Here is a 112,304-nt window from a genome sequence, read left to right as displayed (position 1 = left end):
ACGGTGATGCCGACGTCGTGCAGCCGGTCCTCGGCGTCCCGGCCGGTCAGCTCGGAGTCGACCAGGTCGACCAGGACCAGGTGGACGTCCGTGCCGCCGGTCAGCACCTTCACGCCGGCCTTCGCCGCGTCCTCGGCGAGCAGGCGCTCGGCCAGGATGCGTGCCCCTTCCAGCGTACGCCGCTGGCGGCCCGCGAACTCCTCCGAGGCCGCGACCTTGAGCGCGACCGCCTTGGCGGCGATCACGTGCTCCAGCGGACCGCCCTGCATGCCGGGGAAGACGGCAGAGTTGATCTTCTTGCCGAACTCCTCCCTCGCCATGATCAGGCCGCCGCGCGGACCGCCGAGGGTCTTGTGCGTGGTCGTCGTGACGATGTCGGCGAACGGGACGGGCGACGGGTGCAGCCCGGCGGCGACCAGGCCCGCGAAGTGGGCCATGTCGACCATGAGCAGCGCGTCGACGGAGTCGGCGATCTCGCGGAACCGGGCGAAGTCCAGTTGACGCGGGTACGCCGACCAGCCGGCCACGATCATCTTCGGCCGGTGCTCCTCGGCGAGGCGCGCGACCTCGTCCATGTCCACCCGGCCGTCGTCCTCGCGGACGTGGTAGGGCACCACGTTGAGGACCTTGCCCGAGTAGTTGAGCCGCATGCCGTGGGTCAGGTGGCCGCCGTGCGCCAGGTCCAGGCCCAGGATGGTGTCGCCGTGGTTCAGCAGCGCGAAGTAGACGGCCGTGTTGGCCTGCGCGCCCGAGTGCGGCTGGACGTTGGCGAACTCGGCCCCGAACAGGGCCTTGGCCCGGTCGATGGCCAGCTGCTCGGTGACGTCCACGTACTCGCAGCCGCCGTAGTAGCGGCGGCCCGGGTAGCCCTCGGCGTACTTGTTGGTGAGGACCGTCCCCTGGGCCTCCAGCACCGCGACCGGCGTGAAGTTCTCCGAGGCGATCATCTCGAGGGTCGACTGCTGGCGGTGCAGCTCGTCGGCGACCGCGGCGGCGACCTCCGGGTCCACCTCCGCCAGCGGGGCGTCGTGCGAGGAGGGGGCCGTCATGCTCAGGACTCCTCGGTCAGCTTGGCGTAGGCGGCGGCGTCCAGCAGGTCGCCCGGCTCCTCGGTGATCTTGACCTTGAAGATCCAGCCCTCGCCGTACGGGTCGTCGTTGATCACCTTCGGCTCCTCGATCACGGCCGCGTTGATCGCGGTGACCTCGCCGTTGACCGGGGAGACCAGGTCGCTGACCGACTTGGTGGACTCCACCTCGCCGCAGGGCTCGCCGGCCTCGACGCTCTCGCCCTCCTTCGGCTGGAGCTCGAGGAAGACGATCTCGCCGAGCGCGTCGGCGGCATGCTGGGTGATGCCGATGGTGACGATGCCGTCCTCGTTGTCGAGACCGGCGACCCACTCGTGGTCTTCGCTGTAGCGGAGCTGCTCCGGAACGCTCACGGTTGTTCTCTCTCCAGGATTCAGGAACGCTTGTAGAAAGGCAGGGCGACGACGTCGACCGGCTCGTGCCGGCCGCGGACGTCCACGACCAGTCCGGTGGTGTCCTCGGGGACCGAGGAGTCCAGGTAGGCCATGGCGATCGGCTTGCCCAGTGTGGGCGACGGAGCGCCGCTGGTCACCACGCCGCACGGCGTGCCGTCCGGGCCGACGACCGCGTACCCCTTGCGGGGCGCCCGGCGCCCGCGGGCCACCAGTCCCACGAGCCTACGGCCTGCGGCGGCCTCCGCACGCGCGGCCAGCGCGGGCCGTCCGACGAAGTCCCCGTTCTTCTCGAACTTGACCACCCGGCCGAGCCCCGCCTCGAACGGGGTCGTCTCGGCGGTCAGCTCGTTGCCGTAGAGCGGCATCCCGGCCTCCAGGCGCAGGGTGTCGCGCGCCGACAGCCCGGACGGCATGACCCCCTCGACCCCGGCCAGGACGTTCCACAGCTTCACCGCGTCGGCCGCGGCGACGAAGAGCTCGAAGCCGTCCTCGCCGGTGTAGCCGGTGCGCGCGATCAGCGCGTCCACCCCGGCCACGGTCCCGGGCAGGATCGCGTAGTACTTCAGCTCGGGCAGCGGGGCGTCGGTGAAGCGGAGCAGGATGTCCTGCGCGTCCGGGCCCTGGAGCGCGATCAGCGCGTAGGCGTCGGACCGGTCGTCCACCTCGGTGTCGAAGTCCTTGGCGCGCTCGACCAGGGCCTCCCGGACGACCGCGACGTTGGAGGCGTTCGCGACGACCAGGTAGGTCTCGGCGGCCAGGCGGTAGACGATCAGGTCGTCCAGGACGCCGCCGTCCTCCGCGCAGATCATGGTGTAGCGGGCCTTGCCCACGGCCATCGGCGAGATGTTGCCGACCAGCGCGAAGTCCAGTGCGGCGGCGGCCTGCGGGCCGGTCAGGAAGATCTCGCCCATGTGGGAGAGGTCGAACAGGCCGGCGCCGTCGCGGACGGCCTTGTGCTCGGCCGTCTCGCTGGCGTACCGGAGCGGCATGAGGTAGCCCGCGAAGTCCACGAGGTTGGCGCCCAGAGCGGCATGGACGTCGTACAGCGGCGTCTTCTTGGGAGTCGGATCGGCGGACATGGGTCTGGCTCCTTGGTCGCGGATGGCGCGCGTGGACGTCCCGTCAATGGTCCCATCGCGCCCCGGGCGGCTCGGTGCCTCCCCCTCTGTCATCGGCGCCTGAGAGTTTCACCCCCGCGACGAAAGGGGGGCTTTCACCTTCGGCGGAGGGCGCGGGACGCCCTCGCTTTCCAGAGGTCGCCTGGTCCGCGCGGTCCGTGGGGCCTGAGAGGTTCCGGGGAGGAGTTGCTCCTTCGGCGGCCCCCGCTGGCGGCGGGAGCACTCTCCCGCGCGGGTTCAACGGCTGCCCGCAATGTACCAGCGCGCTCGACCCCGCTACCAGCCGACTTGTCGCCCTTTGCGGCGTATTTCGCCGTTCTGATTGACGGCGCCCGATCGCGACGGTTGCATGATCCGACGTTCAGGGACTTTTCAGCCGACGAAAGGATCTCATGATGGCGTTCACCCGGAGCCGCGTGTGGCTCGCGTCCGGCGCGGGGGCCGCGGTGGTCGCCGCGTCCGTGGCGGCGGTCGCCTGGGACGGCGCGTCCGGCGGGCACGAGGCGGGGGCGGTCGCCGCGACGTCGGCAGCCGGGTTCAAGCACCCGGGCGTGCTGGTCGGCAAGCAGCAGCTCGACACGATGCGCACCCGTGTGAAGGCGGGCAAGCAGCCGTGGAAGACGGCTTACGACGCGATGCTCGCGAGCAAGTACGCCGACCTCAAGCGGACGCCGAAGCCCCGCGCGAACGTCGAGTGCGGCCCGTCGTCCAACCCGAACCACGGCTGCTCGGACGAGCGCGACGACGCGATGGCCGCCTACACCGACGCCCTCGCCTACACGGTCAACCATGATCAGAAGTACGCGGCCAAGGCCGTCCAGCTGATGGACGCGTGGGCGAAGGTCCTCAAGCAGCACACCAACTCCAACGCGCCGCTCCAGGCGGCCTGGGCCGCCAACGACTGGGCCCGCGCCGCCGAGATCATCAAGTACTCCCCGTACGGCGCCAAGTGGACGGGCAGGAAGAAGTTCGCGTCCTTCCTGCGGACCGTCTACCTGCCCATGGTCAACAAGGACCGGCCGACCACGAACGGCAACTGGGAACTGATCATGACGGACGCGACGCTCTCCATCGCCGTCCACACCGACGACCGGGCCACCTTCAACACGGCCGTGGCGCGCTGGCGCAAGCGCCTGCCCGAGTACGTCTACCTGAAGAAGGACGGCGCGCTCCCGAAGACCCCGGCCGGGATCAGCGGCAAGGCCGCGACGATCAAGTACTGGCAGGGCCAGGGCACCTTCGTGGACGGCCTCGCCCAGGAGACCTGCCGGGACTTCGGCCACACCGGCTGGGGCCTGGACGCCGCGATCCACGTCGCCGAGACCGCCCGCCTCCAAGGGCTGGACCTCTACAAGGAGGCCCAGCCCCGCCTGACCAAGGCCATGGAGTTCCACGCCCAGTACGACCTGGGGACGAAGGCTCCGTCCTGGCTCTGCAAGGGCGCCCCCAAGACCGGCCTCGGCCCGGTCCTGGAGGTCGGGTACAACGCCTACCACCACCGCCTGGGCGTCTCACTGCCCAAGACAGGCGCCCTGGTCACGGCCAAGCGCCCGGCCGGGCCGTCCCACTTCCTCGGCTGGGAGACCCTGACCCACGCCGACGCTCCCTAGAGCGGGGTGACGTAGGCGCCCGAGATGCCGCCGTCCACGAGGAACTCGGACGCGGTGATGAAGGACGCGTCGTCCGAGCCCAGGAACGCGACGGCCGCCGCGATCTCCTCGGGCTCGGCGAAGCGCCCGGTCGGAATGTGGACGAGCCTCCGGGCCGCCTTCTCCGGGTCCTTGGCGAACAGTTCCTGGAGGAGCGGCGTCGAGACCGGCCCCGGGCAGAGGGCGTTGACGCGGATGCCCTCGCGGGCGAACTGGACGCCCAGCTCCCGCGACATCGCCAGGACCCCGCCCTTGGACGCCGTGTAGGAGATCTGCGAGGTAGCCGCGCCCATCACCGCCACGAACGACGCGGTGTTGATGATCGAGCCCTTCCCCTGCGCCTGCATGTACGGGATCACGTACTTGCAGCACAGGTAGACGCTGGTCAGGTTGACGTCCTGGACGCGTTTCCAAGCGTCGAGCCCTGTCTCCAGGATCGAGTCGTCGTCGGGCGGCGAGATGCCCGCGTTGTTGAACGCGACGTCGATCCGTCCGTAGGCGTCGTGGGCGGCCCGGAACAGGGCCTTCACGTCGTCCTCGGACGTGACATCGGTGCGGACGAACAGGCCGCCGACCTCGTCGGCCGCCTTCCGGCCGCCCGACTCGTCCAGGTCGGCGATGACGACCTTCGCGCCCTCGGCGGCGAGGCGGCGGGACGTCGCCAGGCCGATCCCGCTGGCTCCGCCGGTGACGACGGCGACGCGGTCCTCGAATCGCTGCACGCTATTCCTCCGTCGAGATGAAGACGTTCTTGGTGTCGGTGAAGGCGGCGAGGGCGTCCGGGCCGAGTTCGCGGCCGAGGCCGGACTGCTTGAAGCCGCCGAACGGGGTCCAGTAGCGGACGGACGAGTGGGAGTTGACCGACAGGTTCCCGGCCTCGACCGCCCGCGACATGCGGAAGGCGCGGCCGACGTCGCGCGTCCAGATCGAGCCGGACAGGCCGTACGGGGTGTCGTTGGCGATCCGGACGGCGTCCGCCTCGTCCTCGAAGGGGACGACGATCGCGACCGGCCCGAAGACCTCCTCGCGCCACGCGGGCAGGTCGGTCACGCCGTCCCCGGCGAGGACGGTCGGGGCGAACCAGAACCCCTTCCCGGACGGAGCCGAACCCCGGACGGCAACGGGGGCGCCGCCGGTGACGTAGGAGGCGACGCGCGCCCGGTGCGCGCCGCTGATCAGTGGCCCGACCTGCGTCTTCTCGTCCCGCGGATCACCGACCACCACGGCTTGGACGGCAGGTTCCAGCAGTTCCATGAACCGGTCGTAGACCGTCCGCTGGACGAGGATGCGGGACCGGGCGCAGCAGTCCTGCCCGGCGTTGTCGAAGACCGCGCCGGGGGCCGTGGCGGCGGCCTTCTCCAGGTCGGCGTCCGCGAAGACGATGTTCGCGGACTTGCCGCCGAGTTCGAGCGTGAGGCGCTTGACGCTCGCCGCGCAGGCGGCCATCAGCTCCTGCCCGACCCGCGTCGAGCCCGTGAAGGCGATCTTCGCGACGTCCGGGTGGTCGGCGAGCCGCCGTCCCGCGACCGGGCCCTCGCCGGGCAGGACGGTCACCACGTCCTCCGGCAGCCCGGCCTCCAGCGCCAGCTCCCCGACGCGCAGCGCCGTCAGGGGCGTCGTCTCGGCAGGCTTGACGATCACCGTGTTACCGGCCGCGAGCGCCGGGGCGAGGCCCCAGCCGAGGATCGGCATCGGGAAGTTCCACGGGACGATCAGCCCGACCACACCGAGCGGCTCGTGGAAGGTGACGTCCAGCCCGCCCGGCACCGGGATCTGCTGCCCGGTCAGCCGTTCGGGCGCGGCCGAGTAGTAAAGCAGCACGTCACGGAGGTTCCCGGCCTCCCAGCGGGCCTGCGCGATCGGGTGCCCGGCCTCGTCCACCTCCAGCTCGGCGAGCTCGTCGACGTGCTCGTCCACCACTTCGGCGAAGCGCCGCAGCAGCCGCGCGCGGTCGCCGGGGGAGACCGCCCGCCAGTGGACGTAAGCGCGGCGAGCCCGCTCGACGGCCCGATCGGTGTCGGAGACCGAGGCCATCGCCACGGACGTGACGACCTCCTCGGTCGCGGGGTTGATCAGCTCCAACGAAGCACCCTTCTCACAGTCGCTCGAAGCCGCGGAACAGCTCCCAGTCGGTGACGGCCCGGTCGTAGGCGTCCAGTTCCACCTGGGCGTTGTTGGCGTAGTGCTCGACGACCTCCTTGCCGAACGCCTCGGCGGCCAGGTCGGACGCCGTCCAGTCGGCGGCGGCGTCGCGCAGCGAGCGGGCGACCGTGGACGCGTCGGACGCGTACGCGTTGCCCCGGTACGGCTCCTCGAGCGGCAGGTCGTTGTCGATGCCGTGCAGCCCGGCCGCGATCATCCCGGCGACGGCCAGGTACGGGTTCACGTCGCCGCCGGGCGTCCGGTTCTCGATCCGCAGGGACGGCCCGTGCCCGACGAGCCGCAGCGCGCACGTCCGGTTGTCCAGGCCCCACTTGATCGCGGTCGGCGCGAACGAGCCGGGCTGGTACCGCTTGTACGAGTTGATCGTCGGCGCGTAGAGCAGCGTGAAGTCGCGCATGAGCGCCTGCTGGCCGGCGATGAACGCCCGTCCGACATCCGACAGGCCGTGCGCACCCTCGGATGAGGCGAGCACCGGCCGTCCGTCGGCGTCCCGTAGCGACAGGTGGATGTGGCAGGAGTTTCCTTCGCGTTCGTTGGGCTTGGCCATGAACGTGATGGCCATGCCTTCCTGCGCGGCTATCTCCTTTGCCCCCGTCTTGTACAACGAGTGGTTGTCACACGTTGACAAGGCGTCGTTGTACCGGAACGCGATCTCGTGCTGTCCGAGGTTGCACTCGCCCTTGGCGGACTCGACGTACATGCCCGCGCCCTCCATGCCGAGCCGGATCCGCCGCAGCAGCGGCTCGACCCGGGCCCCGCCGAGCAGCGAGTAGTCCACGTTGTACTGGTTGGCCGGGGTGAGGTCGCGGTAGGCGCGGTTCCAGGCGTCCTCGTAGGTGTCGGCGTAGACGATGAACTCCAGCTCGGTGCCCGCGAAGGCCGTCCAGCCGCGTTCGGCGAGCCGGTCGGTCTGGCGGCGCAGGATCTGCCGGGGGGACGCCGCGACGTCCGAGCCGTCCTCCCAGCCGAGGTCGGCGTGGACGAGCGCCGCGCCCTCCTGCCAGGGGATCCGCCGCAGCGTCGCGAGGTCGGGCCGCATCACGAAGTCCCCGTACCCGCGTTCCCAGGACGACATGGCATAGCCGTCCACGGTGTTCATGTCGACGTCCACGGCCAGCAGGTAGTTGCAGCCCTCCGAGCCGTGCCCGGCGACCTCCTCCAGGAAGAACCGCGCCGACAGCCGCTTGCCCTGCAACCGTCCCTGCATGTCCGCGATCGCGATGATCACGGTGTCGATCCGTCCGGCCGCGACCTCGTCGCGTAGTTCGTCGAGGTTCACGCGACCCCCTTCAGGTCGTCCTCGATGGCGGCCAGTTCCTCGGCGGTGCCCTGCACCTTCGGGCCCTTGAACCAGCGGCGGGCGGACAGCACCCACCACAGCGCGGCGCCGCCGAGGACGACGGCGAGGGCGATCGGCGCGTAGTTGAAGCTGTCGGTGGTGATCGGGTTGCTGGGCGGCAGCATGAACAGGACAGAGATGATCAGGACCCAGACCACCGCGACCGTCCCGATCGGACGGCTCCAGCGGCCGAGGTGCCAGGGCCCGCGCTCGAACGCGTCGCCCTGCCGCAGCCGCAGGAACGTCGGGATCACGTAGGCGATGTAGAGGCCGATCACCGCGACGGACGTGACGGCGAGGTAGGCGGTGTAGTTCCACAGCGCGGGCAGGGCCAGCACGAACGCGCAGGTCGCCGCGAGCCAGATCGCGTTGGTGGGCGTCCGGGTGCGCGCGTTGATGTGGTGCCAGACGCGGGAGAGGGGGAGCGCGCCGTCCCGGGAGAACGCGTAGATCATCCGGGAGTTCGCGGTGACCGAGGCCGTCCCGCAGAAGAACTGCGCGCCGAACGAGATGAGGATGAGCACGTCGCCGAGGGACCGTCCGGTCGCGGACGTGAAGATCTGCGCGGGCCCGTCGGCGGCGGCCTTGTCGTAGTCGCCGATCGCGAAGGTCATGCCGAGCAGCAGCAGCCAGCCCGCGACGATCGAGATCAGCACCGAGTTCACGATGCCGCGCGGGCCGGACCGGGCCGCGTCGTGCGTCTCCTCGGTCATGTGCGCGGACGCGTCGTACCCCGTGAGCGTGTACTGCGACAGCAGCAGGCCGATCAGCGCCGCGTAGACGCCGTAGTGCCAGCCGGTCTGGTTGACGAACTTGGTGAACACGAACGTGGCGCTCTGGTGGTGGGACGGCTTGATCGCCAGCACGCCGAGGACGACCGCGACGCCGAGGACGTGCCACCACACGCTCACGCCGTTCAGCAGCGCCACCAGCCGGACGCCGAACTGGTTCAGCAGCGCGTGGATCACCAGCAGGACCGCGAACAGCAGGAAGGTGTGGCCGGGCGAGACCGTGTACCCGAACCGGTCGTCCAGCAGGGGGTTGAGGAAGGCGGCCGAGCCGTAGACGATCCCGGCGGTGACCGCGACCTGGCCGGTGAAGTTGAACCAGCCGGTGAACCAGGACCAGGCCGGGCCGTTGCGCGGGGCGAGCTTGGCGGCCCAGTAGTAGAGGCCGCCGGCGGTCGGGTAGCTGGAGCAGACCTCGGCCATCGCGAGCGCGACCAGCAGGGTCATCGCGCCGACGCCGAGCCAGCCCCAGGTGATCACGGCGGGGCCGCCGCCCTTGAGGCCGATCGTGTAGGACGTGAGGCAGCCGGTGAGCACCGAGATGATCGTGAACGAGACCGCGAAGTTGGCGAAGCCGGACATGGACCGCCGCAGTTCCTGGGCGTAGCCCAGCTCGTGCAGGCGTCGTTCGTCGTCGGAACGGGTGGGGGCGTGTTCGTCGAGGCTCACGGCGCCTCCTCGCAGGGGGTTTGAAGCCCGTTAAACGGGCTAACGTCAGACCATTAAGGTTTCTGGGAGGCGTCCCGTCAAGAGGTCCGGGGACGGAAAACCCACCTGTAACGTTGGGCCCTGTGGAGGAGATCGTGGCGGAGCGCAGCCCGCTCAGCGAGGCGGTGTTCCGGCCCGTCCGGGCGGGCAACGCGTTCGAGGAGACCGTCGAGCGGCTGCTCCAGGCGATCAAGCTGGGCGTGGTCGACCGCGGCGACCGGCTGCCGCCCGAGCGCGAGCTGGCCCCGCTCCTCGGCGTCAGCCGGGTGACGCTGCGCGAGGCCATCCGCGTCCTCGCCCAGGAGGGGTACGTCGAGTCGCGGCGCGGACGGTCCGGCGGCACGTTCGTCACCTACCGGCGGCCCCGTCCGAAGAGCGCCGACCTGCGCCGGGCGCTGATCGCGATGGGCGACGACCTGCACGACACACTGACCTTCCGGCTGGCCGTGGAGACGGGCGCGGCGCAGCTGGCGGCGTCCATGGAGCTGACCGGCGAGCAGCGCGACCTGCTCCGCCTCCGGCTCGCCGCCCTCAACTCCGCCGTGCCGGACGACTACCGCCGCCTCGACACGATCTTCCACCTGACCATCGCCGAGCTGACCGGCTCGCCGACCCTCGTCGCCGCCTGCGCCGACGCCCGGATGCGGGTCACCGACCTGCTGAACGCGATCCCCGTCCTCGCCGCCAACATCGATCACGCCGCGTTCCAGCACGACGCGATCGCCGAGGCCGTCCTGTCCGGCGATCCGGACGCCGCACGTCAGGCCGTCGCCGAGCACCTGGACGGCACCGCCGCCCTCCTCCGCGGCTTCCTCACCTGAGCCGCGCCCGCGACCCGAGCCCGGGACGTGAACCCGTGAAGCGGCGCGACCGCCCTCGCGGGTCGGGGATGTCCCTACCCGGCGGGGTATGGCGTTGTACGCGGTCCGCCACGGTCTTCTGACGTACCCTGGGTGGGTTGCTGGAGATCACCGGGAGGACGGGGAAGCGTGTTCTGGTTGGCGGGGGTGCTGATCCTCTTCTTCGGCCTGCTGGCGTCGATCGCCCTGCACGAGCTCGGCCACATGAGCTTCGCCAAGCTGTTCGGCGTGCGCGTGCCGCAGTTCATGGTGGGGTTCGGCCCGACGATGTGGTCGTTCAAACGCGGTGAGACCGAGTACGGCGTCAAATGGATCCCGCTCGGCGGGTACATCCGCATGATCGGGATGCTGCCGCCGCGCAAGGGCGACGCGCCCGGCCAGGTGCGGCAGGTGTCCACCGGGCCGTGGCAGGGACTGATCGAGAACGCCCGCGGCGCGGCGCTGGAGGAGATCCAGCCCGGCGACGACGACCGGGTGTTCTACTCCAAGAAATGGTGGCAGAAGCTGCTGATCATGTTCGGCGGCCCGGCCATGAACCTGGTCCTGGCGGTGCTGTTCTTCTCGATCCTGCTGATGGGGATCGGGCGGCAGACCCCGCAGCCAGTGATCGAGTCGGTGTCCAAGTGCGTGGTCAGCGCGGGGCAGACCGTCACCGAGTGCCCGGCGAACGCGCCGCTGACCCCGGCCGCGCAGGCCGGGCTCAAGGCCGGTGACCGGATCACCTCGTTCGACGGCCACAAGATCACCTCGTACACGCAGCTCCAGGGGCTGATCCGCGACTCGGCGGGCAAGACCGTCGCCATCGACATCCGCCGCGACGGCAAGGACATCACGACCAACACGCCGATCGTCCGCAACAAGATGGTCGACCTGAAGGACATCGACAAGACCGTCGAGGTCGGCTTCCTGGGGATCACGCCCACCGAGCCGTTCGTCCGGACGGGCCCGGGCGCGGTCGCGAGCACCATGGGCGACATGACCGGGCGCACCGCCGAGGCCCTGGTGAACATGCCGCAGAAGATGGTCGGCATCTGGAAGGCCGCGTTCAGCGACCAGAAGCGCGACCCGAACGGCCCGGTCGGCGTCGTCGGCGTGAGCCGGATGGGCGGCGAGGTCGCCGCGTCCAAGAACCTGACCACGATCCAGAAGGTCAGCGTGTTCGTCGGGCTGCTCGGCTCGCTGAACCTCGCGGTCGGCCTGTTCAACCTGATCCCGCTGCTGCCGCTGGACGGCGGCCACATGGCGGGCGCGCTGCTGGAGGCCCTGAAGAAGGGCTTCGCGCGGCTGACCCGCCGTCCCGACCCCGGCTACGTGGACGTCGCGAAGGCGCTGCCCGTGACCTACGTGATGGCGGCCGTCCTGGTCGTCATGGGCGGCCTGCTGATCTACGCCGACCTGGTCAACCCGATCAAGCTCAACGGCTGACCCGGCCTGACCTGGCCTGATGCCGAAGAACGGCCGCGCACCCTCCAGAGGGTGCGCGGCCGTTCTCGTTGGACGGGTCAGACCTCGGTCGGCATCTCGCCGGTCTTCGGGAAGCTCCGCAGCGCCGCGAGATAGGGGTCGATCTCCCAGCCCTGCGCGGCCAGCCACTCGTCCGAGCAGTAGGTGTGCCGGTAGCGCTCGGCGCCGTCGCAGATCAGCGTGACGACGCTGCCGCGCTGCCCGGTGCGGAGCATCTCGGCGACCAGCTCGCACACGCCCCACATGTTGGTGCCGGTGGAGCCGCCGGTGTTCCGGCCGGTCACCTCGTTCGTCCAGCGCATCGCCGCGACCGACGCCGGGTCCGGCACCTGGATCATCCGGTCGATCACCGTCGGCAGGAAGGACGGCTCGACGCGCGGACGGCCGATGCCCTCGATCCGCGAGCCGGCCGCGGTGCGGGTCATGTCGCCGTCCTTGAACGCGCCGTAGAACGCCGAGCCCTCCGGGTCCACGACCGCGACGCGCGTCTGCAACCGGCGGTACCGGACGTACCGCCCGATCGTCGCGGACGTCCCGCCCGTTCCGGCGCCGACCACGATCCACGCGGGCTCGGGGAACCGCTCCAGCTCGAGCTGCTCGAAGATCGACGCGGCGATGTTGTTGTTGGCCCGCCAGTCGGTGGCCCGCTCGGCGTAGGTGAACTGGTCCATGAAGTGGCCGCCGCACTCGTCGGCCAGCCGCCGCGACTCGGAGTAGATCGTGGTCGGGTCGTCCACCAGGTGCGGGCGTCCGCCGTAGAACTCGATCAGCTCGATCTTCTCCGGGCTGGTGGACGCGGGCATCACCGCGACGAACGGCAGCCCCAGCAGCCGGGCGAAGTACGCCTCCGACACCGCGGTCGAGCCGGACGACGCCTCGATGATCGTCGTCCCCTCGCTGATCCAGCCGTTGGCCAGCCCGTACAGGAACAGCGACCGGGCGAGCCGGTGCTTCAGCGACCCGGTCGGGTGGACGGACTCGTCCTTCAGGTAGAGGTCGATGCCCCACTCGGGCGGAAGCGGGAACACGTGCAGGTGCGTGTCCGCGCTGCGGTTGGCGTCGGCCTCGACCTTCCGGATCGCCTCGGCGATCCAGACCCGGCAGGCCGGGTCGGCGTGGTCCACATTGCGGCTCACAGAGCGGGTCACGGTGCTCCCTCGGGTGTGATCTTCACTGATCATCCTGGACCTTCACGATATCGCCGCAGATCACGGGGCATGATGGTGGATACGGGGGGTGCATGGCCGAGTTCTTCACACGGCGGATCGTCGAGACCGGGCGGCTGCCGTTGTTCTGCTTCTTCGTGGCCTTCATCGTCACGTTCGTGTTCACCCGGGTGAACGTGCGGCTGATCCGCGCGAACGTGCGCTGGTGGTTCCGGAACGTCAAGGCCGGCGACGTCCACATCCACCACGTCGTGTTCGGCGTGGTGCTGATGCTGCTGGGCGGCGTCGCGGGGATCGCTGTCCCGGAGGCGCGGACCTGGCCGAACGCCGCCGCCGCGGGCGTTTTCGGCATGGGCGCGGCGCTCGTGCTGGACGAGTTCGCCCTGATCCTGCACCTGCAGGACGTCTACTGGACGGAACGGGGCCGCGCGTCGGTGGACGCGGTGTTCGTCGCGATCGCGGTCACCGGGCTGCTGCTGCTCGGCGTCCATCCGCTCGGGCTGACCGGGATCCAGCAGCCCGAGCCGGGTGAGGAGATCGCCCAGCCGGTACTGCTGGTCGTGTACGTGGCGTCGGTGACGGCGAACCTGGGGCTCGCGGTGGTCGCGCTGCTCAAGGGCAAGATCTGGACGGGCCTGATCGGGCTGTTCGTGCCCGCGGTGCTGATCTTCGGGTCGATCCGGGTGGCCCGGCCGGGGTCGCCGTGGTCGCGCTGGCTGTACGCGCCGGGCTCGCGGAAGTACCGGCGGGCCGTCCGCCGCGAGGAGCGGTACCGGCGGCCGATGATCCGCGCCAAGATCTGGATCCAGGAGTTCATCGCCGGACGGCACGACCTGATCCCGCCCGAGGCGCGGCGCCGCCTGACCGGCCCGAACCGGACGGTCGACCCGAACCGCACCGGCGAGCCCGGCGGCAAGGGGAAGCGCGGCAAACCGGGGAAGCCCAGAAAGACGGGGAAGCACGGCCGGAAGGGACGCCGCTCCCGCGCCGACTAGTCGATCACCGGGGCCAGGGCGCGGACGGTGTCGATGGTGTCGGCGTCCTCGGCCTTCTTGTCGGGCCGGTAGCGCAGGACGCGGGCGAACCGCAGCGCCAGCCCGCCCGGGTAGCGCGGGCTCGTCTGGAGGCCGTCGAAGGCGATCTCGACGACGAGCTCGGGCCGGACGCGGACGGTGTACGCGTCCTCCTCGACGGCGAGCGCGCGGAGCTTCTCGGTCTGCCAGGCGAGCAGCTCGTCCGTGAGGCCCTTGAAGGTCTTGCCGAGCATCACGAACCCGCCGGTCTCCGGATCGCGCGCGCCGAGGTGCAGGTTGGACAGCAGCCCCCGGCGGCGGCCGTGCCCCCACTCGACGGCCAGGACGACCAGGTCGAGCGTGTGCCGGGGCTTGACCTTGATCCAGCCCGCGCCGCGCCGCCCGGCCGCGTACGGCGTGGCGGGTGACTTCACCACGACGCCCTCGTGCCCGCGCGCGACCGCGTCCGCGAAGACCGCCTCGGCCTCGGTCACGTCGGCCGTGACCGTGCGCGGCATGAGCAGCTCCGCCGGGACGGCCCCCGCGAGCGCCGCATGCCTTTCCCCATCAGGTTGATCAAGCAGATCGACGCCGTCGAGCCGCAGGACGTCGAACAGGAACAGCGACAGCGGGACCTGCGGGCCGTCCTTGCGGGTGCGGGTGGCCGTGCGCGCGGCGGTGACCTGGAACGGGTGCGGACGGCCGTCCTCGCGCAGCGCGATCAGCTCGCCGTCGAACACCGCGTCCCGGAGGGACAGCGCCCCCAGCGGGCCGGTGACCTCCGGCAGCCGGTCGGTGATCTCGTCGAGGGTGCGGGTGAACACCCGGACCTCGCCGCCCCGGACGTGGATCTGGGCGCGGACGCCGTCGAGCTTCCACTCCACCGCCGCGGGCCCGTCGATCTTGCCGAGCGCCTCGGCGACCGACGGCGCGGACACGGCGAGCATCGGCCGCACCGGACGCCCGACCTCCAGCGTGAAGCCGCGCAGCGCGGGAACCCCGCCGCCGTCGGCCTCGTCCGCGAGCGCGGCGGTCGCGACCGGCCCGAGGGCCCCGCGCAGCATGACGGCCCGCCGGACCTCGGCGAGCGGCACCCCGGCGGCGGTGGCGACGGCGTCGGTCATCACCCCGTCCAGCGCGCCCTGCCGCAGCTCCCCGGACAGCAGCCGGACCAGGAACTCCTGCTCGGCGAGCGTGGCGCGGGCGAACACGGCGTGTACCAGCTCGCGCCGCCGGGCCACGGACCCGGCCCCGGAGACCGCGCCGATCTCACCGAACGCCGCGTGCACCTCGGCCACGGTCAGGGACGGCTCGCCCGCCGCGGCCGGAAGATCGCGCAGGGACGCGTACCCGACGCCGATCTGCCGCTGGGGCAGCTCGCCCGACAGGTAGGCGACCACGACGGCCGCGTCCCGCGGCCCGGCGGCGCGCAGCACGCCCGCCAGGGCGTTGACCTTGGCCTTGCGGCCCGGTTCGGCGGCGACCTCGGCCGACGCCCGGGCGATCTCCGACAGCAGCACCGTCTCATTGTGGCCAAGGGGTCGGACAGTCCGGCGGCGTGGCCCTGGCGTGGCCGTGCCCGGCCCGTCTACCGTCGTGGGGACCGGCGGTAATCGGGGGAGTGAGGAGCCGCAGCGTGGGCCGTCCGACGCAGCCCGGCGGGGCCGGCTCGGGGCGTCCCCCGAGCACGTCCGACAGCTGGCCACCCCCCGAAGAGGAACCCTGGCCTCCCGAGCAGCAGGAGGGCCGCTTCCCCGAGGGGCGGACCTGGCCTGCCGAGGAGGGCCCCTGGCCACCTGAGCGCCAGGAGGGCCACTTTCCCGAGGAACAGCCCCAGCGCTCCGAGGAGCAGGGCCAGCCGCCTGAGGAGGGCCCTTGGCCACCTGAGCGCCAGGAGGGCCACTTTCCGGAGGAGCAGCCCCAGCGCTCTGAGGAGCAGGGTTGGCTGCCTGAGGAGGGCCCTTGGCCGCCCGAGGTCCAGGAGGGCCACTCTCTGGAGGAGCAGCCTTGGCGCTCTGAGGAGCAGGGCTGGCCTCCCGGGGAGGGGCCTTGGCCCCCCGAGCGCCAGGGCCACTTTCCGGAGGAGCAGAGCTGGCGCTCCGAGGAGCAGGGGTGGCCGCCTGAGGAGCAGAGTTGGCCTCGGGAGGAGTTCGATCATGGGGGCGGGTCTTCCGGGCTCTCGGACGTGCCTCCGGGCCATGAGGATGTTCCTCCGGGCCATGGGGGAGGTGGCGGGCTCACGCGTGGGGGAGAGCAGTTTCAGCGCGTCTACGCGGGGCCCGAGTCGCCGAAGGCGGAGCGCCGGCCGCGGCTGCTGATGGTGCTGGTGGCGGTCGTGTCGTTCTCGGTGGCCGCCGCGGCCGTGTTCCTGCTCGTGCCGTTCGGAGGCTCCGGGTCCGGCTCCGGCGGCACGTCCAAAGGCGGACCGACCGAAACGGGGGCGCAGGCCCCGGCCGGAACCGGTCAGCAGCCCTCCTCGGCTCCTCCGAAGACGTCCGCGCCGCCGAAAACCCCGTCCAAGACGGCTCAGCCGACCGCCAAGGCGTTCACCGCGCTGGCCCTTCCGGACGCCTGCGGAACGGTGTCCGGGGCCGTCCTGAACCGGGCCGTGCCCGGCGCGAGCAAGCAGCCGAACTCCAACAACACCCTGGCGACCTGCACCTTCACCTCCCAGGCGCCGTTCCGCTGGCTGCTGGTCGAGATGTACCTCTATCCGACCGCAAACCTCCCGGACGCCGTCGGCGACGCCCAGCGGAACTACGAGGCCCGCTGGACGCAGGCCCACAGCACCCCGCTGTCGCGCACGTTCGCCCTTGATCGCCTGCCCGGCCTGGGGGATGAGGCGTTCCGGAGTTTCAAGGAGGACAAGGGCCAGCCGCTCGTTGTGGGAGAAGTCACCGCACGCCATGGCAACGTGGTGATCAGGGTTGGTTACAGTCGGCAGCTTCCATCCGGGACCAAGCCGGAGTCAGAGCAGCAAAGCGCCCTGACCAATGCGACCGACGCCGCGCGGGAAGTGCTGGATGCACTGCGCTAAACCATTTCTGGCCTGAATCGGCCGGATCATGTCGTGCTCTCAGTCAGAGACTTCTAGGGTGGGGCGGTAAAGGGGAGGGTCACGTCGGCAGGGAGTGCAGTCCGGCGTGGTAGAGCCTGGGGAGGAGGAGGTTGAAGCCCGTGGCCGTGAAGCCGCAAGGCGTGTCCTGGGTGTAGGCCCGGACACAGAACGTCAAGACTCCGCGAGGGGCCGTGGAACGGAACGTCGTTCCACGGCCCGCTTCCGTATTCGCGGTGAATTGGGCGGACGGTCCACAATGACCCGACAGGTGAACCCTGTTCGGTCTGTTCGGTCTGTTGCCTTCATCGGCTAATGTCGCCTGAGGAAGTGTGAGTGACCGAGCAGCAGCGAATGGAGGTGTCGGTGGACCCGGTGACCGTCTGGTGGGCTGAGCGCACCGCCTCGACCCTTGCCCTGACCGCCGTCCTCGACCCGACCGAGCGGGCCCGCCGCGAGCGCTACCTGCGCGCCGCCGACGCCGAGCGCTTCACCCTCGGCGTGGCCCTCACCCGCTTCGCCCTGGGTGATCTTCTGGGCGTGGCTCCCGAGCGGGTGGAGATCGACCGCTCCTGCTCCGACTGCGACAAGCCGCACGGACGCCCGCGCGTGGCGGGCCGTCCGGACGCGCCGCAGGTGTCGGTGTCCCACTCGGGTGACCGCATCGGCGTCGCCGTGTCGTCCCACGGGCCCCTCGGCCTGGACGTCGAGGAGTCCCGGAAGGTCAGCGACGACATCGCCCGGCACGTCCTCGCGACCGGTGAGACGGCGGCGACGACGGCCGAGCTGCTCGTCTACTGGACGCGCAAGGAGGCCCTCCTCAAGGCCACCGGAGAGGGCCTGCGCGTCCCGATGCCGCACCTGCGGACCTCGCACGCGCACGAGGAGCCCCGCCTGCTCGCCTGGAACGGACGGGACGACCACCCCGGCCGCTTCGTCCTCCACGAACTGGCCCCGGGCCCGGGCTACTCGGCCCACCTGGCGCTCCTGGACCACCCCGGCGGCGTCCCGGTCCAGCAGCGCCCGTCCACCGAACTCCTGCCGTAGGCCTCAACCGTGCGGCCTGCCGTAGGCCCCAACCGTGCGGCCTGCCGTAGGGCCTAGCCGAGTGGGGCAGGGATGCGGGCGATGGCCCGCATCGCGCCCGGCGCGATCCGCGACAGGGCGTGCAGCACGTGCGCCTCGGCGTTCACCGGCACGACGGCCTTGTTCTTGGCGATCGCGTGGACGATCCGCTCGGCGACCTTCTCCGGCGGGTAGTTCCGCATCCGCAGCAGCTTGTCGGCGCGGGCGCGCATCCGCTCCTGGTCCGCCGCGCCCACTCCGACGATCGTGCCGTTGCGCATGATGCCGGTCTTGCTGAACCCCGGGCAGACGGCGGTGACGCCGATGCGGTGCCCGGCGAGCTCGGCGCGCAGGCACTCGCTCAGCATCAGCACGGCCGCCTTCGTCGTGCAGTAGGCGGGCAGGGCGCGGGACGGCGCGAACGCGGCGGCGGACGCGATGTTGACGATGTGCCCGCCGAAGTTGGGCTTGTCCGGCTTGTTGGGGAGCGCCTGGCCGCGCTCGACCATCTGCTTGGCGAACAGCCGGGAGCCGTGGATGACGCCCCACAGGTTGACGCCGAGGATGCGTTCCCAGTCGTCCACGCCGGTGTCGAGGAGCGGGCCGGAGACGGCGATGCCGGCGTTGTTGACCACGATGTCGGGGACGCGGTGGTCGGACCGGACGGCGGCGGCGAACTCCTCCATGGCGGCGCCGTCCGACACGTCCACCTGGTAGGCCGCGCCGACCGCGCCGAGGGCCTTGGTGAGGACGACGGTCCGTTCGGCCGCCGCCGCGTCGATGTCGGCGGCGATCACGGTCGCGCCGCGCTCGGCGAGCGCGAGCGCGGTGGCCCGGCCGAAGCCGCCGCCTGCTCCCGTGACGACGGCGAGGGCTCCGTCGAAGAGCGCGAGGGACATTGCTGACCTCCGTGGGTGGGGTGCGCCCAAACCTACTCAGGTCGCCGCCGCGGCGCGATCATCTCGCCGCGGGGCATCCCACCCTGAAACCTACCCAGCCGCTCAGCGGGCCGACTCGGCTTCGATGACCGCGTCCACTTCGGCCTTGCGGTCGGCCTCCTCGGCGGCGAACCGCTCCGCGTCGAGCCTGTCGGCCGCCTCCTCGTCGCTGCGCATGAGGGCGTCCAGGTCGGAGCGGGACGCGTCGAGCACGCCCATCTCCTCGAACGTCTGCTGGATGCGCGGGCTCCACAACCCGATGTCCTTCACGCACGGGACGATCCGGCTGAACAGCAGCGCCTGGAACATCCGCGTGTAGGGGGACTGGTCGAGCATCTCGTCGACCTCGGCGACCGGGACGCCGAAGTTCGTCCAGATCTCCCGGCCGCGGATGCGGTCGCGCATGAGGTGGCAGCCCTCGATGACGAACTCCTCGCGCTCCTTCAGCTCGGGCGCGGACAGCTGCTTGTAGTGGTCGCGGAGTGCGAGCCGTCCGAACGCCACGTGCCGCGCCTCGTCCTGCATGACGTAGGTGAGGACCTGCTTGGGCAGCGGCTGGGTGGTCACGTCGCGCATGACGCCGAACGCGGCGAGCGCGAGACCCTCGATGAGGACCTGCATGCCGAGGTAGGGCATGTCCCAGCGGCTGTCGCCGAGCGTCTCGGTCAGCAGGTCCTGGAGCTTGGTGTTGATGGGGTAGACCAGGCCGATCTTCTCCTGGAGGAACCGGGAGAAGATCTCGACGTGCCGGGCCTCGTCCATGGTCTGGGTGGCCGAGTAGAACTTCGAGTCCAGGTCGGGGACGGTCTCGACGATCCGCGCGGCGGTGAGCATCGCGCCCTGCTCGCCGTGCATGAACTGGGAGAACTGCCAGGACGACGCGTGCCGCCGCAGCTCACCGCGTTCGTCGTCGTCCATCCGGTCCCAGTGGCGCGTGCCGTAGATCGCGAGGGACTGGTCGGGGACGCCGAGGACGTTGTGCGGGTCGACCTCGAGGTCCCAGTCGATGCGGGTGGTGGAGTCCCACTGGCGGTCCTTGCCCTTCTGGTACAGGGCGAGCAGCTTGTCCCGGCCGTCGTCGTACTCCCAGGTGAACCTGGTGTCGCCGGTCAACGGCACTTTCGCGATGGACGGCTCGACGGGCGTGGTGTACAGGTCGTGGGTCGACATACCGGACCTCCCGACACGGGGGCGGGCCGAGACGTACGTACGTTGTACGTCCGGCGTACGTTGTACGTACCGTGTCATGGTTCACTTACCTGAGTCAATGCCCACGAAAGCGGACCCCGATGAACGATGCGACGCCCCCCGCCGCGACCTCGACCGCCCCGGTGGCTTCGGAGGATCCGCCCGCCCGTCCGGCGCTGACGCGGGACCGGATCGTCCGGGCCGCGATCGCGCTGATCGAGGCGGACGGCCCGGACGCGCTGTCCATGCGCCGCGTCGCGACCGCGCTGGACGTCGCGGTGATGTCGCTCTACAACCACGTCCCGAACAAGAAGGCGCTGCTGGAGGGCATCGCCGAGCACGTCGCGAACCGGATCGACCTCGCCGACGACCCGTCCGCGCCGTGGCCGGACCGGGCCCGTGCGCTCGTCCGCGCGCACCGCAAGATGGCGCACGACTTCCCGCGCAGCCTCACCGTCGTCCTCACGCACAAGGTGGACACTCCGGTCGGGCTGCGTCCCGCCGAACGGGCGCTCGCGGTCGCGGCGGCGGCCGGGTTCGACGGTCCGACGTCGGTCCGCGCGATGCGGGCGCTGCTCGCCTACGCGGTCGGCACGCAGGTGCGCGAGGTGCGCATCGCCGAGACGTTCGCGCACCTCGGCGCGGCGCCCGGCGAGTCCTTCGCCAAGCTCGACCCGGACGAGTTCCCGCACGTCATCGCGCTGGCGCCGGAGATGGGCGAGAACGACCCCGAGGCCGATTTCGAGTTCGGCCTCGACCTCCTCATCACCGCCCTCGAACTACGCGCGACGAGCACATAGGCTCGCGCTTAAGGCTCGCGCGACGAGCGCATGAAGCTCAGCCCGCCATGAAGGGGGCGAGGCCCTGGCGGCAGAAGTCGGTCATGTGGCGGGCGGCGTCCCGCGCGGTGACCTCAGGGTGCTGGGTGCGCCAGAGCGCGAGCCGCTCGCAGCCGCCGATGATGATCTCGGTGTAGGCGAGGACGGTCGCCTCGGGCGCCCCCGGCGCGAAGAGGCGGATGCCGCCCGCGATGAGCTCGCTCTGCTGGCGGCGGGTGTCCTCGACGGCCTCGACGGCGGCGGGTGGGGTGTCGACGGGCTGGCGCATCAGAAGCGCGAACGTGGGCGCGTGCGCGTCGATGAACTCGAAGTAGGCGACCATGCCGCGCAGCAGGACGTCCTCGGCGCTCGTGCCGTCCGCCATGGCCCGCTGGGTGACCGCGTACAGCTCGGCCTTGCTGCGCGCCATGCACGCCTGGAGCAGGCCGTCCTTGGAGCCGAAGTACTCGTAGAGCATCGGCTTGGAGACGCCGCAGCGCTCGGCGATCTCGTCCATGGCCGCGGCGCGGAAGCCGCGCTCGGCGAAGACCTCCTCGGCCATGTCGAGCATCTGCCGCTCCCGCTCGGGGCGGGACATGCGGCGACGCGGCCGCGCTGTGGCACCAGTCACAGGAAAAGCCCCCTATTGGATCTACCGTCAGTAACCTACCGGCGGTAACTTACTCATAGTAGGTCTCCGTTCGATGGGATGGTCTGAATGAGCGAGCGCACCTCCCCGGCGATCGTGGTCATCGGCTCCGGCTTCGCCGGGATGGGCATGGCGATCCGGCTCAGGCAGCAGGGCTTCCACGACTTCGTCGTGCTCGAGAAGAGCGAGGCCCTCGGCGGGACCTGGCACGACAACACCTACCCGGGCTGCGCGTGCGACGTGCCGTCCCACATGTACTCCTACTCGTTCGAGCTGAACCCGGGCTGGTCGCGGATGTTCGCGCCGCAGCCGGAGATCCGCGCGTACATGGAGCGGACGGCCGACAAGTACCGGGTGCGCGACCACATCCGGTTCGGCGCGAACGTCGACTCGATGGAGTGGGACGACGCCGCCGGGCACTGGAACGTCACGCTCGCGGACGGCGAGGTGCTGCGTCCCAAGGCGATCGTGACCGGCGTCGGCGCGCTGCACATCCCGTCCTTCCCGGACCTGCCCGGCATGGAACGCTTCAAGGGGGCGGCCTTCCACTCCGCCGAGTGGGACCACGACGTCGACCTCACCGGCAAGCGCGTCGCCGTCATCGGGACGGGCGCGTCCGCGATCCAGTTCGTCCCGCAGGTGGCGAAGAAGGCGTCCAAGCTGGTGCTGTTCCAGCGGACGCCGCCGTGGATCCAGCCGAAGCCCGACCGTGCGATCCCCGCGCCCGTCCGGACGCTGTTCGACAAGGTGCCGGGCGCGGCCCGCGCGTTCCGCGCCGGGATCTACTGGGCGCTCGAGGCGCGCGCCGTGAGCTTCGCGGTGAGCCCGAACCTGGCCGGGCCGATGAAGAAGCTCGCGATGAGCCACCTCAACAAGCAGGTCGCCGACCCCGAACTGCGCGCGAAGCTCACGCCGGACTACACGATCGGCTGCAAGCGCGTCCTGCTGTCCAACGACTACTACCCGGCGCTGACCCGCGACAACGTCGAGCTCGAGACGTCGGGCGTGGCCGAGGTGCGCGAGCACTCGATCGTCACCGAGGACGGCGTGGAGCACGAGGTCGACGTCATCGTCTTCGGCACCGGCTTCAAGGTGACCGACGCGCTCTCGGAGATGCGCGTGACCGGACGCGACGGCGTGAAGATCCAGGAGGTCTGGGCCGAGGGCATCGAGGCGCACCACGGCACGACGGTCGAGCGGATGCCGAACTTCTTCATGCTGCTCGGCCCGAACACCGGCCTCGGCCACAACTCGGTCGTGTTCATGATCGAGGTGCAGATCGCGCACGTGCTGAGCTGCCTGCGCCTGCTCCAGGACCGCGGCATGAGCACCATCGAGCCGCGTCCCGGGGCCGTCCGCACGTCCAACGACCGCATGCACCGCAGGCTGCGCCGCGCCGTGTGGAACGAGGGCGGCTGCCAGTCCTGGTACCTGGACGAGCACGGCGTGAACCGGACGCTGTACCCCGGGTTCACCTTCGAGTTCTGGGCGTCGTCCAGGAAGGCCAAGGAGGACGAGTACCTCCTTGGCCGCTGACCTGGAACGACGCTAGGACCTAGTTGCTGAAGCGGGGGCGCGGGAGCAGCCGCCGCCGCGCCGGAGCCGGCTGCGGCGGCAGCGCCCGCATCCGCGCGACCGTGAGGCGCTTCTCGGCGAGGTTCAGCCGGACGAGCCCCTTGGTGGTGAGGTCGCGCGCGGTGATGCCCTTGCCGAGCAGGATCCAGTTGGTGCGCTCGTCGCGGGCGAGGGTGCGGCGGCGGCGCGTCCAGTAGCGCGGGGTCAGCAGCATCCCGGACGCCACGACCACCGCGGCCCCGGCCCACGCGACCGCGCCGGGCTCCGTGCCGCTGAACAGCGGCTCGTGCGCGGCCTGGAGGCTGGTGACGGGGGAGAGCGGCAGTGCGACGCCCGCGACCTGCGGTCCGGCGACCGGCGGCAGCGCGACGGCCGGCGCCTGGAACGTGTTGCGGTCGCCGAGCGGGTCGAGTCCGGGCGGCGGGGCGTTCACGCCGGGCGGCAGGGTGCCGTACGGTCCGGGCGGGCCGCCGTTGCCGCTCCCGGGGAGCTTCACGGACGCGGCGACGACGCTGAGCGTCGTCCGGACGCTGTGCGCGCCCGCGTTGCTGGACGTGACGGTCGCCGTGACGGTGATCGTGCCCGGCTTCGCCCCGGACGGGACGGTCACCGCCCCGATCACCGACGTCGCGCCGGACACGCTCCCGACGTAGGAGCTGGACGGCGACGCGGACGCGCCGCCGCTCGCGCGGAACCCCACGGACACGCCCGTCGCCGTCCCCGACACCGAGACGGACACCGACACGGTGTCCCCGGCGTGGACGGCCGACGTCGCCAGCGCGATCCCGAGGCCGAGCCCCGGCTTGCCGTCGCCGGGTCCGGGCGTGCCCGGCCCGCCGGGCAGGTTCCCGCCGGGCGATCCTCCGCTCGGCGTGCCACCTCCGGGCGTCCCGCCGCCGCCACCAGGCGTCCCACCCCCACCGCCGGGCGTACCTCCGCCTCCGGGCGGGTCGGTCGGCGTCGTCGGTGGGTCGGTCGGGGTGGTCGGCGGGTCCGTGGGCGTGGTCGGCGGATCCGTCGGCGTGGACTCCGAGGGAGTCGGCGTCGGGGTGTCCGTGGTGCTGTCCGTGGGTCCGGGCGTGTCGGACGCTCCGGACGAGGGTGTGGAGTCGCTGGCGAACGCCGCGGGCGCGGCCAGGCCACCGAAGGCCAGGACCGCGGCGGCGCCGAGACCCGCGAACAAGGGAAGACCGACCGGTCGGGTACGCACCCCGCGCTCACCTCCGCCATTAGGCGTCATGGGTAATCAATTCTTGTAGAGAGTAATGTGACCATGCCGGGGGAATGGCGACAACCCTTCCGGGAAGAGTTGTCGCCGACGACGAAAAAAGCGTCCGCCGAGCCCTCGGAATTATCATCAGGTGAGTGGTGCGGACGCGCCCGGCGTGCTGTCTCCGCGTTCTCGCGCACTGTCTCCGCGCTCTCGCGCGGTGTCGACGCGGTCTCCGGGCGGCGTTCGCTCCACCTCCTTGAGTAATCTCGTCGCGCGGAGTACGACCTCCATCGCGAAGCGTGAGTCGGCGTCGCCGAGTTTGTCACCGAGTGCTTCTTCCAGCCGCCGCATCCGGTACCGGACCGTCTGCGGGTGGATGTTGAGCCGTTCGGCCAGGTCGGCGGCCGTGCCGCGGGTGGTGAGCCAGGCGTAGAGGGTCTCCAGGTACCGCTCGGGCTGGCCGCCGCCGAGTTCGGTGACCCCGGCCAGGAGCCGCCGGGTGAGGTGGTCGACGACCGTCTCGTCCGACAGCAGCCACAGGGTGACCAGGTGCTCGCCGCTGTCGATGACGTGGCCGGGGTCGCCGAGGGCGCCGGTGCGGGCGGCGGTGAGCGCCCGGCGGGCCCAGCGCAGCGACTCGGCGGCCCTCACGGTCGGGACGGTCAGCCCGACAGCGAACCTGCGGCCGGGCCAGCCGGAGGTGAGCATCCGGAGCCGTCCGGCGTCGACCTCGCCGGGCACCAGCAGGTGCGGCGCGTCCCCGGACAGGTCGACCAGCAGGTCGCGGTGCAGGGTGTGCGGGGACGGCTGCGGCCCGGTCGGCAGCGCGACGAGCGTGACCTCGTCGGGGACGCTCCAGCCGGCGAGCCGGGCGAGGTTCCCGACGGTCTGCGTGCTGGGCGGCGGCTCGCGCAGCAGGCTGTGCAGGAGCCGCCGCCGGTGGTCCTGCTGCTCCTCGTCCGGGCGGGCGTTGACGTAGCCCTCCAGCGACAGGGACGCCAGCTCGTTGATGTAGGAGAACAGCTCGTCGGCCATGCGCCCCATGACGGGCGCGGGCAGGTTCCGCTCGGCCGCGACCTTCATGATCCGCCGCCAGGCGACCTGCGCGCCGATCCGGTAGGCGGTCTGGAGGCTGGACAGGGTGCGTCCCTCCATCGCCTCGAACCGGCCGAGCCTGCGGTAGGTCTCGTCGTGCCGGTCGCGCGGCGTGGACGGGTCGGCGAGCGAGTCCACGAAGTGCGCCAGGGCCCGCTCGACGCCGATCCGGAGGGCCTGCACGTAGGGGCCGTCGGTGGCGCGCCCGTACTCGGGGACGGCCCGCTTGATCTCGGTGATGATCTCCGCGGCGAGGGTGGGCAGCTCGGGACGGACGAGCGCGACCAGCCACCGGGGGGCGGGGCCCGTCCCGGGGTCGCCGTGCGTCTGCGCCATCGCGCTCCTCCGCTGGGCGCGCGCCGGCGGCGACGTGGCCGGGGGGTTCTCCGGCTCGGCGGCCGCCGTGGCGTGCCCGGCGGTGGTGTCAGGCCCCGGACCGGCCCCGCGGGCGGGCGTGGGCGGTCCGGGGTCCGGGGTGGGACCGCTCCAGTCACGCCGAGCGGGGGGTCCCCGCGTGACGGAGCGGCTCGTAGAGGGTGGAGCACCCTGACGGTAGATCAGCGCTCTCCTGTGACGCGGGCCACTTCATGTAACGAGAGCGTAAAATCACTTTCCGCTCCTTTTGCGTGACTCCGAGTCCCGGCCGGAGCGCGCCGCGGGCGCGTCGTCCTCGCGCATGAGGGACGCGGCGCGCAGCGTGACGTCCAGGGCGAAACGGATCTTGGGATCTCCCAGGCTGTCGCCCAGGTAATGATCGAGTTGTCGCAGCCGGTAGCGGACGGTCTGCGGGTGGACGCGCAGGCTCTCGGCGATGTCCACGGCCGTCCCCCGCGTGGTGACCCATTCGGTGAGCGTCGCGGTCAGTTTCCGCCGGTGCCCGGCAGTCAAGTCCGCCAGTGGAGCCAGGTGCCTCCGCGCCATCTCGTCGGCCAGGACGGTGTCGGAGAGTAGCCAGAGCGTCGTGAGGTGCTCCTCGCAGGGGATGAGCGACCCGCGCGGGATCACTCCCTCCCGCGTGAGCTCCAGCAGGCGGACGGCCCAGCGCAGCCCGTGCGCGACGCGTCCCAGCGGGAGCGTCAGGCCGAGGACGCTGTCGGCCTCCTCCAGTGCGGCGCCGAGCATCACGGCGCGGGCCGGGGTGAACGGCCCGGGGATGAGGAGCCGCGGCTCGGTGTCGTCCAGATCGATGAGGACGTCACCGTCCAGCGCCGACCGGGTACAGGGTGCGCCGGGCGCGACCGCGACGGCCGTGGCGACCTCCGGCAGTGGCCACCAGGCGGCGTTCCGGGCCAGTTCCTCGATGGCCTCGGCGGACGCCGGCGGCTGCCGCAGCAGGGTGCGCAGCAGCTCCTGGCGCACCTCGCGGTGGTGCAGGTCGGCGTGCTTGAGCGCCTGCCGGTGCCCGATGCGGGCGGCGGCGACGGCCTCGTCCACGTAGACGATCATGGCTTCGACCAGGCCGGAGAGCTGCCCGCTGTGCAGGCCCTCGCGTTCGGCGATGGCGACGGTGCGCCGGTAGCAGACGTGGAAGGCCGTCCGGTAGGCGGCCTGGAGCAGGTCCAGGCTGCGCCCCTCGATGGCCTCGAAGTGGCCGAGCGCGCGGCACGTCTCGTCGCGTTCGGCCAGCGCGGGGCCGTCGCCCGCGACCTGGGTGACGAACGCGGTGAGCATCTGCTCCACGCCGACCCGGAGGATCCGGCCGTACGCGGAGTCGGCCGGCCGGTCGTACTCCGGGACGGTCCGCCGGATCTCCGCGTCCACCTCGTCGATCGCGGCGGGCAGGTCGTCCCGCATCAGCCGGGCCAGGTTCCGGGGCACTCGGATGCCGAGCGGCCCGGAAAGGTGATCCAGCGTGTCGGTCAAGACCTCACCGCCTCGAAACAGTGATCGGAGCACGCGTGTGATCCAGGGCACGCGGAGCTTAGGCATGGGTTCGGTGGGGGACAAGGGCCTGCCGTCAAGATGTCCGGTCAGTACTAACCAGATGACAAGTCTGTGGGAGGGCGTTGCTCGCGTTCTGACAAACACGGCTGTGCGGGTGAAGATCAACAACTGGTTACCCGTCGGTACTAACTTCGGGGGAATCCGCCGGGCAGAAAAACTCACTCGGTGACAACCGACCCGTAACGAAGCCGATTCGTTGCTTTTCACTATTGAGTTCTCGTGACTTTCCGCCGTACGGTCACCGCCACGGCAACAACATTCGACTCCGGTTCGCTGGCGGTGGTTCGTGGGAATTGAGGTCGCCGTCGAGGGACTGACGAAATCCTTCGGCACGCAGACGATCTGGCGGGACGTCAACCTGACGCTTCCCGCCGGAGAGGTGACCGTGCTGCTCGGCCCTTCGGGCACGGGCAAGACCGTCTTCCTGAAGTCGCTCATCGGACTCATCAAGCCCGAGGAGGGCACCGTCCGCGTCGATGGCGTGGACATGGTGAACGACCCGGACCGCCGGGTCTTCCGCGAGCGCAAACGCTTCGGCCTGATGTTCCAGGACGGAGCGATGTTCGGCTCCCTGAACCTGTACGACAACATCGCGTTCCCGCTGCGCGAGCACACCCGCAAGACCGAGGCCGAGATCCGGCGCATCGTGCTGGAGAAGATGGACACCGTCGGTCTGCTCGGGGAGGAGAAGAAGGTCCCCGGACAGATCTCCGGCGGCATGCGCAAGCGCGCCGGCCTGGCCCGCGCGCTGGTCATGGACCCCGAGGTCATCCTGTGCGACGAGCCGGACTCGGGCCTGGACCCCGTCCGCACCGCGCATCTGTCCCAGCTGCTCATCGACGTCAACGCGCGCATCGACGCGACGATGCTGATCGTCACGCACAACATCGAGATCGCCGCCACCGTCCCCGACAACATCGGCATGCTCTACCGGCGCGACCTGGTCGCGTTCGGCCCCCGCGAGACCGTGATCGCCTCCGAGGACCCGGTGATCGCGCAGTTCCTGCGGGGCAGCCCCGAGGGGCCGATCGGGATGAGCGAGGAGAAGGACGCCGCGCTCCTCGCCGAGGAGGCCGAACGGGCCGCGAACCGGCCCCGGCCCATCGCCCGTCCCATCGAGATCCCCGCCCAGCTGCGGCCCAGTCCGGGCGAGCCTGAGCGGGCCGGGGAGATCCGGCACGCCGCGCGCGTGGACGCGCTGCTGCCGTCCCTTCCGCCCGCCGCCGCGGCGGCCATCCGGCGCGGCCGCACCGCGACCGCGGAGGCCGCAGCGGCCGCCGCGGCGGCGCAGTCGGCCCGCCACTTCCCCCAACAGACCGCTCCGGCACCGCCGCCGCTGCCGCCCGAGTTCAAGCCACCCGGGGAGACCCCGTGACAACACCCCAGATGTCCGTCCCGGGCGCGGCGGCGCTGCGCCAGACGGGACGGCTCTTCGCCTTGGCGGGCACCGTGCTCGCCATGACGTTCCGAAGGCCCTTCCAGCTCCGGGAGCTGATCCAGCAGTTCTGGTTCATCGCCTCGGTCGCGATCCTCCCGACCATGCTCGTCTCCATCCCGTTCGGCGCGGTCATCTCGCTCCAGGTCGGGTCCCTCGCCAAGCAGCTCGGCGCGCAGTCGCTCACCGGCGGCGCGTCGGTGCTGGCGGTCGTCCAGCAGGCCAGCCCGCTGATCGTGGCGCTGCTGATCTCCGGCGCGGCCGGCTCGGCGATCTGCGCCGACCTCGGCTCCCGGACGATCCGCGAGGAGATGGACGCCATGGAGGTCATGGGCGTCTCACCGATCCAGCGCCTCGTCGTCCCCCGTGTCCTCGCCTGCACCGCCGTCGCCGTCCTGCTGAACGGCCTGGTCTCGGTCGTCGGCGTCGCGGGCGGCTACTTCTTCAACGTCGAGCTCCAGGACGGCACCCCCGGCGCCTACCTGGCGAGCTTCTCCGCCCTGGCGCAGCTGCCCGACCTGTACGTGAGCGAGCTGAAGGCGCTGATCTTCGGGTTCATCGCCGGGGTCGTCGCGTCCTACCGGGGCCTGAACCCGCGGCCCGGCCCGAAGGGCGTGGGCGACGCGGTGAACCAGTCCGTGGTCGTCACGTTCCTGCTGCTGTTCTTCGTGAACCTCGTGATGACGGCCCTCTACCTCGAGATCGTCCCGCCGAAGGGGGCCTGATGGCGAGCGTCAGAACCATCCGGCCGCACACCTGGCTGGACCAGCCGGGCGACCAGCTCGGCTTCTACATCCGCGCGCTGCTGTGGTCGCCGCGCGCGCTGCGCCGCTACCCGAAGGAGATCGTCCGCCTGCTCGGCGAGGTCGCCTTCGGCTCCGGCGCGCTCGCCGTCATCGGCGGCACGGTCGGCGTCATGCTCGGCATGACGGTCTTCACCGGCGTCGTCGTCGGCCTGGAGGGCTACGCGGCCCTCGACCAGATCGGATCGGCCGCGTTCACCGGCTTCATCTCCGCGTACTTCAACACCCGCGAGATCGCGCCACTCGTCTCGGGCCTAGCCCTGTCGGCGACGGTGGGAGCGGGCTTCACGGCCCAGCTCGGCGCGATGCGCATCAACGAGGAGATCGACGCCCTGGAGGGCATGGGCATCGTCAGCCTCCCGTACCTGGTGACGTCCCGGATCATCGCCGGGACGGTCGCGATCATCCCGCTCTACGGCATCGGGCTCCTCAGCTCGTTCCTGGCGTCCCGCGAGGTGACCGTCCTGGTCAACGGGCAGTCGACGGGCACCTACGACCACTACTTCAACCTGTTCCTGTCGCCCGAGGACGTGCTGCTGTCGTTCGCCAAGGTGCTGATCTTCAGCGTCATGGTGATCCTCGCGCACTGCTACTACGGCTACCGCGCGGTCGGCGGTCCCGCCGGGGTGGGCGTCGCGGTCGGACGCGCCGTCCGGACGGCGATCGTGCTGATCAGCGTGACCGACTTCTTCGTCAGCCTCGCCATCTGGGGCGCGACGACGACCGTGAAGGTGACGGGGTAGCGATGGCGCGTTCGACGACCCTTCAGACAGTGGAGAAGCGCGGCCTCGGCGTGGCGTTCCTGCTGGTGCCCGCCCTGCTCATCTGGCTGTCCATCGCGATCTACGACAAGAAGTTCACCAAGGTCACGATGGTCACCCTGCACACCTCGACCGCCGGGCACGAGATGCACGAGAACGCGGACGTGAAGGTCCGCGGCGTCGTGGTCGGCGAGGTCCGGACGATCTCGTCCGAGGGCAACGGCGCCATCCTGAAACTGGCGCTGCAGCCGGACAAGGCGAAGTTCGTCCCGAGCGACGTGCAGGCGCAGCTGCTCCCGACGACGGTGTTCGGCGCGCGGTTCGTGTCGCTCGTCCCGCCGACCGGGTCCACGGCCTCGCCCGTCCACAACGGCAGCCAGATCAACGAGGACCACAGCCAGAACGCGGTGGAGCTGTCGCAGGTCCTCAACAACACGATGGCGCTGCTCAACACGCTCCAGCCCGCGAAGCTGTCGGCCACGCTGAACGCGATGGCCACGGCCCTCGAAGGGCGCGGTGACCAGCTCGGCCAGAACTTCGTCCAGCTGGACAAGTACCTGCGCAAGCTGAACCCGGACGTCCCCGCGCTCAGCGAGAACTTCCGGCAGCTCGCCACGTTCTCCCAGAACTGGGCGGACGCGTCGCCCGACCTGCTCGACGCGCTCACCGACTTCACCACCACCAGCCGGACGCTCGTCGAGCAGCGGCAGAACCTGTCGGACCTGTTCGACACCACCGGCCAGCTGGCCGACGACCTGTCGGACTTCCTGCGGCGCAACGGCGGCAACATCATCGAGCTGTCGGGCGCGAGCCGCGGCACGCTCGACCTGATGCGCCGCTACGCGCCGGCCGCGCCCTGCACCTTCCGCGCGCTCGCCGACTTCGTCCCGCAGATGGACCGGGCGCTCGGCAAGGGCACCAGCAAGCACGGCGTCCACGCGACGGTCGTGTCGGTGCAGCAGAAGGGCCGGTACGTCCCGGGCAAGGACGACGTCCACTACGGACCCGGCGGCGGCCCGCGCTGCTACAGCGCCCCCTACTACCCGGGCGGCGGCAAGTCCCCGAAGGCCGTGCGGGTGGGCGCGCCCACCGCGGGCGCGGTCCCCGGCTCCGGACTCGGCCCCGCCAACTCGGCCTCGGAGAACGACCTGGTGAACGAGTTCGTCGCGCCGTCCATGGACGAGGTGCCCGACCGGCTTCCCGACTGGTCGTCCGTCCTGGTCGGCCCCATCTACCGCGGGACGGAGGTGACGGTGAAGTGAGACTCACCGGCCAGGGGCTCAAGGGCCTCGGCGTCCCCCTGATCAGCTCGATCGTCTTCATCGTGGTCACGGTCGCCTCGACCGCGCTGCTCGCGGCCAGCATCACCGACACCACGTCCGGCGACCGGGTGTCCTACTACGCCAAGTTCAACGACGTCGCGGGCCTGCACACCGGGCACGGCGTGCGGATCGCGGGCGTCCGGGTCGGCCAGGTCGACAAGATCAGCGTCACCGATCACCGGCTCGCGCTCGTGAAGTTCTCGGTCGACCGCAACCGGCGGCTGCCCGCCGGGGTCACCGCGTCGGTGAAGTACCTGAACCTGGTCGGCGGACGGTACGTCGAGCTCGACCAAGGCGCGGGAACGCCCGGCGAGTACCTGCCGCGCGGCGGGACGATCCCGGCCGACCACACCACCGGCCCGCTGAACCTCACGCAGCTGTTCCAGGGTTTCCAGCCGCTCATGCAGGCGCTGTCGCCCGGTGACGTGAACAAGCTGTCGGAGTCGATCGTCCAGGTCTTCCAGGGCGAGGGCGGGACGATGACGAGCCTGCTGAAGACGGTCGGCCAGCTGACCAACACGCTCGCCAACCGCGACCAGCTGATCGGCGACGTCATCCACAACCTCACCACGGTCGTGGACACGGTGAACAACCGCGACAAGGAACTGGTCACGCTGGTCAGGACGCTGCGCGAGTTCACCTCGGGCCTGGCCGCCGACCGCAAGGCGATCGGCGACTCGTTCGAGGGGATCTCCGAACTCGCTGAGACGACCTCCGGGTTCTTGAACGACAGCCGCGAGCCGCTGCACGACAGCATCGTCCAGCTGGACCGGCTCTCGACCAACCTGAACCGCGACCAGCCGCTCGTGGAGAGCTTCCTGCGGCGGTTCCCGGAGAAGGCCGACACCATCGGGCGGCTCGGCTCCTACGGCTCGTGGATGAACTTCTACCAGTGCGAGGTCCAGTTGATCGGCGTCCACTATGCCGGTTCCGACATCGACCACCGCCCGCCGCCCACCGGTGTCCCGCTGAAGGACGCGAGGTGCCGCGGATGAGCCCACGGATCCTGCCCCGCGTCAAGCCGCTCCGCGACCGCAACCCGATCCCGATCGCCGTCATCGGCCTCGTGCTGATCCTGGTCGCCGGGTTCCTGGCCTACCGGGTGGACGACCTGCCGGTCGTCGGCGGCGGCACGACCTACACCGCGTACTTCACCGAGGCCGCCGGCCTCAAGGACGGCCAGGAGGTCCGCGTCGCGGGCGTCAAGGTCGGCAAGGTCACCGGGGTGTCCCTGGCCGGGAACAAGGTGAAGGTCCGCTTCCGGGTCAAGCACACCTGGGTCGGCGACGCCAGCACCGCCACCATCATGATCAAGACGCTGCTGGGGTCGAAGTACCTCGCGCTGGACCCGCTCGGCGGCAACACCCAGAACCCCCGCGACCCGATCCCGCTGAGCCGGACGGTCGCCCCCTACGACGTGACCGCCGCGTTCGAGGACCTGGGCCGGACGTTCCAGCAGGTGAACTCGACCAAGCTCGCCGAGTCCCTCACGACGATCTCGCAGACGTTCGAGAACACCCCGCCCGAGGTGCGGTCGGCCCTCACCGGCCTGTCCGCGCTGTCCAAGACGATCGCCAGCCGGGACGGCGACCTGGCCCGGCTGCTCGCCGGGACCAAGCAGCTGTCCGGCACCCTCGCCGCGCAGAACGACCAGTTCGAGGCGCTGTTCAAGGACGGCAACCTGCTGCTCGCCGAGCTGCGGAACCGGCGCGAGGCCATCCACCGGCTCCTGGTCGGTACCGCGGCCCTCGGTGACGCGCTGGTGAAGCTGGTGGAGCGGCTGCGGAACCCGATCCGTCCGATGCTGGATCACCTGAACCAGGTCACCGACATGCTCGAACGCAACCAGTCCAACCTCGACCGGGCCATCCGCGTCGCGGCCCCGTACACCCGCGTGGTCGTCAACGCCACCGGCAACGGCCGCTGGATCGACGGGTACCTGTGCGGGACCGTCCCCAAGGAGTACCTGGTCAACGGCCGCTGGCAGCCCCCGGCCGTCGGCTGCGAGCCTCCGCACCTGACCGGAGGCCGCTGATGGGAGCGATCAGGGACAACCGGGTCCGCGTCATGGAGATCGTCGGCGTGGTGTTCGTGCTGATCATCGCGCTCGCGTTCTACGCGGTGCTCGGCGGCGGGAAGACCCGCGTGATCCGCGCGAACTTCGCGACCGCGATCGGCGTGTACCCCGGCTCGGACGTCCGCGTACTCGGGGTGAAGGTCGGCAGCATCCAGTCGATCAAGCCGCACGGCACGCAGGTGTCGGTCGTGATGAAGGTCGACGACAACGTCCCCGTCCCGGTGGACGCCCGCGCGATCGTCATCGCCCCGAACCTGGTGTCCGACCGCTACGTCCAGCTGGCCCCCGCGTACGGCGGCGGGGCGAAGCTGTCGGCCGGCAGCACCATCGACGTCACCCGCACGGCGACGCCGCTCGAGCTGGACGCCCTGTACGACAGCATCCGCAAGTTCAGCAGCGACCTCGGCCCGAACGGCGTGAACGCCCGCGGCGCCCTGTCGTCGGTGATCCACACGGGCGCGGCGAACCTCGGCGGCAACGGCCGGATGTTCAACACCACGATCGACAACCTCGGGCAGCTGTCGCAGACGCTGAACCACTCGTCCGGCGACCTGTACGCGACGATCAGCAACCTCAACCGCTTCACGAAGATGCTGCGCGGCAACGACTCGCAGATCCGGCTCGCCGAGCAGCAGCTCGCCGACGTCAGCGGCTTCCTCGCCGACGACCGCCAGGACCTCGCGGACTCCCTGCACAACCTGGCGATCGCGTTGTCCGAGGTCAAGGGGTTCATCACCGACAACCGCGAGGCCCTGAAGAAGAACGTGGACAAGCTCGCCGACATCACCCAGGTGCTCGTCGACCAGCGCGCCTCGCTCGCCGAGGTCTTCGACAACGCGCCGGTGCTGACGCAGAACGCCCTGAACGCCTACGACCCCGACACCCGGACGCTGATGTCCCGCGGCAACCTGCTGGAGATCACCAAGGCGTTCGGCAACCTCAACCAGAAGGGCCTGGACGGAACCGGCGCCGACACCCGCCCGGTGTGCGCCGCCGCGTCCGCCCAGACGCCCGCGCTGAAGCTCCAGTGCAGCCGCCTGCAGACCAACGGCCTCACCGCGGTCGCCCCGTCCACGTCCGGCACCGTCCCGGCGCTGCCGTTGCCGCCCGCCGGTCAGGTCTACGCAGGGGGAGGTCGGTGATGCGACGTTTCCATCGCGGTTTCCGCGTCGCCGGGGCCGCGACGGCCATGTCGGCCGTCGTGCTCGCGGCGGGCTGCTCACAGGTTTCGGTCGAGCAGCTCCCGCTGCCGGGCGGTGCCTCGCTGGGCTCGCACCCGTACACGGTGCACGTCCAGTTGCAGAACGCCCTGAACCTCGTCCCGCAGGCCGCCGTTCGTGTGAACGACGTGCCCGTGGGCCGGGTCAAGAAGATCACGCTGCCGAACAACGCCTGGTACGCGGACGCGACCGTCCTCATCAACGGGGACGTGAAGCTGCCCGCCAACGCCACGGCGAACCTGGAGCAGTCCAGCCTCCTCGGCGAGAAGTACATCAAGATCGCCGCCCCGTCGGCCGACGCGTCCCCCCAGCCGCTCGCCAACGGCGCGACGATCCCCCTCACCCGGACGACCCGGAACGCCGACACCGAAGAAGTGTTCGGCGCGCTGTCGATGCTGCTGTCCGGGGGAGGGCTGCCGCAGATCCGCACGATCACGCGGGAGCTGAACAAGACGTTCAACGGACGCGAGCCCCAGGTGCGCGACTCGCTCGAGCAGCTGAGCAAGCTGACCGGCACGCTGAACGCCAACCGCCAGGCCATCGTGGACGCCCTGGACGGCCTCAACCGCCTGTCCTCGACCGTTGCGTCACGTCGCGGCCAGGTCGACACGGTCCTGACCGATCTGTCGCCGGGGTTGCAGGTGCTGACCGACCAGCGCGGACAGCTCGTCCAGATGCTCCAGAAGCTGGACGACCTCTCGAAGATCGCGGACCACGTGGTGAAGCAGAGCCGCGACAACACGGTCGCCGACCTGAACTCGCTGTCGGTGATCCTGCGGAAGCTGTCCGACTCGGGCCGCGACCTGCCGAAGTCGCTCCAGATCCTGTTCACGTACCCCTTTACGGACGAGGCCATGAAGGCCGTGAAGGGTGACTACCTGAACGGCTACCTGACCGTTATCGCCGCCCCCGGCAACGACTGCGTCATTCCGCCGGTGAAGGAGACGGTCGAGAAGAAGAAGGCGCCGCAGCTCCGCGCGCTCGCGCAGACCCCGCCCGCCGGCCCGCTGCCGACGCCCTGCCCGGCGAACAAGACGACCTCGTCCTCGCCGCAGACGCCTCCATCGCCCACCAACACTCCACAGCAGGTGACCCCGACCACCCCCGCGGGCGGTGGGACCGGAAACGGAAGCGGCGGGACGGACCCCAGCCAGCCTGCGCTGCCCCTGCCGACCCTGGGAGGCAACTGACATGCTGACCGTCGGCGCTCGCCTGAAGGCCATCATCTTCACCCTGCTGGCCATCTTCGTGATCTCCTACATCGCGATCACGTACGCGGACCTGGGGAAGTACGTCGGGCTGCGCGGCTACTACGTCGTCAAGCTCGAACTGCCCACCACCGGCGGCCTGTTCAAGGGCTCCGCCGTCTCCTACCGAGGGATCTCGGTCGGGAAGGTCGGCGACCTCAAGCTCACCTCGGACGGCGTGCTCGCCGAACTGCACATCTCCGACAGCGCACCGGACATCCCCCGCGACCTCAAGGCGATCGTGGCGAACCGGTCGGCCGTGGGTGAGCAGTACGTCGAGCTGGAGCCGGACCGCGAAGGCGGCCCGTACCTCGCGCAGGGAGCCGTGATCCCGCGCAGCGCGGCGACGACGCCCGTTCCGGTCGAGCAGACGCTGAAGAGCATCAACGACCTGTCCGGGACGCTGCCGCTGAACGACCTGAAGGTCGTCGTGGACGAGCTCGGGCAGGCGTTCGCCGGCCAGGGCCCGCACCTCCAGAAGCTCCTCGACACCAGCGGCGAGTTCATTGCCGCGTCGGACGCCGCGTTCCCGCAGACCGACGAGCTGATCAAGAACGGCAACGTCGTCCTGAAGACGCAGAACGACGAGGCCCAGGCGTTCAAGGACTTCGCCCGCAACTCCCACCTGCTGGCGCAGACGCTCAAGTCGTCCGACGGTGACTTCCGGACAATCCTCCAGGACGGGCCGCCCGCGAACCGGGAGTTCTCAAGGCTGCTCCGGGAGATGCAGCCCGGACTGCCGATCCTCCTGGCGAACCTGCTCACGACGTCGCGCCTCACGGACGCCCGCCTGCCCGGCCTGGAGACGGTCCTCTCCAACCTGCCGAAGATCTCCGCGATCGGCCCGTCGGTCGTCCAGGACGGCAAGCTGCGCCTCGGCCTCATCAACACGTTCTTCAACCCGCAGCCGTGCACGCGCGGCTACGGCGGGACGCAGTACCGGAACGGCACGACGGACCTGAAGCCCGTGAACTTCAACGGCAACGCGCACTGTGCTGAGCCGGAGAGCAGCGGGATGAACGTCCGTGGCGCCCAGAATGCCCCGCACTATGGCGTTCCGTCTGCGGCCGTCCCAGGCGTCGACAGGGCCAACCTGACCGCTGCGGAGCCCTTCTTCACGGCCGTCGGCCTCCCGGCCATGGGACGTGAGAGCGGAACGTCCCTGCAGCGGCTCCTGGGGCTCGGCCAATGAGGAAGATCGTCGGACTGGTCCTGGTCGCCGCCGCCCTCGCGTTCCTCGGGTTCGCGGGGTGGCGGTGGTCCGGGACGGTCTGGAACGAGGACCGGACGTACGCCGCCCAGCGGGAAGACATGAAGGACACGGCCGTCCGGGACATGGTGATGCTGAACAGCGTCGACCCGTCCCGGGCCCAGCTCGACATGGAGCACTGGCTCGACATCTCGACCGGCACGCTCCGCGACGCCCTTCAACGCGACCTGCCCGCCGCGCAGGCGAAGTTCGCGAAGCAGCAAGTTCCGACCCGCGGTGAGGTCACGGCCGCCGCGGTCACGTCGTTCGACAAGGACGCGGGGAAGGCGACGGTGCTCGCGTCCGTCCGGGTGTTCCTCGGCGCGGACGCGGGCGGAGCGCCGTCCGCTGAACAGCGGAAGCGGTTCGAGGTCGGGATGAAACGGATCTCGGACGGACTGTGGAAGGTCGAGTCACTGACCCCGGTCGCACCGGGAGGCCATCTGTGAGCGTCGAGGTCGAGGTCCGGGCGAGGCCCAAGAAGAGGAAGAAGAAGCCGGAAAAGCGCTCAAAGGTCTTCCTGAAGCGCTGGTGGCCGTACCTGGTCGCTGTGGTCGTCGCCGCTGGCGCGTTCGCCCTGAACACATGGGCGTCCGACCGTGCATCAGGCGGACCGGCCACGAACCGCGCCATGCTCGACAAGGCGGCTACGTCCGACGCGCTCACACACGTCAGCCAGGCGGTGGAGCGCGTCTTCACGTACTCGTACACGGACCCGGATTCGACGGCACGCGCCGCGTCCAGCCTCCTCACGGGCAAGGCGGCGTCGCAGTACCAGTCGCTCTTCGGGCAGGTGCGCCAGGAGGCTCCACGCCAGCAACTCGCGCTGACCACCAAGGTCTCGCGCGCCGGCGTCGTCCGTCTTGATCGCGACGGAACGGCTGTGGTCGTGGTGTTCCTCGACCAGCAGTCGACACGAGCGGGCAAGGCCGCGGGCACGCCCGTCGCCGCCCAGCTCATCGTCACGGCTCACCGGTCCGGTGGGACGTGGCGCATCACGGAACTGCGGGCTGCCTGAAAGGAAGGGGTGGATTTCAGGTGGACACCAAGGAAGAACTCAAGGACAAGGCGGAGACCGCCGCGTCGGCCGAGGAGGAAGCGGACCAGAAGCCGACACCGAAGCCGAAGTCCAAGGTCAGGACGAGGGACGTCACCAAGAAGCCCCCGCCTGAACCGGAGGAGGACGCGGAGGCCGAGGCGCCCGAGTCCGAATCCGAGTCCGCGGAGGCCGATGCCGACGCCGGGACTGAAACCGAAGCCGAGGCGGATGAGCCGAAGGCCGACGAGCCGGAGGCGAAGCGGAGCTGGCGCCGCGATCCACTGATCCTCATCGCGATCGCGGTCACGGTAGTCGCCGGGCTCGGCGCCGCGTGGTTCGGCTGGAGCTATCACTCGGCCTCGACCGACAAGGGCATCAATCAGGCCCGCATGCGTGACGACGTGCTCCGCTCTGCCGAGCAGGAGGTCGTCAACCTGAACACGCTCGATTACACGAAGGTCGACCAGGGCCTGTCCCTCTGGCAGGACTCGACCACCGCCGATCTGTACAACCAGATCGTCCAGGGACGCCAGCAGCTCGCCGACTCGGTCACGAAGGCGAAGACGGTCAGCACCGCCAAGATCCTCGAATCCGGGATCACCGAGCTGGACTCCGACGCCGGGAAGGCTGGCGTCATGGTCGCGCTCCGCGTGACGGTGACGACGCCCGATGGGAAGTCGTCGACCAGCATTCGGCGGCTCGCTGGACAGCTGACCAAGACATCCGACGGGTGGAGGCTCTCCGCTCTCGGTCAGGCCGCGACCTCGTCTGGTAACTGATGACCAAGAAGAAGCCTGAGACCAAGAAGAAGCGCGTTCCCGGGACCGCCCGGACGCGCGTCGTCGCCCTCCTGGGCGTCCTCACCATCGCCTTCGGGACCACGGCCGCCTGGAGCGCGAACAAGGCGAACGCCCTGACCGGCAACGCCGCGGCGGAGAACCACGCACTCACCGACAACGCCCGCACGAGCGAGGTGAAGGGCGAGGTCACCAGCGCCCTGAACACGGTGTTCTCGTACAACTACGCCGACACCGCCAAGACCGAGCAGGCTGCGAAGAAGCTGCTCACAGGGGATGCCGTCCGGCAGTACGACGCCATGTTCGCGACCGTCCGGCAGCAGGCCCCGGCGCAGAAGCAGATCCTGACGACCACCGTCACGGGCACCGCGGTCAAGTCCCTCACGGACGACAAGGCCCGCCTGCTGATCTTCGCCGACCAGCGCAACACCCGCACGGACAAGAACCAGACCAGCTACTCGGCGGCCGTGTTCGCGGTGACCGCGATCCGCGTCGGCGGGACCTGGAAGCTCAGCGCCATCGACACCTTCGGAGGCTGAACGAGCGGCCTCAGCACATAGCGGCAAGCACTCGCTCGCCGTGACCGCCCGGTCGAAGGGAGACCAGTCATGAAGCACTCGGTTCGCAAGGGCCTGGTCGGCGCCATCGCCGCCAGCTCGGTCCTTGCCCTCAGCACCGCTCCCGCCAACGCGACCGGGCAGAGCCCGGCCACCACCCAAGCCATCACGCTCACGAACTCCGGCAGCATCAGTGTGAAGGACGGTTCGACCGGTTGGGCGATCGTCTGCACCGCCTCGACGGGAACGGGGACCGCACAGGTCGGCACCCCTCAGCCGAACCCGGTCTTCCAGATCAACACGTTGCAGTTCAACCAAGGCACCGCAGGTAGTAAGTGCTCTACGCCCTTCACCCCAATGCAGGTCACAGCAGCCGGACTGCCCTGGTCCTTCAGCGCTACCAGCCCGACCGTCTCCGGGGTGACGCCCGGCACACTGACCGGCGTGAAGCTGACCATCGTCGGCGACGACAACTGCCACACGACCATCACGGGCCCCGGCGGAGCCGGCGGCACCATCAGCGGCAAGTACACCAACGGCGCCGGGACCCTGTCCTTCGGCGGCACCGGCAGCACCTCGAACCTGACCGTCGCCACGGCGGACATCAACTGCGACCCCACTTCGATCAGCGTCGGCGACCCCATCTCGCTGAACGGCACCTACAAGATCAACCCGTCCGTCGTCATCACCTACCCCTGACCGGACTCAGCGCCATCGACACCTTCGGAGGCTGAACGAGGGCCTCAGCGCAGAGCGGCACGCATCCGCCTGTCGCGATCGCCCGGTCGAAGGGAGACCAGTTCATGAAGCAGTCGGTACGCAAGGGCATGCTCGGCGTCGTCACAGCCAGCTCGGTCATCGCCCTCACCACCGCCCCCGCCCACGCGACCGGGCAGAGTCCGGCCACCACCCACCCGATCACGCTCACGAACTCCGGCAACGTCGTCCTGAGGGACACTTGGACCGGCGCCAGCATCTCCTGTACCAGCTCGACGGGAATGGGAACCGCACAGGACCCGCCGGGCCCCCTTGGTCAGATCAACTCGTTGTCGTTCAGCAGCCCGGCCATCCCGAGCGGCTGGTGCTCCGGTCCCGGCATCGTGGTGCAGGTCACCGCTTCCGGATTTCCCTGGGCCATGAACACGACGAGTCTCCCCTCCGTTGCGTGGAGCGGCGTGAGGATGAGCATCGTCGGCAGCGACAACTGCCACGCGACCATCTCGGGGCCCGGCGGCACCGGCGTCACCATCTACGGTACGTACAACAGCAGCACGGCGGCCCTGACCTTCGGTGGCGTCGGCACCACTTCCCCCCTGATCGTCCAGACGACGGACGCCTACTGCGACCCCACGCTGTTCAACGTGGGCGACCGCTTCTCGCTTAACGCCACGTACAAGATCAGCCCGCCTCTCGTCCTCAACATGCCCTGACCGAACTCACTGAGCCGAAGAAGAACGTCGGCCGAAGGGATTTCGGTAGATGAAAACTGCTGCGGGTCAGGGTTCGACGTCACCTGGTAACTGATGAAGAAAATGAGCGGAATTCTCGGCACTGGCCGTGCGCAAATGGTCACTCCTTCGAGAAAGCTCACGGTGGGTCCCGGAGTGGCTGCGCTATGGGTGGCGAGCGAGGCGGACGCCTTGAAGGAGCGCGCCCTGGCGCAGATCGCCGAACTCGCCGACAACGCTCGGCCAGGTGAGGCGATCGTCGGGGTTGGACGCTCAGTCCTCACCCGACCAGTTCTAGGCGGTGACCGTCGCGGACGTGGACGTCGAGTCCCTGACCAGCAACAAGAGGAGCGTCCCGCGATCCCCGCGGACCAACGGGGCGTCGCACCGGTGAGAACGGAACGAGCCGACCAGCCGCGATGTTCGCCTCGATCGGCCCACTCGGCTGGCGCAGGGAAATCCACCACCATCGGCCCCCACGGCCTCTGGTGTCACAAGGATCATCACTTGGTGATAAAAACGCTAGATCCAAAACTCACTCCAGGTGAGTTTTGCGTGCGCGCGTTTTATCACCTGGTGATAAGCCGAAAAAAGTTCCAAATCCCCTATTGAATCCGCCGAGACCCCCGCTTATGGTCAGACCATGCAAGCGGGCGGGAGAGGGAGAGTCCGGCCCCTGGCGGAGCAGTAGAGATTCAACCGCCACCGAGAAGGACCCGTCCATTTTCGACAAGGCAGAGGAGATGCCCCGAAGCACACGCCGTCCCTGTCCCTACGAGAACTCGCAGAACACCCCACTGAAGGGAACAAGAACCGGCATGCGCAAGCTCACTCGCAACAGCATTCTTGCCAGCGCGGTCGCGATCTCCGCGCTCGGCCTCACCGCCATCCCCGCCTCCGCCAACCCCATGTACGTCGACATCTCGGCCACCGGAGCCAGCGGATCCAGCTGGGGCATCACCGCCACCAGCTCCAGCGTCACGGCCAAGGACAACACCACTACCGCAGCGATCACCTGCAGCAGCGGGGCGGCGTCCGGCACCACCAAGCTCGGGACGAACATCACGCCCACCACCGGGATCGCGTCCGTCACGACCCTCTCTCTCACCAGCCCGGCCAACAAGAACGGCTGGTGCTCCGGCCCTGCCGGCATCACGGTGCAGGTCAACCCGGACCTCACCACGCCCTGGACTCTCGACGCGACGGCAGTGACCGCTGCTGGGGTGACCGCTGGCAAGCTGAACGGGATCAAGGCGAGCATCGTCGGCAGCGACAACTGCCACGCGACGGTCTCGGGCCCCGGCGGTACCGGCGGCAGCGTCACGGGCAGCTACAACAACACCACCCACTCCCTGACCACCGGCGGCACCGGCAGCACCTCCAACCTGACCGTCCAGTCGGTGGACCTCAACTGCGACCCCACTCTGATCAACGCCGGCGACTCCATCTCGCTCAACGGCACCTTCGTGGTCACCGCTGTGTCCCCGGCGACGGGCCCCCTGACCCTCAACGCCCACAACTGACGTCTGTAACGGCGTAGGCCGATGACCGGGCCGCCATGGGGACTCCTGTGGCGGCCCGCCCCACTACCTGATCCAGAAGGATTTTCATGCTCGCGAGCCCCCGCAGAGTAGTGCGCGGCGCAACCGTGACCGCATTGCTGGCCAGCGCAGGCGTGCTGGCCGCTGTCCGAGTCGCGTCCGCCGATATCGGGGCGCAGGTGACCTACCTGTGCGCGACACCTAAAGCCACCTACCAGGTGGTCCTTGGGATCAAGGCCAAAGTGCCCGCGGCAGGCAAGACCAATACGCCGGTGCGCATCGGCGATGTCGGTGTGACGCTGAAGGTGCCGGGGAGCCTCCGCAGCGAGCTGGCGGCGGCCGGAGTTCCGGACTCAACGGGGTCGGCTCCTGCGCCTTCGTTGAATGGTGTCGCCTCGATCCTCGTGAACGTCAATCAGGGGCAGACGTCGGTCAACGCGGGATGGCCCGCCTTCTCTTTGACGTCGGACTCCGACCAGGCGGATCAGGTTGTTCTACGGGGGGCCGGTGCTGTTCCCGCGCTCCTGACGGATCAGGCGGGGCAGGTCTCTTGGAAAGCCGGGCAGATGGTGCTCCGGCTGTCGGTCGGGCAGAAGGCGTCCACCAGCACGCTGACCTGTACTCCCAAGGGCGGGGCCGCCCTCGGAAATCTGGCTTTGAAGGGTGGGACCTCCCCCTCTGCCTTGCCTAAGAATTCTCCGCTGGCGAGTCAGCCGGCCGATGATGATTCGAAGGCTGACTGCATCATCCCTCCCGACTCGACTCAGGGCGGAGGAATCAATCGGGATCCGCGGCTGGCAGAACCCCCGATACCACCCGGAATGAGCCTGAGTATATTGAGGCCGGAACGCCCTGGCACGCCCGAGTGCGGAAAGGCCGCGGGATTCGGAAATCTCGGGAAGCTGAAGGCGGCTATTCCGGTCGGTGCGCAAATCAGGTTCCGTGTGAGTGCCCAGAATCAAATTGACGTGCTCCATAATTATTTGCGGAGCAGGAACTACGGAAGCACTGCCACGACCCCGTCAACAGGGACGGCCCTGGGGTTTGGCTTTATGCCGACCACGGCAACGGTACTCACCAAGCAGGTGGCCCCCCCTGGAGCTTCCAGCGATATGGCGAACTTGTTTGCGGATGTGGCGCCTGACATCACAAGCCCCACTTCTTTCGAGAGTCGCGCATTTGCGCGCTCATTCGTGGATCTCCGTGTCGGCGGAATATCTGTAAATGGCACCAGGTTGGGCCTCGGAGAGAACTGTCACACCGGCGCACTGCCGCTGAATATTACTGCAGATTTGGGAAACGACAGTGTTGGCAAACTGAGCCCTAATTTGGGTGGCACCTACACGGGGAGCGTGTACGTTCCTGGCTTCACTGGCTGCGGGGTCGGGGAGGACCTGACGCCCCTGGTGGACGCGACAAGTGCTGGGACCAACAATTATTTGAAGGTCGAATCTGGCTTCTGGTGTATTGCGAGTCCAGATGTTCCTGAGGGTTGTACGGATGAGGAAGAGCCCACCACATACACGGTTCTCCCTGGTAGAACGGTAGAGGCGACCGTAAGTCCATTCATGCTGACCGCCTCGGGTGGTAACTCAATCCGATGCGATTCTGCGAGCTTGAAGATCAATTTCAAGCGCGGGCACTACCTGTCTATATATAGAATCGCCACCGTTAATGGCGCTCAGTTCAAGAAGTGCGTCAGGGCTAATGGTGGAGTTCCGGTCACAGTTCACGGTGCGGGGTTTCCGTGGTCGCTGCACATGAGCTCCGGTCAAGGCTCCCCGGGACAGTGGGCCATGGCGATGAACGGATTCAAGCTTGAGGTGGCCAGCTCCGACGGTTGCGACTTCTCCCTGAATGGCTTGTCTTACGACCATTCGGCGGATATCCCGGCCATGCTGAACTCCGTGACCCTCGATGCCGACAAGAATCGGCTCGCCATTGGTCCGGGCAATGGCATCGCCGTCGGGGTGAACGCTCAGTGCAGCGATCCGGATCCAGATTTGCAGCCGACGGCGGCCTGGGATTTTGGTGACAACAACTTCTCGTACAGCCCGCACCAGAAGATCACCTCCCCTTGACGCCGCCTGCCGTCGTCGGGGCATCGCTCCCCATCGATTTCGGTCCAAATCGTGGTCCGACAGAGGAGAAAGGCATGGCCATGCGCAATAGGTCGTTCACCAAGTGGACGGGGCGCGGGATGGCGGCGGGTGTCGCCGCTCTTGCGACGACTGCGGGTCTGTTGTCGGGGACGGCCGCGCATGCGGATGACCCGATTCCGACGTTCGACTTCGCGGACTGCCCGACGTTGCCGGCGCCGTACACGAAGGAGGGGTCGATCTGTCTGGAGTCGATCGTCACGAGCGGGACGTTCCAGCTCGGGAAGTTCAACCAGCAGATCACCTCGCCGATCAAGTTGACGTTCGCGAGCGCGTTGAACCCGGACACGCAGCTGTACACGCCGATCTTCGGCAAAATGCAGGCGAGCAAGATGCTGGTCCAGCCCGGCATCTTCGGCGACCCGATTGTGACGGCGGTCTACGCCCAGCCGGAGTACGCGGGCGTCTTCGACCAGCCGTCCGGGCCGGACTACCACATCACGCTCGGCATGCGGATCCGTCTGAGCAACCCGTTCCTTGGTAGCTCCTGCCTGATCGGTAGCAGCAGTCACCCGATCACGCTCGACCTGACCACGGGGACCACGAATCCTCCGGCCGGTACGACGCCCATCACGGGTAAGACCGCGACGATCGTCCAGAGGACGCCGTTCGTGATCCGTTCGGCGACCCACGTGGACAACACCTTCGCGGTGCCGGGCGCCAGCGGGTGCGGCCTCGGCGTCGGCCTGGTCGACGCGCTCGTCAACCTTCAGGCCGGTGTTCCGTCGGCGGCGGGCAAGAACCAGATGGTCTTCAACGAGTACATCGGGCAGAAGCTCTACACCGCTCTCCCGTAGTCCCGTTGACCCGGGCCGTGTCCGTGCGACCACCACCCCTGCGCGGACACGGCCCGCTCCACCTCCCTACCCGGCCTGGGGATCGAGCCGGTCACCCGGCAGGAAACCCGGGACCGACAGCATGTATCGGGGGCTGTTTCTCCATCGACTCCGGCCTGGCGACGGGCCGGCAGGCAGAAGGGAATGGCCATGCAGAAGTTCACCTTCGCAGGGCGTGGTAGGCAGCGGGTAGCGGCGGGTGTCGCCGCTCTCGCGACGGTCACGGGTGTCATGTCGGGGACGGTCGCGCATGCGGATGACCCGATTCCGACGTTCGACTTCGCGGACTGCCCGACGTTGCCGGCGCCGTACACGAAGGAGGGGTCGATCTGTCTGGAGTCGATCGTCACGAGCGGGACGTTCCAGCTCGGGAAGTTCAACCAGCAGATCACCTCGCCGATCAAGTTGACGTTCGCGAGCGCGTTGAACCCGGACACGCAGCTGTACACGCCGATCTTCGGCAAGATGCAGGCTGACAAGATGCTGGTCCAGCCCGGCATCTTCGGTGATCCGATCATCAGTGCGGTCTACGCCCAGCCGGAGTACGCGGGCGTCTTCGACCAGCCGACCGGGCCGGACTACCACATCACGCTCGGCATGCGGATCCGTCTGAGCAACCCGTTCCTTGGTAGCTCCTGCCTGATCGGTGACACGGGTAATCCGATCACGCTCGACCTGACCACGGGGACCACGAATCCTCCGGCCGGTACGACGCCCATCACGGGTAAGACCGCGACGATCGTCCAGAGGACGCCGTTCGTGATCCGTTCGGCGACCCACGTGGACAACACCTTCGCGGTGCCGGGCGCCAGCGGCTGCGGGCTCCTCGGTGCGGCAAATTGGCTCGTCAACCTTCAGGCCGGTGTTCCGTCGGCGGCGGGCAAGAACCAGATGGTCTTCAACGAGTACATCGGGCAGAAGCTCTACACCGCTCTCCCGTAGTCCCGTAGTCCCGTAGTCCCGGGCCGTGTCCGTGCGACCACCACATTCGTGTTGGCACGGTCCGCTCCACCTCCTCACCCCGATGCGGGGACGAGGTCGGTCATCCAGAGGAGACCAAGGAACTGACGATGCCATCGGGGGCTGTTTCTCAACCGACTCCAGCCCGCTGGCGGGCTGGGAGGAAGAAGGAGATGGCCATGCAGATGCTCGTGTCCGCAGGTCGTGGCAGACGGTGGGTGGCGGCAGGTGTTGCCGCTCTCGCAACGACCGCGGGTCTGTTGGCGGGGACGGCCGCGCATGCGGACGATCCGATACCGACGTTCGACTTCGCGGACTGCCCGACCTTGCCCGCCCCGTACGTGAAGGAGGGGTCGATCTGCCTCGAGACGATCGTCACGAGCGGGACGTTCCAACTCGGGAAGTTCAACCAGCAGATCACCTCGCCCATCAAGCTGACGTTCGCGAGCGCACTGAACCCCGACACTCAGCTGTACACCCCGATCTTCGGCAAAATGCAGGCCGACAAGATGCTCGTCCAGCCCGGCATCTTCGGTGACCCGATCGTCACGGCGGTCTATGCCAAGCCGGAGTACGCGGGCGTCTTCGATCAGCCGACCGGGCCGGACTACCACATCACGCTCGGCATGCGGATCCGCCTCACTAATCCGTTCCTCGGCGGTACCTGCGTGATCGGTGACACCGGCAACCCGATCCTGTTGGACCTGACCACAGGCACGACCAACCCGCCCGCGGGTACCGCGCCCATTACCGGTAAGCCCGCGACGATCGTCCAGAGGACGCCATTCGTGATCCGTTCGGCGACCCACGTGGACAACACGTTCTCCGTCCCCGGTGCCGACGGCTGCGCCTTGGACATCGGGCTCGTGAACGCGATCGTCGACGCCCAGGCGGGTGTCCCGTCCGCGGCGGGCAAGAACCAGATGGTCTTCAACGAGTACATCGGCCAGAAGCTCTACACCGCACTCCCTTAGCGCAAAGCCGGCACCAGGGTCGTGCCCGCCGCCACCCGCAGCGAAGGGCACGACTCATCCACCCACACCCCGCGAGGAGAGCAGATGAGAACCAGCAAGTCTGCACGTCGTGCGTTCTGCGCCACCGCTGTGGCCGCTGCCGCGCTGGGCCTGGCGGCGGCGCCTGCTCAGGCCCGTCAGGCCGCGCCGACCGGGATCCCCACCTTCGACTACGCGGACTGTCCGGCGCTCCCCGCGGGAGCGGATGCCCTGAGCTCGTTCTGCTTTGAAGCGATCGCCAGCAGCGAGAGTGTGACGATCGGAAACGTCACCCACCTCATCAACAGCCCGTTCAAGGCCACCTTCGGGAGCCCCTGGTTCGACGATTCGGGATATGGCAGCAACATCTTTGGCGGGCTGCGTACCGAGCCCTTCCAGGTGTCAACTCGGAATGGCGAGCCTGTCTACGCTCGAGTCGAATCTGCGGGTGCCTCTGATCTGACTCCGACCCTGGGCCTGAATCTCAACTTCAAGATCAGGTTCACAGGCGGCGGCCTCGGAAGTAACTGCACGGTCGGGACGGACGGCAATCCCATCTCCGCGCACCTGATCACCGGAACCACCACGCCCCCGTCTCCGTACCAGCCGATCACCGGTGTCCCATGGACGGTGGCCGCGCCCGGGGTGCACCAGGGGACGGTAGTGGACAACACGTTCCCCGTCCCGGCGGCGAGCGGGTGCGGCGACAGCGGCAACGCGTTCCTCAATCAGCTGGGCGGCCTGCCCGCTCCGGCGGGTGCCAGCTCGATCGTCCTGCCGACGTACATGGGGGCGATCTCGTACTCCAAGCTTCCTTAGGCGAGTCACCTCGGCCCACGTTCACCCTTCGGCAAGGAGAACAATGAGACTCAGCAAGACTGCACGTCGCGCCTTCTGCGCCACTGCTGTGGCCGCTGCAAGTCTGGGTATGGCGGTGAGCCCGGCCCATGCGCGCGAAGCAGCGCCAGCCGATGGAATCCCCACCTTCGACTTTGCGGACTGTCCTCCCCTTCTGGAAGGTGCGGATCCCTACAACTCCATATGCTTCGAGGCAGTCGCCAGCAGCGGGAGTGTGACGATCGGGAACGTCACGCATGTCATCGATAGCTCCCTCAAACTGACCTTTGAGGGAGCCACGTTCGAGGATGGCTCCACTCAACAAAAATTCGGCGCACTGCGTGCCGAGCGATTCCAAGTGGCGACTCGGCATGGCGAGCCCGTCTACGCTCAACCGGAATACGCGGGGTCCTTCGAGTTCACTCCGTCTTTGAACCTGAACCTTAGCTTCAAGATCAGGTTCACGGGCGGCGACCTCGGCGGCAACTGCACGGTGGGGACCAACAGCAACCCTATCTCCACGCATCTGATCACCGGCACCACGGCGCCTCCGCCGCCGTATCAGCCGATCAGCGGCGTTCCATGGACGCTCGCAGCGCCAGGTGTTCGCGTTGGGACGGCGGTGGACAACACGTTCCCGGTTGCGACGGCGAGCGGGTGCAGCGACAACGGAAACGCCTTCATCAACCAGCTTGGCGGACTACCTGCCACTGCGGGAGCCAGCACGGTCGTGCTGCCCCTGCACGTGGGGTACGTCCAGTACTCGAAGATCTCGTAAGTCAATTTGGTTCGGCTGCCCTGATCGCCGGGGCAGCCGGGCCAATTCAATTTATGGTTCGTCTATCTTGGTCGGGACGAACCGTCCTACATCGAGGCTCCTGATGCGGTTGAAGAGATCCAGCATAGCCAGCTTTTCATTTCTGACGGTCGCCTCCTCCGGGGCCGCTCTGGTGGTGGGGATGGGCCCGGCTCAGGCGGATATTGGCGCAGATCTGTCCTTCTTGTGTAATGGAAGGACCGGAGCCTGGCCTGTGAAGGTGAACGTCGCTGGCTCGGTGACCGCACCGCGCCGAGGTGCAGGAGTGATCAGCTTCGGCCAGATGACGGTCCGCGTTCGCGCATCGGCCAAGGATCTCAGCGACATGCGCGGGACTCCGGCCGGTAAGGGCAGCGACACCGGAAGCGCCGAGGTTCCTCTGACCACGGCCGCTCGCTTCCTCGTGAGCGCTCAGGCGGGGGGGACTTCTGTCGACGCCGCGTGGCCGACCTTCAATCTCAGCGGGACGGGAGGCGAACTCACCGGAAACGGTGCGGTTCCGGCTCTGGCCGGTGGAACAGGCCAAGTAACCCTGCGTGCGACCGGACTGGTTCTGAACTTGAGCGGGGGAACGGCGGGGGGCCAGACGACGGTTTCCTGCTCCCCGACGAACAATCGTCCGCTCGCCACCGTCGAGATGCCGGCGACGGCATCAACTCCGGGGACTTCCCCTGGTTCCTCTCCTCGCAGCCGGGCCACGACACCCGCAACGACGGCCGCAGGCGCTGATACTTCCTGTGAAGTGCTTCCGGCACCCGGCGAGGACCCAAAGTACGGATTCAATAGCTACCCCGCCCTGGACCGAGTCTTCAAGGAGCCGGGAAGGCCGCCAGGTGATTTTACGGTCGGCCCGATAGGGCGAGGAATCACGTACTGTATTCGCGCGTCCGGATTCAGCAACGTGGGGAAACTGGCCGGTGCGACTCCTGTCGGTGCGCTCACTCTTCTTCGAAGAGCGGTTCGCGCCGGAATACTGACGCAACCAGACGGTGAGCCGGTGAACTACCGTGAACAGTGGGGGTATGCGCTCAACAAGCCGGCGCCCTCGCGATCCGTCCAGCTCAGCCTTGGTTTCATGCCGACTCTTTCGGTGACCGATATGGACCAAGTGGTGCCGCCGGGGAAAGACAGTTCAGGAAATCTATACCCAGTCACGGGAAACGTTCGAACTGATATTGCTCCCGACCCCACGCTGCCCAGCGTGGCCGATGATATGACATTCATTAGTTCTCTCGTCGGCGTGCGTGTTCACGATGTCGCCCTAAACGGCACCCCTCTCTCGGTCGGAGAAAATTGTCGCGCGAAACCGACGCCGCTCAATCTCTCCTCCTTTACTGGAAACGACCAGAGCGGCCGAACAGTCCTCACTCTTGGCTCGACCTTCACTGGACGCGTCGACATTCCCGCCTTCACAGGATGCGGGACCTCTGAGGATCTCAGCCCGCTCTTCACGGCGAGCGTTTCAGGGCCGGGAAACTACGTTCAACTGGAGTCCGCCCCCTGGTGCAGGGTCGTCACCGATCCCAGCGTCTGTGCATCGTCTGAAGAACCCACGACGGTGTCCGTCGCGCCTGGCGGCCAGGTTTCCCTGACGTCCAAGGCGCTGCAAATGATGGACTCTACTGGTACTGAAGGGGTCACCTGCGATGCCGTGACCATACACATGCCCTTGAGGGCAGGGCACTGGAAGCAGAGATTCCTGTTCGGCAAGACGGGCACCGTCGAGTACAAGGGGTGCCAGCTCACAGCGGCGGGTACGACGATTCCGGTTCGCGTGACCGACTCCGGTAGTGGCAAGCTCGGAATGAGCGCTGTGGATACGAACGAGGACGGCACGGTCAATATGGTCATCAGTGGCCTTGTGCCGAAGGTTTCCACGACCCTTGGTGGGAAGCCTTGCACTATTCAGTACGTGAGTAGTGCAGGGGGGTCGGCCCTGGGCGTCCAGGGAGTGTATGACAACGCCTCGCACACTCTGACGCAAACATCTGTTTGGCAGTATCTTCCGCAATTTGGAAGCAGTACCGACTGCCAAGCGGCGGCGAACACCACCCCGGGGTCTACGGGCTCGTTCACTATCAACCCGTTCGTCTTCACGCCGCCTCAGAAGATCACCATGCCCTGACGTGATGCGGCTGCGCGTAGCCCGCCTGGCTAGCAGCCACATCTTTCCGCAAGTCCGACTGTTCAGGGTATTCGGCTATGGAGGCCGGACAAGAGCCCAGTGCGGGTAGAGGCCGCATAGTAGAGCAATTTTCGGGAAGTGTGACCCTGCTTCTTCTACTAGAAGAGTCGCTCACCCTGGAGGTTGAGATGCGTAAGGCTGGAAAGAGTGCTCTGACGTCGGTTTCTCTGGCGGCGACGGCGGTCGTTGCTGTGACCGCTGCTGCGGTGGCCGGGACGTGGACCGTCCTGCCGGGCGGACCGGTGACCGCCGTAAATTACGGAAAGATCACGGCTACGGACATTGCAACTGGCGGGACTGTTAATTGCACGAATTCAAGTGCATCGGCGACGTCTATGTCGGGTTCGGGACTTTCGCCGGACAATCTGGTGTCCATTAATTCGATCAAATTTGACAGTCCGGCCAATCGATTCGGATGGTGCGTGGCGCCAGGCGACATCGCATGGGAAGTGACTGCGCAGAATCTTCCATGGAAATTGAGCGCCGTTGCGGCCAATAGTGATGGAGCGAGTGGAAGAGTCACCGGCGTTGTGCTCTCAAATGTCGGGGACGATGGCTGCCATACTACGTTTGGCGCGCCCGGCGGCGGTCCAGGGCAAATTGATGTCACTTATGTCAATGCTACCCATAGAGTACAGGTCACAGGGACAAATTTGGTCGTGCAATCCATTGACATGAATTGCGATCAGACGCTAATCAACGTGGGAGATGCATTGAAAATAACTGGGTCCTTTGTGATTTCTCCAAGCATGACTGTCACGAGCCCCTGAGTGGAGCTCGGTGGCGACGCTGCTGCCCGGACGGTGCCTGTGGGCATGGCTTGTCGAAGAGGCCGAGGCTGGGCTGGAGTGTGAACTGAGCCACATGTGTACTTGGCTCACCATGCTGAGGTCACGCCATGCTTGAGAAGCGGGTGGTGGCCTTGGTGGTGGCGTCGGGGTCGGCGGTGGTTAGGGCGTCCAGGAGGGTTTCAGGGGATGAGGCGCTGATGAGGATGGTGCCGGTGGCGCGCCAGATGCCGCGGCTGTCCACGTGGACGTCCCAGTGCGGGTAGAGGTCGCGCAGGACAGACGTTAGGAGCGTGCGAGCGCTCACGCGTGCGCGTGTAGGAGCGCCCATACGACTTTGCCTCCCTCTGGGAGACGGGCGAATCCCCATGCGGGGACCATCAGATCCACCATGGCAAGTCCGCGTCCCGTAAGGCCGTCGAGAGTGAGGGGCTGGACGGTAGGGAGTTCGGTGCTTGCGTCCAGTACCTCTATGACGGGGCCCGCGTCCGTGTTGAAAACACGTGTGGTGATGGGATCGCCGTTCCCGGAGCCGTGGCGGTGTGCGTTCGTGGCCAGCTCGGTCACCACCGTGCGCGCGAGGTAGCCGAGGTCGCCGTCGTACGCGTTCTCGGTGAACCAGTCCGCGACGAAGTCGCGAGCGGCCTTGATGGATTCGGGCTCGGACTTGACCTCCAGCACCGCGACGCCGGTCGGCGGCGGAGTCGGCCGGAGTTCGGCTTTTGTGATCATCACGTTGGCCTCGGATCTCTGTCCTGGGGATTTTCGCGTTCTGTCACCATCCAGCCACGGAGCGACGTACGGTAGGCCGCGACTCCTCCGGCAGTCGCACATCACTACCAACCGGATTGCCGGTAGTTCCGGCCCGATCTGGGAGCTCACATGGCGACGAAGAAGCGGATCGACCCCCACCTGCGCCGGTTCGGCGCGAAGATCCAGAGGTACAGGGAAGAGGCTGGGCTCAGCCAGGCCGAAGTGGCCAAGCGGGTGAACGTAACCCGCAGCTACATCGGCCAGGTCGAGCGTGGGATCACCAGATGCCGTAAGGACTTCTCCGAGCGCCTCGGTGCCGCTCTCATGCACCCGGATGAGGTCAGCGAGGCCTGGAATGAGCTGGTCCGGAGTGCGAAGTATCCCCAGTACTTCGAGGACTTTGCATCCCTGGAATCGACTGCCGTGCTCCTGCGGAAGTACTCGGCGGATGTGGTGGACGGCCTGCTTCAGGTCGAGTCCTACGCGCGCGTGCTGCTTCGCGACGAGGACTCGGTGCTCGCGCGAATGAAGCGTCAGGAGATCCTCACTCGGGAGCCGATTCCCACGGTGTGCTTCATCCTCGACGAGTCGGTGTTGTACCGCGAGGTCGGTTCACCGGAAGTCATGAACGGTCAGCTCAGTCATTTGCTCGAAATTTCAGCCTGGGAGAAGGTCTGTCTCCAGGTGGCCCCAACCGCTTACTATCGCGGCGTCAGCGGGTCGTTCTCGATCGCGACCCAGGAAGATCGCGATGAGGCTGCCTACGCTGGCTCGGCGTTTGGTGGCGAGACCTCGGAGGAGGCCGAGCAGCTGATGCTGGTCAACGAGGCGTTCGCCGTGCTCCAGGCTCGGGCGCGCAACGTGGCCGACACGCGGACATTCATCAGGAAGGTGCTTGAGGAGAGATGGACGTGAACAAGGGCCAGTGGCGCAAGTCGTCCTACAGCAGCGACAAGGGGGATGACTGTGTCGAGGTTGCAGGTATGACGTCGAGCATTGCGATCCGAGACAGCAAGGACCCGGATGGTGGCGTTGTGTGTGCCGAGCGCAGTGAGTTCCACGAACTCGTGCGCTGCATCAAGGAAGCCAAGAGGGCTTAGCTTCTGAAGAAGGGCAAATCGTCATGATGGAAGCGAGTGGGCCTCGATGGCGGAAGTCCTCCAGAAGCCACGCTGACGGTGATCAATGCGTGGAGCTTGCTGCCGCGGATGACGGTGTGTTGATTCGGGACAGCAAGGACGTCACTGGGGCTTGGTTGACACTGGACCGATCTGGCCTCCGGGCTGTGATGAACCAGATCAAGACTGCTTAGCGGCTGCTGCTGCCAGTGCGATGACGGGTGAGTGGAGGTTGTGGGGCCGTCTCGTTCGGGACGGCCCCCGAGCCGAGGCTCCGGCGCGGGTCGTCCGTGTTCGCTCCCGCCCTACGTTTGTCTTCGGCTCGGAAGGGCTTCGTCAGGTGCTCTTCCGTCGTCCAACCGGGCCTCGGCGGGGGAGGGGGCAGGTGTATCGACGCTTCGGAGCGTCCGCTGCGGGAGGTCATCGTGTTCTTGGCTGGTGACGGCTGGCGGGAGTTCTTCGACTCCTACTCACGCGATGCCTTCCGGCTCGAGACCCTCTCCCGCTACGGGGTTCCTGAAGAGGATGAGGAGTTCCGCGTCTGGCGTGAGACGGGCCGCCTGGACATCCCCGAGGACGATCCGTGGTTGGCTCGCGTCCGGCACTTCCGAGGGACCGGTCGCGGCATCGGACGCGTCCACGTCCTCACTCGCCCGCTGACGGAGTACCTGCGGTTCGAGTTCGACTTCTACCCGCACAGCTCCAAAGCGGGGGAGGACATCCGGATCCTGGACGTCACCCACCGCCCGAACCCGCTCGCCGGAGCACAGGACTTCTGGCTCTTCGACGACACCCACGTCGTCCTCATGCACTACGCCGACGACGGCACGCAGACCAGCCGCGAACTCCTGGACGACGCCGACCCGGCCCCGTTCATCGAGCTGAAGCGCCTGGCCCTCGCCCACTCCGTCCCCTTCTCGGAGTACCGCGCCGAGTGACCCACGCCCCCACAGATCGGCGACGGACCTCCCACCACCCGGCCCGCAGGCGCGGGCGGCCACCATCCAGCCCCACGTTCACGACTCCCTGCCCATCCCGCAAAGGACCGGAGCCGCAGGTTGAGTCGTGTGACGCGTTCGCGGGGTGCGTTGATCACCAAGATCAGGACGGGCCTCACGCCCTCCGGGATCCGGCCGGCACCGGAACCCGCCCCCTCGAAAGGACGCACCCGACATGAAGCACCCCAAGGCCACCATCGCGGCCGCCGTCGCCACGCTCGTCCTCGTCCTGGTCGGCCTGTCCGGATGCGGCGCCAAGTACACCGAGCCCTTCAAGGACGCCCCGCGCTCCGGCAACGACAACGGCGCCCCCGCCGACCTCATCCGCATGCCGGACGGCTTCAGCAACGCCGCCACCAAATGCGACCACGGCAACCGCATCTACACCGCCTACCACGGCGACGCGCCCTACGGCTCCATCGCCGTCGTCCCCCAAGACCCCACCTGCCGCAACGTCACCCCATGACGCCCGCCCCGGCCCCGCCACGTCACCCCACCCCGGCGGGGCCGGACCACATCCACCCGTCACCCACCACCCGCCGAACCACCGCGGACCTCACCCCGGACACCCACCGACCACCCCCTCCCGCAAGCACCCACCCGCGCCCCCGCACAGCGCCGCCTCCGCGAACGTCGACCGGCTGCCGGATGACAACACCCCAGCCGCGTGAGTGCCCCGAACCAACACGGACGACCCCGGCCTCAGGCCCACATCACCGAAAGAAAGCCAGCTCACCGCGACGATCGCGCCGCCGGATACGCGCACCACTCAAGCCAAGGGACAGGGCCCGCTGCGCCCGGCGCGGACGTCCGGACGTACGTCTCAAGAAGGACGGCCGAACCCGCGAACTTCTGTGTGCTCTCGTGACATCCAGACGCCGGATTCGGGACGTGGGTTCGGCGCAAAGCGGGTCGGATTGGTCACGTCGCGTTGCGCCAACCGCTGGGAGGGCGCTCGCATCTCACCCCGTACAGCGCGATCACGCAGACCGCGCCCCCGAGGTTGGGAGCTCCCCCCCATGCGCAAGATCCTGCTCACCGGTGCGGCAGCGGCGCTCGCGCTCAGCCTGTCGGCCTGCAACATCGACGTCAACGGCAAGGCCACGGCGTCCGAGCCCTCCACCACCGCGTCCGCTCCCAACAGCACCTCCGTCCCGTCCGGCACGCCGTCCCACCACCGCACCGGCACCGGAGGCACCGGCGGGTCGGACTCGGGGCCCTCGGCCCGTCCCTGCGACCCGAACGTGTCGCCCATCCGCAAGGGCGCCTGCCCAATCTCGGTGAAGTCCGGGCCGCTGCGCTACCTGGCCTCCGGCAAGTACACCGTCGGGGACACCGCCTTCTTCACCACCCAGGACACCGTCCTGGTCGTCGCCAGCGGCACCTGCCCCGACGGCACCAGCTCCGGACCCAACATGCACTGCAGCCTCGACGGCATCGACGAGTGGGTCCAGAAGTCCCCCCACAACGTCGTCGTCCACCTCGACCGCGGCAACGCCACCAAGATCCAGGAAACCCAGTAACACCCAGCGCACCAACTGGCCCGCGACCGCCACAGGACCCACCCACCGGGCCCCCAGCACGCGGGCCGTGCGCACATCCAGCCAAGCGCAACAGCCCAACCAGGCCCACACCCGCGAAAAGCCCGGCTCTTGGGGACGGCCGACCGCCGAAGCCCGAGCGGGACGCCCACAAGCAACGCCACGCGGCGAAGCGCGGAATCACCCGCCTCAAGAGCCACCACGCTCCCGCGACCCACCACGACAGACCCACCACCGCTACGCGGCGACGCCGCTGGTCACCGCCATCAACGAGTGGCCGCAGCTGCCACCACTAAGCCAGGCCACCCGCTGAACCAAGCGACCCCGACCCCACGTGATGAGATCAACTGCCATGAGCGAGACGAGACCACCCGCTTCGAACCACGCCGATCTGCTGGCCAGGATGGAGCAGAACCTGGCCGAGCACGCCTGCCACCTGCACCGGCACCTCCCCGGCATGACCGTCACCGACGCGGACGACCTCCTGATCGCCGACAGCGGCCTCGACGACGACACCTTCAACATCGTCGCCATGGCCCGCTTCACCCCGGACACCACCGACGCACGCATCGCCGACACCGTCCGGACGCTGTCCGCCACGGGCCGTCCGTTCTCCTGGTGGGTCGGCCCCGCCTCGACCCCGCAGGACCTCCCCGCCCGCCTGACCGCCGCCGGCCTGGAGATATCCGAACGAGAAGCCGCCATGTGGGCACCCCTGGACGAGACCCCGCCACCGCGGAACCCCACCGGACTCGACATCCGCCCCGTGACGACACCCGATGCCCTCGCCGACTACGCCACCGTCCTGGCGGCGAACTGGGATCCACCCGCCACGACCGTCCAGCGCTTCTTCGCCCTGACCGCGAAACCGGCCCTCGCCGCCGACTGCCCAGCCCACTACCTGGTCGGCTACCTGAACGACCAGCCGGTCTGCTCAGCCGAGGTCTTCCTGCACGCGGGAGTCGCCGGCATCTACAACATCTCCACCCTGACCACTCACCGCTGCCGCGGCTACGGCCAAGCCATCACCCAAGCCACCATGGCCACCGCCCGAGCCCAAGGCCACCACACCGCCGTCCTACAAGCCTCACCGGACGGCCAACCCCTCTACCACCGCCTCGGCTTCCAAACCTCCGCCCACTACACCGAACACCTCATAACCCCCTAACCACCACCATCCCGCCCACCGCCCTCCCACACCCCGCAGCTCCCACTCCCGCCACCCACCGCAGAACCCTCACCCCTCGGCCCCTCGCCGACGCCCATCACCGCGAAGCTCCGCCAGCACAGCGCCGCCCGCCATGCCCCACCCCACGCCCCCGCGCGCCCACGGGAGGCCGCTCCCCACAGCAATGCCGCCCCGCAGAGTGCCCGACGCGGCGCGGCGCCGCCCGGATGAGAAGGGCGAGGAGGACAAGCTGTCAGCGATCTTGCTATTGAGCCACTGACGATCACGGAATTGAGCCACCTGCCATGTGTTCGGGATTGGCTGGCTTCGGTTGAGAGAGTCAGGCTCTGGGGGGCATCGTCCGGACTTGAAGGTTGCTTGGTCGGCCGTGGGGCGAACACAGAACGGCGCGTTCACCGGGCGTGGTGAACGCGCCATGGGCTGGCGATGTGGCGCCTGTTGCCGGTCGGCCTGGTCCAGAGCTGTGGGCATGACGGCCACCGGACGGTGCCCGTGGGGACGAGTGCATTGAGGATGTGGTACCGGTGTATCGATCGCTGCGGTGCAGCCGTCTTCCAGCAGATCCACCGCTTCTGAAGTGTGGAGGAGGCGGACCCGTGGCGTGGGTGGGACTACGAGTCGAAGCCGAGATTGGTTTCGTCATTCCAGCGCAGTGTTGCTCCTTGTTGCGCAAAGGTGTCGAGAACGGCACTCGCCGTCTTCAGGGCAAGCTGCAACGCTTGGACTCCGTCCACTCCATGGGATGCGTACCGGTGCTCTTCGCCTAGGCCGGTAATCTCGAGCAGGCATACGAAGTCCCCATGCTCGTCCTGCTGTGGGTGCCCCAGAAGGACGAGCACTTCGCCGTGCCCACCTTGCCGCTCAAGGATGAGTTTCCGTGTCGCAATCGGTTCCATGGTCCACCGTCCTAGCTGGTCAGCAGGGTGGGTGAGTCCAGTATCCCCGTTCTGATGCAGAACGCTCTGCGCTCCGAAGCGGAGGACCAGCATCGTGCCCGTCCTGCGGCTGTTGGGACCTTCCTGCAACGGGCCGAGTCGCTTTCGTATTGATCGGCGCAATCCGTGCGACTGCACTGCTGGCGAGTCGCGGTCGCAGTGGCGTCCACCGTCGGATGATTAATGGGGACGAATGCAATCAAGGCAACCAGTAAAACCTTAAAGCCTCGGAACATTCAGATCATCCCCTCCTGGTGAGAGCGGTCGTCACATGGCTATTCCTTTCCGTATGTGCCATTCCGGAAACGCTCGGTATGTATTAGGTATCTTGAAGGTGACGGTGTTGGTTGTCATTCGGCGGGTTGTTGCCGCATACCTGCGGACGGCTGGTGATCCGGCCTCCATCAGCATGCTGTGCGTAAACCCGTAGGACCGGCTGGTCGCCTTGAGTGACGCCTGGATCGATTCGCCGGACTCGTACGCGTTCGCGTAGTTCGGTGGTCGGTGCATTGCGCTGACCACCGGTCAGCCGCTTACCGGATGGCGAAGAAGTATCGGTGTCGACGTGGTCACGCCGCTTTCCGGGCCTTCTTGTCGTTGGCCGATTTCGTGGTCGCGGCGTTCGCGCGGGTCGGGCGTTGCTTGGTGCGGTAGCTGGGGCCGTCCAGGATGAGCAGGGTCGGTTTGGTGAAGGAGGCCAGTCGCTTGTCGCGGGTGCCGCGGTGCCGGCCGTTGGTCAGGAACTGCAGCAGGCTGTTGGTGTGGGTGAATCGGACTTTCAGGCCCATCCGTATCGTGATCCGGCCCAGGCCGGGACCCAGTCCCGCCCGCGCCGCCGGGGCAACTTACCGGGCGACGGTGTTGCGCGACACCCCCAGGCTCATGGAGATCTCCCGCGACGACCGGCCGGCCTGCCAGTGCGTCAGAATCTCCACCACGTCGACCATCTCGAACCGTCCCCTCGCCACAGACTCCCCCCCCGGCGTCCTTGAGGACCAATAAGAGGATCTTGGCAACACCATGACGGAGTCCACCCGACACGCCACGCAGAGTGATCCGGCTCAATAGCGTGATCGCGCCCCGGGCAAGTGGCTCAATTCAGTGATCGACAGGCCGTCAACCTGGCTCAATAACGTGATCGTCGACAATGATCGTCGCGCCGAGCAGCTCGTCCTCCTCGGTGAAGTCCACCCGCGCCACGCCCGCGCGGAGTCGAACACCCAGTAGTCGAAGCCCGGCACCCCCTCGGCATCGCGCCGGTCCACGGACCGGATGTCCTCTCCCGTCGCGATGTTGTGCCGCGACAGGTCCAGCCCGAACCGCGCGTAGTCGCTCAGCGGCACTGACACCACCCGGACGCGCTGGAACACCTTCCCGTCCGCCACGGCCTGCCCGACGTCCCGGGTCCAGTTCTGTATCCAGCCCATGTCCTTAGGCTCACCGGCCAGGAAGCGCCGCAAGGGCTCATGCTCGCTCGGCGAGTCGTACCGGTCCCGTACCTCCAGGCGCCGCGCCGTGTGCGCGAAGGTCCGGAACAACTCGACGAACGCCGTCCCACTGACCAACGTCACCCCGTCCTCCAACGTCACCCCACCCTCGCCCGACCTTGATGCTCCGCTCCCTGGCATCGGACGCTCCAAGGGCAACCCTCGGCCATCGGTCAACTGGGAGCGCGGCATGACACTGGATTTCGTGGGTGTTGATCCGGCGAACAGATCATCATGGAGGCGGCCGGTGGGGACTTCGAGCGCGGCAGACGGCGCTTCACTCCTGAGAACCACTCCCGCCCTGCTGAGGACGTAGGGACGCGACGAGAGCAAGCCGAGCTTCGCTGACCTGATGGCGGACGCCACCTCGTCCGCCTTCCACCTGGAACTCACGACCGGCACATCATGGATGACCCTCGCTTCCTGGCCTGGAAGGAGGGACGTTCGCAACCGTCCGTCCCCGCCGGGGGCGCGTTCCAGGACGCCGCTAGGGAAGCCGTGAACCGTGCTGTCGACGTCCGACGCGTCAGGATCGTTTCCGAACCGGTGAACGACTACGTCCGCTGGGAGCACAGCATCACCGCGGACCACAACATCGCGATCGGCGAGGCCGTCCGCTGGCTGCCCAGGCCCCTGTCCTCGACACTGGCCCTCCCCGGCAACCCCTTCTGGATCTTCGACGGCAAACTCGCACGCTTCTCCATCTTCGACGGAGACGGCAACGTCGTCGGCCACCAGTTCAGCAACGACCCCCGCGTGACCGCACTGTGCTCCTCAGCCTTCAAAGCAACATGGCACCTGGCCACCGCCCACCACGACTACACACCCGCCTGAACCTCGGTACCCACCGCGCCCGCCTGTGTTCGGACAACATCATGCAGTGACGTGCATAGCCGTTGACCGGCTCGTTCGAACCCTCCTAGCGTTCTAGTCACGACCACGCATAGCTGGGAGGGCATCCATGGAGGATGTGGAACTGACCCGGATCGCCGGCACCTGCAACCGGGACGACTGTCCGACGTTCTACCGCACCAACCGGGGGACGCTGGCGGTGCAGGGCGACCACCTCAGCGGATATCGGACTCCGGAGGGTGAGGCGGTCGTGGAGATTCCCGAGGAACTGTTGCGGGAGGCCATCCGTGCTCTTGGCTGGTGACGACTGGCGGCAGTTCTTCGACTCCTACGAACACGACGCCTTCCGGCTCGAGACGCTGCCCGTGTACGGCGTCCCGGAAGAAGACGAGGAGTTCCGCGTCTGGCGTGAGACCGGCCGCCTGGACATCCCCGAGGACGATCCGTGGCTCATCCGTGTCCGGCACTACCGCGAGACTGGGCGCGGCATCGGACGCGTGCACGTGCTCACCCGTCCGCTGTCGGAGTACCTGCGGTTCGAGTTCGACTTCTACCCGCAAAGTTCCAAGGCGGGGGAGGACATCCGGATCCTGGACGTCACCGACCGTCCGAACCCGCTCGCCGGAGCCCAGGACTCCTGGCTCTTCGATGACACCCACGTCGTCCTCATGCACTACGCCGACGACGGCACGCAGACCAGCCGCGAACTTCTGGATGCGGCCGATCCTGCTCCATACGTCGAGCTGAAGCGCTTGGCCAACCTCCACTCCGTCCCCTTCTCGGAGTTCCACACCGAGTGACCCTTGACCCCCAACGAGCCGGCGACGACCGCCAAAGGCTGGCTCGTGCCCTGCGAGACCTGCGGCCGAAGCCATCCCGGACACCGTCCGATTCGGCCGGGCCCTCCACGACCTGAGCTTGGGCAACGGCGTGTGCTGGGGCCACTGGCTGAGCAGCTCGACCCACCTCCACCTGGCCCTGATCGCCACGGCCCAGACTTGCCATTGACGTCCAGCGAACCGCTTCGACAAGCAGGGCTCTGGATCCCCTGAATCGGCAACTGTGCAGATGCTCTGGCTGAGGTCGTTCAAGTATTGTGATGGCGTGCCGAATTGCTCAGCGGACAAGATTCGGATGACGGCGCTGCCTGCACCGACCAGGCAAGGGTCGTGGTGGGTCCATTCCTGGACGCTCGAGGCTTCCACTGGAATCAACATCGAGGATTTCCCTCTCCCGGAACCGATCCTTGATTTCAAAGGTGCCACACTTATCACCTTCGAGCCCGGAAATGGTGTGCTCGTGATCAGAGTTCGCGAGCCGGTCGAAGTGATCTCGCCGGCGGCGTTTGTGTACGTCGCCCAGATCGTCACCCTGATCAGAGATGGCTTGGGGGAGGAGCTCGCTGTCAACGGCGACGGGGAGAACCCCCTGTTCAACATGATCAAAAGGTGACGCTCGGGCCTTCTGGCCGGGCTGTCGGCCTGGTGTGGTCCGTCCGCTACCCGCGCGGCTCAATCGTCCCTGGTGGGCGGGGGCGTGGCCGGATGTGGCCACGGCTGCGGCGGCAAATCCCACCTTCTCTCGCGATGCCCCGCAAGTCGCCTTGGCCTCCCGTTCGCCACTGTCGGTGACGATCGGTAGCTTCTCGTGACATGCCAGGACGACGACATGACGGCGTCAGAGCCGTCCTTCAAGCCCACCCCGAACTGTCCAGATGGGCGCTGGCCACGTTCATGGGCACCGAACTCCCCGATACCTTCCAGGTGGTCAGCGGCATGCCGCCCCGTGACCTCCGCACCGACGTCCCTCCCACCAGAGGTCCGGCGCAACAGCCGATCTGCCTCGTCATCAACGAACTCGAGACCGCCCTCGCCGACGGAGAACTCCAGCGCCTCGTCGCGGACGCGGCTGCCTCGTGGCTCCACCGCACCCATGCTGATGAGGGTGTCCACGTGGTGATCTTCACGCCCGACCCGAAGGCGGACGACTTCCCCAGGGAGGTGACCGTCAAGCGCGGGGCCCTCACGCTCACCCTGAATCTCTGCATCGTCGGTCCCAAGCAGATGGCGGAGATCCAGGCCGCCCAGCAGGTCACCGGCAACGAGGTCGTCAGCGAATTCAAGCGCGCCCAGCAGGCCATCGGTGAGGTCCGGGGCGAAGTCAGGGGCCAGGCCAAGGGCAAGGCTCTGGCTGCCCTCCAGATCCTGGAGCACCGTGGCATGAAGGTCTCTGCGGCCATGTGGGCTCGGGCGGAGGCGTGCACCGATCCGGAGCAGGCGGAGCGCTGGTTCAAGCGCTCGTTCGACGTCGAGCGTGCCGAGGATCTGCTGGACTGACTCGATCTGATGGCGGACGGGAGCATGTGCCGTCCGCCATCGGCGTTTCTAGAGCTCGTAGTCCTCGGCGAGTTCGTCCCATGCCAGGTCGGCGATCGCCGTCGCGACGAAGACGGGGACGGGAGTCACGAGATCGTCCTGGAACCACACGACCGTCAGCGACGAGCGATGAAACACCTCGTCCGGGTTCGGGTCGATGTAGTGCGAGGTGAACGAGCCGCGGCAGTAGAACGCGGGCAACTCCTCCACCGGGCCGAACGGCAGGCGCCTGTCCGACTCACCGTCCGGGTAGCGGCGTGGCGGGGTGATCAGGTGGACCGGGGGCCCGGGGTAGGCGGATTCGGGACGCTTCGCCAGTGCCGCCAGCTTGCGATCGTTGATCAGCGCACACGGATACCCCTCCAGCATTCCGCCGTAGGTCGAAGAGATCTGAAGGCTGTCGAGGGAGACCTGGCGTCCCGAGTGGAGCGTGATCGAGGCGAGCGGCATGGCGTCATTGTTCAGGTTTGCCCCCTTCCTGTCGCTGTGTTTTCGCGGTGCGGCCAGCCGAGGGAGTTTCGGAGAGGTCGCAGCGGGCGGATGCGGGGTGACTCAGCAGCGTCGTTCGAAGGCCCGCCCGTGCCACTCGCGCGTCCACGTCGGCGGCTTGCACGGGTTCGGTCGACGCCGGTGGTGCTGGGGGCGGACCTTGACGGTCGTGCCGACGGTGCAGTTCCAGCGGGCCAGCCGCTTCTCGGGTGCCTGGCAGTGCCAGGTGACGGCGTTGCGCAGGATGCCGGGCCTGCGGGCGCGCACGGTGTAGGTGATCACGGCGGTCTGGCCTGGTTGCAGGTCTCCGGCCCAGGTCAGAGAGCTACCCGAGCGGTGGACGGTCCCCGTGGTGGCGCGGACGGGCCCCTTGAGGGAGCCGTTGTCGAGCACATTGGCCAGGTCGTCGGTGATGGTGGCGTCGTGGAAGGTGTATTCGCAGGTGTTGGTGACGCGGATGCGGTAGCGCACCTTGCCTCCGACGGGCACCTTGGTCCTGTCGACGGTCTTGTCCACGGTGAGTTTGTCGTTGGTGCATTGCTCGGGCGGCGGTGGGACGCCGCACGAGTCGGTGCTGTAGGTGAGAGTCGCCTCTCCGTCGCCCTCGCGGACACCGGTGTCGTAGGTGGCTCCGGCAGGGCCGAGGCTTGACCCGCCTCCTCCGCCGCCCGCGTACATGGTGCTGGGCGTTGAAGACCCGCCGGCTCCGCCGCCGTGTGCGCCTCCACCGCCCCCGCCGCCCGTTCCCATGTGCGGGTCCACGAGGTTGACCGCGCCGTCTCCGCCGACCCGTCCCACCGCGTCCCCGCCGGGGATGCCGGGCTGGTCATACTCCGAGATGGGCTCCCCGCCGAAGCCGCCCGCTCCGCCGCTACCACCGGAGGCGCCGCCGCCCCCGCCGCCGGCTGTGATCACGTAGTAGCCGTTGGTGCCGGTTTGGCCGCCGTCGCCGCCTTGGCCCGCCGATCCGCCAGGCCAGCTGCCCGAGCCTCCGCCTCCGCCGCCTGCGATGACGAGCGGCTCGAGGGCAAGGCCGACGGTCGTCGCGCCACCTCCGCCGCCCGCGACGGTGCCATCGCCGGGACGGCGGTCTTCATGGAAGGCGCCGGGCTGACCGCCTCCGCCGTAGCCGCCGTGCGCGGGTGTGCCCGTCATGAGGTCGCCGCCGGTGCCCGCACCGCCGACATCGATCGTCAGCACGTCCCCCGGAGAGACCAGGGCAGTGCCGTGGACCCCACCGCCTCGTCCGCCGGGAGACCCGTAGACGGCGTCGCCGCCCGCGGCTCCGAAGGCGTCCACCGTCAGCTCGCACACTCCCTCAGGGACCGTGAGCGACTGCGGAGCCCCGGTGTAGCCGAACGTTCGGGTGCCCTCTTGCGCCCGCGCGTCGACCGGCACGAGCGCCAGAGACGCGGTCATCGTGGCGCCCACGGCCAGCGAGAGCCACCGAGAGTCAAAGGTGATCACATACAGCAACGTAGGTCTGATCAAGTCACGTCCCGGCACTTCTCCGGCAATGATCTCCCCATGCCGTCGAGCAGGGCCGGGAGGGAACTCGACCCCTTCCTCACCAAAGGGTGTTGATCACCGCAGCCGCTATGGCGGAGGATGCGCGCGAGGCGGCGTCACAAGGAGGACGGGTGGACGACACAGAGGTGCGCACCGAGCTGGAGCGGGTGCAGGGTCAGCTTTCCGAGGAGGAGAGCGTCCCGAACCCCGATCTCCAAGCGAACCTGCGACGGATGAACCTGCACCTTCGGGCCGCATGGCTGCTCGTCGCGGACGGACGGTACGACGACGCCGTCAAGGCCGCCGAGGCCGGGAACCGCGCCCGAAGCGCGGCGATGGCGGCGTCCTCCGGACCGGCCTACGGCGGGGCCGTCTCGTGGCAGGCGTGCGAGGTCGAAGCCGTCACCTGGCTCGCCCGCGGCAAGTGGCGGCGCGCGGAGAAGGCCGCGCAGCGGGCGCTCAGCGACTTCGACGAGCAGGTCGACAACTACCGCCTCCTCGAACTCGCACTCCAAGGCCAGGGCAAGCTTCCCGCCGACCGGGTCTGGAAGGAGGCCGAGGACCCGGCCCGCGACCTGGCCGAGTTCGACGCCCGCCGCTACGCGATCAAGAAGCTCAACCCCTGAGCCGCGGCGGTAGCGTCCACGTGTGATCACGAAGGCGCTGGCCAAGAACGTCGTCGAGGTGTGGGGCGCGGACGGCGAGCGGTGGCTGAACGACCTGCCCGCCACGCTCGCCGCCGTCGCCCGCGATTGGGAACTGACGCTCGGCGAGCCGTACGAGCTCTCCTACCACTACGTGACCAGGGCGGACGCGTCGGACGGCACACCCGCCGTCCTCAAACTCGGCCTCCCGAACGCCGAGTCGCTCGCGGGCGAGATCCCGACCCTCCGAGCCTTCGACGGGCGCGGGGCCGTCCGCGTCCTCCGGGACGACCTGGCCCGCGGTGCGCTGCTCCTCGAACGTGCGACGCCCGGCACGCGCCTGCGTGACCTCGTCCCGAACCGCGACGAGGAAGCCACATCCGCGCTGGTCAGCGCCATGCGTCGACTCCACGTCCCGCCTCCGCCCGGCTGCCCGCTTCCGGACGCGATCACCCAGGTCAGCGCCTTCGACGACTACGCGTCCAGGCTCGGCGAGAGCGGCCCGCTGCCGCTCGACTTCGTCGTCCGCGCGGGCGGCCTCATGCGCGAACTGTGCTCGGACGCGACCGAACGCGTCGTCCTGCACGGCGATCTGCACCACGACAACGTCCTCAGCGGAACGCGCGAACCCTGGCTCGCCATCGACCCGCACGGCCTCGTCGGCGACCCCGGCTACGACATCGGCGCCTTCCTCTACAACCCAGACCCGGACGACCGGGACGAAGCGCTCACCGCCCTCGTCCCGGCCCGCGTCGAACAGGTCGCCGACGAACTCGACCTTCCCCTCGACCGCGTGATCGCCTGGGGATTCGTCAAAGCCGTCATGTCGGACGTCTGGACGGCCGAGGACTGGAACCCCGGCGACACCCGGTCCCCGCTCAGCCGCGCCCACGACGTCGCCCGCCTACTCCACCCACGCCTCAGCTGAGCCTGAGCCCGACGCGGTCGCGCCCAGGCCCGGGGGAGCGTCCGGGAGCACCTCGGCCCAGACGGTGACCCACCTCCGATCGCCACCCACCGGACGCGCCGGACGCGCCGGACGCGCCGGACGCAGGATCGCCTCCAGCTCCTACTCCGACTCATCCTCGTGCATGACGACTGGCGGATGCCCCAGCTCGCCCGCGACCAACCCCGCGTACTCGGCGAAGTGCCGGACCTCCTCGTTCTCGTGGTCGAGCGCGCGTTGCAGCAGGTCGAGGGTCTCGCCGTCCGGACGCGCCCCGCCCGTCGCCATCAGCAGTGCGACCAAGGCCTGCGGCGCTTCGGTGAACGAGTCCACGAGCTGCGCCCGGAGCATCTGCTCGCTCCACGCCGACATGTGCTCGCCGACAGCCGACCGGATCGCGGCCGCACGCTCGGCGGTGTCCGCCCGGACGAACACCGCCTTGACCCCGACCTCGTCGCATTCCACCTCCATCAGGAGGTTGTCGCCCGCCTTCCACACCGCCGCGAGCGTCTCGCCGCCGAACCCGCCCGACCCGTACTCCTCGAACGTCAACGCCGTCGCGGACGCGATCGCGGCGAGCAGCGCGTCGTCCACCTCGTCCTCAACCCGGATGACCAGGGCACACCAGTACCGGCCGCCCTCCACGGTCTGAAGCATCGTTCATCCACCTTCGGGAGCCCGAAAAGCCGTCAGCGTAGTGACGCGTGGCGCTCCGTGAGGGACGAATCGCCCGATCGTCAAGAGGTCTTGACGTCAAGGCATCCTGACGCGCATGCTCGGACCCATGGGAACCGTGGACGAGCTCGAGAAGCAGCACACGCTGGTGACCGCCGTCGCCCGCTTCGACGACCTGCGCACCCGCGAAGCCCTCGCGGACGACGCGCTCACCAAACCGGAGGCCCTCGAACTCCTCGCCCTCGGCGAGGTCATCGCCCGCAAGGCCGGGTACGGACGCCAGCTCACCGTCCGGACGGCCCGCCGCGCAGGCGCGTCCTGGTCGCAGATCGGCGGGGCGCTCGGCACCACCAAGCAGGCCGCCTGGGAAGCCCACCAGCGCTGGATCGACGACCAGGCCAAGCGTCCCGAACCCGGCCACCTGGGCTGGGACGACGACGAACTCGCCGCCGCCCGAACCCTCGCAGGCGACGCTTAGGCGTCACGCCAGCGGAACAGCAGGGCGCCGAGGCAGAGGCAAGCCAGGGCGTACAGGGCCAGTACGCCCAGCCCATGCCAGGGGGACAGCGGCAGTGCCGCGAGGTTCTTGGTCGCCTGCACCGACAGGCCCGCCTTCATCGGCGCGTACTTCTCCAGCCGCCACTTCCAGTGGTCGGACGACAGCAACCGCGTCAGGACCGGCACCGCGTACAGGACGCTCAGCACCACCATGATCGCGACCCCGGAGTCGCGCAGCGCCGTCGCCAGCCCGAGACTCAGCAGGGCGATCAGGCCCAGGTAGAGGACGGTCCCTGCGGCGGCGCGCAGCGTCGAGCCGTCCGTGAGCGGGAACGAGTCGAACCCGTCCGACGACAGGACGACCCGTCCGACCAGCAGCGATCCGACGACCCCCAGAACCCCGACGACACAGGCGAGGCCCGAGACCACCACCGACTTGGCCGCGAAGACCCGCAGCCGCCGGGGCATCGCGACCAGCGTCGGCCCGATCGTGCCCGACCCGTACTCGGCGCCGACCACGAGGCAGGCGAGGACGACCATCGTCGCCTGCCCGTACTGGACGCCGCCCAGCACCAGCTTCGGCAGATCCTGCGGGCCATCGGAGGCCCTCGTCCCGGCCGTGACGAGCGCGCCGACCAGCACGGTGAGCGCGCACGTCGCGAGCAGCAGCCACGCCGTGCTGGACAGCGTCCGCAGCTTCGTCCACTCGGCGTGCAGCTCCCGAGTCATACGGCGTTCCTTCCAGGCCACGGGCCTCCGCGAGTCACGCGTCCCTCCGGCGCAGCAGCCACCACGCGAGCAGCATCGCGCCCAGCACGTACAGGCACGGGACGGCCAGACCGGCCCACGGCGAGAGCGGATAGCAGCCGTCGTCCGGCAGGCAGAGGTCCGACGTGAACGAGTAGTGCGGCTCGCTCTGCTGGACGGCGAACCCGGCCGCCGGCGTGACGCTCAGCAGGAACCGGGCCGCGCCGAGCGGCAGCGCGCCCGCCAGGATCTGCGGGACCAGCACCACGACCAGCACCAGCGCGATCGCCGCCGCGCTGTGCCGGAACACCGCCCCGAGCGCCATCGCGAGGACGGCCACCAGCGCGACCAGCAGCGCCGACCCGATGATCGCCCGCAGCGCGGTCGGATCCGAGAGGCCCCACTTCGGGAAGCCCGGCGGCCTGAACCCGGACGCCCGCATCTTCGACTGCCCCAGAGGGAACGCCACCGCCAGTGCGACCGCCGACAGGACGAACACCGTCGTGCCCAGCACCAGCGCCTTCGCCACCAGCACCCCGCCGCGCCGGGGAAGCGCGGTGAACGTCGTCCGGACGAGCCCGTGCCGGAACTCCGACGTCATCGACAGCGAACCCACCGCGACCACCACGAGCAGCCCGAAGAGCGCTCCCTGCAGGCCCTGCTGCACGAGGTCCGAGCCGCGCGGTCTCGGGCCGATCTCACCCGAACCGGTCACTGTGATCATTCCGGCGGCGATCGTCGAGCCGTCCTTCACGCCCGACGAACCGCCGCCGCCACCGCCGCTTCCGGGGTGGCCGACGCCAGGGATGTCGAACACGGGGGAGTGGCCGACGGCCGTGCCCGTCCACTTGCCGGGGATCCCGCCGGTGACGGTCACGTTGTCGAAGGTCCCGACCCCGTGCGCGGGAACGTCCGTAACGCCCAGCGACCCGATGTTCCGCTCGAACTCGCTGTGCTGGGGAGACGTCGAGAACACTCCGACCTGCGCGTTCGCGGTGATCCCACGCACCGTCACGCTGCCCGCCTTCGTCCACGTCGTGCCGTCGGACGACACGTACGCCGTGAACCGCGACCCCGCGCGTGTCAGCCGCAGCCACGCGCCGCTCGCCGACACCGCCTTGTCGTGACTGAAGTCGTTCTGCAGCCGTACGCCGTGCCCGACCGTCGACAGCAACGCGACATAGGACGCGCCGGGCTCCAGACCGTCCTTCACCATGATCCCGGCCTTCGCCCACGGCTCCGTCTTGGCTCGCGGCGCCCCGTCCTCCACCAGGCTCTTCAGCGACGCCAGGTGCGCCGTGATCGTCCCGTCCCCGTTCATCTCCTGATGGACGAACTGGAACGCGTCCCGCACCACCTTCCCGTCCGGGCCCTTCGGCGGAACGTCACCCGGGCCGCCCGCGTGCTGCACGCTCCCGCCGGCCGCCCCGAGCAGCGTCATCACCACCATCGCGACCGCCGCCGCGAGCAGCGTCAGCATCCACCGGCGGACCGTCCGCAGCTTCGTCCACTCGGCCCTGACCTGCCGGAACAGCAAAGTGCTCATGCCGCACCCCCCGGCGCGGCCTGGAACTCGGCGGCGTCGCGCGTCAGTTCCATGTACGCCTCCTCCAGCGTCGCGCGATGCGCGCTGACCTCGGTGAACGGCACCCGGGACGCGCCCAGCGCCGCCACCGTCGCCTCCGCGCCCAAACCGGTCACGGTCAGGGCGTCCGTGCCGACCGACGCGACCGTCCCGCCCGCGCGGCTCAGCACGGCCATCGCGTCGGCGGGAGCGGACGTTCGCAGCGCCACCCGCCCGCCGGACGCCGCCGCCAGCAGCTCAGGGACGCTCGTGTCCGCGATGATCCGGCCCCGGCCGATCACGACGAGGCGATCGGCGGTGTCCTCCAGCTCGCCCATCAGGTGACTCGACACCAGGACCGCGCGGCCCTCGGCGGCGAGCGACCGCAGCAGCCCGCGGATCCACACGATGCCCTCCGGGTCGAGGCCGTTGACCGGCTCGTCCAGCATCAGGATCCTTGGATCGCCGAGCAGCGCCGCCGCGATCCCGAGCCGCTGCCGCATGCCGAGCGAGTACCCGCCGACACGGCGCTTTCCCGCGCCACCCGCGAGTCCCACCTGCTCCAGCACCTCGTTCAGGCGGCGCTTCGGGAGCCCGGCGGCGTTCGCGATCCACAGCAGGTGGTCGCGTCCGCGGCGTCCGGGGTGCACGGCGGACGCGTCCAGCATCGCGCCGACCGCGCGCAGCGGATCGCGCAGCGAACGGTACGGACGGCCCCCGACGAGCGCCCGTCCGCCGTCCGCCGCGTCCAGTCCGAGGATGACCCGCATCGTCGTGGACTTCCCGGCGCCGTTCGGTCCCACGAATCCGGTCACCAGACCGGGCCGCACGGTGAACGACACTCCGTCCAGTGCGCTGACCTGCCCGTACTGCTTTCGCAGGCCGTCGACTTCTATCTCCATGCTCAACGACGCTAGGCGTGGCGGCGGGAGCGGCGCGTCCCCCACGTGAGCGGTCTTCGGCGTCCCCGGCACGAGCGGCGGGTCCCTCACGCGAGCGATGGCGGGACGTCCGAAACCCCGGGAAGATGTCCAGCGTGTGGGGACGTGTCGGACTCGGGGTGCTGCTGGCCGTGGCGGCCGTCGCGCAGCTCAGCGGCAAGGGCACGGACGCGAAGGACTTCCTCTACGGGCTGCTCCTGTGCGCGTTCACGACGGTGCCGCTGGTCATCCCGCACGCAGGGCTCGCCGCCGTCGCCGTGTCCGCCGCGTGCCTGACCTCGCTCGCCGCCACCGGAAGCCTCACCGCCGCGGGCTGCGCCGCGCTCCTCTTCGTCCTCTACCTGGTCGGACGCGCCGGAACCTACGTCCTCGCGGCCGTCCTCATCGCGCCGTTCGCCGTCCTCGCCCTGCTTCCGGACCCCGGCGTGACCGCCCGCGTCGCCGCCGTGCTCGCGCCCGTCGCCGCCGGAGCCGGGATCGTCCAATGGGCCCGCACGCAGGCCGAACGCCAGACCGCCGCCGAACAGACCATCGGCGCGACCCTCCTGGAGAACACCGCCAAGAGCGAACGCGCCCGCATCGCCCGCGAGCTGCACGACGTCGTCGCGCACCACATCTCGATGATCGCCGTCCAGGCCGAGACCGCCCGCCTCGCCACCCCCGGCATGCCCGCCGACGGCGCGAAACGCCTGCTCGGCATCGGTGACACCGCCCGGACCGCGCTCACCGAGATGCGCCGCCTCCTCGGCGTCCTGCGCGAGGACGCCGGCGACGCCGAGCAGGCCGCCCGCAGGCCCCAGCCCGGCCTCGCCCAGCTCGTCGACCTCGTCGGCGAGACGCGCGACACGACCGGCTCGACCATCCGGCTCATCGTCAGCGGGCCGGTCGCGCCGCTCGACCCCGGCGTCGAGCTCACCGCCTACCGGATCGTCCAGGAAGCCCTCACCAACGCCCGCCGCCACGCCCCCGGAACGGCCGTCGACATCGAACTCCACTACACCCCGGACGCCCTCCGGCTGCGCGTCCGCGACCTCGGACCCGGCCCGCGCGACGACGTCCGCCCCGACGCGCACGGCCTGCTCGGCATGCGCGAACGCGCCGCCACCGTCGGCGGCGAACTCCGCACCGGCCCCGCCCCCGGCGGCGGCTTCCTCATCGAAGCGACCCTCCCCGGACGTCCCGCATGACCATCAGCATCGTCGTCGCCGACGACCACGAGATCGTCCGCTCCGGCTACGCCGCACTCCTCGGCACCCAGCCCGACTTCACCGTCACCGGCACCGCCGCCGACGGCGCCGAAGCCGTCCGGCTCTGCGCGGCGCTCCACCCCGACGTCGTCCTCATGGACGTCCGCATGCCCGGAATGGACGGCATTGAGGCCACCGAACGCGTCCGCGCCGACGCCGACCAGGCCCCGCGCGTCCTCATCCTCACCACCTTCGAGCTGGACGAATACGTCTACGACGCCCTCGCCGCCGGAGCCAGCGGCTTCCTCCTCAAGGACGTCACCGCCGAACGCCTCTTCGAGGCCGTCCGGATCGTCTCCGCCGGAGACGCCCTCCTCGCCCCCGGCGTCACCCGCCGCCTCGTCGAGGAGTTCGCCCGGTCGCGCCGCCGCCCGAAGACGACCCCGTCCGCGCTCGCCGCGCTGACCCCGCGCGAGACCGAGGTGCTGCGCGCGATGGCCGAGGGCCTCTCCAACCCCGAGATCGCCGTCCACCTGGTCGTCAGCGAGGAGACGGTGAAGACGCACGTCAGCCGCATCCTCGGCAAGCTCGGCCTCCGCGACCGAACCCAGGCCGTCATCGCCGCCTACGAATCCGGCCTCGTCGTCCCCGGCGCGTGACGGTGTAGCGGGCACCACCACCGATCCGGGGGCACGGCCGGTCGTCCCGTCCGGCCGCGGAACCTAGCGTCGAGAGTGTTGATCAAGAACGCCTCTCACCTGGAGAATCGCAGTGCGCCTCACCGCCCTCGCCCTCACCATCGCCGCCGCGACCGCGGCATCCGCCGTGGCCGCCGCCCCCGTCTCGGCGGCGCCCTCCACGCTGCAGCGGGACGCGGACGCCGCCCCCTCCACGTTGCAGCGGGACGCGGACGCCATCCGCGACGTCGGCGTCACCGGCGTCCAGGTCCGCGTCACCGGCCCGGACGGACGCTCGCAGGTCGTGACCAGCGGCGTCGGCGACGTCCGGACGTTGCGGTCCGTCCCGTCCAACGGACGCTTCCGCATCGCGAGCGTCACCAAGACGTTCACCGCGACGACCATCCTGCAGCTCGTCGGCGAGGGACGCCTCTCCCTGGACGACACCGTCGAGCACGTCCTGCCCGGCGTCGTGCAGGGCAACGGCAACGACGGCCGGAAGATCACCGTCCGGAACCTGCTCCAGCACACCGGCGGCTTTCACGACGACATCCCGGGGATCGACTCACCGGAGTCCTTCGACCAGCACCGATACGACACCTACACGGCCGAGGAACTCGTCGCCCGCGCCATGAAGCACAAGCCCGACTTCGCCCCCGGGACGAACTGGAGCTACTCCAACACCGGCTACCTGCTCCTCGGCATGATCATCAAGAAGATCACCGGCAACCCCTGGAACGTCGAGGTGGAGAACCGCATCCTCCGCCCCCTCAAGATGAACCAGACCACCTACCCGGGCGAGTCGCCGCGCATCCCCGGCCCGCACGCCAACGGTTACCACCAGTTCGAGACCGGCGGCCTCATCGACGTCACCGAGAACCGCGACAGCTCCTGGGCCGGAGCCGCCGGCGGCCTGATCAGCACCACCGCCGACCTCGGCCACTTCCTCCGCGCCCTCGACTCCGGACGCCTCCTCCGCCCCGCCCAGCTCAAGGAGATGCGCGACGGCACCCCGGTCAAGGGCGAGCTCGCCGAGGTCTGGCCCGGCGCGAAGGACGGCCTCGGCCTCTTCTCCCGCCCCCTGACCTGCGGCGGAACCTACTACTTCCACGGCGGCGACATCCTCGGCTACAAGACCCGGAACGCCGTCACCTCCGACGGCCGCCGCAGCGTCGTCGTCTCCATGTCCACGATGCTCGAGGACACCATGGACCACGCCGTCCAGCAGGAGAACGCCGCCTCCACCCTCATCGACAACGCCCTCTGCAACACCCACTAAAGCTCGACGTCCAGGAACTTCAGGAACGCGGCGGCGGGCGGGCTGGGTCGGTGCCTGGACCAGATCAGGCGCTCGACCCGGCCCGGCGCGTCCCGGACGCACAGGGTCCGCACGCCCTGCAGCCGCTGCGCGTAGTTCGCCGGGAGCATCCCGACCGCCAGCCCCTGCCGGATGATCTCCGCGATGAACTCGGGCGACGTCACCTCGAACGCGACGTCCCGCTGGACGTCCGCCGCCGCGAACGCCTGGTCCGACTGCGACCGGCCGATCGTCCCCGCCGCGAAGTCCACGAACGTCTCGTTCGCCAGCGACGCCAGGTCGGTCTCCGACTGGTCCGCGAACCGGTGCTCGGGCCCGACGACCGCGACCAGGTTGCCGCGCTCCAGCTCCAGGTCGCTGACGCCCTTCGGGATCGACCCGGGCAGCATCCCGAGGAACCCGATGTCGAGCGAACCGTCCTTGACCTGGTCGATCAGCTCCTCGCTGATCCCCGCGCGCAACGTGATCCGCACCTGCGGATACCGCTCCCGGTACCCCTTCAGCAGCGACGGCAGGTCCACGGCCGCCACCGTCGAGATCGCGCCGATCGCCAGCCGCCCCCGGATCTCCCCGGACGCCGCCGCCACCTCCGCGCGCGCCCGCTCCGCCGCGTCCAGCGCCTGCCGCGCCGCGGGCAGGAACGCCTCCCCGGCGGGCGTCACCTTCACCCTCCGGCTCGTCCGCTCGAACAGCCGCGCGCCGAGCTCCCGCTCCAACCGCGCGATCTGGTGCGACAGCGCCGACTGGACGACCCTGCAGCGCTCCGCCGCCCGGGTGAACCCGCCCTCCTCGGCCACCGCGACGACGTAGCGCATCTGCTGAAGGTCCATGGCGATCAATCTACAATCGAGATGGATCGAATGAAAAGAATGCGTTGGACTCATTGATCGTTCATGGCGCATTCTCTTGCCATGGCGATCATGACTCAGCGAGCCACGCGGCAGCGGGCGGCGGCGACGGCGACCGAGGGCACCGGCCTCAGCCGCGGACTCCTCCTCCTCATGGCGGTCGCGACCGGCCTCACGGTGGCGTCCAACTACCTCCCCCAGCCCCTCCTCCACCTCATCGGCGGCTCGCTCGGCCTCAGCACCGGCATGGCCGGCCTGATCGTCACCGCCGCGCAGGTCGGCTACGGCATCGGCCTCTTCCTCCTCGTCCCGCTCGGCGACCTCTTCGAACGCCGCCGCCTCGCGGTCACCCTCTACGTCCTCACCGCCGCGTTCCTGCTCGTCTCGGCCGTCGCCACCAACGGCGCCGTCCTGCTCATCGGAACCGCCCTCACCGCGCTGACCTCGGTCGCCGCGCAGGTCGTCGTCCCCTTCGCCGCGTCCCTCGCCGCCCCCGAAGAGCGCGGACGCGTCGTCGGCACCGTGATGATGGGCCTGCTCCTCGGCGTCCTGCTCGCCCGCACCGTCTCCGGCGCCCTCGCCGAGGTCGGCGGCTGGCGCACCGTCTACTGGGTCCAGGCCGGACTGATGCTCCTCATGGCCGTCCTGCTCCGCCGCAACCTGCCGACCCTGCACACCCCGGCCGGCATGACCTACCCGAAGCTGCTCGGCTCCATCGCGACCCTCATGCGCGAACTGCCGGTCCTCCGCTGGCGGATGGCCATCGGCGCCCTGTCCTTCGCCGCCTTCTCCGCCCTCTGGACGTCCCTGACCTTCCTGCTCTCCAGCGGCTCCTACGGCTGGAGCGAAGGCGCCATCGGCCTCATGGGCCTCTTCGGAGCCCTCGGCTCGGTCGTCGCCAACGTCGCCGGACGCCTCGCCGACCGCGGCCGCGTCCAGGCCGTCACCGGCATCGGCGCCGTCGTCTACCTCATCTCCTGGCTGCCCCTGGCCCTCGGCGGACACAACCTCGCCTGGCTGATCATCGGGATCGTCGCCCTGGACATGGCCCAGCAGGCCCTCCTCATCAGCAACCAGAACGTCGTCTACGCCCTGCGCCCCGAGGCCCGCAACCGCATCAACTCGGCCTTCATGACCGGCAACTTCGTCGGCGGCGCCGCCGGCTCCGCCCTCGCCTCCCTCGCCTGGACCCACGGCGGCTGGTCCTCCGTCGCCATCCTCGGCGCGGCCCTCTCCACCGCCATGCTCGCCGCCTGGCTCCTCGAGCGCCTCGCCACCCGGTGACCCGCCCCGGCAGGCCCCGCCCGCCCCGATGTAGAAGGCCTCACCCCGAGGCCAGCCCCCTGAACACAGTCGTCAACACGCGGCGCTGCAAACCCGGACCCCATCCGGACCGCAGCGCCGCTCGGCATGTCCCCCCCAAAAAAGCGCCACCACCTCGTCCACCCGAACCCCCGCCCGCATCGCCCCCACCTCCTGCGCGCACACGAGCAGCCGCTCACCCGAACCTTCATCCCGCCCCCGACGGCCCGCCCCCGACGGCCCGCCCCCGACGGCCCGCCCCCGACGGCCCGCACCCGACGGCCCGCACCCGACGGCCCGCCCCTACGGCTCGCCGCCCGACGGCCCGCCGCCCTACGGGACCGGGCTCACTCCTCCTCCACGACCTTCCAAAGTCCCCCGCCGGTAGCGGGCGGCTCGGCCTTCCAGAAGCTCCAGGAACCCACCAGCTCGACCACGACGGGGACCTGCTTCCACTCGGCGCGGACCCTGACGGCCGTGGGCTCCTCCACCAGATCCGAACCCAGGAAGCGCCCCCAGGTCTCCATGGTGTCCCGGATGACCGCGGCAGCCCGTTCGTCCCCTGCGGCGGCCTTGATCGCGAACGCCGGCACGCGTCCCCGCAGGTATTCCGGCCCCTCGTCGAGCATGTTCGAGATCTCCCATTCCAACGCGGGGAGGTCTTCCTGGAGCAGCTCCCGGAGCGCCGTCGCGGCTCGACGTTGCTCACCCCGCATCTGCGCGGCCTCCAAGCCGGGCTTGGGCGGGGCGTCGCGCCAGCGTGGGCGACCGAACCCGGGCCACCGCCAGGACACCCATCCTTTGCACAAGACCAGGGGCCCGTGCCCCCCGGGCCGAATCTCGGCGACAACCTCCGACAAATCCCGCTCCATGTCCAACGGGACCCCCAGATGTTCGGCCCAGGGCTTGAGAAACGCCCGCAGCTGCCGTCCGTTCGCACAGCCCTCGATCCACCCGTACAGGTCACCATCGCTCTGGATTTCCCAGCGGAGCGGCGGCAGGTCACGCTGCAAGTGCCCATCGAGGAACTCGACCGCCCTCGCCTGCCGGTCGAGCACCTTGCGCAAATCACGACTCATTCCTCACCCAACCCCAATAGCGCCGGCCTGTGCGGCCTTTCTCCAGCCGCGGACGGCTCTTCGAGATCCAAGGAGGCCCACAATCCGATATCGAACTCGTCCCCCGGGACATTGATCTCGTAGAACGTGGTTCCGGAGCTTCGACGCTCGACCACGTCCGCGCCCAGGAACCGCCCCCAACGGTCGAAGGTCTCGCGGACGATCGCCTCGGCTCGCGGCCTTCCCTCGATCTCGTACGTGTGGAAGGTTCCACGCAAAGACCGGCGTACCTTGCTCACCGCGAGGTCGTAGGTCCCCAAGGGCCTTCGCGACGCTCGGGGAGAACCACCGATGGGAAGGCTCCAGCTCAAAGCGGGGAGATCCTCGCGAAGGAAGGACCTCAGCAACCCCGCCGCCTGCTGCTGGCGACGCCGGATCTCCGCGGCTTCCTCACCCGTCGGCGACGGCGCGGCCTCGATGCCGCGGCGGCCGAACCGGAACCGCTGTCGTGGCGCCCATCCGCCGCAGTCGATGTCGAGATCGTCCCACTCTGCCCGGACGTCCGCCTTGATGTACTTCGGGTCTCGCTCCACCACCAGCGGAGCCTCCAGATGGTCGGCCCAGGGCTCGAGAAACGCCCGCAACTCCCGCTCGCGCGTGCAGCCGCTGACGTCTCCCTCCAGCCCGGACCACTCCCGGACTCCCCAGTGAAGCGGTGGCAGATCACGCCGCAAGAACCCCTCAAGCAGCTCAACAGCCCGTCCTTGCCGGACGAGCGCCCCGGGAGACTCATCGTTCACGTCCCCATCCAACTCAAGATCACCCGTTGGTGGCGAGTGGGTGGGCGCCTTGAGATACCGGGGGACCCTCGATGACGACCTCGAGCCCGGCCCACTCGCTGCGGACCCCGATGCGCTTCTCGTCGACCCCTGGCTCTTCCACCGGATCCGAGCCCAGGAAGCGTGCCCAGCGGTCCATGGCGTCGCGGACGAGCGTCCCGGCTACCTCGGCGTCGGGTTCGAGCCAGGCCGCTTCCAAGACTCCCCGAAGGGATCCCCGGCCCCCGTGACCCATGTAGTCCGAAACATGCCAGGACAGCGCTGGTAGATCGCTCTGGACCAGCTCCTCGAGCTGTCGACCCGCCCGCGCCTGATGGATGAGCACCTCACGAAACTCACGATTCACACCACTATCGAACACGCCGCGCCCACATTTCTCGACGACGATGCCTGCATGACGTTGTCGACGGTGTTCACGGAGATGTTCGGGCTGCGGCATCCGATCGCCCTGGCCCCCATGGGCGGGTCGGCCGGCGGAGAGCTGGCTGCGGCCGTGTCGCGGGGCGGTGGCCTCGGCCTGCTCGGCTCCGGGAACGGCGATCCCGAATGGCTGGCCCGAGAGGCGCCGATCGTCGCCAAGCAGGGACTGCCCTGGGGGATGGGATTCCTGACCTGGCGCATCGATATCCAAGGCGTGGAACGGGCACTGGAGTACGAGCCTCACGCGGTGGTGTTCTCGTTCGGGGATCCGAGCCCCTTCGCGGACGCCGTCCACGACGCGGGGAAAGCGCTGATCGTCCAGGTCACGGACATGGACGAGGCGCGCCAGGCCCTCGACGTGGGCGCGGACGTCATCGTCGCGCAGGGCACGGACGCCGGCGGCCATGGAGCCCGGCACGGACGCGGAACCCTCCCGTTCGTCCCCGCCGTGGTCGACCTCGTCCGCCAAGCCCAAGCCCAAATTCCGGTGCTGGCGGCCGGAGGCATCGCGGACGGACGTGGCCTCGCCGCCGCCCTCGCGCTCGGCGCGGAAGGAGCCCTTATCGGTACGCGCTTCCAGGCGACCGCCGAAGCCCTCATCGCACCGGACGTCCAGAAGGCCATCGTCGACGGACGCGCCGACGACACCGAGCGCAGCGGCACACTCGACAGGCTGCGCCGCTCGCCCTGGCCGTCCCGCTACACCGCCCGCACGCTCGCGCATCCCCACCTCGACCGGAATCGCGGACGCGACGAGGACGAGATCGCCCGCGACCGGCAAGCCCAACGCGACTACCAGCGCGACCTCGACCAAGGCGCCATCCCCGAACAGCCCGTCTGGGCAGGGGAGGGCATCGACCTGATCCACGACGTCCCGTCCGCCGAGACCCTCGTCAGAACACTCGCAGCCGAGGGCGAATCCGCCCTCGCCCGAGCCGGCCGCGGCCCGAGAGACACAACGCTGGGATGAAGGACTCCTTGCTCACTGGCCAGGACGCTCGCCTCCGAGAGTGAATCCGCCCTCGCTCGAGCCACCCGCGGCCCGCGAGACACAATGGAGGGATGAAGGACGCCCTGCTGCCTCGCTCGCTGGCCAGGTTCAACCGGATCGTCACCAACCCGCTCCAAGGGATCTGGGCCCCGTATCTACCGCCCTACGCCGTGATCGTGCACCTCGGACGGAAATCCGGCCGCGAATACCGGACGCCCGTGGTCGCCTTCCGCCACGGCGACGAGCTGGTCGTCGGCCTCCCTTACGGGGCCGACAGCGACTGGGTCCGCAACGTCCTTGCCGCAGGCCACGCCGGAGTCGAAAGACTCGGACGCCTACGCCGCCTGGACAACCCCCGTGTCGTCGACGCCGACACCCCGCCCGACCAACTGCCGGGCATGGCGCGCCACCTCGTCCGCCGCATGGACGTCCTCGTCGCCGACATTCGCTGACGGACATCCCGGCTACCCGCTGCTGTTGTGCTCCTTGATGTGGTCGCGCATGTCCTGATCGAGGCGTTCGAGCATGCGGCTCATGGGTTGCAGGGCCGCCAGAACCTCATTGCGAAGGCCGTCGATGCGCGCGTTGACGGCTTCGAACTTGGCATCAACCCCTTCGAACTTGGCGTCGAAGCGGGACGTCACACTGTCGATCTTGGTGTCGATGCGGGTGGTGAGCTCGGAGCGGAGCAGGGAGATCTGGCGGTGGACGACGCCGATGACGGCGACGCAGGCCGCGATCATCGGCCACAGCTGAGCGAGGTTCATGATGGTGATCCCTTCGTCGCGGAACGTGAACTTCTCGATCATCCGGGACGTGGGGAAATGATCGCAACGCGATGCGCGACCTGTGGATAACCGGTCGTAGCCGCTAGGACGAAGGGGGGCCGAACATCGGACGGATGCCCGCGATGATCTGGCGGATCATCGGGCGTTGCTGCGCGGGCGTCCGCCCGCGCAGGTTCAGGACGGGGTCGATGCCGTCGTAGTACGGGGCCAGCGCCAGGAACGGGAGCGTCATCAGCAGGAAGGACGCGAGAACCTCGACGTCCGCGTCCGGATGGATGTCGCCGCGTTCCTTCCACAGCTTCAGCGCAGGGTCGATGACCTGCAGGTAGTGCTGGTTCGCGGTCTCACGGATCACCGACCGGACGCCGTTGTCGAGTTCGAAGTTCGTCGCCGCCGTGACGCCGCGTTCCAGGGGGTGGTCGGCGTAGAACTCCGACCATTCGCACAACGCGTCGAACAGCCAGCCGTCGAAGGGTTGCTCGAAGTCGATGCGGGAGATGCGCCGTTCCATCTCCTCGCGGATCCGGCGGGACGCCTCGTCGCACACGAACGCGAAGAACTCCAGCTTGTCGCTGAAGTACTGGAACAGCGAGCCCTTGGCGATGCCCGCCTCGCGCGCGATGGTGTTCAGGCTGCCGGTCGAGTAGCCGTGCTCGCCGAACTCGCGCATCGCCGCTTCGAGCACCCGCTCGCGCTTGGCGACGTTCAGGCGGAACCACGTGGAAGTCGGCATCGGCCGTCGGCTCTCCGAAATGATCACAGGGGGTGTCAGAGTGCGGTGACGCGACGGTCAGCGTAACCGCCCCGCCCGACTCTTCTACACCCGATCCCCGATCTTCCGCAGGCCCCTGCCCGCAAGGGTTTCGGCGGGTTCCGGCCACCCCGGCGGCCGTCGCCCGCGTCGCCGCAGGTAGACGCCCTGCGATCAGTCCACGAGCCGTTCGTGAGCCGTCCGCGACAGGGTCCGCGATCAGTTCGCGAGTCGTTCGCGACAGGGTCCGCGATCAGTCCGCGAGGCGGATCAGGATGCGGAGGACCTCGTCGATGATCTCGGACGCGTCGGACGCCGAGTCCGCCAGCGCGATCTCCCGGCCGGCCTCCCCGATGACCGTCGTCAGCACCATGCTGAGCACGGACGTCGCCCGGTCGCCGCCGTCCTCGCGGCGGAGCAGCAGCCGCGTGTTGCGCTCGATCCAGCGCTGCGCCCGGCTCCGCCGCATCAGCGAGAACCCGGACGGCCCCTCACCGGCGTGGAACAACCGCGCCGCCGACCGTCGCTCCCAGCACGTCTCCAGATAGGCGCGCGCGCCCGCGACGAACTGCGCGATCGGGTCGTCCTCCCCGGACGAGCGAGCCTCCGCGACGGCCTCGGCGGCCCGGGACTCCTGCTCGCCGGACAGTTCCTCCCACAGTGCCAGGTACAGCCCGGCCTTGCCGCCGTAGTGGTGGTACAGGCTTCCGACGCTGATCCCGGACGTCTCGACGATCTCGGCGATGCCCGCGTCGGCGTAGCCGCGGTCGGCGAACACCTCCTGCGCGGCGTCCAGCAGCGCGCGCCTGGTGGCGTCCGCGCGCGCCCACTGCCGGGACACCGGCGCCCCACCGTTCTGCATGGCCCGATGGTCTCAGTACCAGTGGTGGGCCGACCACCACGACCAGGCTCCACAGGGGTCGTGATACCGAGCCTTGATGTAGGCGAGACCCCAGGCGATCTGCGTGGGGGAGCTCTCCTTCCAGTCCGGGCCCGCGTCGGCGAGCTTGTCCGCGGGCAGCGCCTGCGGGATCCCGTACGCGCCGCTGGACGGGTTGGTGGCGTGCTGGTCCCAGCTGGACTCGTGGTCCCACAGGGTCTCGAGCGAGTCCCAGCAGCGGCCCCAGCCCTTCATGGCGCTCATCCTCTTGCCCCACGCCTTGTTCTGCTTGGCGCTGGGGTTGGACTTGGCGAGCCGCTCGCGCTCCTGCTGGAACTTGAGCTGCTCGCGCGCCTTGGCGTCCCGCTTGGCCTTCTCCTTGAGTGCCTTCAGGCGGCGCTGCTGCTCCTCGTAGGCGTTCTTCTTCGCCTGCGCGATGACCCCGGCCGCGACCGGGTCCATGCTGGACGAGGAGAGCTTGGCGAGCATGTCGTTCGTCGAGGACAAGCCGCCGTCGGCGGCCTTCGGCGGCTCGCCCGGCCCCATCCACTTCGGGACGACCCACACCATCGCGCCGAGCGCGGCGACGATGGCGACCAACGTGATCGTGACGTTGTGGGTGAGGACCCGCCAGGTCTTGCGCACCTTGCCGGGCGGACGCTCCCACGGGTTCTCGTCCAGGAATTCCGCCGGATACTCGTCCGAGCGTTCGGCGGAGCGCTTGGAGGAGCGTCCGGACGAGCGTCGCTTGCCGCGGCGCGGGGGCCGCGGCGACGACGGCGGGGGGCTCGTTCGGGTCGGTTCCATGCCCATACCTTGCCGCAAGCTCGGAGCGTGTTGTCCGTCAATCCCCTGGTACGGCGCCCGGTGTCGTCACACTCACACCTCGGAGGAGCCCTCCGCGACCGGTCAGATCTCCTGGTCGCCCGCCGCCAGCCGGGCGGGCTGGAGCGACTCGAACAGCGGCCGGTGCAGCCCGGCGAGGTGCCCGAGCGGGCCGTCCGGATCCTCGAGCGCGACGTTCACCCGGCCCGCCAGGTCGCGTCCGGACGGGGTGATGACGACGAGCGTGGCCCGCCGGTCGCGGGGATGCCGGGAGCGGGACACCAGACCGTCCGCCTCCAGCTGGTCGACGGTCAGCTTCACCGAGGTCGGATGCAGCATCAGGAACCGGCCGAGGGTGCTGAGCCGGGCCCGTCCCTCGGTCGTCAGCGCCAGCGTGGTCAGGAGGAAGAACCCGGTGCGGCTCAGCCCGCACTTCTCCAGCTCGCCGTCCAGCGCCTTCTTGATCAGCTGGTAGAGGCGGCCGACCGAGCAGATGGCCATGAACGGCCACGGCTGGCCGGGCAGTCCCTGGCCGTCCCATCGGTCGTGGATCCCGGCCACCAGCGGGTCTGCCGGAAGGTCGGCCGACCGGCCCGCGGAGTCGTCGAGGTCGTGGTGCACCAGCAGATCCTAACTCTGGACGACCCCCCAAGTAAGTACTCGCTTCTTAGACCTTTCTCCCATAGAGTGCTCCAGATCACAGGCGGTGCCGGTGTGTCCATGTGATGCTGCTGCCACCCGTGTGCTCGAAAGCGCCTTGTTCGACCGCTCGACCCGCTTCACCCGGCTCGACCCGCTCCACCCAGTTCAACCGAATCACCCAGCTCGACCGAATCGCCCAGCTCGACCGGACCACCCTGTGCTTGCTCCATCGGACGGCCCCCCGCCGCCCGAACACCCCAGGAGGCACGAATGCTCCGTCGCCCCGGCCCCCCGGGGGCGAGATGGCCCTGAGCCTCACCGCCGTGCCGGATCTCGCCCGCCGCCGCGCCTCCCGCGCGCTGGACGAGACCGGCCTGCTGTGCGTCACGTTCCTCGAAGGCCTCCGCCGCACCTGGGACGTGCGCCAGTGGTGGGGCGAGTTCATCGAGCAGTGCTGGTTCCTCGCCCGGGTCACCTCCATCCCCGTCATGCTCATCGCGATCCCGCTCGGCGCGACGATCTCGCTGCAGGTCGGGGACATCGCCCGGCAGCTCGGCGCCGCGTCCGCGACCGGGGCGCTGCTCATCGCCGCGATGGTCCAGCAGGTCGCGCCGCTCGCCGCCGCGCTGCTGGTGTCGGGCGTCGGCGGCTCGGCCATCACCTCCGACATGGGCGCCCGCAACATCCGCGACGAACTCGCGGCCATGGAGGTCATGGGCATCAACCCGATCCACCGCCTGGTCACCCCCAGGCTGTGGGCGGCCAGCACGGTGTCGGTCCTGCTCGCCTCGGTGGTCATCATCGCCGGGACGCTGGGCGGCTACTACTTCAACGTCATCCAGCAGGGAGTCAGCCCCGGCGCGTTCTTCGACGGCGCCGCGACGCTCCTCCAGTTCCCGGACCTGGTGATCACCCTGGTCAAGGCATGGGTGTTCGGGTTCATCGCCGCCGCGGTCGCCTGCTACATGGGCATGAACTGCGACTACGGCCCCGTCGGTGTGGGACGGGCGGTGAACCGGGCGGTCGTGGTCACCTCGATCGTGGTGTTCGCCTCGAACTACGTCCTCACCACGATCTACCAGGTCCTTTTCCCCCCGAGGTTCTGAATGGTCGCCATCTCCCCGGTCCGGCGGATCGGCCGCGCGGTGCGCGGCCGGACGGCCGGCCTGGCCGGCTCGTTCAACCTGCCGGTCTTCCTCGGCCGCGTCCTGTACGGGCTGCTGTTCGACATCATCCTCAAACGCAAGTACGGCCGGACGCTCGCCAAACAGGTCAGCGACATCACCGTCGGCGTCGGCGCGCTGGTCATCGGCGGCGGCATGATCTTCGTGATCGCGACGATGTCGCTCGCCACCGGCGCGATCGTTGGCCAGCAGGGCTATCCCGGGCTGGAACGCATCGGCGCGGAGGCGTTCACCGGCCTGGTCGCGTCCTACTCCAACGTCCGCGAGGTGACCCCGATCATCGCCGGGGTGGCGCTGGTCGCGCAGGTCGGGACGAGCTTCACCGCCGAGATCGGCGCGATGCGGATCTCCGAGGAGATCGACGCGCTGGAGGTCATGGGCATCAACTCGCTGGTCTACCTCGTGTGCACGCGCGTGGCGGCCGGAGTCATCGCCCTGGTGCCGCTCTACCTGGTCTCACTGTTCATGGCCTTCTGGGCCACGAGGTTCATCTCCGTCTCCGTCTACGGTCTCTCGCCCGGCATCTACGACTACTACTTCCACCTGTACCTGCCGCCGATCGACGTGCTCTACAGCGTGATCAAGGTGGCGATCTTCGCGTTCATCGTGATGTTCGTCCACTGCTACCGCGGGTACTACGCGGCGGGCGGACCGGTGGGCGTGGGCGTCGCGGCCGGACGCGCGATCCGGGAGTCCACGATCCTCATGATCCTGATGAACCTCCTGCTCAGCTACATCTTCTGGGGTCACGGCGGCACGGTGAGGCTGACCGGATGAGCGACGAGACCCTCTCCGGGAGGACCCGGACCCTGTTCGGCGCCGCGGGTGCCGGCGCGCTCGCGGTCTCCGTCGCGGCGCTCGTGCTGGGCGCGACCCCGTCCAACGGCGGCTCGACCTACTTCACCGCCGAGTTCCACCGCGCGGGCCAGGGCCTGGATCCCGGCAAGTCGGACGTGAAGATCCGCGGGATCACGGTCGGGACCGTCCAGAAGGTGAAACTCGACCGGGACGGCCGGGTGACCGTCCGGATGCGCGTCGACAAGGGCGTGAAGCTGGCCCAAGGGACGAGCGCGCGCATCGAGCCGGTCTCGGTCTTCGGCCCCAAAGACCTGATCCTCGACCTGGGCAGGAACGAGACCTCCGGCCCGTTCCTGAAGAACAACGCCGACCTCGGGCAGGGCAAGGACCCGGTCGAGCTGTCCGACACCGCGTGGCCCGCCTACAACCTCACCAAGGCCATCAACCCGGACGAACTGGCCACCATCCTGCACACCTTCTCCGCCGGGCTGGACGGCCAGGGCCCCGCCCTCCACCGCCTGCTCTCGAACGGCGCGAAGGTCATCGACGCGACCGACCAGGACAAGGCCCAGCTCAAGACCATCATGGACAACGTCTCCGGGCTCGCGCCCACGCTCGCCTCGCGCGGCGGGACGATCGACCAGATCGTCGGCGACGTCAACCGGATCTCGCCCGTCATCTACGACCGTCCGGACAAGGTCAACCAGATCCTGGACGGCGCGAGCGAGCTCACCGGACGCGTCGGGGACTCGCTCCGCGACCACGGCGGGAACATCGGGAACATCATCGACGGCGCGGGCGACGCGGCGCACGTCGTGCACGGCCAGCAGAAGAACATCCCGGTGCTGCTGGACGACCTGAACGGCTTCTTCACCCTGCTCGTGAAGGTCATCAAGGTCCCGGGCCCGAAGGGCACGATGATCGCCAACGTCGTCGGCCCGCTGCCGCTCGACCTCTGCAAGGTCTTCATCGACGTCTGCCCCGTGGCGCCCAAGACCACGGTGTTCGACCAGAAGGCCAACGTGGACCAGCCGAACGACGGGCTGAAGCGGGTGACGCGCAAGTGAGCCCCCGCATAACGCTCCGCCGGAAGGCCGCCCGCGGCCCGGACTACGCGACCACCGCCAAGTTCCTGGTGTTCGTCGTCGTCACCGGGATGATGACGTTCTTCATCGGGCAGCAGATCCTCGGCGCCAGCTTCAACGACCGGTACCGGCTGACCGCCGAGTTCGACGACGTCACCGGCCTGCTCACCGGCGACCAGGTGAAGGTCGCGGGCACCCCGGTCGGCCAGGTCAAGAGCATCAAGGTCAAGCAGGGCCGGGCCGTCGTCGGGATGGCCGTCGACAAGGACGTCAAGCTCCCCGACGACTCGACCGCCGCGATCCGCTGGCGCAACGTCCTCGGGCAGCGCGTCGTCTACCTCGAACCCGGGCAGAGCCGGACGATGCTGCAGAGCGGCGCGCGCGTCCCGCACACCCGCTCGGTCGTCGACCTCGGCGAGATCGTCAACGCGGTCCAGCCGCTGGTCAACAACCTGGACCCGAACCAGCTGAACCGGATCCTGTTCGCGCTCTCCCAGGCCCTGGACGGCAACGAGACCGCGATCAACACCATGATCACCAACCTGGACGGCCTGCTCCAGACGTTCGGCTCCCGCAAGCAGACCATCCAGCAGATGATCAAGGACTACTCGGCCGTCACCGACGCCGTGGCCGTCCGGGACAAGCAGATCGCGCAGAGCGTCGACAACCTGCGCGACCTCGCCAAGGTGTTCGCCGACAACAAGAAGGTGCTGGAGAACGCCGTCGTCCAGGTGTCCGGCGTGACCACCAACCTCAACGCGGTGCTCGGCGGCAACGACGCGCAGCTCGCCCGGATCATCGACAACCTCGGCAAGTTCAGCGACACGTTCCGGATCAACGTGGACCAGCTGGAGAGGATGGTGCAGAGGCTGCCACTCCCGCTCCGGCAGCTCTTCGCCACCAGCAACGGCGGCCACTTCCTCCGCACGGACGTCATGTGCCTGAATCTCGTCGAGGGCCCGTGCCCGTTCCCGATGCGGCTGCCGAACGAGCCGGGGAACGACGGGCCGTCCCAGCAGGACATCGCCAAGCTCAAGTCGATCCTCAACGGGGGGCGGTGACGCATGCCGCTGTTCCCCTCGCTGCGCGACGTCAACCAGAAGCTCGTCGCCGTCGGCACCCTCGCCGTGATCGGCGCGGGCTGCGTGTTCGCGTTCGCCGTCGGGCAACTCCACCTGTTCGACCAGGGTTACTCGATGAGCGGCGTGTTCTCCGACACCGCCGGCGTCAAGACGGGCCAGGACGTCAAGGTCGCGGGCGTCAAGGCGGGCCGCGTCACGGGCGTCCGCCCGAGCTTCGGCACCGGCACGGTCATCGTGTCCTGGCATGTCAACAAGGGCATCGACCTCGGCCCCGACACCCACGCCGCGATCGAGACGACCACCCTGCTCGGCGGACGCTACATCCGGCTGAGCGGCCCGGTCGCGCACCCCTACATGGCGAGCCTGCCCGCGTCGCGGCGGCGCATCCCGCTCGACCGCACCCAGGTCCCCTTCACCGTCCCGGACGCGCTGCAGGGCGCCAACAACATCATCGGGAAGCTGGACGAGAGGTCCATCGGCAAGCTGCTGACCGAGATGTCGAAGATCAAGTCCCCGAACGCGGCGAAGCTGAACGAGATGCTCCGCAACGTCCAGTCGCTGTCGCGGGCGCTGAACGACTCCTACCCCGAGGTCGAGAAGCTGCTCCAGGGGTCCAAGACGATCACCGCGATGCTCGCCGCGAAGGAGGGGCAGCTCAGGGAGATCATCGACAACAGCCGGGTCCTGCTGCGCGTCCTGGTCGAACGCCGCGACCAGCTCGCGTCGACGATCGGGCAGGGGAGCCGGACCGTCCGGACGCTGTCGAACACGATCTCCCGCAACCAGCGGCAGCTCGACACCCTCCTCGACAACCTGCACCTGCTGACGACCCGGCTCGCGCCCAACATGGACGTCCTGAACACCGACCTCTCCCTGCTCGGCCCGACCTTCGAGGGCGTGTCCAACGTGCGCGGGAACGGCAACTGGATCGAGGGCGTGCTGTCCGGGCTCGGCCCGCTCCAGCCGAACGGCCCGATCTCCACCCCGATCAACCCACCCGGCGGGAAGACCGCCGACCAGACCGGCGCGCAAGGGGGAGGCAACTGATGGCCACTCGCCGCAAACGCGCACTGGTCGGTATGGGCCTGGCCCTGGTGACCGTCCTCGGCGGCTGCTCGCTCTCCCCGGTCGGAGGCGGCGGGAACCGCGAGATGACCGTCTACCTGCCGAAGGCCCGCTCCTTCTACAAGGAGTCCAAGGTCAAGGTCATGGGCGCGGACGTCGGATCGGTCGACTCCGTCCAGACCGACGGCGACCGCATCAAGGTCCGCTTCCACATCTCCCGGGACGTCCCGCTCCCGAAGGGCGTCCAGGCGTCGATCGTCCCGCTGAACCTCGTCGGGGAGCGGAACCTCGTCCTGCACCCCGCGTGGAAGCCGGGCGACGCCAAGGAGACCTCCGACACCATCCCGATCGAGCGGACGAGCGTTCCCGTCGAGGTGGACGACGCGCTGAGCTCCTTCACCAACCTCGCCAAGGCGCTCGACCCGACCAAGGTCCAGCCCGCCCTCGACCAGACCGCGAACTCCTTCAACGGCAACGGCAAGACGTTCAACGCGACGCTCGAGGAGAGCGCCCGGCTCGTCCAGAACGTCGCGGGCCAGGACAAGAACCTCATCGCCGTCGCGAGCAACCTGCACCGGCTCGCCGGGGTCGTCCGGGGCCGCGAGCAGGTCCTCGGCGAGATGATCCAGGACTTCAGCACCGCCAGCCGCGTCCTCGCCGGGGAACGCGGCGAGATCCAGGACCTCGTCCACGGCCTCGTCGACCTCTCCCGCAACGGCCAGAAGCTGCTCGACAAGTACAAGGGGCAACTGCCGGACGACCTGGCCGTCCTCACCCGCGTCGCGCTGATCCTCAAGGGGAACTCCGCCCGCCTCGCCCAGCTCATCAAGGCCCTCCCGGTCCTGAGCGGCGCGCTCATCAACGGCTACAACCCGAAGAACAAGTCGCTGCAGATCCGGGTCGCGACCGACGCCTTCCTGCGGACGTGGCTGAGGTCGATCCTGCGCGACGACAACGTCGGCTGCCCGCTCCCCAAGCCGAACTCCAACTGCCCGTGGCCGGGCTCGGGAAACCTCACCGGAGGCCACTGATGCGCGGACGGACGAGCGGACCGCTACCCGGACGGACGAGCGGACCGATGCCCGGACGGGCGAAGGGACCGCTGCGCGGACGGACGCTCGCGGCCCTGCTGCTCACGCTGACCCTGGCGCTGACCGGCTGCTCGTTCCAGACGTTCGGCGCGCCCAAGGGCAAGGTGCACCTGACCGCGGACTTCGACGACGCGCAGGGCCTGGTCGCCGGGCACAGCGTCCAGATGTCGGACGTGAAGATCGGCACCGTGCTCTCGGTCAAGCGGGACGGCTACAAGGCCAAGGTCACCATGGCGATCATGGACAGGTACCGGCTCCCGCAGGGCACCAGGGCCGAGATCAAGGTGACCTCGCTGCTCGGCGAGAACTACGTCGACATGATCCTTCCGCCCGGCGGCAGCATGGACCAGGGCCCCTACCTCGCCAACGGCGCCCGCATCGACGACGCGACCGTCCAGCCCGCGTTCGAGCAGGTCGTCGGCCAGGCCGGCCCGCTGCTGAAGTCCCTGGCGGGCAACGACATCTCGACCATCGTCAACGCGGGCGCCACCGCCCTGGACGGCCAGGGCCACAAGCTCAACAAGACCGTCAAGCAGACCTCGGACCTGGTGAAGCTGTTCGCCGACCAGCGCGCCGAACTCGGCCAGTCCATCGACGAGTTCGCCCGCCTCGGCCACTCCCTCGCCGCCGGCAAGGACGCCCTGAACCGCGCCCCCGGCGAGATCGCCAAGACCACCGACCTGCTCAACAAGGACAAGGACAAGATCCTCAAGACGATCGACCGGCTCAGCTACGCCGCCGCCGAACTCAACGACAAGGTCCTCTCCGGACGCGTCGCCACCTTCCGCCGCCTGCTGAACGACGTCGACCCGATCATCGCCGAGCTCGGCAGCGAGCGGACCCGGCTCACCAGCCTCGTCGACGGCCTGGTCTCCTTCGAGCAGAAACTGCCCCTGGCCAGCTACGACGGCAACCTGATGATGTACCCGGTCCTCCGTCCCGTCTGGCCGGACGGCACCCCCGTCTTCCCCGGCCTCGGCGGCGCCCCCGGCAAGAAGAAGAGCACCAAGAGCGCCGGCGCCCTCCCGTCCAAGGTCCGAGACGCGTTCCCCAACCTCGACTCCCTCCTGGAGCCGCCGCGTTGATGTCCTCTCCGCTCAATCACAGGAGATTTCAGCTCTCACACCGCTCGGCGATGGTGGAGCCGGGGTTCGCGGTGCGTCGGCCCGGTATCCCGTGGCCCTTCCCGCGCAGCGACCGCCCATCCGGCGGCCGTCCCGAACTCCGCACACACGTGTCGTGCGGAGTGGGCGATGTTGCGTGCGGCATTGACATCCGCGTTGTCGGTGTATCCACAGGAGCGGCACCGGAAGGCGGCTTGGCTCTCGCGCGCCGTCCGGTCCGTGATCCCGCAGGCCGAGCAGCGCTGCGAGGTGAACGCCGGATCCACCCGGACGACCCGTCCGGGGGCCTTGTCTTCCAGCCTGCGCACGAGCAAGCCCCAGGCGTTGGCGAGGATCTTCCGGTTCAGGCCCGCCTTCGCGGAGACGCCACGCCCTGGCCGATCCTCGGTGCCACGCGCCGATCTGGTCATCCTCCCGATCTTGAGATCCTCGACAGCGATCAGATCGAAGCGGCGGGCAAGATCCGTGCTGGTCTTCTCCGCCCAGTCCTTCCGGGCATCGGCCTCGCGGGCACGCAGCCGTGCCAGCGCGGCCTTCAGTCTCACCCGCCGGCGGGAACCCTTGCGGGCTCGGGCCAGACGACGCTGGAGCAAACGAGCTCGCCGAAGCCTTCCGGGGGACGGGCTTGGAACATGCAGCAACTCGCCGTTGGAAAGGGCTGCCGACACGGCGATGCCTCGATCAACACCGACAGTACGTCCGTTGTCTGGAGCGGGAACCGGTGGCGGGATGGCGGCGAAGGCCACATGCCAGCGACCGGACCGGTCCTGGGTGACACGATAGGACTTCACCCCGGATGGAACCGGGCGCGACAGGCGGAAGCGGACCCAACCCGCCTTGGGGACCCATACCTGTGCCCAGCGGTGAGACACCCGGCGAACCTGGTGGGGTTTGACCCCGACCTGCCGGAATCCCTCGTGACGTCCCTTAACGCGCCAGGTGGGACGGCGGTGAGTTCCGGCGAAACAGCGGGCCATCGCCTCGGAGAAGTCGCGCAGTGCCTGTTGCTGGACGGTCTGCGAGCCCGAACGCAGCCAGGTGAATTCCTGTCGAGCTTCGGTGAGCTGCCGTGCCTGCTCCACGTACGCCGGTGCCGAACGGCGCCCCCGGCGCCACCAGGCGTGCTGCTCGACGGCCAGGTTCCAGACGAACCGGGCATGCGCGCAGTGTCCGAGCAGCACACTCTCCTGCTCAGACGTTGGGAACAACCGGTAGCGACTCATCAATCGCAGAATGTAGCGGTCGGGTGTGACAGAACCGCGCGGCCTCGAACCGCCGTCGCTGCGAGGCCCCCGTACAGGGCTCGCGAGGAGACCAGATGAACAGGCGAATCGCGATCAACCTCGGGGTGTTCGGCGCCCTCGCGGTGGTCATGACGGTGTGGGCGTTCACCAACGTCGTCCGGTTCGACGCGATCGACCGGCCGTACCACCTGACCGTGGAGTTCGAGTCGTCGCCCGGCCTGCACCCCAACTTCGAGGTCGACTACCTCGGGCTGCGCGTCGGGCACATCCAGCAGGTGAAGCTCGTCAAGGACCGGGTCGTCGTGCGGCTTGGCATCGACCGGGGCGTGAAGATCCCGCAGGGCGCGACGGCCGCCGCCGCGCGCAAGTCGGCCGTCGGCGAGCCGGTGGTCGAGCTGACGCCCGCGCCCGGCATGGGGCACGCGCCGCCGATGCGTCCGGGCACGGTCATCCCGAAGGAGAAGACCAGCGTCCCGCCGAAGTACAGCGACCTGTTCGCCGCTGTCCTCCAGACCCTCAAGGCGATCAAGCCCGAGGACGCCAAGATCATCACGCACGAGCTGGCCGCGGGCTGGTCCGGACGGCAGGACTCGCTGCGCCAGATCGTCCAGGGCGGCGACCAGCTCGCCGGGACGTTCGCGCAGAACACCCAGATGCTGGACGGCCTGGTCAACGACCTCAGCCGAATCTCGACCGTCCTGAACCAGAACCGGAACGCGCTCGGCGAGGGCGTCGACAACCTCGCGTCCCTGACCGGCGCGCTCAGCCAGGTGCGCGGCGACCTGGCCGAACTGCGCGACCGCGGCCCCGGCCTGCTCGACTCGGTCAACACCCTGCTCGACAAGAGTGGCGACGACTTCGACTGCATGGTCGACAATCTCGGGACGCTGCACCTCAAGCGCTACGACCCGGCGGTCCTCACCCACCTCGGGCAGATCTTCCAGAAGGCTCCCGCGCTGCAGAAGGTGCTGAACGGCATCATCGGCGAGAACCAGGGCCAGACCGTGCTGAACGTGGCGTTCATGTTCACGCTCAAGACCCAGGCCGCGCTCGAGTACAAGTACCCGCTGCCGCAGCCGCAGGTGACGACCCCGCCGACCTGCCCCGGCGGACGCGTGCCCGGCGCCGTCCCGCAGAAGCCCTATCAGGGCAAGAGCACCGGAGACACGCTCCCGGCGCACGATCCGGCGCTCGACCGCCCGACGGACATCAACGCCAAGAACGTCGCGGGCCATGGCGGAAGCCCTTCTTCCGGGCCGCCCGCTTGGCTAATGTACGTCCCCCCGGTTGTCGCCCTGATGGTGTTGATCAGGGTGATGATGGGCTCGGTGCCCGTGATGTCCCGCCTGTCCCGCCTGCCCCGGCCACGCCGCCGCCGCAGGAAGTGAGTCCATAGTCCCGCGAGGAGTGCTCCAAGTGACTGCGAAGACCACCCGGAACGCCGGCAAGGACGAGACCGCCGACGAGGGGGTGGAGTCTGGGACCGCGGAGGTGGTCGCCGAGGACGACCACGAGGCCGAGGAGGCCCGGGAGGAGGCCCGGCCGAAGACCGCGGCGAAGCGGAAGCGGCGCGTCCGCGTCATCGAGGTCATCGAGGACGAGGACGACCTGGACGAGGTGCTGGAGGCCATCGAGAAGGGCGAGCTCCTCGAAGAGGAGCCCGAACCCGAGCCCGAGCCGAAGCCGAAGAAGCCCGTCGCGACGCAGGCCAAGCCGAAGCCCAAGCCCACCATCGTCGAGGACGAGGGGGAAGACGAGGCCGACGAGCCCAAGGTCCTCGCGCAGAAGGGGTCCTCGGACGGCGGCCCGATCGACCTCGACTCGGCCGCCGGTTCCGGTGGGTTCTCGATGAGCCGCAACGCCGCGATCGTGACGGTGGTCGTGGTCGCGCTGCTGGCCAGCCTGGGAATCTGGCAGTGGACGAGCGCGTCGAAGCTGTCGGGCGACCAGCACGCGCGGGACGACGTGGAGAAGGCCGCGGCCGCCTACGGGGACGCGGTGCTCACCTACAACTCGTCCAACTACCAGGGGCAGATGGAGAAGGTGCAGAAGCTCCTTGCGGGCGACCTGCTCGACCTCTACAAGCGCTGCACCGTGCCGAACCTGAGCGACAGCTTCAAGTCCAACTCGTCCCTGTCGTTCTCGTCCCGGACGAGCAAGGTGTACGTCGGCGACGTGAACGGGAAGTTCGCGACGGCCACGATCGCGACCGACATCACCCTGAAGAGCAACCAGGGCTCGACGTCCGCCCCGTGGAGCCTGATCCGTCTGTCGCTGGCGAAGAGCGGCGGCGCGTGGAAGGTGACGCAGCAGTTCCCGTCCGGCGTGAACCAGCAGAGCAACGACTGCTCGAGCTCGGGCCAGATCCCGGTCAGCCCGAACGGTCAGACCGGCACCGGCAAGCCGTCCTCGACCCCGTCGGCGAAGCCGACCAACTGACGTGGCGGCGGGCCCGGCGCGAACCGGGCCCGCCATCCGTCCCCGGCTACGGCTTGACGAGGACGGGCCGGTCGCAGACCTGGCGCACGGGATAGCAGGACGAGCTGATCCCGCTCAGGTCGAAGCTGTACAGCGAGACCAGCGCGACGTTCGGCGCGGTCACCTTCAGCGTGACGGTCCGCTTCCTGGTCGTGTCGCAGAAGATCTGCCGGACGGTCCGCTCCTTCGAGCGTCCGCCGGCGACGTACGCGAACACGTGGCAGCCCTGCGCGGCGACCTCCGTGGTCGTGAACACCGCGCGGTCGGCGTACCAGGACACGGTGCCCTTCACCGACGACCTGCCGTACGGAACGCTGTACCGGCTGACCTTCACGGTGGCCGCCGAGGCGGAGGCGGGGACGGGGGAGAGGAGGCCGACCGTGGCGGCGGCGGCCAGAGCGAGGGCGGTGGGGGGACCCCAGGCGCGCATGGTGCTCCCGAGAGGGTTGGCGGGACTACGGGAGCACGAGCCTAGGTAGCCCCGCGCACGCTGATCAACTCGTCCGTCCGGAATCCGTGCGGGTCAGGCGGGCCGGTCAGGGCGCGAGGCCGCCGGCCGTCCGCCCTGAGGGGTGGACGCAGGGCGGACGGACGACGGGCGGGGCGGACGACCAGGTAGGCCGGACGGTCAGAGGTAGCGGGCGGCGGCCTTCTCGGCGGGGGCGTCCGCGCCGGTGACGCCGTCCGGGCCCTTCGGGACGCCGTCGTCGATCGCCTCGGGGCAGTTGATCGTGACGCGGTGCATCTTGCGGCGCTGGGTGTAGTCGGCGACCGCGTAGTGCTGGGTGGGACGGTTGTCCCAGAACGACAGCGTGCCGACCCGCCACTTCAGCCGGACCTGGAACTGCGGGTCCCGGACGGCGTCGAACAGCAGCGGCAGCAGCGCCTCGTTCTCACGCCGGGACAGCCCGATCAGCCGCGTCACCGACGACCGGTTCACGTACAGGGCCTTGCGCCCGGTCTCCGGATGGATGCGGACGACCGGGTGGACGGACGGCGGGTTCTTCTCCTGCATGGCGCGCAGGTCCATGCGGTGGCCCTTGTCGATGGCCTTGCTGACCGACATCGTCAGGTCGTGCTCGGCGTACAGCTCGTCGCAGAGGCGCTGGAGCCAGGGCGCGAGCGAGTCGTAGGCCATGTACATGTTGGCCCAGAGCGTGTCGCCGCCGACCTCGGGCAGCATGACCGCGCGCAGCAGCGACCCCATCGGCGGGACCTTCATGAAGGTGTTGTCGCTGTGCCACTGGTCGCCGCCCTCGCCCTTGGGGTCGGTCTGGTCCAGGATGTGGACGGCGCTGCCCGAGGTGTCCATCGGCGGCATGTTCGCCGTGCCGAACTGCTTGGCGAACGCGACGTGCTCCTCGTCGGAGATGTGCTGCTCGCGGAAGAACAGCACCATGTGCTTCAGCAGGCCGTCCCGCAGGGTCTGGATCTGCTCCTCGTCCAGGGGCTTGCCGATGTCGACGCCGCTGACCTCGGCGCCGATGTTCGCGGTCATGGGCTGGAACTCGATCATGTCCTGGTGCCTCCATCGGGGGGTGCGGACGGCGGCCGGGGTGCGGCGGCGCTCGCGAAGCCAAGCCAAGCAATCGCTAGGTTGACTTTAACCGATGGAGGCGGACACCTGTCCAGGGGTGACCGGGGGCGGACCCGGGAGGATCAGCGGGAGTAGTGCTCCACGACGAGCTGCTCGTCGCACGTGATCGGCACCTCGGCGCGCTCGGGCAGCCGCGAGAGCCGCGCGGTCAGCGCGTCGTGGACGACCTCGAGGTAGGGCGGGACGTGCTCGGCGTGCGCGCCCGCCGCCGCGACCTGGAACGGCTCCATCGAGCGGCTGCGCTCGGCGATCTGGATCACGTCGCCGGGCCGCACCTGGAAGGACGGGCGGTCCACGCGCCTGCCGTTGACCAGGACGTGCCGGTGCACCACGAACTGCCGGGCCTGGTAGATCGTCCGGGCGAAGCCGGCGCGCAGCACCATCGCGTCCAGGCGGCGCTCCAGGTCGACGATCAGGGCCTCGCCGGTCTTGGCGCCCTTGACCTTGGACGCCTTGGCGAAGGCGTTGCGGAGCTGGGCCTCGCGGATGTTGTACTGCGCGCGCAGCCGCTGCTTCTCGCGCAGCCGGATCTTGTAGTCGGACTCGTTCTTGCGAGCCCGCCCGTGCACGCCGGGCGGATAGGGACGCGCCTCGAAGTACTTCACGGCCTTCGGCGTGAGCGGCAGGCCGAGCGCACGGGAAAGACGGACCTTCGGCCCGGTGTTGTTCACGGATTGACCTCCGGACTTAGGACATGCTTACTTAGGTAAGCCTAACCTACATAGTCAAGGAGGTCGCGATGCACGAGGTGAGTACGGACGCCCACGAGGCGATCACCGGCGCACACACGCCCACGGCCGCCGAGCGGGCGCGGACGGCTGCCTACGGCATCGCGGGCGCGGTGCTCGTCGCCCCCGGCATCCCCTACGACCCGGTGCCCGCGCACGTCACTGACGACAACGGCGCGCCGCTGCTCCTCATGCCCCGGAAGTCGCCCACTGTGGTGGCTCTCACGGGCGCGGACGACCTGCCCGCGACCCTCCGGATCAGCGACGTGGCGCCCGTCCCGCTTGCCGACCGGGTGCGCGGACGCGCCTGGCTGCACGGCTGGGTCTCCGAACTCCCCGCAGGCGAGCGCCGCGCCGCCGCCGACCGCCTCGCCCGCCTCCACCCCCGCCCCGAACTCCTTGATCTCGCCGCCGACGCGGACGATCCGGACGCGTCCGGCTGGACGATCCTGACCATGGACCTCGCCGAGATCGAGATCACCGACGCCTGGGGCGCCGCCGACCTCGGCCCCGAGGAGTACCGGGACGCCCGTCCCGATCCGTTCGCCGCGGTCGAGGCGTCCCTGCTCGGGCATCTGGACGCCGCGCACCGCGCCGAGCTGGCCCGGCTCGTCCCTGATGCTGAGCCCGGACGGGTCCGTCCCCTGGCGCTCGACCGGCACGGACTGTGGCTGCGCGCGGCGGACGGTGACCTTCGCGTGGGCTTCGGCGGTGCCGTCCGGGATCTCCGCAGCCTGCGGGGTGCGTGTAGGCGGCTGTTCGAGTCCGGCGCGTCCGGGTGCGTTCAGGGTTCGTGAACACCTACGTGGCGGAGGTCCGCACTCGGTACGTGGTCCCGCTGCGTACGTATACGGGTCGATGGCCGTGGAATCCCGGATGTAGGTAGGGGCCGGTACGCGGGATAGTTCTTTCACCGGCCGAGAGCGCCCCGCCCACCAGGGCACGGGCCACGGTCACCGGAGCTCCTTCGCGGGGTGGGAGTTCCGGTGGACGGACCCTCTCCTCCCGAGGTGGGTGGGCGCTCCGGCCGGGCAGTACGGACTGGCGAAACCGACCAGGCGTGCGGTCGTCGACTAGTGGGGTTCGGCGGCCGCATGGGGACGGGGCCGCCCGCACCGGGACCCGGGGGCTCCGGTGCGGCGAAATCCGGACGAACCGATCGGGGGATCGGTGCGTCCAACAGAACGACGCACCACTTCGGGGGAAGCGGGGCGTCAGGCGGAAAGAGCGCGCCGGCTCGGGGGCCGGAGTGTTCGCGGGGGAGGCGTCCCGGCGGGGGTCGGGACGCCCCGCACAACGCGCCCTGGTCGGGGGACCGGGGACGACCGCTCCGGTCGGGGGACCGGGACGGAAACGGGGAGGCCGCGCCCGGATCGGGGGATCCGGGCCGTGGCGACAGGCGGACGCACCCGGTCTCGGGGGACCGGGTGCGCCGTCCTGTGAACCAGCCGTCCTGTGGACCACTGGAACAGACTTCCCCCGCGCACCGGCAGGTGCGCGGGGGCATAGACCTGCGCATCCGGCCGGGGGGTCGGCCGGGGCGTGGGGCACCCGATGGCGGCAGGAACGGACGCGCGTCCGTTCCTGCCGTGCCGGGGTGCTCGATCGGGGGGCGCGGCGAAGGGTGGGGAGTCCCGGAGCCGCGCGGCGCGGCGGTCCTACGGAACGACCCCACGTTCCGAAGACGGTCCTGCCGAAGCCTTCACCTTGGGAAACGCCTCGTCGAGGCGTCCCGGGACGTCCGCATGCGGACGCCCGCGGGACGCTCGCGCGGAGGCCTTCCGGAGAACGCCCCGCGGGGCGCTCCCACGGGACGGCCCCGCGAGGGGCGGTCCACGGTCCGGTTCCCCCGCCGGGTCGTCAGAGGTAGAAGCCGGTCGCGGAGCCAGGGGCATCCGGGCCGTCGGCGGGGCGCGGCTCTCCCTTGCGGAGAGCCGCCAGCTCCGCCAGTGTCGCGCCGTCCGGGCCGATGGACCTGCGGACCGCGTCGTCCACCTCGTCACCGAGCCAGGCGACCGACTCGGCGCGGCCGAGCCGTCCGACCTCGATCTGGGCCAGGCAGCGCCCCGGGCGGACGACCGCCGGGTGCAGCTGCGCCAGATCCTCGTTCGTGGTGATCGCGACCAGCACGTCCCGGCCCTGCCCGAGCATCCCGTCGGTCAGGTTCAGCAGCCGGGACAGGCCCTGCCCGGCCGACTGCTTGGCCTCACCGCGGATCAGCTCGTCGCAGTCCTCGAGGATGAGCAGCCGCCAGTCGCGCTCCTCGTCGTCGTCCTCGCCCATCGTCGCCTGGAACAGGTAGCTGGGCGAGCTGAACAGCACCTCCGGGTCGAGCACGCAGTCCGACCGGCACCAGTCCTTCCACGCGCGCGCCAGCGCCCGCAGCGCCGTCGTCTTGCCGGTGCCGGGCGGGCCGTGCAGCAGCAGGATCCGCCCGTTCACCTCGCCCGGTGTGAGCGCCATGACCCGGTCGAGCGCGGTCGCGACGTTCTCGGTGTAGTTGCGCCGGACGTCGGCCCACGGATCGGCCGTGATCGGCCGCTCGGTGCGCTGCGGACCGTGCCTCCCGAGGTGCCAGAACCCCATCTCCACGTGGGTCTCGGCCGGTTTGGGCGGCTCGGTCGCGTCCTTCACCGTCTCGTCCAGGACGGACGTGGCGAGCTCCTCGTCCACCGCCGACACGGCGATGTACGCGGTGCCGTGCGACCACCGGTTCACCAGCAGCGTCCAGCCCTCGCCCACGGCGAGGACGGACTTCTTGTCCTTCTCCTGTGCCACCCGCAGCAGCCGCGCGCCCTCGGGCAGCAGCGGCGCGTCCTTGCGGACGTCGTCCAGCCGCGTCGACCGCGACCAGGGCTGCTCCCCGGACGCGAACGGACGCAGCGACAGCACGTCCATCACGTCCGCGGGCGAGTTGCCGTCGTTGAGGTTCAGCACCACGGGCAGCGTGAGGTCGTCACCGGAGGCCGTGGCGGCCTCCGGAACGACCAGGTGCAGGAACTCCCCGCGTCCCTCTCGTGATGCCGTCATGCCCTCGATGATCGGTAGCGGGGGCCGTTCGCGTCCAGTGATTTACTTCTCTTCCGCTTCGTCGGGCTTGGAGTCGGAGGCGGCCTCGTCCTTCGCGGCCTCCTTGGGGGCGTCCTTCGGAGCGGGCTCGTCCTTGGGAGCGTCCGCCGGCTTCGGGACGGCGGGGGTCTCCTTCGGCGCGGACGCTTCAGCGGGAGCGGCCTGCTCGGCCTGCTTCTGCTCGGCGGCCTGCTCGGCGGCCTGCTTCTCGCGCTCGGCGGCGGCGCGGGCCTCGCGGCGGGCGCGGCGCTCCTCGGCCTCCTGGGCGTCCAGGGCCTCGGCCTCTTCGGGGGTGGGGGCGGATCCGCCCAGGTAGGCGGGCTGCCACCAGGTCTCGTCGCCGGAGGGGATGTCGGGGTACTCGCGCTGCGCCTTCTCCAGCAGCTCGGAGATCCGGGCGCGCAGGTCCTTGGTGACCTGGTCGTAGTCGTCGCCGCGCTTGGGGTACATCGGCTCGCCGATGAGGATGGTGACCGGGACGTTCCGCTGGAACAGCCGCTTCTTGCGGCCCTTGGTCCACATCCGCTGCGGGCCCCAGATCGCGACCGGGATCAGCGGGACCTTGCCCGCGACCGCCATCCGGACGGCGCCGCTCTTGATGTCCTTGACGGTGAACGAGCGGCTGATCGTGGCCTCGGCGAACACGCCGACGATCTCGCCGCCCTTCAGCGCGGTGAGCGCCGCCTTGAAGGACGCGGCGCCCGCGTCCCGGTCGACCGGGATGTGGTGCATGCCGCGCATCAGCGGCCCACCGATCTTGTGGTCGAAAATCTCCTTTTTCGCCATAAAACGGGTAAGTCGTCCGGCGGGGTGGACGGCGAGCCCGGCGAAGATGAAGTCGAGGTAGCTGATGTGGTTGCTGACCAGAACCGCGCCCCCGGCGGGTGGGATGTTCTCGGTCCCCTCAAGGCGGATCTTCAGGTTCAGGGCCCTGAACAGGCCGAGCGCCGCCTTGATCACCGGCGGGTACACGTATTCCGACATGCCTGCAACCTACCTTGCCCCCCACCCCCGCCCATCAAGATCACGTACGGTCGTGCCGGATGGATCGCGCGGGAGGGGCCGACTCTGAGAAGCTGTGTGGGACAGCGGTGGGCTCCGGTGAAGGGGGGTTGCGGGATGGATCCAGAGATGACCGGCGGTGGCCGTCCGGGTGCTCCGCGCGACGCGGCCTCCGACGTGCACGCCCTGATCCGCGACCTGCTCCCGGTGCTCGCGCCGAGCGCCTGGCTGGACGCCGCGACCTCCGAGATGGTCCTGACGATCGGCCACTCCCAGGCGCGCGCCTCCACGGCGACCGTCCTGGAGCGCTGCGTCGACCAGCCCCGCACCCGCTGGCCCAGCCTGGTGGACGAGTGGGTCCGCGAGGTCGGCGACCGCGCCTTCCGCGCCGTCGGCGAGATGGAGCTGTTCGGGGACGTCCGGGAGCTGCTGCGGCTGCGCATCGTCCCCAAGCTCGCGCCCCGCGACCGCGAGGGCCTGGTCGTCGTCCCGGCGGGCGACCACTTCGACGCCGTCGTGGTGATCGACCACCCGCGCTACGGCGGCCCGCTCACCCGCGACCGCGCCGGGCTGCTCGGCCTGCGCCGCCTCGGCTACGTGATGACCAACACCCACGACCGCGAGCTGGCCGACATCGAGATCCACGACCAGCCCCTGCTGCCCGGACGCGACGTCCGCGTGGTCACCAAGCCCGGCAGCCGGTACGTCTCGGCCCTGCTCTCCGAGGTCCACCAGTTCCTGCCGTCCCCGAACGAGCACGGCGCGCTGGTCGGCGTCCCCAGCCACAGCACCCTGCTGATCTACCCGATCGCGACGCGGGCCGTCGAAGAGGTCCTGCCGGTCTTCGCCGAGGTGGTCGCCGAGATGCACGCCGCCGCCGACGACCCCTGCGCCCCGGGCGTCTACTGGTCCCACGGCGAGCGCCGCCTGACGCCCGTCATCCAGACCCCGGGCGGCCCGGTCAACACCGAGTTCACCGAACTCCTCCAGGCCCTCCCCGAGACCGAGGACTAGTCGAGCCGTGCCCCTGGCGCCCGTCCGGGCGCCGGAAGCACGGCTCGTGAGGCTGGGCAGCGCAGGGGTTAGGGGAGTTTCCAGTCGATCGGGGACGCGCCCTGCTCGGCGAGGAGCTGGTTGGCCCGGCTGAAGGGGCGGGAGCCGAAGAAACCGCCGTTGGCCGACATCGGGGACGGGTGGGCCGACTCGACGCACGGGACGTTTCCGAGCAGCGGGCGCAGGTTGCGGGCGTTGCGGCCCCACAGGATCGCGACGAGCGGACGGTCCCGGGCGGCGAGGGCGCGGATGGCCTGTTCGGTGACCTCCTCCCAGCCCTTGCCGCTGTGCGAGTTGGGCTTGCCGGGCATCACGGTGAGGGCCCTGTTGAGGAGCAGGACGCCCTGCTGCGTCCAGGGCGTGAGGTCGCCGTTGGACGGCTGCGGCAGGCCGAGGTCGTTTCCGAGCTCGCGGTAGATGTTGATCAGTGAGCCGGGGATCGGGCGGACGTCCGGGGCGACCGAGAAGGACAGGCCGACCGGGTGGCCCGGCGTCGGGTACGGGTCCTGCCCGACGATCAGCACCCGGACCTCGTCGAAGGGCTGCTGGAAGGCGCGCAGGATGTTGTTCCCGGCGGGCAGGTAGCGGCGTCCCGCCGCGACCTCGGCACGCAGGAACTCTCCCATGGCGGCGATCCGGGGGGCGACGGGCTCGAGGGCGTTCGCCCACCCGGCCTCGACGGAATCCGCGAGTGGTCGTGCGGTCATGGCGCACCACCTTAGCCAGGGCGGGCATCTGACCAGATGCGGACGCTCGAAACGAGTTGATTTCCACCCGTCCGACCGAAGGCGCCCAAGTTAAGCGGGTGAAACGTCCCGTTAAGTCGGCGTTACTTCCTGACTTCCCGGATTGACCTACCGTGCCGTACCGCATAACTCCTTGAGGCGGGGCACCGCCCCGGACGGCGCGCCCCGACGGCGGCGCCGGCCGGACCGCCCACCCCCAGCAGGGCCCGGCGCACGATCCAGCGACGAGAGCGGGACACCAGCAGATGACTCAGCTGACCACCCTGGACGCCACCTTCCTCCACGCCGAGAGCGGCGGCACGCACGCGCACATCGCGGGTCTCGGGATCCTCGACCCGTCCGCGCTGCCCGGCGGCAAGGTCACGGTGGCCGCGGCCGCGGAACTGATCCGCGGCCGCGCGCACCTGGCGGCCAGACCGCTGCGGCAGCGGCTGGCCGGGGTCCCCTTCGGGCTCGACAACCCCTACTGGGAGGACGACCCGGACTTCGACCCGGCCCGGCACGTGTCGGAGGTGACGCTGCCCGCCCCCGGCACGGACGAGCAACTCGCCGAGGCGATCGCCGCGCTGCACGCGCGCCCGCTCGACCGGGGCCGTCCGCTGTGGGAACTGGTGCTCATCCAGGGCCTCTCGGGCGGCCGGGCGGCGGTGTACGTCAAGGCGCACCACGCGGCGGTCGACGGCGTGCTGGCCGCCGAGACGCTCGCCGCGCTGCTGGACATCTCGCCCGAGCCGCGCGAGCTGCCCGCCGACGACGCCGCGCCGCTGCGCGCCCCGAGCCCGTTCTCGCGGGTCGGCACGGGCCTGCTGAGGACGGCGGTGCACCCGTTCCGCGCCGCGCTGTCGGCGGCGCGGACGGCCCCGCACCTGGACGAGGTCCCGGGTGTGGCGGCGCTGCCCGGCGTCGCGCGGGTCACGCACGCCGTGCAGGGCGCGCTCGGCCGCGACCAGCTGCCCGAGGCGCCGCGGGTCAGCGCGCCGCCGACCCCGTTCAACGGGCCGGTCGGGCCACACCGCGCGGTCGCGTTCGGCGACCTGCCGCTGGCGGAGATCAAGCGGATCCGGGTCGCGCTCGGCGGCAGCGTGAACGACGTGGTGATGGCGGTCTGCGCGTCCGCTCTGCGGACCTGGCTGGACAAGCGCGGCGCGCTCCCGGACGGCCCGCTCGTCGCCGGCGTCCCGGTGTCGCTGCGCCGCGACGACGCCGGGAACGCGGACGACGGCCAGAACCAGGTGTCGCTGATGTCCGCGCCGCTGGCCGTCCACATCCCCGACCCGGCCGACCGGTACGCGGCCGTCCGGGCCGACATGGAGTGCGCCAAGCGGAGGTTCGTCGGGTCGTCCGGGGCGTGGGTGCGGGATCTGACCGGGATGCTGCCCGCGCCGCTCGCCGGGCCGGTCGCGCGGCTGGCGCTGAGCGTCCTGCCGGGGCTGCCGGTCCGGCCGCTGAACCTGATCGTGTCGAACGTCCCGGGCCCGCAGTTCCCGCTGTACCTGTGCGGCGCGCGGGTGCTCGCGTACTACCCGCTGTCGGTGGTCAGCGGGCTCAGCGGCGGCCTCAACATCACGGTGTTCTCCTACGACGGGACGGTCCACGTGGGCCTGGTGTCCTGCCGCGACCTCGTCCCGAACCCGGACGAACTGGTCGACCACCTCGACGACGCGATGGCCGAGCTCAGGGCGCTCGCCGAGGGCTGACGCCCAGGGCCTTCCGGTGCCGCCACGCGAGCCTCAGCGCGGCGGCGCCGGCGGGCTGCATCGGCTCGGGCACCGTCCCGTCGAAATCCGCGAGCCGGACGCTTCCCTCCTCGTTCTCCTTGACGAGCCGTCCGGCGCCGAACAGGGCGTCGAACGCCTCGTCCTCGAAGACGACCACGGTCAGCAGGTCGATGGCGAGCGTCAGCGGGTCGAGGCCCAGCCCGAGGTAGGACGCACGCAGGGAGCCGTCGTGGAGCGCGCCGGTCATCCGCCGATGGAACGGCCACGCCTCCTGGTCGAAGCCGTCCTCGTACTCCTCGGACGCGCCGAGCAGCTCCTCCGAGTACTCGCGGACCATCGTGAACCACGGGTCCAGCTCGGCGGCCCGTCCGGTCAGCGGCTGGAACACGCCGACCGGCATGACGTGGTGCAGCCCGCCCGCGTGCGCGACCCTCGCCGGATCGCGCCAGTGCAGGACGTACCGTCCGGACGTCGTGACGGTCAGCGTCGTGATCGCGACCAGCGCCGGACGCCGCGCCAGGTCGGTCGGGTCGCCGACGGCCGTTCGCACCGGAAGCCCCGGGACGTCGGCGGCGAGCTCGTGTGCGACGGCTTCACCCACGTTGACCGCGTCGAAGTAGCGGGCGGGTCCGAAAGTGAGTGTCAGGTCGTCCACGGCGAGGAGGCGGTAGGACGACCTGTCCTCGAACACGCGCGGGCGCGCGAGGGCGGCCATCGCGTCCGCGTAACTGTTGAAGCCCTCCGGCAGGCCCTCCCTGGGCGCGGTAACGGCGGGAGGGTCGGGAAGGGGCACCCAACGCGTCTGGACGTCCGCCAGGGGCACCGGCGCGTCCGGAATCCATCCAGGACGCGCCAGAAGGGTCGTGTCGGCGACGCGCGGCACGTCCGGGTAGAGCGCCGCGGCCGCGAGCCCGAACCCGTACCGGTCATCGTTCAGGCGTTTCCGCGTCTGCTCCCACATGCCCCTCACGGTATATACGTGAGCCGCATCAGCAGGCTTCCGGCGTTGTCGACCAGGCAGTGGTCCTGGTCATGGATGCGGAGCTGGAACTCGCCCGAGTCCGGCGCGCTGATCGAGGTGCGCGTCCCGACCACGAACATGCCCCCGCCGCCGACGCGTCCGAGCAGCACTCCGTAGTGCAGGCTCGGGTCGAGCTTGCAGCCCTGGTAGATCCGCGCGTCGGTCGTGGAGTCGTAGCCCTGCGGCCCGACCTCGGGGAAGTAGCGGTGGTCGACGGTCCAGCCGCCGCTCACGAAGTCGATCCCGATCCGCTGTCCCGCCTTCACGTTCACGCCGGTGCTCTGCCAGCCGCTCGTGGCGTCCACCTGCACCGACACGGTCGTCGTCCGGGGCGTGGGCGACGGGCTGGGGCTCGGCGGAGGCGCCGCCGAATGCGTCGGGGACGGGCCGGACGGCTCGGGCGTGTCGGGCGTCGGCGGCGCGGACGACGACGACGGCGACGAGGGCGGCGTGCTGCTCGGCGGCGCGACGGTGATCGTGCTGCTCAGCGCCGCGCGCGGCTGGGCGGCGGCATGGTGCCGGTCGAAGGGGTGCGTGAACAGGACGGCCGCGGCCGTCCCCGCGATCACCGCCGCCACGGTCGCGATCACCGGCGCGAGGACGGCCGCCCGGCGGCGGCGCGGCGGGCCGGTGCCCGTCTCCAGCAGCCGCGCGGCCTCCGCGGCGGACGGACGGCGCGCCGGATCCCGGCGCAGCATCGCCCGGACCACCTCGCCGACGGGGCCCGTCCCGGACGGCAGGTCCGGCTGCCCCGACGTGATCGCGTGCAGTGTCGCGGGCAGGTCGCCGCGCCGGAACGGGGACCGGCCCGCCAGCAGCGCGCCCAGCGTCGCGCCGAGCCCCCACACGTCCGCCGCCGGGCCCGCGCCGCCGCCGGTCAGCCGCTCCGGGGCCATGTACTCCGGCGACCCGACCAGCTGCCCGGACCGGGTCAGCGGCTCGTCCCCGCTGATCACCGCGATCCCGAAGTCGGTCAGCACCGCCCGGCCGTCCCCGCGCAGCAGCACGTTCGCGGGCTTGACGTCCCGGTGCAGGACCCCGGCCGCGTGCACGGCGGCGAGCGCGTGCGCCAGCTGCGCGCCGAGCGCCGCCACCTGGTCCGGCGGCAGCGGGCCGCGCGCCGTCAGGACGTCCGCGAGCGACGGCGCCCGCACCAGCTCCATGACGATCCACAGGCGGCCCTCGTCGTCCACGACGTCGTGGACCCGGACCACGCCCGGATGGTCGATCCGCGCGACCGCCCGCGCCTCCCGGACGCACCGCTCCCGCCGCTCCTCGTCGCCGTCCCCGGCGCGGCCCGCGAGGACGGTCAGCTCCTTGACCGCCACCTCACGGTGCAGGACGGCGTCGTCCGCCCGCCACACCGTGCCCATGCCGCCGCTGCCGATCCGCTCCCGCAGCCGGTAGCGGCCCGCGACCGTCCGCCCGGCGCCCCCGTGATCCCGCTCACCGTCCAACGCACCGCCTCCTCCGAAAGGCAGGTTGTGCGCCGAATATCGACCGGGACGGACGAACCGTCAACAGCCCTCAGGTGAGATTCTCGCGGATTCCCGGAACGTCCCTCGGCGAGGTTCTCGTGGCGTGCGCCGGACGGCCGTCAGGTGAGGTTCTCGCGGAGGGCGTCGAGGGTCGTGGCGTCCAGGGCCAGGCCGTCGCGGAGGAAGTCCTCGAACGAGCCGAACAGGGCGTCCGCCTCGTTGAAGGCGGCCTCCAGGTAGGCGGGCTGCTGCTCCAGCAGCGGGCGCAGCAGCTCCGGCTCGGCCATCTGGCCCAGCTCGGCCATCGCCTCGATGATCTTCTGGGTGGTGTGCCGCAGGTAGTGGTTCGACCGCAGGAAGTCGTCCATGATCGTCGCGCGGTCCACGCCGACCGCGGCCAGCAGGACGGCGGCCAGCCAGCCGGTGCGGTCCTTGCCCGCCGTGCAGTGGAACAGCAGCGGGCCCGACTCCGCGCTCGCGACGAGGCGGACCGCGTCGGCGAACCGGCCGCGCTCCGCCTCGTCCCGGACGAACGTCCGGTTGATGTCGATCATGAGGCCCTCGAGGCGGCCGTCCCCGAACGCCTCCCGCTGCCGGTCCGCGTCGCCGCTGCCGATCACGTCGTAGAACCCGCTCAGGTTGCCGCCGCCGACCGGCAGGTGGACGGTCCGGACGCCGTCCGGGAGCCGGTCGCGCCCGTTGGTGTCCACCTCCATCGGGGTCCGGAAGTCGATGACCGTCCGGACCCCGTACGCCGCCAGCCGGCGCACGTCGGCGTCGCTCAGCCGGGTCAGCGCGTCCGCGCGCAGGACCCGGCCGGACGCCGTCGCGCCGCCCCCGGGCAGCGGATGTCCACCCAGGTCACGCACGTTGTCGGCGCCGTCGAACGGGAGGTGGCCGTGGGAGTCCTCGAGCAGCATGGCCCCATCGTCCCGGACATCCGACAAAGGGGACGAACCGGGGTCAGCCGGTCCGCAGCTCGAGCGTGCAGCACTTCGGGCCGCCGCCCGCCTTCCGCAGCTCCGTCAGGTCCACCGGGATCGGCTCGAAGCCGTGCTCGCCGAGCGTCTTGATCAGCCCGGTCGCCTCGGCGTTCACCACCACGTTCCGGCCGTCGCTCACCGCGTTCAGGCCGAGCACCGCCGCGTCCTCCTCGGTCGCGATCACCGCGTCCGGGAACAGCCGCTCCAGCACCGCGCGGCTGCCCGGCGAGAACGCCCCCGGGTAGTACGCGACGTTGTCCCCGGTCAGCGGGAACAGCGCCGTGTCCAGGTGGTAGAACCGCGGGTCCACCAGCCGCAGCGTGACCACCGGACGGCCCAGGAACTCCTGCGCCTCCTGGTGCGCCGCCAGGTCCGTCCGGAAGCCCGTCCCGGCGAGGATCAGCCGGTCCAGCGTGAGGAAGTCGCCCTCGCCCTCGTTGGTGTGCTCGGGGTCGCGCACTTCCGCGAACCCGTTCCCGCGCAGCCAGTCGCTGTACGCCGGGCCCTCGGCGGCCCGCTCCTCGAAGGTGAACTTCGCCCCGTAGGCGCGTCCGCCCACGACGAGGGCGCCGTTGGCCGCGAACACCATGTCCGGCATTCCGGGCAGCGGGTCGATCAGGCTCACCTCGTGCCCGAGCGCCAGGTAGGCCGAGCGCAGCAGCTCCCACTGCGCCACGGCCAGCTCCGCGCTCGCCCCCGCGGACGGGTCCATCCACGGGTTGATCGCATAGGTGACCGCGAAGTGCTCCGGACGGCACATCAGATAGTGCCGCCGGAGCGCCGTCCGCTCGGGGAACGCCGGTGCGGCGGTCGGCTGCTGGGTCGGCTCCATCGCCGGGGTGACGGTCATGACGCGCGCTCCTGCTCAAGTCCACGGGCCATCAGATGATCGAAAGCCTAGGAACGCCGGGCCTTTCGCCCAAGCCCACGAAATTGCGCTGACCAGGAGTTTCGTTGCGTCTACTGCCCCCCGCCCGGCGATTCGTTGCGCCCACCCCGCCAAGCCCGGCACTCCGGGCGCAGAGCGCCCTCCGCGCCGTGCGCGCGCCCCCGCCGTCCACGCGCTGGAACGCCCCCCGCGGGGTATCTGGGCGCCGCCCGGAGGACGGCCTCGGGCGGCGCTGGCCCTCCGCGCCGCGCGCGGGGCCGTGGCCCACGCGGGAACGCCCCCGGCGGGTGGCTGGGGGCTGTGTTGGGGCCTGGAGGGGGCTGGAGACGCACGTGGCCGTCCCCGCGGGGCGGGGACGGCCAGGTGTGAGCGCCGTGGGGTGGCTGGTCGCTAGAGGTTGATCATGTGGCCGGCGAGGCCGTGGACGGCCTCCTTGACGGCCTCGCCCAGGGTGGGGTGGGCGTGGATGTTGCGGGCGACCTCGTGGACGGTGAGGTCCCACTGCTGGGCCAGGGTGAGCTCGGGCAGGAGCTCGGTGACCTCGGGGCCGATCAGGTGGCCGCCGAGCAGCTCGCCGTACTTGGCGTCCGAGACCAGCTTGACGAAGCCGACGTCCTCGCCCATGCCCAGCGCCTTGCCGTTGGCGCTGTAGGGGAACTTGGCGACCTTCACGTCGTAGCCGAGGTCCTTGGCCTGCTGCTCGGTGTAGCCGAAGGACGCGACCTGCGGCTGGCAGTAGGTGGCGCGCGGGACCATGACGAAGTCGATCTCCATGGTCTCGGCGTCGGCGATGGTCTCGGCGGCGACGATGCCCATGGCCTCGGCGGCGTGCGCGAGCATCAGCTTGGCGGTGACGTCGCCGATCGCGTAGATGTGCCCGGCGGACGTGCGGCAGCGGCCGTCCACGTCGATCGCGCCGCGGTCGGTGAGCTTGACGCCGGCCTTGTCCAGGCCGTAGCCCTCGACGTTCGGGGCGAAGCCGATGGCCTGGAGGACCTTGTCGGTCTCCAGGACCTTCTGGGCGCCGTCCTTGCCGGTGATCGTGACCTTGACCTTCGCGCCGGAGTCGTCGATCGCGTCGACCCGGGTGGAGGTGAGGACCTCGATGCCCAGCTTCTTGTAACGGCGGCTGAGCTCCTTGGAGACGTCGGCGTCCTCGTTCGGGACCATCCGGTCGAGGAACTCGACGATCGTGACCTTCACGCCGTAGTTGTGCAGCACGTAGGCGAACTCGACGCCGATGGCGCCCGCGCCCGCGATCACGATGCTCTCGGGCAGCTCGGAGGAGAGGATCTGCTCCTCGAAGGTCACCACGCGCTCGGACAGCTGGGTGCCCGGCAGCAGGCGGGTGTGCGCGCCCGCCGCGATGATGCAGTTGTCGAAGGTGACGGTCTCGGACGAGCCGTCCTTCTTGGCGACCTGAAGGGTGTTCTGGTCGGTGAACGTGCCACGGCCGTCGAAGGTCGTGATCTTGTTCTTCTTCATCAGGAACTGGACGCCCTTGACGAGCTTCTCCGAGACCTGACGGCTGCGCTGGTAGGCCACGCCGTAGTCGAACGACACCGGGCCGTCGACCTTGATCCCGTACTTGTCCTGCTCGGTGGTGAAGATGTGGGCCAGTTCGGCGTTGCGGAGCAGCGCCTTCGAGGGGATGCAGCCGACGTTGAGGCATACACCGCCCCAGTACCGCTCCTCGATGATGGCCGTCTTCAGGCCGAGCTGGGCCGCGCGGATCGCGGCGACATAGCCACCCGGGCCCGCGCCCAGGACCACGACGTCAAAGTGTTCGCTCATTCCTCCGACGATATTGCGCGTGGAGGAGTGCTCGCATCTTATGCGCCATCCCCGGAGAGGTGTTCGTCACACTGTGTCAGGGTCGGGCCTGGTTGCGGGACGGTAACGTTCAATGGACGCCCGTCCTCGTCACACCTCCGGAGGAGTAGTCCAAGGTGCGGATCCCCAAGCCTGTCAACGCGGCCCTCGACTGGGCGGAGCAGCACTTCGGCGCGCTCGCGGCGCTGGTGGCGCTCGTGGTGGCGGCCGCGGCGCCCCTCGCGCTCCCGAGCGTGGTGGGCCTGCCGCTGGCGGGCTTCGTCCTCGGCGTCGCGTTCGGCGGTTTCGCCCTCTACGCGCGCATGTCCAGGCGACTCGCCCGGGCGCGCAAGGAGAACGACGATCTTCTGCGGGAGAACGGCGCGCTGCGGCACCGCAACACGGTGCTGTCCAGCGGCGTGATCACCCGTCAGTCGCAGACCACCCAGGCGCTCCTGATGATTCCGGACGACGAGGACGAAACCGGCGGTTCGTCGAACGGCCGCAAGGATTCGCAGCGGACCGTCCAGCTCCCCGAACTTCCTGACGGGTTGTAAGACCCTTCCCCGTCCCACCGCGACCCGGCGATCACTGAACGTGATCGCCGGGTCTTCGTCGTTGATCGACCCGGCCCGGGGCCCGGGACGGCGCGTCCGAGGGGCCGATCCGGCGTCGGTGCGCCAAAGGGTCACCTAAGGATTGCGTTTTGTGTTACCCAAGGTGAGGTAATACTTCCGTTGTGTCAGTGTGATTACGCTGGGTAATGTCACTGCTGCACGCGGTCCATCCTCCGGCAACGCGTCGGTCAAGGATGACCGCGCGCGAGAGCGCGCCATTCGGCGGCCGACAAGTACCGGAACGGTGGTGTCCAGCGTGACCGAACAGCAGACCGACCAACAGCAGCGGAGT

The 112,304-nt window shown here is 69.4% G+C and carries 116 protein-coding genes and 2 riboswitches (2 of these 118 only partly in view); of the genes, 67 read left to right on the top strand and 49 right to left on the bottom strand.

Going from position 1 to position 112,304, the window contains the following annotated elements:
* The 3 genes in view from glyA to gcvT are tightly spaced (at most 20 nt apart) and all read right to left on the bottom strand, a layout consistent with a single transcriptional unit that may run on beyond the window.
* Positions 1–1,049: the 5' portion of a serine hydroxymethyltransferase gene (glyA, locus tag AB0L06_RS21130; protein ID WP_500232749.1), read on the bottom strand. Its footprint begins 220 nt before the window's first position; only the first 1,049 of its 1,269 coding nucleotides appear in the window; it begins with the start codon at positions 1,047–1,049; its stop codon lies beyond the left edge, outside the window.
* Positions 1,050–1,051: 2 nt separating this feature from the next.
* Positions 1,052–1,441, bottom strand: a complete 390-nt coding sequence (gcvH, locus tag AB0L06_RS21125) for a glycine cleavage system protein GcvH (RefSeq protein ID WP_500232748.1) — start codon at positions 1,439–1,441, stop codon at positions 1,052–1,054.
* Positions 1,442–1,461: 20 nt separating this feature from the next.
* Positions 1,462–2,562, bottom strand: coding sequence for a glycine cleavage system aminomethyltransferase GcvT (gene gcvT, locus AB0L06_RS21120; protein WP_500232747.1), 1,101 nt, complete (start codon positions 2,560–2,562; stop codon positions 1,462–1,464).
* Positions 2,563–2,638: 76 nt separating this feature from the next.
* Positions 2,639–2,742: riboswitch (glycine riboswitch) on the bottom strand.
* 1 nt (position 2,743) lies between these two features.
* A riboswitch (glycine riboswitch) is annotated at positions 2,744–2,841 on the bottom strand.
* 155 nt (positions 2,842–2,996) lie between these two features.
* Here gcvT and AB0L06_RS21115 point away from each other — a divergent pair.
* A complete protein-coding gene (locus tag AB0L06_RS21115) occupies positions 2,997–4,211 on the top strand; it encodes an alginate lyase family protein (RefSeq protein WP_500232746.1) in 1,215 nt (404 codons plus the stop codon).
* On the opposite strand, the gene AB0L06_RS21110 is transcribed toward AB0L06_RS21115, so the two are convergent.
* From AB0L06_RS21110 to AB0L06_RS21095, 4 genes are read right to left on the bottom strand one after another with little or no spacing between them, the layout of a single operon-like run.
* The gene (locus AB0L06_RS21110) at positions 4,208–4,972 is read right to left on the bottom strand and encodes a 3-oxoacyl-ACP reductase (RefSeq protein ID WP_500232745.1); all 765 of its coding nucleotides are present in this window, start codon (positions 4,970–4,972) and stop codon (positions 4,208–4,210) included. The genes AB0L06_RS21115 and AB0L06_RS21110 overlap by 4 nt on opposite strands.
* A gap of 1 nt (position 4,973) precedes the next feature.
* A complete protein-coding gene (locus AB0L06_RS21105; RefSeq protein ID WP_500232744.1) occupies positions 4,974–6,332 on the bottom strand; it encodes an aldehyde dehydrogenase family protein in 1,359 nt (452 codons plus the stop codon).
* Positions 6,333–6,345: 13 nt separating this feature from the next.
* A complete protein-coding gene (locus AB0L06_RS21100) occupies positions 6,346–7,692 on the bottom strand; it encodes a glutamine synthetase family protein (RefSeq protein ID WP_500232743.1) in 1,347 nt (448 codons plus the stop codon).
* Entirely contained in the window at positions 7,689–9,209 is a 1,521-nt protein-coding gene (locus AB0L06_RS21095) for an amino acid permease (protein ID WP_500232742.1), read from the bottom strand. Before AB0L06_RS21095 ends, AB0L06_RS21100 begins: the two co-directional genes overlap by 4 nt.
* 122 nt (positions 9,210–9,331) lie before the next feature.
* On the opposite strand from AB0L06_RS21095, the gene AB0L06_RS21090 reads away from it, so the two are divergent.
* Both AB0L06_RS21090 and AB0L06_RS21085 read left to right on the top strand, forming a co-directional pair.
* Positions 9,332–10,069: a FadR/GntR family transcriptional regulator gene (locus AB0L06_RS21090; protein WP_500232741.1), complete on the top strand. Its 738-nt coding sequence runs from the start codon at positions 9,332–9,334 to the stop codon at positions 10,067–10,069.
* A 168-nt stretch (positions 10,070–10,237) separates the two neighbouring features.
* On the top strand, positions 10,238–11,533 hold the full coding sequence (locus AB0L06_RS21085; protein ID WP_500232740.1) for a M50 family metallopeptidase: 1,296 nt from the start codon (positions 10,238–10,240) through the stop codon (positions 11,531–11,533).
* A gap of 77 nt (positions 11,534–11,610) precedes the next feature.
* On the opposite strand, the gene cds1 is transcribed toward AB0L06_RS21085, so the two are convergent.
* A complete protein-coding gene (cds1, locus tag AB0L06_RS21080; RefSeq protein ID WP_500232739.1) occupies positions 11,611–12,753 on the bottom strand; it encodes an L-cysteine desulfhydrase Cds1 in 1,143 nt (380 codons plus the stop codon).
* 59 nt (positions 12,754–12,812) lie between these two features.
* Between cds1 and AB0L06_RS21075 the strand changes: the two genes are divergently transcribed.
* Positions 12,813–13,733 (top strand): hypothetical protein, encoded by a 921-nt coding sequence (locus AB0L06_RS21075; protein WP_500232738.1) that lies wholly within the window; start codon positions 12,813–12,815, stop codon positions 13,731–13,733.
* Here the strand turns inward: AB0L06_RS21075 and AB0L06_RS21070 are convergent.
* Positions 13,730–15,271: an ATP-dependent DNA ligase gene (locus AB0L06_RS21070; RefSeq protein WP_500232737.1), complete on the bottom strand. Its 1,542-nt coding sequence runs from the start codon at positions 15,269–15,271 to the stop codon at positions 13,730–13,732. The genes AB0L06_RS21075 and AB0L06_RS21070 overlap by 4 nt on opposite strands.
* An 815-nt stretch (positions 15,272–16,086) precedes the next feature.
* Here AB0L06_RS21070 and AB0L06_RS21065 point away from each other — a divergent pair.
* Both AB0L06_RS21065 and AB0L06_RS21060 read left to right on the top strand, forming a co-directional pair.
* Positions 16,087–16,788, top strand: coding sequence for a hypothetical protein (locus AB0L06_RS21065; RefSeq protein WP_500232736.1), 702 nt, complete (start codon positions 16,087–16,089; stop codon positions 16,786–16,788).
* 354 nt (positions 16,789–17,142) lie between these two features.
* Complete coding sequence (locus tag AB0L06_RS21060; protein ID WP_500232735.1) at positions 17,143–17,853, top strand: 4'-phosphopantetheinyl transferase family protein; 711 nt, start codon at positions 17,143–17,145, stop codon at positions 17,851–17,853.
* Positions 17,854–17,906: 53 nt separating this feature from the next.
* Here the strand turns inward: AB0L06_RS21060 and AB0L06_RS21055 are convergent, their stop codons facing one another.
* Together AB0L06_RS21055 and AB0L06_RS21050 are read right to left on the bottom strand one after the other, a co-directional pair.
* A complete protein-coding gene (locus AB0L06_RS21055) occupies positions 17,907–18,770 on the bottom strand; it encodes an SDR family NAD(P)-dependent oxidoreductase (protein WP_500232734.1) in 864 nt (287 codons plus the stop codon).
* A gap of 102 nt (positions 18,771–18,872) precedes the next feature.
* Positions 18,873–19,979 (bottom strand): ferritin-like domain-containing protein, encoded by a 1,107-nt coding sequence (locus AB0L06_RS21050; RefSeq protein ID WP_500232733.1) that lies wholly within the window; start codon positions 19,977–19,979, stop codon positions 18,873–18,875.
* A 119-nt stretch (positions 19,980–20,098) separates the two neighbouring features.
* On the opposite strand from AB0L06_RS21050, the gene AB0L06_RS21045 reads away from it, so the two are divergent.
* On the top strand, positions 20,099–20,797 hold the full coding sequence (locus tag AB0L06_RS21045) for a TetR/AcrR family transcriptional regulator (protein WP_500232732.1): 699 nt from the start codon (positions 20,099–20,101) through the stop codon (positions 20,795–20,797).
* Positions 20,798–20,834: 37 nt separating this feature from the next.
* Here the strand turns inward: AB0L06_RS21045 and AB0L06_RS21040 are convergent, their stop codons facing one another.
* Positions 20,835–21,413 carry a TetR/AcrR family transcriptional regulator gene (locus tag AB0L06_RS21040; protein ID WP_500232731.1) on the bottom strand — a complete coding sequence of 193 codons (579 nt, stop codon included), beginning with the start codon at positions 21,411–21,413 and terminating at the stop codon, positions 20,835–20,837.
* 120 nt (positions 21,414–21,533) lie between these two features.
* Here AB0L06_RS21040 and AB0L06_RS21035 point away from each other — a divergent pair, with 120 nt between their 5' ends.
* A complete protein-coding gene (locus AB0L06_RS21035) occupies positions 21,534–23,000 on the top strand; it encodes a flavin-containing monooxygenase (protein ID WP_500232730.1) in 1,467 nt (488 codons plus the stop codon).
* Between the two features lie 19 nt (positions 23,001–23,019).
* Here AB0L06_RS21035 and AB0L06_RS21030 read toward each other — a convergent pair whose 3' ends face one another.
* The 3 genes from AB0L06_RS21030 to AB0L06_RS21020 form a co-directional block, all read right to left on the bottom strand.
* Positions 23,020–24,249: a hypothetical protein gene (locus AB0L06_RS21030; RefSeq protein ID WP_500232729.1), complete on the bottom strand. Its 1,230-nt coding sequence runs from the start codon at positions 24,247–24,249 to the stop codon at positions 23,020–23,022.
* 147 nt (positions 24,250–24,396) lie between these two features.
* A complete protein-coding gene (locus AB0L06_RS21025; protein ID WP_500232728.1) occupies positions 24,397–25,683 on the bottom strand; it encodes a PucR-like N-terminal domain-containing protein in 1,287 nt (428 codons plus the stop codon).
* 270 nt (positions 25,684–25,953) lie between these two features.
* On the bottom strand, positions 25,954–27,210 hold the full coding sequence (locus AB0L06_RS21020; protein ID WP_500232727.1) for a PucR-like N-terminal domain-containing protein: 1,257 nt from the start codon (positions 27,208–27,210) through the stop codon (positions 25,954–25,956).
* 367 nt (positions 27,211–27,577) lie between these two features.
* Here AB0L06_RS21020 and AB0L06_RS21015 point away from each other — a divergent pair, with 367 nt between their 5' ends.
* The 24 genes from AB0L06_RS21015 (at position 27,578) to AB0L06_RS20900 (ending at position 52,343) form a co-directional block, all read left to right on the top strand.
* Complete coding sequence (locus AB0L06_RS21015; RefSeq protein WP_500232726.1) at positions 27,578–28,666, top strand: ABC transporter ATP-binding protein; 1,089 nt, start codon at positions 27,578–27,580, stop codon at positions 28,664–28,666.
* Positions 28,663–29,451, top strand: coding sequence for an MlaE family ABC transporter permease (locus AB0L06_RS21010; protein ID WP_500232725.1), 789 nt, complete (start codon positions 28,663–28,665; stop codon positions 29,449–29,451). Before AB0L06_RS21015 ends, AB0L06_RS21010 begins: the two co-directional genes overlap by 4 nt.
* Entirely contained in the window at positions 29,451–30,272 is an 822-nt protein-coding gene (locus AB0L06_RS21005; RefSeq protein ID WP_500232724.1) for an MlaE family ABC transporter permease, read from the top strand. The genes AB0L06_RS21010 and AB0L06_RS21005 overlap by 1 nt, the downstream gene beginning before the upstream one ends.
* Before the next feature lie 2 nt (positions 30,273–30,274).
* Complete coding sequence (locus AB0L06_RS21000) at positions 30,275–31,552, top strand: MCE family protein (protein WP_500232723.1); 1,278 nt, start codon at positions 30,275–30,277, stop codon at positions 31,550–31,552.
* A complete protein-coding gene (locus AB0L06_RS20995; RefSeq protein WP_500232722.1) occupies positions 31,549–32,607 on the top strand; it encodes an MCE family protein in 1,059 nt (352 codons plus the stop codon). Before AB0L06_RS21000 ends, AB0L06_RS20995 begins: the two co-directional genes overlap by 4 nt.
* Positions 32,604–33,647 (top strand): MCE family protein, encoded by a 1,044-nt coding sequence (locus AB0L06_RS20990; protein WP_500232721.1) that lies wholly within the window; start codon positions 32,604–32,606, stop codon positions 33,645–33,647. Before AB0L06_RS20995 ends, AB0L06_RS20990 begins: the two co-directional genes overlap by 4 nt.
* Positions 33,647–34,831 (top strand): MCE family protein, encoded by a 1,185-nt coding sequence (locus AB0L06_RS20985; protein ID WP_500232720.1) that lies wholly within the window; start codon positions 33,647–33,649, stop codon positions 34,829–34,831. The genes AB0L06_RS20990 and AB0L06_RS20985 overlap by 1 nt, the downstream gene beginning before the upstream one ends.
* Complete coding sequence (locus AB0L06_RS20980; protein ID WP_500232719.1) at positions 34,831–36,099, top strand: MCE family protein; 1,269 nt, start codon at positions 34,831–34,833, stop codon at positions 36,097–36,099. The genes AB0L06_RS20985 and AB0L06_RS20980 overlap by 1 nt, the downstream gene beginning before the upstream one ends.
* Before the next feature lies 1 nt (position 36,100).
* Positions 36,101–37,348, top strand: a complete 1,248-nt coding sequence (locus tag AB0L06_RS20975) for an MCE family protein (protein ID WP_500232718.1) — start codon at positions 36,101–36,103, stop codon at positions 37,346–37,348.
* Complete coding sequence (locus AB0L06_RS20970; protein WP_500232717.1) at positions 37,345–37,854, top strand: Rv1363c family protein; 510 nt, start codon at positions 37,345–37,347, stop codon at positions 37,852–37,854. Before AB0L06_RS20975 ends, AB0L06_RS20970 begins: the two co-directional genes overlap by 4 nt.
* Positions 37,851–38,423 (top strand): hypothetical protein, encoded by a 573-nt coding sequence (locus tag AB0L06_RS20965; protein ID WP_500232716.1) that lies wholly within the window; start codon positions 37,851–37,853, stop codon positions 38,421–38,423. The genes AB0L06_RS20970 and AB0L06_RS20965 overlap by 4 nt, the downstream gene beginning before the upstream one ends.
* A gap of 20 nt (positions 38,424–38,443) precedes the next feature.
* Positions 38,444–39,223: an Rv1363c family protein gene (locus AB0L06_RS20960; RefSeq protein ID WP_500232715.1), complete on the top strand. Its 780-nt coding sequence runs from the start codon at positions 38,444–38,446 to the stop codon at positions 39,221–39,223.
* A complete protein-coding gene (locus AB0L06_RS20955) occupies positions 39,223–39,780 on the top strand; it encodes a hypothetical protein (protein WP_500232714.1) in 558 nt (185 codons plus the stop codon). Before AB0L06_RS20960 ends, AB0L06_RS20955 begins: the two co-directional genes overlap by 1 nt.
* A gap of 69 nt (positions 39,781–39,849) precedes the next feature.
* Positions 39,850–40,497, top strand: a complete 648-nt coding sequence (locus AB0L06_RS20950; RefSeq protein ID WP_500232713.1) for a hypothetical protein — start codon at positions 39,850–39,852, stop codon at positions 40,495–40,497.
* 104 nt (positions 40,498–40,601) lie between these two features.
* Positions 40,602–41,228 carry a PraA/PraB family alkane oxidation protein activator gene (locus tag AB0L06_RS20945; protein WP_500232712.1) on the top strand — a complete coding sequence of 209 codons (627 nt, stop codon included), beginning with the start codon at positions 40,602–40,604 and terminating at the stop codon, positions 41,226–41,228.
* Between the two features lie 836 nt (positions 41,229–42,064).
* The gene (locus AB0L06_RS20940; RefSeq protein WP_500232711.1) at positions 42,065–42,769 is read left to right on the top strand and encodes a hypothetical protein; all 705 of its coding nucleotides are present in this window, start codon (positions 42,065–42,067) and stop codon (positions 42,767–42,769) included.
* A gap of 125 nt (positions 42,770–42,894) precedes the next feature.
* Positions 42,895–44,868, top strand: coding sequence for a DUF6801 domain-containing protein (locus AB0L06_RS20935; RefSeq protein ID WP_500232710.1), 1,974 nt, complete (start codon positions 42,895–42,897; stop codon positions 44,866–44,868).
* Between the two features lie 74 nt (positions 44,869–44,942).
* On the top strand, positions 44,943–45,743 hold the full coding sequence (locus tag AB0L06_RS20930) for a hypothetical protein (RefSeq protein ID WP_500232709.1): 801 nt from the start codon (positions 44,943–44,945) through the stop codon (positions 45,741–45,743).
* 189 nt (positions 45,744–45,932) lie between these two features.
* Positions 45,933–46,724: a hypothetical protein gene (locus tag AB0L06_RS20925; RefSeq protein WP_500232708.1), complete on the top strand. Its 792-nt coding sequence runs from the start codon at positions 45,933–45,935 to the stop codon at positions 46,722–46,724.
* A 197-nt stretch (positions 46,725–46,921) separates the two neighbouring features.
* Positions 46,922–47,716, top strand: a complete 795-nt coding sequence (locus tag AB0L06_RS20920; protein ID WP_500232707.1) for a hypothetical protein — start codon at positions 46,922–46,924, stop codon at positions 47,714–47,716.
* Positions 47,717–47,800: 84 nt separating this feature from the next.
* The gene (locus AB0L06_RS20915; RefSeq protein ID WP_500232706.1) at positions 47,801–48,553 is read left to right on the top strand and encodes a hypothetical protein; all 753 of its coding nucleotides are present in this window, start codon (positions 47,801–47,803) and stop codon (positions 48,551–48,553) included.
* Between the two features lie 43 nt (positions 48,554–48,596).
* Positions 48,597–49,349: a hypothetical protein gene (locus AB0L06_RS20910; protein WP_500232705.1), complete on the top strand. Its 753-nt coding sequence runs from the start codon at positions 48,597–48,599 to the stop codon at positions 49,347–49,349.
* Positions 49,350–50,385: 1,036 nt separating this feature from the next.
* Positions 50,386–51,513, top strand: coding sequence for a hypothetical protein (locus tag AB0L06_RS20905; RefSeq protein WP_500232704.1), 1,128 nt, complete (start codon positions 50,386–50,388; stop codon positions 51,511–51,513).
* A 140-nt stretch (positions 51,514–51,653) separates the two neighbouring features.
* Complete coding sequence (locus AB0L06_RS20900) at positions 51,654–52,343, top strand: hypothetical protein (RefSeq protein WP_500232703.1); 690 nt, start codon at positions 51,654–51,656, stop codon at positions 52,341–52,343.
* Between the two features lie 121 nt (positions 52,344–52,464).
* Here the strand turns inward: AB0L06_RS20900 and AB0L06_RS20895 are convergent, their stop codons facing one another.
* Positions 52,465–52,668 (bottom strand): hypothetical protein, encoded by a 204-nt coding sequence (locus tag AB0L06_RS20895; protein WP_500232702.1) that lies wholly within the window; start codon positions 52,666–52,668, stop codon positions 52,465–52,467.
* Complete coding sequence (locus AB0L06_RS20890) at positions 52,665–53,093, bottom strand: ATP-binding protein (protein WP_500232701.1); 429 nt, start codon at positions 53,091–53,093, stop codon at positions 52,665–52,667. The genes AB0L06_RS20895 and AB0L06_RS20890 overlap by 4 nt, the downstream gene beginning before the upstream one ends.
* A gap of 150 nt (positions 53,094–53,243) precedes the next feature.
* Between AB0L06_RS20890 and AB0L06_RS20885 the strand changes: the two genes are divergently transcribed.
* The 7 genes from AB0L06_RS20885 to AB0L06_RS20855 all read left to right on the top strand — a co-directional run bounded on the left by AB0L06_RS20885 (position 53,244) and on the right by AB0L06_RS20855 (position 57,939).
* The gene (locus AB0L06_RS20885; protein ID WP_500232700.1) at positions 53,244–54,029 is read left to right on the top strand and encodes a helix-turn-helix domain-containing protein; all 786 of its coding nucleotides are present in this window, start codon (positions 53,244–53,246) and stop codon (positions 54,027–54,029) included.
* A complete protein-coding gene (locus tag AB0L06_RS20880) occupies positions 54,020–54,214 on the top strand; it encodes a DUF397 domain-containing protein (protein ID WP_500232699.1) in 195 nt (64 codons plus the stop codon). The genes AB0L06_RS20885 and AB0L06_RS20880 overlap by 10 nt, the downstream gene beginning before the upstream one ends.
* A 23-nt stretch (positions 54,215–54,237) precedes the next feature.
* Positions 54,238–54,426, top strand: a complete 189-nt coding sequence (locus tag AB0L06_RS20875) for a DUF397 domain-containing protein (protein WP_500232698.1) — start codon at positions 54,238–54,240, stop codon at positions 54,424–54,426.
* Positions 54,427–54,657: 231 nt separating this feature from the next.
* A complete protein-coding gene (locus tag AB0L06_RS20870; protein ID WP_500232697.1) occupies positions 54,658–55,170 on the top strand; it encodes a DUF6879 family protein in 513 nt (170 codons plus the stop codon).
* Between the two features lie 235 nt (positions 55,171–55,405).
* On the top strand, positions 55,406–55,696 hold the full coding sequence (locus tag AB0L06_RS20865) for a hypothetical protein (RefSeq protein ID WP_500232696.1): 291 nt from the start codon (positions 55,406–55,408) through the stop codon (positions 55,694–55,696).
* Positions 55,697–56,249: 553 nt separating this feature from the next.
* Positions 56,250–56,753 carry a hypothetical protein gene (locus tag AB0L06_RS20860; protein WP_500232695.1) on the top strand — a complete coding sequence of 168 codons (504 nt, stop codon included), beginning with the start codon at positions 56,250–56,252 and terminating at the stop codon, positions 56,751–56,753.
* Between the two features lie 370 nt (positions 56,754–57,123).
* The gene (locus tag AB0L06_RS20855; protein WP_500232694.1) at positions 57,124–57,939 is read left to right on the top strand and encodes a GNAT family N-acetyltransferase; all 816 of its coding nucleotides are present in this window, start codon (positions 57,124–57,126) and stop codon (positions 57,937–57,939) included.
* A 632-nt stretch (positions 57,940–58,571) separates the two neighbouring features.
* Here AB0L06_RS20855 and AB0L06_RS20850 read toward each other — a convergent pair.
* From AB0L06_RS20850 to AB0L06_RS20830, 5 genes are all read right to left on the bottom strand, one after another.
* Complete coding sequence (locus AB0L06_RS20850; protein ID WP_500232693.1) at positions 58,572–58,856, bottom strand: DUF6968 family protein; 285 nt, start codon at positions 58,854–58,856, stop codon at positions 58,572–58,574.
* Positions 58,857–59,162: 306 nt separating this feature from the next.
* Complete coding sequence (locus AB0L06_RS20845) at positions 59,163–59,405, bottom strand: helix-turn-helix domain-containing protein (protein WP_500232692.1); 243 nt, start codon at positions 59,403–59,405, stop codon at positions 59,163–59,165.
* A 59-nt stretch (positions 59,406–59,464) separates the two neighbouring features.
* Positions 59,465–59,695: an ATP-binding protein gene (locus tag AB0L06_RS20840; protein ID WP_500232900.1), complete on the bottom strand. Its 231-nt coding sequence runs from the start codon at positions 59,693–59,695 to the stop codon at positions 59,465–59,467.
* Between the two features lie 45 nt (positions 59,696–59,740).
* The gene (locus tag AB0L06_RS20835; RefSeq protein ID WP_500232691.1) at positions 59,741–59,863 is read right to left on the bottom strand and encodes a hypothetical protein; all 123 of its coding nucleotides are present in this window, start codon (positions 59,861–59,863) and stop codon (positions 59,741–59,743) included.
* A 93-nt stretch (positions 59,864–59,956) separates the two neighbouring features.
* Positions 59,957–60,478, bottom strand: a complete 522-nt coding sequence (locus AB0L06_RS20830) for a DUF6879 family protein (RefSeq protein WP_500232690.1) — start codon at positions 60,476–60,478, stop codon at positions 59,957–59,959.
* A gap of 309 nt (positions 60,479–60,787) precedes the next feature.
* Here AB0L06_RS20830 and AB0L06_RS20825 point away from each other — a divergent pair, with 309 nt between their 5' ends.
* The 5 genes from AB0L06_RS20825 (at position 60,788) to AB0L06_RS20805 (ending at position 63,570) form a co-directional block, all read left to right on the top strand.
* Positions 60,788–61,216, top strand: coding sequence for a DUF6879 family protein (locus AB0L06_RS20825; RefSeq protein WP_500232689.1), 429 nt, complete (start codon positions 60,788–60,790; stop codon positions 61,214–61,216).
* Positions 61,217–61,343: 127 nt separating this feature from the next.
* Positions 61,344–61,538, top strand: coding sequence for a hypothetical protein (locus AB0L06_RS20820; RefSeq protein ID WP_500232688.1), 195 nt, complete (start codon positions 61,344–61,346; stop codon positions 61,536–61,538).
* Positions 61,522–62,034 carry a DUF6879 family protein gene (locus AB0L06_RS20815; RefSeq protein WP_500232687.1) on the top strand — a complete coding sequence of 171 codons (513 nt, stop codon included), beginning with the start codon at positions 61,522–61,524 and terminating at the stop codon, positions 62,032–62,034. Before AB0L06_RS20820 ends, AB0L06_RS20815 begins: the two co-directional genes overlap by 17 nt.
* Before the next feature lie 334 nt (positions 62,035–62,368).
* A complete protein-coding gene (locus AB0L06_RS20810; protein ID WP_500232686.1) occupies positions 62,369–62,686 on the top strand; it encodes a hypothetical protein in 318 nt (105 codons plus the stop codon).
* 200 nt (positions 62,687–62,886) lie between these two features.
* Positions 62,887–63,570 (top strand): hypothetical protein, encoded by a 684-nt coding sequence (locus AB0L06_RS20805; protein WP_500232685.1) that lies wholly within the window; start codon positions 62,887–62,889, stop codon positions 63,568–63,570.
* A gap of 48 nt (positions 63,571–63,618) precedes the next feature.
* Here the strand turns inward: AB0L06_RS20805 and AB0L06_RS20800 are convergent, their stop codons facing one another.
* Together AB0L06_RS20800 and AB0L06_RS20795 are read right to left on the bottom strand one after the other, a co-directional pair.
* Entirely contained in the window at positions 63,619–64,059 is a 441-nt protein-coding gene (locus AB0L06_RS20800; RefSeq protein WP_500232684.1) for a hypothetical protein, read from the bottom strand.
* A gap of 102 nt (positions 64,060–64,161) precedes the next feature.
* A complete protein-coding gene (locus AB0L06_RS20795) occupies positions 64,162–65,517 on the bottom strand; it encodes a DUF7927 domain-containing protein (protein ID WP_500232683.1) in 1,356 nt (451 codons plus the stop codon).
* Between the two features lie 221 nt (positions 65,518–65,738).
* Here AB0L06_RS20795 and AB0L06_RS20790 point away from each other — a divergent pair, with 221 nt between their 5' ends.
* A complete protein-coding gene (locus AB0L06_RS20790; protein WP_500232682.1) occupies positions 65,739–66,233 on the top strand; it encodes a hypothetical protein in 495 nt (164 codons plus the stop codon).
* Between the two features lie 22 nt (positions 66,234–66,255).
* Entirely contained in the window at positions 66,256–67,179 is a 924-nt protein-coding gene (locus tag AB0L06_RS20785) for an aminoglycoside phosphotransferase family protein (protein ID WP_500232681.1), read from the top strand.
* A gap of 141 nt (positions 67,180–67,320) precedes the next feature.
* Here the strand turns inward: AB0L06_RS20785 and AB0L06_RS20780 are convergent, their stop codons facing one another.
* Positions 67,321–67,854, bottom strand: coding sequence for a hypothetical protein (locus AB0L06_RS20780; RefSeq protein ID WP_500232680.1), 534 nt, complete (start codon positions 67,852–67,854; stop codon positions 67,321–67,323).
* 115 nt (positions 67,855–67,969) lie between these two features.
* Between AB0L06_RS20780 and AB0L06_RS20775 the strand changes: the two genes are divergently transcribed.
* Complete coding sequence (locus AB0L06_RS20775; RefSeq protein ID WP_500232679.1) at positions 67,970–68,350, top strand: hypothetical protein; 381 nt, start codon at positions 67,970–67,972, stop codon at positions 68,348–68,350.
* Here AB0L06_RS20775 and AB0L06_RS20770 read toward each other — a convergent pair.
* Genes AB0L06_RS20770 through AB0L06_RS20760 form a run of 3 tightly spaced genes read right to left on the bottom strand, consistent with a single transcriptional unit; the run spans position 68,347 to position 71,583 of the window.
* Complete coding sequence (locus AB0L06_RS20770) at positions 68,347–69,099, bottom strand: DUF2705 family protein (protein WP_500232678.1); 753 nt, start codon at positions 69,097–69,099, stop codon at positions 68,347–68,349. The genes AB0L06_RS20775 and AB0L06_RS20770 overlap by 4 nt on opposite strands.
* A 34-nt stretch (positions 69,100–69,133) precedes the next feature.
* The gene (locus AB0L06_RS20765; RefSeq protein WP_500232677.1) at positions 69,134–70,663 is read right to left on the bottom strand and encodes a DUF1349 domain-containing protein; all 1,530 of its coding nucleotides are present in this window, start codon (positions 70,661–70,663) and stop codon (positions 69,134–69,136) included.
* Complete coding sequence (locus AB0L06_RS20760; protein ID WP_500232676.1) at positions 70,660–71,583, bottom strand: ABC transporter ATP-binding protein; 924 nt, start codon at positions 71,581–71,583, stop codon at positions 70,660–70,662. Before AB0L06_RS20760 ends, AB0L06_RS20765 begins: the two co-directional genes overlap by 4 nt.
* A 134-nt stretch (positions 71,584–71,717) precedes the next feature.
* On the opposite strand from AB0L06_RS20760, the gene AB0L06_RS20755 reads away from it, so the two are divergent.
* The 3 genes from AB0L06_RS20755 to AB0L06_RS20745 all read left to right on the top strand — a co-directional run bounded on the left by AB0L06_RS20755 (position 71,718) and on the right by AB0L06_RS20745 (position 74,765).
* Positions 71,718–72,809 carry a sensor histidine kinase gene (locus AB0L06_RS20755; protein ID WP_500232675.1) on the top strand — a complete coding sequence of 364 codons (1,092 nt, stop codon included), beginning with the start codon at positions 71,718–71,720 and terminating at the stop codon, positions 72,807–72,809.
* The gene (locus AB0L06_RS20750; RefSeq protein WP_500232674.1) at positions 72,806–73,468 is read left to right on the top strand and encodes a response regulator; all 663 of its coding nucleotides are present in this window, start codon (positions 72,806–72,808) and stop codon (positions 73,466–73,468) included. Before AB0L06_RS20755 ends, AB0L06_RS20750 begins: the two co-directional genes overlap by 4 nt.
* 112 nt (positions 73,469–73,580) lie before the next feature.
* Positions 73,581–74,765 carry a serine hydrolase domain-containing protein gene (locus AB0L06_RS20745; RefSeq protein ID WP_500232673.1) on the top strand — a complete coding sequence of 395 codons (1,185 nt, stop codon included), beginning with the start codon at positions 73,581–73,583 and terminating at the stop codon, positions 74,763–74,765.
* On the opposite strand, the gene AB0L06_RS20740 is transcribed toward AB0L06_RS20745, so the two are convergent.
* Positions 74,762–75,634, bottom strand: a complete 873-nt coding sequence (locus tag AB0L06_RS20740; protein WP_500232672.1) for a LysR family transcriptional regulator — start codon at positions 75,632–75,634, stop codon at positions 74,762–74,764. The two genes, AB0L06_RS20745 and AB0L06_RS20740, sit on opposite strands and share 4 nt — an antisense overlap.
* A 90-nt stretch (positions 75,635–75,724) precedes the next feature.
* Here AB0L06_RS20740 and AB0L06_RS20735 point away from each other — a divergent pair, with 90 nt between their 5' ends.
* Positions 75,725–76,936, top strand: a complete 1,212-nt coding sequence (locus tag AB0L06_RS20735; protein WP_500232671.1) for an MFS transporter — start codon at positions 75,725–75,727, stop codon at positions 76,934–76,936.
* Between the two features lie 365 nt (positions 76,937–77,301).
* On the opposite strand, the gene AB0L06_RS20730 is transcribed toward AB0L06_RS20735, so the two are convergent.
* Genes AB0L06_RS20730 through AB0L06_RS20720 form a run of 3 tightly spaced genes read right to left on the bottom strand, consistent with a single transcriptional unit; the run spans position 77,302 to position 79,050 of the window.
* Positions 77,302–78,021, bottom strand: a complete 720-nt coding sequence (locus AB0L06_RS20730; RefSeq protein WP_500232670.1) for a hypothetical protein — start codon at positions 78,019–78,021, stop codon at positions 77,302–77,304.
* Between the two features lie 8 nt (positions 78,022–78,029).
* On the bottom strand, positions 78,030–78,812 hold the full coding sequence (locus AB0L06_RS20725) for a hypothetical protein (protein WP_500232669.1): 783 nt from the start codon (positions 78,810–78,812) through the stop codon (positions 78,030–78,032).
* Between the two features lie 19 nt (positions 78,813–78,831).
* Positions 78,832–79,050 (bottom strand): hypothetical protein, encoded by a 219-nt coding sequence (locus AB0L06_RS20720; RefSeq protein ID WP_500232668.1) that lies wholly within the window; start codon positions 79,048–79,050, stop codon positions 78,832–78,834.
* Positions 79,051–79,245: 195 nt separating this feature from the next.
* Here AB0L06_RS20720 and AB0L06_RS20715 point away from each other — a divergent pair, with 195 nt between their 5' ends.
* Entirely contained in the window at positions 79,246–80,241 is a 996-nt protein-coding gene (locus AB0L06_RS20715) for an NAD(P)H-dependent flavin oxidoreductase (protein WP_500232667.1), read from the top strand.
* A gap of 92 nt (positions 80,242–80,333) precedes the next feature.
* Positions 80,334–80,714 (top strand): nitroreductase family deazaflavin-dependent oxidoreductase, encoded by a 381-nt coding sequence (locus tag AB0L06_RS20710; protein ID WP_500232666.1) that lies wholly within the window; start codon positions 80,334–80,336, stop codon positions 80,712–80,714.
* 12 nt (positions 80,715–80,726) lie between these two features.
* Here the strand turns inward: AB0L06_RS20710 and AB0L06_RS20705 are convergent, their stop codons facing one another.
* The 5 genes from AB0L06_RS20705 to AB0L06_RS20685 all read right to left on the bottom strand — a co-directional run bounded on the left by AB0L06_RS20705 (position 80,727) and on the right by AB0L06_RS20685 (position 84,127).
* Positions 80,727–81,071, bottom strand: a complete 345-nt coding sequence (locus AB0L06_RS20705; protein WP_500232665.1) for a hypothetical protein — start codon at positions 81,069–81,071, stop codon at positions 80,727–80,729.
* A 61-nt stretch (positions 81,072–81,132) separates the two neighbouring features.
* Positions 81,133–81,783, bottom strand: a complete 651-nt coding sequence (locus AB0L06_RS20700; protein ID WP_500232664.1) for a TetR/AcrR family transcriptional regulator — start codon at positions 81,781–81,783, stop codon at positions 81,133–81,135.
* A 271-nt stretch (positions 81,784–82,054) separates the two neighbouring features.
* Entirely contained in the window at positions 82,055–82,663 is a 609-nt protein-coding gene (locus AB0L06_RS20695; protein WP_500232663.1) for a TetR/AcrR family transcriptional regulator, read from the bottom strand.
* Between the two features lie 12 nt (positions 82,664–82,675).
* Positions 82,676–83,488, bottom strand: coding sequence for an aggregation-promoting factor C-terminal-like domain-containing protein (locus tag AB0L06_RS20690; protein WP_500232662.1), 813 nt, complete (start codon positions 83,486–83,488; stop codon positions 82,676–82,678).
* A gap of 102 nt (positions 83,489–83,590) precedes the next feature.
* A complete protein-coding gene (locus AB0L06_RS20685) occupies positions 83,591–84,127 on the bottom strand; it encodes a MarR family winged helix-turn-helix transcriptional regulator (protein WP_500232661.1) in 537 nt (178 codons plus the stop codon).
* A 323-nt stretch (positions 84,128–84,450) separates the two neighbouring features.
* Here AB0L06_RS20685 and AB0L06_RS20680 point away from each other — a divergent pair, with 323 nt between their 5' ends.
* Genes AB0L06_RS20680 through AB0L06_RS20650 form a run of 7 tightly spaced genes read left to right on the top strand, consistent with a single transcriptional unit; the run spans position 84,451 to position 91,538 of the window.
* Entirely contained in the window at positions 84,451–85,254 is an 804-nt protein-coding gene (locus AB0L06_RS20680) for an MlaE family ABC transporter permease (protein WP_500232660.1), read from the top strand.
* A complete protein-coding gene (locus AB0L06_RS20675; protein WP_500232659.1) occupies positions 85,255–86,109 on the top strand; it encodes an ABC transporter permease in 855 nt (284 codons plus the stop codon).
* Positions 86,106–87,197, top strand: coding sequence for an MlaD family protein (locus tag AB0L06_RS20670; RefSeq protein WP_500232658.1), 1,092 nt, complete (start codon positions 86,106–86,108; stop codon positions 87,195–87,197). The genes AB0L06_RS20675 and AB0L06_RS20670 overlap by 4 nt, the downstream gene beginning before the upstream one ends.
* Positions 87,194–88,276, top strand: a complete 1,083-nt coding sequence (locus tag AB0L06_RS20665; protein WP_500232657.1) for an MCE family protein — start codon at positions 87,194–87,196, stop codon at positions 88,274–88,276. Before AB0L06_RS20670 ends, AB0L06_RS20665 begins: the two co-directional genes overlap by 4 nt.
* Before the next feature lie 3 nt (positions 88,277–88,279).
* Entirely contained in the window at positions 88,280–89,344 is a 1,065-nt protein-coding gene (locus AB0L06_RS20660; protein ID WP_500232656.1) for an MCE family protein, read from the top strand.
* The gene (locus tag AB0L06_RS20655) at positions 89,344–90,393 is read left to right on the top strand and encodes an MCE family protein (protein ID WP_500232655.1); all 1,050 of its coding nucleotides are present in this window, start codon (positions 89,344–89,346) and stop codon (positions 90,391–90,393) included. Before AB0L06_RS20660 ends, AB0L06_RS20655 begins: the two co-directional genes overlap by 1 nt.
* Positions 90,394–90,440: 47 nt before the next feature.
* Entirely contained in the window at positions 90,441–91,538 is a 1,098-nt protein-coding gene (locus AB0L06_RS20650; protein ID WP_500232654.1) for an MlaD family protein, read from the top strand.
* A gap of 35 nt (positions 91,539–91,573) precedes the next feature.
* Here the strand turns inward: AB0L06_RS20650 and AB0L06_RS20645 are convergent, their stop codons facing one another.
* Complete coding sequence (locus AB0L06_RS20645) at positions 91,574–92,800, bottom strand: RNA-guided endonuclease InsQ/TnpB family protein (protein WP_500232653.1); 1,227 nt, start codon at positions 92,798–92,800, stop codon at positions 91,574–91,576.
* A 95-nt stretch (positions 92,801–92,895) separates the two neighbouring features.
* Here AB0L06_RS20645 and AB0L06_RS20640 point away from each other — a divergent pair, with 95 nt between their 5' ends.
* Complete coding sequence (locus AB0L06_RS20640; protein ID WP_500232652.1) at positions 92,896–94,209, top strand: MlaD family protein; 1,314 nt, start codon at positions 92,896–92,898, stop codon at positions 94,207–94,209.
* 28 nt (positions 94,210–94,237) lie between these two features.
* Positions 94,238–95,260, top strand: a complete 1,023-nt coding sequence (locus AB0L06_RS20635) for a hypothetical protein (RefSeq protein ID WP_500232651.1) — start codon at positions 94,238–94,240, stop codon at positions 95,258–95,260.
* Between the two features lie 46 nt (positions 95,261–95,306).
* Here AB0L06_RS20635 and AB0L06_RS20630 read toward each other — a convergent pair whose 3' ends face one another.
* From AB0L06_RS20630 to rpsD, 3 genes are all read right to left on the bottom strand, one after another.
* Positions 95,307–95,729, bottom strand: a complete 423-nt coding sequence (locus AB0L06_RS20630; protein ID WP_500232650.1) for a hypothetical protein — start codon at positions 95,727–95,729, stop codon at positions 95,307–95,309.
* Positions 95,730–95,927: 198 nt separating this feature from the next.
* Positions 95,928–96,815 (bottom strand): TauD/TfdA dioxygenase family protein, encoded by an 888-nt coding sequence (locus tag AB0L06_RS20625; protein WP_500232649.1) that lies wholly within the window; start codon positions 96,813–96,815, stop codon positions 95,928–95,930.
* A gap of 143 nt (positions 96,816–96,958) precedes the next feature.
* On the bottom strand, positions 96,959–97,567 hold the full coding sequence (gene rpsD / locus AB0L06_RS20620; protein ID WP_500232648.1) for a 30S ribosomal protein S4: 609 nt from the start codon (positions 97,565–97,567) through the stop codon (positions 96,959–96,961).
* Between the two features lie 68 nt (positions 97,568–97,635).
* On the opposite strand from rpsD, the gene AB0L06_RS20615 reads away from it, so the two are divergent.
* Positions 97,636–98,421 (top strand): DUF2470 domain-containing protein, encoded by a 786-nt coding sequence (locus AB0L06_RS20615; protein WP_500232647.1) that lies wholly within the window; start codon positions 97,636–97,638, stop codon positions 98,419–98,421.
* A gap of 1,063 nt (positions 98,422–99,484) precedes the next feature.
* Here AB0L06_RS20615 and AB0L06_RS20610 read toward each other — a convergent pair.
* Positions 99,485–100,654 (bottom strand): DUF5925 domain-containing protein, encoded by a 1,170-nt coding sequence (locus tag AB0L06_RS20610; RefSeq protein ID WP_500232646.1) that lies wholly within the window; start codon positions 100,652–100,654, stop codon positions 99,485–99,487.
* Positions 100,655–100,696: 42 nt separating this feature from the next.
* Positions 100,697–101,677 (bottom strand): lysophospholipid acyltransferase family protein, encoded by a 981-nt coding sequence (locus tag AB0L06_RS20605; RefSeq protein ID WP_500232645.1) that lies wholly within the window; start codon positions 101,675–101,677, stop codon positions 100,697–100,699.
* Between the two features lie 147 nt (positions 101,678–101,824).
* Here AB0L06_RS20605 and AB0L06_RS20600 point away from each other — a divergent pair, with 147 nt between their 5' ends.
* Positions 101,825–102,709 carry a hypothetical protein gene (locus tag AB0L06_RS20600; RefSeq protein ID WP_500232644.1) on the top strand — a complete coding sequence of 295 codons (885 nt, stop codon included), beginning with the start codon at positions 101,825–101,827 and terminating at the stop codon, positions 102,707–102,709.
* 68 nt (positions 102,710–102,777) lie between these two features.
* Here AB0L06_RS20600 and AB0L06_RS20595 read toward each other — a convergent pair whose 3' ends face one another.
* On the bottom strand, positions 102,778–103,455 hold the full coding sequence (locus AB0L06_RS20595; protein ID WP_500232643.1) for a uracil-DNA glycosylase: 678 nt from the start codon (positions 103,453–103,455) through the stop codon (positions 102,778–102,780).
* A gap of 284 nt (positions 103,456–103,739) precedes the next feature.
* On the opposite strand from AB0L06_RS20595, the gene AB0L06_RS20590 reads away from it, so the two are divergent.
* The gene (locus AB0L06_RS20590; protein ID WP_500232642.1) at positions 103,740–105,191 is read left to right on the top strand and encodes a WS/DGAT/MGAT family O-acyltransferase; all 1,452 of its coding nucleotides are present in this window, start codon (positions 103,740–103,742) and stop codon (positions 105,189–105,191) included.
* On the opposite strand, the gene AB0L06_RS20585 is transcribed toward AB0L06_RS20590, so the two are convergent.
* The 5 genes from AB0L06_RS20585 to lpdA all read right to left on the bottom strand — a co-directional run bounded on the left by AB0L06_RS20585 (position 105,169) and on the right by lpdA (position 111,377).
* The gene (locus tag AB0L06_RS20585) at positions 105,169–106,173 is read right to left on the bottom strand and encodes a hypothetical protein (protein WP_500232641.1); all 1,005 of its coding nucleotides are present in this window, start codon (positions 106,171–106,173) and stop codon (positions 105,169–105,171) included. The two genes, AB0L06_RS20590 and AB0L06_RS20585, sit on opposite strands and share 23 nt — an antisense overlap.
* 5 nt (positions 106,174–106,178) lie before the next feature.
* Positions 106,179–107,690, bottom strand: coding sequence for a serine/threonine-protein kinase (locus AB0L06_RS20580; RefSeq protein WP_500232640.1), 1,512 nt, complete (start codon positions 107,688–107,690; stop codon positions 106,179–106,181).
* A 140-nt stretch (positions 107,691–107,830) separates the two neighbouring features.
* Positions 107,831–108,631, bottom strand: coding sequence for a tyrosine-protein phosphatase (locus tag AB0L06_RS20575; RefSeq protein WP_500232639.1), 801 nt, complete (start codon positions 108,629–108,631; stop codon positions 107,831–107,833).
* Positions 108,632–108,674: 43 nt separating this feature from the next.
* Positions 108,675–109,544: a dimethylargininase gene (ddaH, locus tag AB0L06_RS20570; protein WP_500232638.1), complete on the bottom strand. Its 870-nt coding sequence runs from the start codon at positions 109,542–109,544 to the stop codon at positions 108,675–108,677.
* Between the two features lie 429 nt (positions 109,545–109,973).
* On the bottom strand, positions 109,974–111,377 hold the full coding sequence (lpdA, locus tag AB0L06_RS20565; RefSeq protein WP_500232637.1) for a dihydrolipoyl dehydrogenase: 1,404 nt from the start codon (positions 111,375–111,377) through the stop codon (positions 109,974–109,976).
* A gap of 155 nt (positions 111,378–111,532) precedes the next feature.
* On the opposite strand from lpdA, the gene AB0L06_RS20560 reads away from it, so the two are divergent.
* Together AB0L06_RS20560 and AB0L06_RS20555 are read left to right on the top strand one after the other, a co-directional pair.
* Entirely contained in the window at positions 111,533–111,952 is a 420-nt protein-coding gene (locus AB0L06_RS20560) for a hypothetical protein (protein WP_500232636.1), read from the top strand.
* Positions 111,953–112,268: 316 nt separating this feature from the next.
* Positions 112,269–112,304, top strand: the start of a protein-coding gene (locus tag AB0L06_RS20555) for a family 2B encapsulin nanocompartment shell protein (RefSeq protein WP_500232635.1). It continues 1,359 nt past the right edge of the window; the window shows 36 of its 1,395 coding nt (coding positions 1–36); the start codon lies at positions 112,269–112,271; its stop codon lies off the right edge, out of view.

Source organism: Spirillospora sp. NPDC052269 (genome assembly GCF_040679435.1).
GTDB lineage: Bacteria > Actinomycetota > Actinomycetes > Streptosporangiales > Streptosporangiaceae > Spirillospora.
This window is presented reverse-complemented; position numbering and strand designations above follow the sequence as displayed.

Bases quoted from the DNA above. Each gene is read 5' to 3' on its own strand.
- gcvT (WP_500232747.1), bottom strand. From the start codon at position 2,562: ATGTCCGCCGATCCGACTCCCAAGAAGACGCCGCTGTACGACGTCCAT.
- AB0L06_RS21115 (WP_500232746.1), top strand. From the start codon at position 2,997: ATGGCGTTCACCCGGAGCCGCGTGTGGCTCGCGTCCGGCGCGGGGGCC.
- cds1 (WP_500232739.1), bottom strand. From the start codon at position 12,753: ATGATCAGTGAAGATCACACCCGAGGGAGCACCGTGACCCGCTCTGTG.
- AB0L06_RS21075 (WP_500232738.1), top strand. From the start codon at position 12,813: ATGGCCGAGTTCTTCACACGGCGGATCGTCGAGACCGGGCGGCTGCCG.
- AB0L06_RS21055 (WP_500232734.1), bottom strand. From the start codon at position 18,770: ATGTCCCTCGCGCTCTTCGACGGAGCCCTCGCCGTCGTCACGGGAGCA.
- AB0L06_RS21050 (WP_500232733.1), bottom strand. From the start codon at position 19,979: ATGTCGACCCACGACCTGTACACCACGCCCGTCGAGCCGTCCATCGCG.
- AB0L06_RS21045 (WP_500232732.1), top strand. From the start codon at position 20,099: ATGAACGATGCGACGCCCCCCGCCGCGACCTCGACCGCCCCGGTGGCT.
- AB0L06_RS21040 (WP_500232731.1), bottom strand. From the start codon at position 21,413: ATGTCCCGCCCCGAGCGGGAGCGGCAGATGCTCGACATGGCCGAGGAG.
- AB0L06_RS21035 (WP_500232730.1), top strand. From the start codon at position 21,534: ATGAGCGAGCGCACCTCCCCGGCGATCGTGGTCATCGGCTCCGGCTTC.
- AB0L06_RS21025 (WP_500232728.1), bottom strand. From the start codon at position 25,683: ATGGCGCAGACGCACGGCGACCCCGGGACGGGCCCCGCCCCCCGGTGG.
- AB0L06_RS21005 (WP_500232724.1), top strand. From the start codon at position 29,451: ATGGCGAGCGTCAGAACCATCCGGCCGCACACCTGGCTGGACCAGCCG.
- AB0L06_RS21000 (WP_500232723.1), top strand. From the start codon at position 30,275: ATGGCGCGTTCGACGACCCTTCAGACAGTGGAGAAGCGCGGCCTCGGC.
- AB0L06_RS20990 (WP_500232721.1), top strand. From the start codon at position 32,604: ATGAGCCCACGGATCCTGCCCCGCGTCAAGCCGCTCCGCGACCGCAAC.
- AB0L06_RS20985 (WP_500232720.1), top strand. From the start codon at position 33,647: ATGGGAGCGATCAGGGACAACCGGGTCCGCGTCATGGAGATCGTCGGC.
- AB0L06_RS20980 (WP_500232719.1), top strand. From the start codon at position 34,831: ATGCGACGTTTCCATCGCGGTTTCCGCGTCGCCGGGGCCGCGACGGCC.
- AB0L06_RS20975 (WP_500232718.1), top strand. From the start codon at position 36,101: ATGCTGACCGTCGGCGCTCGCCTGAAGGCCATCATCTTCACCCTGCTG.
- AB0L06_RS20970 (WP_500232717.1), top strand. From the start codon at position 37,345: ATGAGGAAGATCGTCGGACTGGTCCTGGTCGCCGCCGCCCTCGCGTTC.
- AB0L06_RS20955 (WP_500232714.1), top strand. From the start codon at position 39,223: ATGACCAAGAAGAAGCCTGAGACCAAGAAGAAGCGCGTTCCCGGGACC.
- AB0L06_RS20950 (WP_500232713.1), top strand. From the start codon at position 39,850: ATGAAGCACTCGGTTCGCAAGGGCCTGGTCGGCGCCATCGCCGCCAGC.
- AB0L06_RS20945 (WP_500232712.1), top strand. From the start codon at position 40,602: ATGAAGCAGTCGGTACGCAAGGGCATGCTCGGCGTCGTCACAGCCAGC.
- AB0L06_RS20940 (WP_500232711.1), top strand. From the start codon at position 42,065: ATGCGCAAGCTCACTCGCAACAGCATTCTTGCCAGCGCGGTCGCGATC.
- AB0L06_RS20930 (WP_500232709.1), top strand. From the start codon at position 44,943: ATGGCCATGCGCAATAGGTCGTTCACCAAGTGGACGGGGCGCGGGATG.
- AB0L06_RS20925 (WP_500232708.1), top strand. From the start codon at position 45,933: ATGCAGAAGTTCACCTTCGCAGGGCGTGGTAGGCAGCGGGTAGCGGCG.
- AB0L06_RS20920 (WP_500232707.1), top strand. From the start codon at position 46,922: ATGCAGATGCTCGTGTCCGCAGGTCGTGGCAGACGGTGGGTGGCGGCA.
- AB0L06_RS20915 (WP_500232706.1), top strand. From the start codon at position 47,801: ATGAGAACCAGCAAGTCTGCACGTCGTGCGTTCTGCGCCACCGCTGTG.
- AB0L06_RS20910 (WP_500232705.1), top strand. From the start codon at position 48,597: ATGAGACTCAGCAAGACTGCACGTCGCGCCTTCTGCGCCACTGCTGTG.
- AB0L06_RS20890 (WP_500232701.1), bottom strand. From the start codon at position 53,093: ATGATCACAAAAGCCGAACTCCGGCCGACTCCGCCGCCGACCGGCGTC.
- AB0L06_RS20885 (WP_500232700.1), top strand. From the start codon at position 53,244: ATGGCGACGAAGAAGCGGATCGACCCCCACCTGCGCCGGTTCGGCGCG.
- AB0L06_RS20880 (WP_500232699.1), top strand. From the start codon at position 54,020: ATGGACGTGAACAAGGGCCAGTGGCGCAAGTCGTCCTACAGCAGCGAC.
- AB0L06_RS20875 (WP_500232698.1), top strand. From the start codon at position 54,238: ATGATGGAAGCGAGTGGGCCTCGATGGCGGAAGTCCTCCAGAAGCCAC.
- AB0L06_RS20865 (WP_500232696.1), top strand. From the start codon at position 55,406: ATGAAGCACCCCAAGGCCACCATCGCGGCCGCCGTCGCCACGCTCGTC.
- AB0L06_RS20860 (WP_500232695.1), top strand. From the start codon at position 56,250: ATGCGCAAGATCCTGCTCACCGGTGCGGCAGCGGCGCTCGCGCTCAGC.
- AB0L06_RS20855 (WP_500232694.1), top strand. From the start codon at position 57,124: ATGAGCGAGACGAGACCACCCGCTTCGAACCACGCCGATCTGCTGGCC.
- AB0L06_RS20850 (WP_500232693.1), bottom strand. From the start codon at position 58,856: ATGGAACCGATTGCGACACGGAAACTCATCCTTGAGCGGCAAGGTGGG.
- AB0L06_RS20845 (WP_500232692.1), bottom strand. From the start codon at position 59,405: ATGCACCGACCACCGAACTACGCGAACGCGTACGAGTCCGGCGAATCG.
- AB0L06_RS20825 (WP_500232689.1), top strand. From the start codon at position 60,788: ATGGATGACCCTCGCTTCCTGGCCTGGAAGGAGGGACGTTCGCAACCG.
- AB0L06_RS20820 (WP_500232688.1), top strand. From the start codon at position 61,344: ATGGAGGATGTGGAACTGACCCGGATCGCCGGCACCTGCAACCGGGAC.
- AB0L06_RS20810 (WP_500232686.1), top strand. From the start codon at position 62,369: ATGACGGCGCTGCCTGCACCGACCAGGCAAGGGTCGTGGTGGGTCCAT.
- AB0L06_RS20805 (WP_500232685.1), top strand. From the start codon at position 62,887: ATGCCAGGACGACGACATGACGGCGTCAGAGCCGTCCTTCAAGCCCAC.
- AB0L06_RS20800 (WP_500232684.1), bottom strand. From the start codon at position 64,059: ATGCCGCTCGCCTCGATCACGCTCCACTCGGGACGCCAGGTCTCCCTC.
- AB0L06_RS20795 (WP_500232683.1), bottom strand. From the start codon at position 65,517: ATGACCGCGTCTCTGGCGCTCGTGCCGGTCGACGCGCGGGCGCAAGAG.
- AB0L06_RS20780 (WP_500232680.1), bottom strand. From the start codon at position 67,854: ATGCTTCAGACCGTGGAGGGCGGCCGGTACTGGTGTGCCCTGGTCATC.
- AB0L06_RS20775 (WP_500232679.1), top strand. From the start codon at position 67,970: ATGCTCGGACCCATGGGAACCGTGGACGAGCTCGAGAAGCAGCACACG.
- AB0L06_RS20770 (WP_500232678.1), bottom strand. From the start codon at position 69,099: ATGACTCGGGAGCTGCACGCCGAGTGGACGAAGCTGCGGACGCTGTCC.
- AB0L06_RS20765 (WP_500232677.1), bottom strand. From the start codon at position 70,663: ATGAGCACTTTGCTGTTCCGGCAGGTCAGGGCCGAGTGGACGAAGCTG.
- AB0L06_RS20760 (WP_500232676.1), bottom strand. From the start codon at position 71,583: ATGGAGATAGAAGTCGACGGCCTGCGAAAGCAGTACGGGCAGGTCAGC.
- AB0L06_RS20750 (WP_500232674.1), top strand. From the start codon at position 72,806: ATGACCATCAGCATCGTCGTCGCCGACGACCACGAGATCGTCCGCTCC.
- AB0L06_RS20740 (WP_500232672.1), bottom strand. From the start codon at position 75,634: ATGGACCTTCAGCAGATGCGCTACGTCGTCGCGGTGGCCGAGGAGGGC.
- AB0L06_RS20735 (WP_500232671.1), top strand. From the start codon at position 75,725: ATGACTCAGCGAGCCACGCGGCAGCGGGCGGCGGCGACGGCGACCGAG.
- AB0L06_RS20715 (WP_500232667.1), top strand. From the start codon at position 79,246: ATGACGTTGTCGACGGTGTTCACGGAGATGTTCGGGCTGCGGCATCCG.
- AB0L06_RS20710 (WP_500232666.1), top strand. From the start codon at position 80,334: ATGAAGGACGCCCTGCTGCCTCGCTCGCTGGCCAGGTTCAACCGGATC.
- AB0L06_RS20705 (WP_500232665.1), bottom strand. From the start codon at position 81,071: ATGATCGAGAAGTTCACGTTCCGCGACGAAGGGATCACCATCATGAAC.
- AB0L06_RS20700 (WP_500232664.1), bottom strand. From the start codon at position 81,783: ATGCCGACTTCCACGTGGTTCCGCCTGAACGTCGCCAAGCGCGAGCGG.
- AB0L06_RS20695 (WP_500232663.1), bottom strand. From the start codon at position 82,663: ATGCAGAACGGTGGGGCGCCGGTGTCCCGGCAGTGGGCGCGCGCGGAC.
- AB0L06_RS20690 (WP_500232662.1), bottom strand. From the start codon at position 83,488: ATGGAACCGACCCGAACGAGCCCCCCGCCGTCGTCGCCGCGGCCCCCG.
- AB0L06_RS20680 (WP_500232660.1), top strand. From the start codon at position 84,451: ATGGCCCTGAGCCTCACCGCCGTGCCGGATCTCGCCCGCCGCCGCGCC.
- AB0L06_RS20675 (WP_500232659.1), top strand. From the start codon at position 85,255: ATGGTCGCCATCTCCCCGGTCCGGCGGATCGGCCGCGCGGTGCGCGGC.
- AB0L06_RS20670 (WP_500232658.1), top strand. From the start codon at position 86,106: ATGAGCGACGAGACCCTCTCCGGGAGGACCCGGACCCTGTTCGGCGCC.
- AB0L06_RS20660 (WP_500232656.1), top strand. From the start codon at position 88,280: ATGCCGCTGTTCCCCTCGCTGCGCGACGTCAACCAGAAGCTCGTCGCC.
- AB0L06_RS20655 (WP_500232655.1), top strand. From the start codon at position 89,344: ATGGCCACTCGCCGCAAACGCGCACTGGTCGGTATGGGCCTGGCCCTG.
- AB0L06_RS20650 (WP_500232654.1), top strand. From the start codon at position 90,441: ATGCCCGGACGGGCGAAGGGACCGCTGCGCGGACGGACGCTCGCGGCC.
- AB0L06_RS20645 (WP_500232653.1), bottom strand. From the start codon at position 92,800: ATGAGTCGCTACCGGTTGTTCCCAACGTCTGAGCAGGAGAGTGTGCTG.
- AB0L06_RS20640 (WP_500232652.1), top strand. From the start codon at position 92,896: ATGAACAGGCGAATCGCGATCAACCTCGGGGTGTTCGGCGCCCTCGCG.
- AB0L06_RS20630 (WP_500232650.1), bottom strand. From the start codon at position 95,729: ATGCGCGCCTGGGGTCCCCCCACCGCCCTCGCTCTGGCCGCCGCCGCC.
- AB0L06_RS20625 (WP_500232649.1), bottom strand. From the start codon at position 96,815: ATGATCGAGTTCCAGCCCATGACCGCGAACATCGGCGCCGAGGTCAGC.
- AB0L06_RS20615 (WP_500232647.1), top strand. From the start codon at position 97,636: ATGCACGAGGTGAGTACGGACGCCCACGAGGCGATCACCGGCGCACAC.
- AB0L06_RS20610 (WP_500232646.1), bottom strand. From the start codon at position 100,654: ATGACGGCATCACGAGAGGGACGCGGGGAGTTCCTGCACCTGGTCGTT.
- AB0L06_RS20605 (WP_500232645.1), bottom strand. From the start codon at position 101,677: ATGTCGGAATACGTGTACCCGCCGGTGATCAAGGCGGCGCTCGGCCTG.
- AB0L06_RS20600 (WP_500232644.1), top strand. From the start codon at position 101,825: ATGACCGGCGGTGGCCGTCCGGGTGCTCCGCGCGACGCGGCCTCCGAC.
- AB0L06_RS20595 (WP_500232643.1), bottom strand. From the start codon at position 103,455: ATGACCGCACGACCACTCGCGGATTCCGTCGAGGCCGGGTGGGCGAAC.
- AB0L06_RS20590 (WP_500232642.1), top strand. From the start codon at position 103,740: ATGACTCAGCTGACCACCCTGGACGCCACCTTCCTCCACGCCGAGAGC.
- AB0L06_RS20585 (WP_500232641.1), bottom strand. From the start codon at position 106,173: ATGTGGGAGCAGACGCGGAAACGCCTGAACGATGACCGGTACGGGTTC.
- AB0L06_RS20575 (WP_500232639.1), bottom strand. From the start codon at position 108,631: ATGCTGCTCGAGGACTCCCACGGCCACCTCCCGTTCGACGGCGCCGAC.
- ddaH (WP_500232638.1), bottom strand. From the start codon at position 109,544: ATGACCGTCACCCCGGCGATGGAGCCGACCCAGCAGCCGACCGCCGCA.
- lpdA (WP_500232637.1), bottom strand. From the start codon at position 111,377: ATGAGCGAACACTTTGACGTCGTGGTCCTGGGCGCGGGCCCGGGTGGC.